The following is a 110223-nucleotide window of genomic DNA, read 5'->3' as shown; positions in this document are numbered from 1 at the left end:
TCGATCTACGTGAACGAATTGATTCGTGATTACGATGCCAAGACGCTGATCCGCATCGGGTCTTGCGGTGGCATGCAGGAACAGGTCGCCGTGCGTGATGTCATCCTCGCGATGACGGCAAGCACGGTGACCACGCCGTCACGCGGAATTTTCAAGGAACTGTCCTATGCGCCCTGCGCCGACTGGTCCTTGTTGCGCGCTGCCGCTGCTGCTGCCGGGCGTCGGGATACCACGATCCATGTTGGCGGGATCTATTCCTCGGACGTGTTCTATGACGAACGTCCCGACCTGAACGAACAGATGGTGCGCCACGGTATCCTGGGCGTCGAGATGGAAGCAGCCGAGCTTTATACGCTCGCTGCGCGCTACGGTCGTCGTGCGCTTGCGGTGCTCACCGTGTCCGACCACCTGCTGACCGGCGAAGCGCTCCCTTCGGATCAGCGCGAGACCAGTTTCGGCGACATGGTGGAAATCGCGCTGGAAGCGGCGTTTTCCTGAGCCTGTCCAAAATAATCCACGGCTGGATCACCGGCCGTGGCTTTGGTCATACCCATTGACCGCCGGGCTGTGCCACCCCGCCAGTTCCGCAGCAGCCGGCGCAAAAATCTCGACCAGCAACGGATAACACGTGGCGGTGTCACTGGAATGTTCGCTGCCGCAATCTCCCCCGGGGCAGGCACTGAGCCCACCCAGGAGATCGATCTCGGCAAAGGCTTCGAGATAATCACCCGGCCGCACCGGGCTCGCCTTCATGAAATACTGCCCGGTATCGCGGGTAAAGCCGGTACACATGAACACGTTCAGCACATCATGCACATGCGGTTCGGCCTCGGCCAGGGTCATCCCCGTATGATCCGCCAGGGCCCGGATCAGGTTGGAATGGCAGCAATGATGATACTGCCCACCCGCCAGCAGGTTGCCGGTATAGGGGTCGCAACGGGTGCCGATCACGTCATGCACCGACCCGCCGAAACTGTCCTTGCCGTACCAATCCAGCGTGTCGGTCACGATGGTCGCCATGGGGCGCAGATAGGGAAAGCTGCTCCACATTCTCTGCCCGGTGGTCAGGTGCGTGCCATGCAGCGCCCGCGTCTTGCCGGAATAAAACCGTTCCTGCAGGTTCGCGGCATTCCACAGGTTCAGATCGCCAACCTGCGGGCCTTCGACCGAACGGATGCAAAAGAAATGCCCCGCAGGAACCTCGAAACATGCCGCCTCGCGCGGGGGCACCAGCACTTCGCCTGTCTTGCGTGCCGTCGCACGTGCGCGCGCGTAACCTGCCAGGTCGGGGGCGGGCAGGCTGTCTGGCGGGTAGCAGATGACCGGGGCGACGGCGCGGCGGGCCTCGGCATCGGCGGGGGGATCAAATGGCATCTGGCGCACTCCGGTGGATTTCCACCCTGACAGTGCGCCAGATCTCCGGGCAGGGAAAGCCCCTGCCCCTCCTCCCCGTCGGAGATCAGATCACCACCACGTCCAGCGGCGGGAACCCGTTGAACCCGATCGACGCATAGGTCGAGGTATAGGCACCGCAATTGCGGATGATGAACCGGTCGCCCGAACGCAGCCCCACCGGCAACGAGACCGGACGCTTTTCATAAAGCACATCGGCACTGTCGCAGGATGGGCCCGCAAGAATGCAGGGACCGGTTTCTTCGTGGTCGCGATCGGTCACGAACTGATAGCGGATCGCCTCGTCCATGGTTTCCGCAAGCCCCGAGAACTTGCCAATGTCCAGATACACCCAGCGGAACATGTCAGCGTCCGATTTCCGGGACACCAGCAACACCTCGGCGGCGATCATACCAGCTTCGGCAACCATGCCACGGCCCGGTTCCGCCATGATTTGCGGAACGTCGCCAAACCGCTGGGTAATCAGGTCGATGACCTTTGCCGCATAGGGGGTCGGGGCCTCGATCTCTTCTCCGTAGAATGCCGGGAACCCACCGCCAATGTTCAACAGGCTCAGCGCGTGACCTGCCGCCTTTGCCTCGTTCCAGATCTGCGCCACCTGATCCAGCGTTGCGGTCCACATCTCGGCGCGCCGAGTCTGGCTGCCCACGTGGAACGAGAAACCGACCGGCGACAGGCCCAGTTCGACCGCCATATCCAAAAGCTTGATCGCCTTGTCACGGGCGCAACCGAATTTACGCGACAGCGGCCAGTCGGCCTCGGACGCATCCACGATCAGGCGGATATACACCCGGCTGCCCGGCGCGAATTCGGCGATCTTTTCGAGCTCTTCCTCGGCATCCGCGGCAAAGAGCGACACGCCGGCATGATGCGCAAACGCAATGTCCGACGCACGCTTGACGGTGTTGCCAAAGGAAATGTGATCGGGATCGGCACCCTGGCTCAGGCAAAGTTCGATCTCCGCGCGCGACGCGGCATCAAAGCCCGAACCAAGTTCGACCAACGTTTCGATGATCTCACGCTGCGGGTTTGCCTTGACCGCATAGTGAATATGCGCACGGCCAAGGCCCGCCTTGAGCGCGTGATACTGGCGCGCGACAGCTTCGAGATCCAGAACAAGCGTCGGACGATCAAACCGGACGGTCTTGAGGAAAGACTCGATACGGGTTGCGGGGAAAACTGCGGGCGCAATACGGGCGGCACCCGACATGTCGGTTACGATAGCGTTCATGGTCATCTCCAACAGACCCGGCCATATATGACCGCTCACTTCCATTCAGAGACGTTACCGTCGCTACGTAACCATGGGGGATAAGCCCTTGGGACAGAGGCGCGTGCGTTGGCGTCTTGAAGCCGCATATCGGGCCAAACGCGATTCCTATCAAGAGGAAAAATGCATCGCCTTGAATTTTCTTGCGCCCGGCTGGTTCAGGTCGGATCTCGTGGTACGCGCGCCACACAGGTGCGGGGTTCGTGCCCGCCTCCGGTGCGGATCTCGCCGCCACATGCCAGACAACGGTAATAATCCGCCGCAACGCTGCGGTCGGCACGCCACCGGCATTGCCGTGTCAGCGTCGTGTTCCGCGCACGCCAGACAAAGTAAACCACAACGCCAACCAGCAGGAAAACCAGCAGGATCAGCATCTTGGCATCCTGCTGGTCATCGGGTCACGCCGCCGGGGCATATTCAAAATACTCGGCCTCTGCCGCGCCGAGATGCTTTGCGACCGGCTCGGGCATGTAATACCCATAGGCCTGTTCCAGGATCTCGATGGCCTCACGTGCCATTGCCGAGGGCAATATTGTCAGCGTCGTCATGGATTTCTCCGAGGGTGGTGATCCCTCCCTGCCCCCGAAATAACGCCGATGGCCCGGTTCCGCATCCACCAATTCGGCAATGCCGCCATGCGCCAGACTGAGCGCTGGCGCAATCTCCCGGGTGCCGCCACCGAACGGCCATGACCGATCCGGCGGCAGGCCCCTGCCCGTCAGACCGAGCGTTCGACCATCATGTGCTTGATCTCGGCAATCGCCTTGGCCGGGTTCAGCCCCTTGGGGCAGGTCTTGGCACAGTTCATGATCGTGTGGCAGCGATAGAGCTTGTAGGGGTCTTCCAGCTCGTCCAGCCGCTCGCCCGTTGCCTCGTCGCGACTGTCGATGATCCAGCGATAGGCATGCAGCAGCGCGGCAGGCCCAAGATAGCGGTCGCCATTCCACCAATAAGATGGGCAAGAGGTCGAACAGGACGCGCACATCACGCATTCATAAAGACCGTCCAGCTTCTTGCGATCTTCGATGGATTGCTTCCACTCCTTGGCCGGGCGGTTGGTCTTGGTCTCCAGCCAGGGCATGATGCTGGCGTGCTGGGCATAGAAATGCGTCAGGTCGGGGATCAGGTCCTTGACCACCGGCATATGCGGCAGCGGGTAAATCCGCACGTCACCCTTGATCTCGTCCAGCCCATAGATACAGGCCAGCGTATTGATACCGTCGATATTCATCGCGCAAGAGCCGCAAATCCCCTCACGGCACGAGCGGCGGAAGGTCAGGGTGGGGTCGATCTCGTTCTTGATCTTGATCAGCGCGTCCAGAACCATCGGGCCGCATTTGTCCATGTCGAGAAAATAGGTATCGACGCGCGGGTTCTGCCCGTCATCCGGGGTCCAGCGATAGATCTGGAACTTGCGGATATTCGTGGCCCCTTCGGGTTTTGGCCAGGTCTTGCCGGTGGTGATACGGCTGTTCTTGGGGAGCGTCAGTTGGACCATTGCAAATACCTCACTGGGCGGAAAGTTGGGTGTGGCGGTTCGGACCACGTATTTGTCGATACGGGGCAGCGCATCAGTTTCGCGCCTCCCATCGTGTGAAAAGGGCATCAAACAGGCGGGGCCGCATGCCCCCCCTGCCGTCGCCTGTGCGGCGCAGGATATCGCGCAGCTCAAGCCCGGCCCGTGCAAGTTCCGCCACCACCCGGCTGGGCGGGGCGATGTCGTCAAACCGATGGGTCAGCGACAATTCGAGAATGACGAAATCACAACGCAGCAGCGTCTCGGCCGCGCCCTGCAACACTTCGAGTTCAAACCCCTCGGTGTCGATCTTGAGTCCGACACGACCGGGGTAATCTGCCATGATCCGGTCCAGCGGAACCACCGGAACCCGGCGCAGATCATAGCTTGTGACCCCTTTTGCCATCGGACCGGCGATCGCCTTGAACCCGGCCATTGCTGGGTTTTCCCCCCGGCGCAAGGTCGGGATGCGTAAATCCATCTCGCCCGCCGTTGCGCCGGCGGCACAGGCGTGAAAATCGAAATCCGCGGGGGCCCCTTTTGCGACGGTTTCGGCCTCGGCCTCGGCTCGCGGATCGATCAGCACGAATTTTCGGTCCGCAAAGGCGCGGTAAAGCTGTGGTGTGCCGGTATGCACGCCGACATCTACGATCACGTCGGTCCCGGCCCCGAAGGTCCGCAGATACTCATGGTGCCCCCTGTCGGGCACCGCAACCATCCCGCGCTGGCGCAGCGCCTTGCGGAACATATGATCGCTGACCGGGGTCAAGGTGCAACGCCCCCCGGCGCGGCAAGGGCAGACGCCCCGATGACATCACGGGGAACGCGCCCCGCAGGGGAACGCGCCATGCGTCTGCCCGGCACCTGACCACCGCAAGGGATGGTCAGGCGCATGGCCGTGCTATCTGATGCGCTGTCCAATGCCCTCTGCCTGCCCTAGAATGTCCGGGCCTTGGGCGCGATCTTCTTGAGGCTGATGCCACCCTCGGCCTCGGTCGACAGCGGATCGACAACCACCGAGCGATAGGACAGGTCCACCTGGCGCCCGTCCACCCGGCTGATCGTGTGCACGCGCCAGTCATCGTCATTGCGGTCGGGGAAATCCTCGTGCGCATGGGCACCGCGGCTTTCATGACGCGCCTCGGCACCGGTGATCGTGGCCAGCGCGTTCGGCATCAGGTTGGTCAGTTCCAGCGTTTCCATCAGGTCGCTGTTCCAGACAAGGCTGCGGTCGGTGACACGCAGGTCCGACATCTTGGCCGCGATGTCATCCATGCGCTTGACACCCTCGGCAAGGGTCTTGGATGTCCGGAACACGGCGGCGTCGGCCTGCATGCATTTCTGCATCTCAAGGCGCAGATCGGCGGTCGGCACCGCCCCTTGCGCGTTGCGCAGATTGTCGAACCGGTCAAACGCCGCATCGACCGAAGCCTGGTTCAGCTTGCTGTTGGCCTTGGACGGATCAACCACCTTGCCCGCGCGGATCGCCGCGGCGCGGCCAAACACAACCAGGTCGATCAACGAGTTCGAGCCAAGGCGGTTGGCCCCGTGAACCGAAGCACAGCCGGCTTCGCCAACGGCCATCAGCCCCGGCACCACGGCGTTCTGATCCTCGGCCGTGGGGTTCAGGACTTCGCCCCAATAGTTCGTCGGGATGCCACCCATGTTGTAATGCACCGTCGGAATGACCGGGATCGGCTCCTTGGTGACGTCGACACCGGCAAAAATCTTGGCGCTTTCGGAAATCCCCGGCAACCGTTCCGCCAGTGCCTCGGGCGGCAGGTGCGACAGGTTCAGGTGAATATGATCGCCCTCGGCACCAACACCGCGACCCTCGCGGATTTCCATGGTCATCGACCGGCTGACATAGTCACGCGGCGCGAGGTCCTTGTATTGCGGCGCATAGCGCTCCATGAACCGCTCGCCCTCGGAATTGGTCAGGTATCCGCCTTCGCCGCGCGCGCCCTCGGTGATCAGGCAGCCCGAGCCATAGATACCGGTGGGATGGAACTGCACGAATTCCATATCCTGAAGCGGCAACCCCGCACGTGCGACCATGCCGCCACCGTCACCGGTGCAAGTATGCGCCGACGTGGCGCTGAAATAGGCGCGGCCATAGCCACCGGTCGCCAGAACCACCATCTTGGCGCTGAAGACATGCATGGTGCCATCGTCCAGCTTCCAGCAGACCACCCCCTGGCACTGGCCGTCTTCGGACATGATCAGATCGATGGCGAAATACTCGACATAGAATTCCGCGTTGTTCTTGAGGCTTTGGCCATAGAGCGTGTGCAGGATCGCATGGCCGGTACGGTCGGCGGCGGCGCAGGTGCGCTGTACCGGGGGGCCATCGCCGAATTCGGTTGTGTGGCCACCAAAGGGACGCTGATAGATTTTGCCCTCTTCGGTACGGCTGAACGGCACGCCGTAATGTTCGAGCTCGTAGACCGCCTTGGGGGCCTCGCGCGCGAGGTACTCCATCGCGTCCGTATCCCCCAGCCAGTCCGAGCCCTTGACCGTGTCATACATGTGCCACTGCCAGTTGTCCGGGCCCATGTTCGACAGCGACGCGGCAATGCCGCCCTGCGCCGCAACCGTGTGCGAACGGGTCGGAAATACCTTGGTCACACAGGCGGTGCGCAGCCCCTGTTCCGCCATGCCGAGCGTCGCGCGAAGGCCCGCGCCCCCTGCTCCGACGACCACGACGTCATATTCATGCGTCTCGTATTCGTATGTTGCAGTCATAATCGTTTATTCCCTGGCGCGCCTTAGAGCGCGATTTTGACAAGAGCGAAGAGGCCCGCAGCGATAAGTGTATAGGCAAAGGCACCCACGGCGACATAGGCCAGCTTGGCACCGGTTCCGCCCATGTAATCCTCGATCGCTTCCTGTGCCTCGCATTTGACGTGGTTGATCCCCACGATCAGCGTCAGCGCGGTCAGGATCGCCGGGAACGGCTGTGCGAAATAGGCAATCACCTCGGCATGGCTGCCCCCCAGCCCGACGCCGAAGGTAAAGACGAAAAGCGGCACCAGAACACATAGCAGGATCGAACTGACCAGCATCTGCCAGTGATGATCGGTTCCGTGTCGGGAAGATCCCAGCCCCTGCGCGCGCTTGCGGTCGGTCAGATATCTCATGGCCATTCTCCTTACACCGCGATTGCCGTGATGATCGTCAGCATCGTGGCACCGACGAACATGCCAAGCCCCATGCGCTCGGACACCGCGACCTCGAGCAGGTATCCGAAATCCCAGATGACATGGCGCAGACGACCGAGCACGTGATACCAGATCGCCCATGTCGCCAGCAGCATCAGGATGTCGCCGACCAGGCTGCGCAGCAGACCGTCAACCACGGCAAAGGCGCTCTCGGAGGTCGCGGCCGTCAGCAGCCAGAGCACGATCAGGAAAGCCGTGCCCAGCGATGCGATCCCGGTGATGCGCACCATGATGGATGAGATCGAGGTCATCTGGGGGCGGTAATACTGCCCGATCATAAAGGGTGATAGCGGGCGATTGCCCCGATTGACGTCAGCCATGGCGGGTCCTTTGCAGATGCTTTTGCCCGTTTTTAAACCTTTTTTTTCCGCTGTCACCCTTGCACGGCACGTTTAGGCGCGGTTTTTTGGCGCGATTTTTCGATTTAGCGCAAACTTGTGATCACACTACGCATAGCTGTGATCACATCACACCATCCTGTGCAAAACAGTCGATTTTTCCCCGCCAACCGAGTCGCGCTTACCGTCCGAACGGTGCGGCAACGGGATCGCCCCCGTGCCGGGCGGATTGTCGCGTGACCTCTCGCAGCAATTTCTTGCGTATCCGTTCGGGATATTCCCGGAAGCTCGCCGCCGTGATCACAAATGCGCCCTCTCCGGCGATGACATTCTCGAAAAAATACGCGGTCAGGTCAGGCTCGGAGGCTTCGATCGCGATGGCATTGACGGTGATGCCGGCCTGTTTCAGGCGCCGGTGCAGCCCGCGCGGGGGCCGTCCCTCGTTGGACAGGCCATCTCCGGACAGGTCAATCAGGCGTCGTTTGCATTGCCGGACCGGTTCGAACCTTGGCAGGATGAACTCCAGCGCATCGCCGATTGCCGTAGAGTAATTGCGCCAGATGCGCGGGTTTTCAGCGACCCGGTCGGCAAAGTCATCCACCGCCTGAAAACTGTCCAGCGTGGTCCAGGGGATCGTGACCTGCTGCCGGCTTGCCCCGGTCCATTGCACCAGCATCACCTGCGCCCGGCCGCGCACCAATGCCTCGGATATGACACCATCGCGAAGCGCATGGGCCAGCCCGTCCATCTGGAGGCGGTACTCCTCGTGATCCACCGAACCCGAAACATCCACCGCCAGCGCCAGCGCCAGATCACAGGCAAACAGCCGCCCGGCGGACAAAGTCAGGCACAGGATAGTTATCCGGGCGAGGAACAGCATGGCAGGAGCCTAGGGGATCTGCCGCCCCCTGCCTATCCGGGAAACGACATGGGGTATCGCCGCTAGACGCTGTTGCCACGCAGCATGAAAAACAGGCTGATCGCGAGCAATGTAACCTGAAACTCCATGCCGCCCAGCGGATGCGTGTCGCTCGGAGCAAAGCTCCATTGTCCCCAATGGGCCACCGAAATCGCGCCGATCAAAACGACAATCGCCAGCAGTCCACCCAAACGGGTCAGCAGGTCGCCCCACTGGCCTGTCATCGCTCCACCCGCGATCAGCGCCAGCGGCGCGGCCAGTTCGACCACCGTCGCGACCCCGAGTATACCCGGTGACAGGCCAAAATCCTCGGCCGACCCCGACAGGTCGGCCAGTTTGCCCAAGCCGTGAAACAGGAAGGTCGCCGACACGGCAAAACGCAGCAACCAATGCGCCATGGGCGCGCCGGACGTGGAAATGACCTGAGCGTTGTCAGGCAGGTAATCGAGTTCTTTATGTCGTTCGGCCACTGGTAAATCCCTTCAAGCGAAAATGCGTCAACAAACTGCATTTCGACTCGGGACGGATCATTCGCCTGTCGCCCATCGCGTGGAAATGACCGCGACGGGCAGACAGCGGCAAGGGCCGAAATGCCAACATACAGTCAGCATAGCAGATTTCCGCCCGCTTGTGTGACCCTTGCGCGATCGTGACCGCGCGTGCGCCGAACGGGTCGCTCAGACCGGCATCAGCGCCCAGTAATCGAGATCGAGCAGAACCTCGGGGCGGTACTTGCCATCCTCGCCGCGCAGCGTGAACGGGGCGTGCCCCTTGGTCGCCACAAGCCGCAGGCGAATGGCCCCGACGCCCGGCGCCGCGGTCTCGGCCTTGTCGAGCACTTCGGACCAGGCATAGATCGTATCCCCCGACAGGCAGGGGTTGGCGTGGGCACCGGCATTCAGACCAACAATCATCTGGGCATTGGCCAGCCCGTTGAACGAAAGGGCGCGGGCCATCGAAATGACATGGCCGCCATAAATCAGCCGGCTGCCATCGGGGCGGGCGTTGACGTCGAAATGCACCTTGGCGGTGTTCTGCCACAGGCGTGTTGCCATCATGTGTTCGGCTTCTTCGATCGTCACCCCGTCGACGTGGTCGATCTGTTCGCCGATCTCGTAATCGCCCCAGCGGTGCGGCTCTCCGGCCAGCGAGAAATCGTAACCGGTGAAATCCAGCCCCTTTGGCAGCACCAGATCATCCGGGGCGACCGCCTTGGCAAGATCGGGCACCACCGTGTCGGGCGCGGGCGCATCGACATTGCGTTTGCGCACCATCACCCAGCGGACATACTCCAGCACCTCTTCGTCGTGCTGATTCAGGCCACGGGTGCGGACATACACAACCCCGGTCTTGCCGTTGCTGTTCTGCTTGACCCCGATCACCTCGGACACCGACCGCAGCGTATCGCCGGGCCAGACCGGACGCAGCCAGCGCCCCTCGGCATAGCCCAGGTTCGCCACCGCGTTCAGCGACACGTCCGGCACCGTCTTGCCAAACACCACGTGAAAGGCCACCAGGTCATCCAGCGGGCTGAACGGCAAGCCACAGCCCTGCGCGAACTGGTCAGAGGAATGCAGCGCGTGCCGGGCCGGGTAAAGCATGTGATACAGCGCGCGCTCGCCCATCTTGACGGTGCGCGGCACCGGGTGGTTGAGCACATCGCCAACCGCGTAATCCTCGAAAAAGCGGCCGGAATTGGTCTTGGTCGCCATCTATTGCTCTCCCAGTTTCATATCGGGGGTGTACTCCGTGGCCACCTCCTTGATCACGGCCTGACCACACCGCATGGTGCCGGTCGCCGCATCAAAGGTCTGTGTCGGCGACCCATATAGCGTCCAGCCCCCGGCCAGCGCTGCGCTGACCTTGTGACAGAATGCGGATGTGTCCTCTTCCGAGAGGAAGCGATAAATCGTGCTCATTTCACGTGTCCTTATTGCGGGAACGGCCAATATCCCAACCAGCCGTGAATCATGCCGATCACCCCAAGCAGGACGACCGAAATGGCAAAGAACATCGCATCCTTGGCCAAACTCCCCGGCGCGGGCGGTGTCCAGTCCGGTTCAGACCGGTTGATGACAATCACCTCGACCACAGCCCAGGCCAGCAGGCCACCGAACATCACGATCGAGGCCAGATCGCCGTTGACCAGCAGATGCGCGAATGCCCAGAGCTTGAACCCGCCCAGCATCGGATGCCGCACCTTGTTCAGGATCAGCCCTTTCTGGCCTGCCGGGCTGGTCAGCCAAAGGGCAAAGACCATCAGGGTATTGTTGATGTGGATCATGAAGGAAGGCGGTGTCCAGACCGCAACATAGGGCGTTGCCCGAAAGCCGAGCACCATCAGTACCACCGCGATCACGATCGCAATCGCAACGGCCCCCTTGCCCGCATTGCCCATTGCGGCCCGCCGCTCGGGCAGGACGCGTTTGAACAGATGCGCCGCCCACCACAGCGCCAAACCCAATATCAGAAGACCCCAGCCCATCCCGGACTACCCCGCTTGCAACGCCTCGATCATCTCTGCTTTTGCCAGCAATTCGCGGGCGGTGGCAACGTGAAGATTTTCAACGATGCGGCCATCGACCACCGCAACCCCCTGCCCGCTGGCCTCGGTTTCCTCGAAGGCCGAGATCTGACGGCGCGCCAGGTCGATCTCGTCCGGAGACGGCGCAAATGCGCGGTTGGTGACGTCGACCTGCGCCGGGTGGATCAGAGATTTACCGTCAAAGCCCATGTCGCGCCCCTGGTTGCACTCGATCTCCAGCCCTGCATCATCCTTGAAGGCGTTGAACACCCCGTCTATCGCGATCACGCCTTCGGCCTTGGCGGCGAGCAGGCACAGGCCAAGCCCGGTCATCAGCGGTTCGCGGTCCGCGCGGAAACGGGTGTTGAGCTCCTTGGCCAGGTCATTGGTGCCCAGCACGAACCCCTGGATCAGCGGGTGCGCGGCGATGGCATGGGCGTTCAACATCCCCCTTGGGGTCTCCATCATCGCCCAGACCGGGATTTCGCCGGTGATCTCGGCCAAGGCATCCACGTCCTGCGGGCTGCCGACCTTGGGCAGCAGGATCGCGTCGCAATCCATGTCGCGCGCGGCCCTCGCATCGTCACGGCCCCATTCCGTATCCAACCCGTTGATCCGCACCAGCCGCATCCGGTTGCCATACCCGCCCGCGGCCAGCGCCTCGGCCAACAGAGTGCGCGCGTTCGCCTTTTCGGCGGGTGTTACTGCGTCTTCGAGGTCGAAAATGATCGCGTCCACCGGCAGTGTCTTGGCCTTTTCCAGCGCCCGTGACTTGGATGCGGGAATGTACAAAACCGATCGATAGGGGCGCGCGCTGGATGGCATGAGTCTCTCCACAAGTCATAATGTTGCGCAGAAAGGGGCATTTTTGGTCGGAAAATTCAAGCCGGAATCGCCGCGATGCAGCATTTTTCCTGCGGAAGTTGCCGCCTGAGCCCCCTGCGTACGGGGAATTAACCACTTTTCAGCACTCCAGATGGCAGGGTTGGTCATGACAGCAAGCCGCTGTTTGCAAGCGCCCGCACCCGGTTCCGGCGCATTGTTTCAGAAAGATGGACCCATGATGAAGACAGCATTGAACATGACCGTCGGGTTGGGCCTGATGGTACTGGCGGCGCAACAGGTCGCCGCCCAGCAATCCCGCAATTGTGCCCCGCGCGATACCGTGATCGAGCGCCTGGCCGACCGCTTTGGCGAAACCCGCCAGAGCATCGGCCTTGGCTCGCAGGGGTCTGTGGTGGAGACCTTTGCTTCCGACACGACCGGCAGCTGGACGATCACCGTGACGATGCCCAATGGCATGACCTGCCTGGTGGCCTCTGGCCAGTCGTTCGAAGAACTCGCCGAAGCCCTGCCGGCAGAAGGCAATGACGCCTGACGCCGATCAGGTCAGCGCGTCAAAGATCAGCTTGCTGCCGGTGATCGCCAAAAGCACGTAGGTGATACCAAAGAATAGCTGCTCCGAGACGACACGATGCGCCCGCACCCCCAGCCATGCGCCGAGCACGGCAACGGGTGCGAGCAGCAGATCGGCAAGCGCCGTCTGTAGCGTGAACATGCCAAGAAAGGCATAGGGCACGAACTTGGCGACATTGATGACCCAGAACACCAGCACCGTCGTCGCCTGGAACTGGTTCTTGGTCAGCCCCCGCGACAACAGGTATACCGCCGCCGGCGGCCCGCCCGCATGGCTGACAAAGCTGGTAAACCCCGTGACCAGGCCTGCAAACAGCCCGACCGCGGTGCCGCCTTCGCGCCGCGACACCCGGATCAGCCCCTTGCGCCGCGCCATTTGCCAGGCGACGAAGGCGATCGAAATGCTCCCGATCAGAAAGCGCAGGACATCCGCGTCCGCCGCGCGATAGAGCAGCGCGCCGACCCCCACCCCCGGCAACCCGCCCAGGATCAGCACACGGCAATCCGGCCAGCTCCACTTTGCCCAATACGGCCCGAGGGTTGCCAGATCGATCAACATCAACAGCGGCAGCATGATGGCAAGCGCTTCTCCGGGCTCAAGCACCAATGCGAGAATCGACGCGGATGCAAAGGCCGCTCCCGATCCAAAGCCCCCCTTGGAGATGCCGGCAAACAGCACGGCCGGTGCCGCAAGTGCAAAAAAAGCGAGGTTCAGTTCCTGCAAGGTATTGCCTCGTAACCCTTTCCCATGATTAGCCTTTAGCGCATCACACCGGTGGTTGCCAGCGCCCGGATACAATCGCGCCGCATCGCAGAACACTTGCGCGAAACGGCATGAGGCACTAGGCAACCCGCAATTTTCATCGGATCGGAGAGAAATCCATGGCCAGACCCAAGATCGCGCTCATCGGAGCAGGTCAGATCGGCGGCACGCTCGCCCACCTCGCAGCGCTGAAGGAACTGGGCGACGTCGTCCTGTTCGACATCGCTGAGGGCACACCCGAAGGCAAGGCGCTCGACATCGCCGAATCCGGCCCGTCCGAAGGCTTTGACGCCGCCCTGTCCGGCACCCAGTCTTACGCCGATATCGCCGGTGCCGACGTCTGCATCGTCACCGCGGGCGTACCGCGCAAGCCGGGCATGAGCCGCGACGATCTCTTGGGCATCAACCTCAAGGTCATGAAATCCGTTGGCGAAGGCATCCGCGATCACGCGCCGAACGCCTTTGTCATCTGCATCACCAACCCGCTCGACGCGATGGTCTGGGCGCTGCGCGAATTTTCGGGCCTGCCCCACGAAAAGGTTTGCGGCATGGCCGGCGTGCTCGACAGCGCGCGGTTCCGTCACTTCCTGGCAAACGAATTCGGTGTCTCGATGAAAGACGTCACCGCGTTTGTGCTTGGTGGACATGGCGACACCATGGTGCCGCTGGCCCGCTATTCCACGGTTGCCGGTATCCCGCTGCCCGACCTGGTTGCGATGGGCTGGACCACCCAGGAAAAACTCGACGGCATCATCCAGCGCACCCGCGACGGCGGTGCCGAGATCGTCGGCCTGCTGAAAACCGGCAGCGCGTTCTATGCCCCCGCGACCTCGGCAATCGAAATGGCCGAAGCCTATCTGAAAGACCAGAAACGCGTTCTGCCCTGCGCCGCCTATGTTGACGGGGCGCTTGGCCTGAAGGGGATGTATGTTGGCGTGCCGACCGTGATCGGTGCCGGCGGTATCGAAAAGGTCATCGACATTAAGATGACCAAGGACGAACAGGCAATGTTCGACAATTCGGTGAACGCGGTCAAAGGCCTGGTGGAAGCCTGCAAGGGCATCGACAGCTCGCTCGCCTGATCGTATCGCACATCGCAAGACCTGACGCCGGTCAGCACCAGCTGCTGACCGGCTTTTTTTGTGCTCCACCGGACCCACGGCGCGATTAATCCTTGACGTTTTCGCTTCCGAGATAACGCCCGCGCCAAAAGCATTGATTTTTGGTCGATTTGTTAATAAAGTATTAACGGGAGGTTGGCCCTCCCATGGGGTTTCGCGGCTGTTCTCCCGCTTGGTCGTGCGCCTCTGTAGTATCAGTAATCGCATTTAAGAGAGTGGACTCATGATCAAACACATTACCTGTGCGGCCGTCGCCGCGACATTGATGGGAACCGGGGCCAGTGCCGCGACCCTGACCTGGCAATCTTACGATCAATCGCAACTGAGCACAGCGCGCAGCGATCGCGACGCCATCGATACCGACCACCAGGTGGCGTACGAAACTTTCGAGAGCTATACCCCCGTCGCCGATGGCGGCGGTGTTGGCGACACCACCCCGCTGACCAGCACAAGCGTCGGCGATTTCACCACGACTCCCGGTGGACGCTGTGGCAATTCCTGCGACACGCCCGATGACCAGAGCCTGATCCGCAGCACCTCGAGCTATGGCCGCTACAACACCACACTGGGCGGCTCGAACTGGCTGGACAGCAACGACAACAGCGCCATCAACCTTGCCGCCGCGGGCGGTTCGATGTTTGACAGCATCAGCTTTTTCCTGACCGATGTCGACGATGTCGGCCGGGTTGCCTTCGAGATCGAGGTTGCCGGCGAAATGTTTGATGTCGCAGAGGATATTCTGAACTCCAACCGCCAGGGCGACGGCGATCTGTTCCTGGTCAGCATCGGTCTGGACAGCCTGGTGAATTCGGTCGGGATCTCGCTGTTCATCGAATCCGGCGACGGGTTTGGCATCGACGATGTGCGCCTTGGTTCCAGCATGTCGCCAGTCCCGGTGCCCGCCTCCCTGCCACTGCTCGCAGGCGGCCTTGGTCTGCTGGGCTGGATCGCCCGCCGGCGCAAGTCCTAGGGCGTCAGCGACGCCGCGAACCGATCCCGGATTATCGGTCTACCGACCGGGTCCACATCTGCGCGCCGCCCATCCGGGCGGCGTTTTTTTTGGCAAAACGAATCGCCTGTATCCCCCCGTCACGACGCGTCAGAGGCCGTCGGACAGGCTTTGTGATCACACATTTCAGACGTGTGATCACAAATGTCGCTTTTTTCACAAAAACCCAAGCCCTGCGGCAAAAAAGCGTTTAACTCCATGTGAACCGGGTCTCTATACCCATCGTAATCGCAGCTAGACGGGACAGTTTTCGATGAACATTCACGAATATCAGGCCAAGGCATTGCTCCGCAGCTATGGCGCGCCGGTCTCGGACGGGCGGGTCGTTCTGCGGGCAGAAGAAGCCAAGACCGCCGCCGGCGAACTGGACGGCCCGATGTGGGTCGTCAAGGCCCAAATTCATGCGGGCGGTCGCGGCAAGGGCAGTTTCAAGGAAACCGATGCCGGTGAAAAGGGCGGTGTCCGCCTGACCAAATCGGTTGAAGAAGCCGCCGCCGAAGCCAAGCGGATGCTGGGACGCACGCTGGTGACCCACCAGACCGGTCCCGCGGGCAAGCAGGTCAACCGCATCTACATCGAAGACGGCAGCGGCATCGAAACCGAACTGTACCTGGCCTTGCTGGTCGATCGTCAGACCAGCCGTATCAGCTTTGTCTGCTCGACCGAGGGCGGCATGGACATTGAAGAGGTCGCCGCCAGCACACCCGAGAAAATCCTGTCCTTCCCGGTTGATCCCGCCACCGGCTACCAGGCGTTCCACGGCCGCCGCATCGCCTTCATGCTGGGTCTGAGCGGCAAACAGGTCAAGCAATGCGTGCGCCTGATGGAAACCCTGTATCGCATGTTCATAGAAAAGGACATGGAGATGCTCGAAATCAACCCGCTGATCGTGACCGATGGCGGCGATCTGAAATGCCTTGACGCCAAGATGGGCTTTGACGGCAACGCGGTTTATCGCCATGCCGACATCGCCGAACTGCGCGACACCTCCGAAGAGGACCCCAAGGAACTGGAAGCCTCCAAGTTCGACCTGAACTATATCGCGCTGGATGGCGAGATCGGCTGCATGGTCAACGGTGCGGGGCTGGCGATGGCGACGATGGACATCATCAAGCTATACGGCGCGGAACCCGCCAACTTTCTTGATGTTGGCGGCGGCGCGACCAAGGAAAAGGTCACCGAGGCGTTCAAGATCATCACCTCCGACCCGCAGGTCAAAGGTATCCTCGTCAACATCTTTGGCGGCATCATGCGCTGCGACGTGATCGCGGAAGGCGTTGTTGCGGCGGTAAAAGAGGTCGGCCTGAGCGTGCCGCTGGTGGTACGGCTCGAAGGGACCAATGTCGAGAAGGGCAAAGAGATCATCAACACCTCCGGCCTCGACGTGATCGCTGCGGACGACCTCAAGGACGGGGCGCAGAAGATCGTGAAAGCCGTGAAAGGATAACAAGGAACCTTCAGATGCTTCGGCCCATTTGCATTTCTGCGCTGTTTGCCGCCAATGCGGTCGCAAGTGAACCTGTGGCCGAATTCGCTGGTCTTTGGAGTGAGTTCATCGGGTTTTGCGGTGCGGCGCTGGCCGCGCCTCATTCCGTCGGCGGGGATGCACGACCACGAAACGGCTATTCCATGTTCAATGCTGCACGAAATTCCGAAAACACCGATTGGACTGTCGAGCACTATAATGAAAATGCTCAAACGTCTCTGTCTCTTCATCTGCTACACAAGCGTGAAGGGTTCGAATTGTTCTGCGATGCCCACCAGTACAAGGACAGCCAAATTGACCCGGTTTCGGCCACTCAACAGATACGCGGCATGGTAGAAGCCGGAGGGATGTCCGTCACCGGCGGAGCCTATATCTTTCTTGAAGGCCATGACCAGACATTTGCTGCCGAACATTCGGCTGCACAACCTCATTCTCTCGTCGTAGAAGGCGCATTTCCCGGTTACAACAGTGCCGTACATGTCAACGTCGATCGAAATGGTTTTGCGATCAGCATTTACACCTCTTTGCCGGGTGCACATTCATGACTCAAAGCACCAACCGGGAACCGTCAGACAGGCTGCGTTAGGTCAATGATCCGCCCGCTCCTCATATCCCTTTTGCTGGCCACACCAGCCGCCGCGCAGCAAACCCCGCGCGAGGCGGTGGCGCGGGTGTGGGAGACGTTTCGGACCGACTGCAAGGCGGCGCTGTTTGAACAGTCCGCCTATATCGCCGAAACGCCCAATCCCGGCCCCAATGGCATCAGCACCGTGGCGAGGTCGGCGGATGGCCAGATCGTCGAGGCCCGGCGCTTTGCCGACAACCAGATGATCACTCTGCGCGTGACCGGCCTGCCGGGGATGCGGATGAACGCCTGTTCGGCGCATGACCAGGGGTTCAACGCGGCCGAGATTAACCTTGCGCTGTCGACCGATCCCGGCCCCTGGGTTGCGGCGTTTGAAGAGATCGTGCGCCCCGCCTCGCCGGCACAGATCGTCGGTGGCAACCTGCCCATCGGTTTCGTCGCGCGGGGCATGGCGGGCGAATTCATCGGCCAGAACGACGCGCTGACCCATCACTATGCCGCCCTGTTTGACTGGCACGGGGAACGGATCCCGGTCTCGATCATCGTCGCACCCTATTCGCTGGTCTTCACCGCAATCCGACTGGAGGTGCCGGAATGATCCGCCTGATCGCCACGCTGCTGCTGGGCCTTGGCACGGTCGCGCCGGCGCAAACCGTCGAGGAAGCCGCCCGCATCAACGCCGAAATTGCCCTGCAATTCTGTGTCCAGCCGCATGTGCAACCTGCAATGCGCGCGCAGATGTTCCGCAGTTCGGGTTTCGCCGAGCGGGTGGACCGCAGCCAAGGGAACAGCGACACCACCCATTATTTCACCGCCCCCGCCAGCACCGTCGAGGTCGAGCTCTACTATGGCGAAATGCCCGAACATTGCCGCGTGACCAGCAATCACCTCGGCGTGAGCGCCGCCGCCCCGGTGCTCGATGCCGTGGTGCCCCGCCTGTATCCGGGCTTTGTGCGGCGCGTGACCTATGGCCCCGTGAACCCGGCGACCGGGCAACCGGTGCAATGCGTCGCCTACCAGGATCCGACCAACCCGATCGGGCTTGAAATCGGCGTCGGCGCATGGGGCGGCGCACAGGGCTGTGTCGAGAACGGCACCAGCGTCTTCTATCTCACTTACCGCGTATAACCAGGAAAAAGGGACCAGATATGGCTGTCCTCATCGACGAAAACACCAAGGTCATCTGCCAGGGTCTGACCGGGTCGCAAGGCACGTTTCACAGCGAACAGGCAATGGCCTATGGTACAAAAATGGTCGGCGGCGTGACGCCGGGCAAGGGGGGCATGGAGCATATCGGCCTGCCGGTCTTCAATTCGGTCCACGAGGCCAGGGCCGTGACCGAGGCCAACGCCACGGTGATCTACGTGCCCCCGCCCTTTGCCGCGGATTCGATCCTTGAGGCCATCGATGCCGAGATGGAAGTGATCGTTGCGATCACCGAGGGCATTCCGGTGCTGGACATGATGCGGGTGAAGCGCGCGCTCGAAGGCTCCAAAAGCCGCCTGATCGGGCCGAACTGTCCCGGTGTCATCACGCCTGATGCCTGCAAGATCGGCATCATGCCCGGCCATATCCACAAGCGCGGAACCGTCGGGGTCGTATCGCGCTCGGGCACGCTGACCTACGAGGCGGTGAAGCAGACAACCGATGTCGGGCTGGGCCAGTCGACCTGTGTGGGCATCGGCGGCGACCCGATCAAGGGCACCGAACATATCGACGTGCTGGAATGGTTCCTCGCCGATGACGAAACGACAAGCATCATCATGATCGGTGAAATCGGCGGTTCGGCCGAGGAAGAGGCGGCGCAGTTTCTGGCCGACGAAAAGAAGAAGGGCCGCTGGAAACCCACCGCCGGGTTCATCGCCGGCCGCACCGCCCCTCCGGGCCGCCGCATGGGCCACGCCGGCGCCATCGTCGCCGGTGGCAAGGGCGGGGCCGAGGACAAGATCGAAGCGATGAAATCCGCCGGCATCGTCGTCGCCGAAAGCCCTGCACAGCTGGGCGAAGCGGTGTTGGAAGCGATTGGATAACAATGCCGGTTATGCGTGCATTCTGGTTCGAACTGCTCCGGTCTCTTGATTTCAAGGGCCGGACACCTCGTGCACGTTACTTTGGTTTTCTGTTTGTCGCGACCAGCTTGCTGGCCGGTGCCATCTGGCTCGCGGTTGCGATCTTGCCCCACGGGCGGGACTGGATCGGGGTCTGTATCCTGATCGCCCTGTTCTATATTCCGGTCACATCCGCCGGGGTGCGCAGACTGCATGATACGGGGCAATCTGGCGTTCTTATGCTTGACCCGCTCAAACCGATGGCGGCCTTTGGCCTGTGCCTGTTGATCATCGGCGCTGCGACTTTCTCCAACACGGTCGGATTTGTCGCGTTTTATACGTCGGTGTTTCTGCTTGGCAAGTTCATGGTCGCCGTGATGTCAATTTTGGCGCTGTTGATGCTTGGTCTCACAATGATGTTCTTTTCGAACACGATGGGGCAATTGATGTTGCCATCCCAGCCCAGCAGCAACAAATACTGCCTGAACCAAAATGAGGTTGCGACATGACCTTTGCCGCGGCGGTCAAAACCTGCTTCTCAAAATACGTGAGCTTCTCGGGCCGGGCCGCGCGGGCGGAATACTGGTATTTTTTCCTGTTCCTGCTGCTGCTCAGCCTTGTGGCGGCGGCGCTCGACTGGGCGTTTTTCACCTCGGTCACCAGCATCAGCAGCGAAACCGCCAGCGCCACGGTGGCGCGGTCGTCTCAGCCGGTGCAATCCATCGTCGCGCTCGCCACTTTCCTGCCGCATCTGGCGGCGGCGTGGCGGCGGATGCACGACACCGGGCGCAGCGGCTGGTTGGTGCTGTTGCCGACGCTGCTGGCGGCGGGTGCCTTTGCCGTGCTGGTCTTTGGGATCGGCGCGGCCAGTCATTTCCACGGCGGCACCATGGATCGTCTGCTGACCGGTGCCACGTTGCTGATCCTGCTCCCGACGCTGATCGTGCTGCTGATCTCGCCCCTTGTCGTACTGTTCTGGCTCAGCCGGCCCAGCCAGCCTGAAACCAATAAATACGGTCCCAACCCATATGAGGTAAAACCATGACCGAGCACTCCCCCAACGACCAGTTTCATGCCTCGTCCTTCATGCAGGGGCATAACGCGGCCTATCTGGAGCAGCTTTATGCCCAGTATGCCAACGACCCGAACGCGGTCGACGAGGCATGGGCGGCCTTTTTCGCCCAGCTCGGGGATACCGAGATCGACGTCAAGGCCGATGCGCGCGGGCCCTCCTGGTCGCGCAGCGACTGGCCGCCGATGCCCAATGACGACCTGACCGGCGCGCTGACCGGCGAATATCCTGCTGCCGAATCCAAGGCCGCGGGCAAGAAGATCGCCGAAAAGGCCGCCGCCGCCGGTGTCGAGGTCAGCGAAGAGCAGGTCAAGCGCGCCGTGCTCGACAGTATCCGGGCGCTGATGCTGATCCGGGCCTATCGAATCCGGGGCCACCTGGTGGCCGATCTCGACCCGCTGGGCATGCGTGATCAGACCGTGCATCCCGAGCTTGATCCCAAGACCTATGGCTTTGCCGAGGCCGACATGGACCGGCCGATCTTCATCGACAACGTGCTGGGCCTGCAAATCGCCAGCATGCGCCAGATCATCGCGATCGTGAAACGCACCTATTGCGGCACTTTCGCGCTGCAATACATGCATATCTCGAACCCCGAAGAGGCAGCCTGGCTCAAGGAGCGGATCGAAGGGTTCGATAAGGAAATCCGTTTTACCCGCGAGGGGCGCAAGGCAATCCTGAACAAGATGGTCGAAGCCGAGGGCTTTGAAAAGTTCTTGCATGTCAAGTACATGGGCACCAAACGCTTTGGCCTTGATGGGGGCGAAAGCCTGATCCCGGCGATGGAGCAGATCATCAAGCGCGGCGGTGCGCTTGGGGTCAGGGACATCATCGTCGGCATGCCGCACCGGGGGCGTCTGTCGGTGCTGGCCAACGTATTGCAGAAACCCTATCGCGCGATTTTCAACGAATTCCAGGGCGGCAGCTTCAAGCCAGAGGATGTCGATGGTTCGGGCGATGTGAAATACCACCTGGGCGCATCGAGCGACCGCGAGTTCGACGGCAACTCGGTTCACCTGTCGCTGACCGCCAACCCCAGCCACCTCGAAGCGGTCAACCCCGTGGTTCTGGGCAAGGCCCGCGCCAAGCAGGACCAGAACAACGACCACGACCGCACTTCGGTGCTGCCCATCCTGCTGCATGGGGATGCCGCCTTTGCCGGCCAGGGCGTGGTTGCCGAGTGCTTTGGCCTGTCGGGGCTCAAGGGGCACAAGACCGGCGGCACCATGCATATCGTGGTGAACAACCAGATCGGCTTTACCACCGCGCCGCATTTCAGCCGCAGTTCGCCCTATCCGACCGACATTGCCCTGATGGTGGAAGCACCGATCTTTCACGTCAACGGCGATGACCCCGAGGCGGTTGTCCACGCCGCCAAGGTCGCGACCGAGTTCCGCCAGAAATTCGGCAAGGACGTGGTGGTCGACATTTTCTGTTATCGCCGGTTCGGGCATAACGAGGGCGACGAGCCCATGTTCACCAACCCGATCATGTACAAGCGGATCAAGACCCACAAGACCACGCTCAGCCTCTATACCGAGCGGCTGGTCAAGGACGGTCTGATCCCCGAGGGCGAGATCGAGGACATGAAAGCCGCGTTCCAGGCGCATCTGAACGAAGAGTTCGAAGCCGGCAAGGATTTCAAACCCAACAAGGCCGACTGGCTTGACGGGCGCTGGTCGCATATCGACAAGCATGGCGAGGAATACGTGCGCGGCGAGACCGCGATTTCGCCCGATACGCTGCAAGAGATCGGTGGTGCGCTGACCCGTGCGCCCGATGGCTTTCCGCTGCACCGGACCGTCACCCGCCTGCTGGACAGCAAGAAAGAGATGTTCGCCACCGGCAAGGGCATCGACTGGGCGACTGGCGAGGCGCTGGCCTATGGCTCGCTGCTCACCGAAGGCTACCCGGTGCGGCTGGCCGGACAGGACGCCACGCGCGGCACCTTCAGCCAGCGCCATTCCGGTTTCGTCAACCAGGAGACCGAAGAGCGCTATTATCCGCTGAACAACATCCGCGCGGGCCAATCGCAATACGAGGTCATCGACTCGATGCTCAGCGAATACGCGGTGCTGGGCTTTGAATATGGCTATTCGCTGGCCGAACCCAACGCGCTTGTCCTTTGGGAGGCACAGTTCGGCGATTTTGCCAACGGGGCCCAGATCATGTTCGACCAGTTCGTCAGCTCGGGCGAAAGCAAATGGCTGCGCATGTCCGGCCTGGTCTGCCTGCTGCCGCATGGCTACGAAGGACAGGGCCCCGAACACAGCTCTGCCCGGCTTGAACGGTTCCTGCAAATGTGCGGCCAGGACAACTGGATCGTCGCCAATTGCTCGACACCGGCCAACTATTTCCACATCCTGCGCCGCCAGATTCACCGCAGCTTCCGCAAGCCGCTGATCCTGATGACGCCGAAATCGCTGCTGCGGCACAAACTGGCCATTTCCAGCGCCGAGGATTTCACCACCGGGTCGAGCTTTCACCGGGTGCTCTGGGACGATGCGGAAAAAGGCAACTCGGATACCAAGCTGGTCGCCGACAAGAAGATCAAGCGCGTGGTGATGTGCTCGGGCAAGGTGTATTACGACCTGCTCGAGGAACGCGACGCCCGTGGCATCGACGACATCTATCTGATCCGCATCGAACAGTTCTATCCCTTCCCGGCGATCTCGCTGGTCAAGGAGCTGGAACGGTTCAAGGGTGCCGAGATGGTCTGGTGCCAGGAAGAACCCAAGAACCAGGGGGCCTGGACCTTTATCGAACCCAATATCGAATGGGTCCTGAACCGCATCAACGCCAAGCATAAACGTCCGCTCTATGCCGGCCGTGCAACCTCGGCCTCGCCCGCAACCGGGCTCGCCAGCCAACACAAAGCCCAACAAGACGCGCTCGTGAACGAAGCGCTGACCATCGAAGGAAAGTAAGTCATGACAACCGAAGTACGCGTCCCGACGCTGGGCGAATCCGTGACCGAGGCGACCGTTGCCACCTGGTTCAAGAAACCCGGCGATGCGGTAGCGGTCGACGAAATGCTGTGCGAGCTGGAGACCGACAAGGTCACTGTCGAGGTCCCGAGCCCCTCTGCCGGGACCATGGGCGAAATCATCGCCGCCGAAGGTGATACCGTTGGCGTCGACGCCCTGCTGGCCACCATCGTGGAAGGTGCGGGCGCCGCAACCGCCGACGAGAAACCCGCCACCCCCGCCGCAAGCAGCGGCGCATCGGCAACCGGCGGCACCACCGACGTCATGGTGCCCACCCTGGGGGAATCCGTCACCGAAGCCACGGTCAGCACCTGGTTCAAGGCCGTCGGAGACACGGTGGCGCAGGATGAAATGCTCTGCGAACTGGAAACCGACAAGGTGAGTGTCGAGGTTCCCTCGCCCGCCGCCGGCGTTCTGGCCGAGATCACCGCCCCCGAAGGCTCCACCGTGGACGCCTCCGCCAAGCTCGCCGTGATCAGCGGTGCGGCCGGTGGCACCGTCGCCCCCGCCGCGACCACCCAGGCACCCGCAGCCGCCCCCGCCGCCTCCGGCAAGGCCGATATCGAGGACGCCCCGAGCGCCAAGAAGGCGATGGCCGAGGCCGGCATCTCGCGCGATCAGGTCCCCGGAACCGGCCGTGATGGCCGCGTGATGAAAGACGATGTGGCCCGCGCCGTCGCCGCCGCGGCCTCCGCCCCGGCCCCCGTCGCAACCGCCCCCGCCTCCACACCGCGCGCGCCCGTGCCCGCCGATGACGCCGCGCGCGAGGAACGGGTCAAGATGACCCGCCTGCGCCAGACCATCGCCAAGCGTCTCAAGGACAGCCAGAACACCGCCGCCATGCTCACCACCTATAACGAGGTGGACATGACCGAGGTGATGGCCCTGCGCAGCCAGTACAAGGACGAATTTGAAAAGAAACACGGCGTCCGGCTCGGCTTCATGTCCTTCTTCACCAAGGCCTGCTGCCATGCCCTGAAGGAAGTGCCCGAGGTCAATGCCGAAATCGACGGCAACGAGATCGTCTACAAGAACTTCGTCCATATGGGCGTCGCCGCCGGCACCCCGACCGGCCTCGTCGTGCCGGTGATCCGTGACGCCGACAGCATGTCCTTTGCCGAGATTGAAAAGGCCATCTCCGAAAAAGGCAAACGCGCCCGCGACGGCAAACTCTCGATGGCGGAAATGCAGGGCGGCACTTTCACGCTGTCCAACGGCGGCGTCTACGGCTCGCTGATGTCCTCGCCGATCCTGAACCCGCCGCAATCGGGCATCCTCGGCATGCACAAGATCCAGCAACGCCCGATGGTGATCAACGGCGAAATCGTCGCCCGCCCGATGATGTACCTCGCGCTCAGCTACGACCACCGCATCGTCGACGGCAAAGGCGCCGTGACCTTCCTCGTACGCGTGAAAGACGCGCTGGAAGACCCGCGCCGGCTGTTGATGGATCTGTAAGCTGGATAGGTATCGCCATGCCGCCAACACCCCCCCTGAACCTGCGCTCGCGGATCAGGAACTGGTGGCATGGTGAAACCGTGGTAGATAGCAGTCCCAGGGTCGTAATTTTCACAACTCGGCGGCACTGGACTTCCAATTTGGCACGCAACTTCGGCGACTTCGTTGTTCGTAATTGGGCAACGATCACCAGTTTAGCCATCGCGCTGGCGGGACTGGTTCTCGCCTATCTATCACTATGAGCGAACGATTGGCATGACCCCCGAACTCACCGCCCTCACCCTCGCTGCCCTGCTGCAAGTCTTGCAATTCGCAGCCTATTCGATCACCGCCAACCGCCAGGTCGGACCCGAAACCGCGCTCGGTCCCCGCGATGCGCCGATCAACCTCACCGGCACGGCGGGCCGCCTCCAACGGGCAATGAACAATCATTTCGAGGGTCTGATCCTCTTCACCATCCCCTGCGTGACCATCGCTCTGACCAACCAATCCACGGCCTTTACCGCGGCCTGCGCCTGGACCTACCTTCTGGCCCGCATCCTCTATGTCCCCGCCTATGCCCTCGGCCTGAGCCCCTGGCGCTCGGTGATCTGGATGATCGGCCTCATCGCCACCGCCCTGATGCTGCTGGCCTCCCTGACATGACCTTCATCTTTGACGAAATACTCCGGGGTGAGGTGCAGAATGCACCGAGGGGCAGCGCCCCTGCCCCGCTCACAACAAAGGATCCTTCCCATGGCTAATTACGACGTGATCATCATCGGCGCCGGCCCCGGCGGCTATGTCTGCGCCATCCGCTGCGCGCAGCTCGGTCTCAAGACCGCCTGTGTCGAAGGCCGCGAAACCCTGGGCGGCACTTGCCTTAACGTCGGCTGCATCCCGTCCAAGGCGCTGCTGCACGCCAGCCACCAACTGCACGAGGCCGAACACAACTTTGCCACCATGGGCCTCAAGGGCAAATCGCCCAGCGTCGACTGGAAACAGATGCAGACCTACAAACAGGACGTGATCGACACCAACACCAAGGGCGTCGAATTCCTGTTCAAGAAGAACAAGATCGACTGGCTCAAGGGCTGGGGCTCGATCCCCGAGGCAGGCAAGGTCAAGGTCGGCGACGAAGTCCACACAGCCAAGAACATCATCATCGCCTCGGGTTCCGAACCTTCCTCGCTGCCCGGTGTCGAGATCGATGAAAAGGTGGTCGTGACCTCCACTGGCGCGCTGGAACTCGGCAAGATCCCCAAGAAGATGGTGGTTATCGGTGCCGGCGTGATCGGCCTGGAACTGGGCAGCGTCTATGCACGTCTCGGAGCCGAGGTCACCGTCGTCGAGTTCCTCGACGCCATCACCCCCGGCATGGATGGCGACGTTCAAAAAACCTTCCAACGGATACTCAAGAAACAGGGTCTCAACTTCATCATGGGCGCGGCGGTGCAGAAAACCGAAGCCACCAAGACCAAGGCCAAGGTGCATTACAAGCTGCGCAAGGATGACAGCGAACATGTGCTGGACGCCGATGTCGTTCTGGTTGCCACGGGCCGCAAACCCTTTGTCGACGGGCTTGGTCTCGACGCGTTGGGGGTCGGGCGCACCGAACGTGGACAGATCAAGGTCGGCAAGGATTGGCAAACGGACGTTCCCGGTATCTATGCCATCGGTGACTGTATTGAAGGCCCGATGCTGGCGCACAAGGCCGAAGACGAAGGCATGGCCGCCGCCGAACAGGTCGCGGGCAAGCATGGGCACGTGAATTATGGCGTGATCCCGGGCGTGATCTATACCTGGCCCGAAGTCGCGAATGTCGGCGAAACCGAAGAGGCGGTCAAAGCCTCGGGCCGCGCCTACAAGGTCGGCAAGTTCATGTTCATGGGCAATGGCCGCGCCAAGGCCAATTTCGCCGCCGATGGTTTCGTCAAGATCATCGCCGACAAAGACACCGACCGCATTCTCGGGGCGCATATCATCGGCCCCGGTGCCGGCGACCTGATCCACGAGATCTGTGTCGCGATGGAGTTCGGCGCTTCGGCTGAAGACCTCGCCATGACCTGCCATGCGCACCCGACCTATTCCGAAGCCGTACGCGAAGCGGCGCTGGCCTGCGGTGACGGCCCGATCCACAGCTGACAATGTGCCCCGGCGGTTCAGGCCGCCGGGGTCATCCAGGCGTCCAGATAGAGCTTCAGCCGCTCTTCGAAATCCTGCGCCCGGTGCAGGGCACAGAATTGCAGCGACATCGCCTGTACGGAAAACGCCTGCACCCCTTCGGCGAGCAGTTCCGCCGAGATGTCCCGCCGGTAGGCACCGGCACCGGCCCAGCCCAGAACAAGCGTGAAATACCGCTCAAAACACTGCGCGATCGGCCCGATCTCGGCTATCGCCGCCGCCCCGGAATAGCGCAGGATCAGGTCAAAGACATAGCGTTCGGATGTCATGAACCGATGATAGGGCCGCAGCGCCGCGATCAGCGTTTCCACCGAATCGGGCGGGGCACCCGCCTCGGCCCGATCAAGCCGCGCCGCCAGTTCCGCCCCGATCAGCCGCTCCATCAAGGCATCCTTGTCCTTGAAATGGGCAAAAAACGTGCCCTTTGCCACGCCGGCCCCCGACACCACATCTTCGACTCGCAAGGCCTCGTAACCGTCTGATTTCACAAGATCCTGCGCGACTTCGATCAGCCGGGCGCGGGTCTTGAGCGTGCGTTTTTGGATGGGTTTGCTCATGCCTCTTGTTCGCAAATATTCTGACCATGGTCAAATTCATATTGACCGTGGTCAGTTATTTGACCCATAAGTGACCACGGTCATTTTTAGGAGGCTACCATGCCCGCAAAGAAGATTTTCATCCTGAACGGACATCCCGGCGACACCAGCCTGTCCCGCCGGTTCGCCGAAACCTATGCCACGGCGGCCCGTGCGAGCGGGCATGAGGTGCGGATCGCAAACCTCAAGGACCTCGCCTTTGACGACGATTTCGGGCAGGGAAACTACGATAATTACAAACCCTTGGAGCCCGATCTGCAACAGGTGCTGAACGACATCGAGTGGAGCGACCACCTGGTCATCGCCACGCCGATGTGGTGGGGCGGGTTGCCGGCGCGGCTCAAGGGGCTCATCGACCGGACTTTCCTGCCGGGACGAACCTTTGACACCAGGAACACCGGGCTTTCTGGCATGCCTGCACCGATGTTGACGGGGCGCACCGCGCGGGTGATCCTCACCTCCGACACGCCCGGCTGGGTGATGCGGCTGCTGTATCGGCGCGCGCTGATCTGGCAGCTCAGGGGGCAGATACTCGGTTTCGTCGGGTTCAAGCCCACCCGCATCACCTGGTTTGCCGGGGCCAGCCACCCGAAACCCGGCCTGATCGAGAAATGGACCCACAAGGTCCGCCGCATCGGTGCAATCGCCGCCTGATGCGCGGCTAGAGCTGCATATCCATTTCGTGCCAGTCTGCGCCCGCATATCGCGACTCCGATCTGCGGGCATAGCGATAGCCAAGCTTCTCGTACATCGGAACGTAATGCGTTTTGCACATGAGATGGATGCTGGCCTTGCCCGCATCCGCCATGTGGCTCACAAAGGCCTGCATCAGGGCACGGGCCAGCCCCTTGCCCTGACAAACCGGGTCAACCGCAACAGACAGGATCACCACGTTGGGCGCATCCGGATCATGCCCGGACAATGCCTTGAAATCATCATCGGCCATGTCGACCTCGTGGGCGCAACCGCTATTGATGAAACCCCGGATCGCGCCATCCTGTTCCAGCACGAGAAACCCTTGCGGATAGGTGGCGATGCGGTCGGCAATCCGTTCGAACGGGGCTGCCTCCTGGGCGGCATAAGCCGCCGCTTCGATTTCAGAACACCGGGTGGCATCCTTTGGCTGCGCCAATCGAACACGCTGCATGTCAGGCTCCTCTCATCGCCGGATACGCGACGCTACCACAGGGTCTGTGTCGCGCGACCCATCCAGGCACGATCGTATTCGGCGCCGTCAATTTCGTCATTGGTCATTTCGGCCAGGATGTCGCCAATCGTCGGCAGCCCCGCGCGATCGTCCCGCTGCCAGAGCCCCGCCCGCAACAGGGCGCGCGAACATTGGCAATAGATCTCGTCAATCGCGATGACGATCACCGTCTTGGGCAAGCGTCCCTTGCGGTCGAAACGGCGGCACAGTTCCGCATCTGCGGTCAGCCGGGCAGTGCCGTTGACCCGAATGACAGTGTTCGACCCGGACACCATGAACATCAGCGATACGCGCCCATCCGTCACGATATTGCGCAGCGAATCCAAGCGGTTGTTGCCATGCCAGTCGGGCATGGCCAGGGTGCCGGGATCAAGCTCCTGTACCACCGGCCCGTCATCGCCACGGGGGCTGGCATCGGTGCCGTCCTGGCCGACCGTGGACAGAACGCACATCCGCGAGGCCATGATCCATTTGCGATAGCTCGGCGTCATGCGCCGGGCGACCTTGCGCAGGGCGGGTTCGCTGGGGCTGCCGTATAGCGCCTCAAGCGCCGCTATGCTGTCAATCTGCTCCATCCGGATCGAACCCCGCTTCCCGCATCAATGCATCAGACCGTGTTTCCACACGGTCTTCAAGTCTGCGCATGAAATCGTTGCGATCCAGTCCGGGTTCAATCGGGTCGAGGAACTCGACAATGGCCAGCCCCGGTTTGCGCATGATCCCCTTGCGTGGCCAGAACAGCCCGACATTGGTGGCCACCGGCACACAGGGCTGGCCCAATTCCTTGTAGAGCACGCCGCTGCCGACCTTGTAGGGTTTCCGGACACCGGGCGCGACACGGGTGCCTTGCGGATAGATGATGAGCTGTCCCGGATCGTTGAACTCCTGCGCCACGTCCTGCACCATCTTGGCCACGGCGGCACCGCGCCGGCCCCGGTCGACCGGAACACAGCCCAGCCGCTTGGCATAGAGCCCGATGAACGGGGTCCACAGTAATTCGCGTTTCATGATGAACTTGGCGTGCGGCACCGCGTCAAAAATCAGCAGAATGTCGAGAAAGGACTGGTGCTTGGCCGCGACCATCACCTCGCCCGATGGCACCGCGCCGCGCACCTCGCCCCGGATGCCAACCATCCAGCGGGTCAGCACCAGCGTCGAGCGGGCATAGATCTTGCAGGCGCGCAGGGCACCGCGTTTGGACAGGATCGCGTATGGCGTGAACAGGATGCCCAGCACCGCCATCCAGAAATAGATCACGATGATGAAAACAAGGGACCGCAGCCATTGCATTGCATGGATCATCAGCTGAACTCCGCCAGTTTCTGCCGCGCCGCGACCCCCGCCGCGGCAAATGCCACTGCCACGGTCACAACCGGAACCACCAGCGGCGCAAGCCAGCCGAAACCGCGGAAACCGATCTCGGCCAGGAACCCCTGGGTTTCACCGCCCGACGGTAACAGCAAAACCGCCAGCACGCCAAGCACCACGCCCGCCCCCGACCCGGCAAGCGCCCGCAGGGTCAGGCGGCGCACAAAGGCCGCCGCGACAAAGCGGTCCTCGGCCCCGACCAGGCGCAGCACCTCGACCACCTGCGCATTGGCCGCCAATGTCGCGCGTGCCGCAAGCGTCACCGTCGCGGCCATGGTGCCGACAATCAGCAGCAACGAGATCATGCCCAGTCGCCGCAGCCCCCGCGCCGCGTCCACGATCGGCGCGCGCCAGCCGCTGTGATCGTCAAGGATCGCGCCGGGAACCTCGTCACTGAGCCGCTGTTGCAGCGCATCGGTGTCATAGCCCGGCCTGTCGGCAACCACGTCGATCAGCTGGGGCAACGGCAACTCGCCAAGCGGCAGATCATCGCCCAGCCACGGCGCCAGCAGCGCCGCCTGTTCCTCGGGCCGCAGCGGGCGGGCACTGGCAATGCCCGGCGTTTCGCCAAGGATGTCGAGCACCGCCGCCGTCCGTGCCTCGCGCTGTTCGGCATCGCCGGAAATGCGCAGGGTCGCACTCTGGGACAGGTCACCGGACCAGCGGTCGGCAACGCGGCTCGCGGTCATTGCCATCGCCAGCGCGAACACCGCCAGAAAGCCCATTGCGGCGGCGGCAAACAGGGTCAGGTGCGTGGTGATCCGGCTGGGCGGGACAACCCGGTCGCTGCGCGCGTCGCCGGTCAGCAGGTCGAGAATGTTACGAATGGTCACAGATCCGCCCCCGCCGATTGCACCTGTTTGTTGGAAATGCGCAGTACCCGGGCCTGAACCTCGGACTTGGCGGCGCGGATCAGCGACAGGTCATGGCTGGCAATCAGCACGGTCTTGCCCATGCTGTTCAAATCCACCAGCAGCCGCAGCAGGCGCTGCGACATGTCCCAGTCGATATTGCCTGTCGGCTCGTCCGCGATGATCACGTCCGGCGACAGGATAACCGCCCGGGCAAGCGCCGCCCGTTGCCGTTCACCGCCCGACAATTCGGCAGGATAGGCATCGGCGCGCCCCGACAGCCCGACCCAGCCCAGCAGATCGGTCAGGTTCTGCTGTTCCCCCGCCAGGTCGCGCCCGGCCACGGTCAGCGGCAGGGCAACATTGTCGGCCACGGGCAGGTGATCGAGAAACCGGCAATCCTGGTGCACAACGCCGATGCGGCGGCGCAGCGTGGCCATGTCGTCCCGCGTTGCCGCGGCGATGTCGTCATCGAAGGCGCGGACCCGTCCCTTGGTCGGGTTGAGCGCGCCGTAGCAGAGTTTCAGAAACGTCGTCTTGCCCGACCCCGAAGGTCCGGTCAGAAAGTGAAAGGACCCGGCCGGGAGGGACAAGGATACATCGCCAAAGAGCGCGCCCCCACCATAGTCGAATCCCACCTGCTCAAGCTCGATCACGCTCTTTCTCCTGTCAATTGCCGCCTTGTGCCTTACCCTCGGGACAGTTTCAATGCCATGCCGATTCGCCATGTTTCGGGGGCTTTGAGTGCTGGAAATTCGCCCTTTGCGAACCCTTGCCGAAACGCATAAGGTTGCGGCACAAGGATAATCCAGCAGGCAGTAACAGGACCGGAGGGGCAGCATGCGTCTTACATGCCCGAATTGTGGCGCTCAGTACGAAGTGCCCGACAAGGTGATCCCTCCACAGGGCCGCGACGTTCAATGCTCGAGTTGCAACACCTCCTGGTTCTTTGCCCATCCCGATCCGCTGCTGCGTAGCGAACCCGACCTGCGCGCCTCGGCGGCGTCGTTTCTGGATGACGATCCCGCCGACGGCACGGACACGCCACCGGCCCCGCCCAGGCGCAAACTCGATCCCAATGTCAGCGCCATCCTGCAACAGGAGGCCGAGCGCGAATCCCGCCTGCGCGACCGCGAACGTGCCGCCGCGACATCGGACCGGACAGCCGCGCCGGCCCGCGATGACGCCGACGCCCCGGACAGCGTTCGCAAAGCCCGGGCACGCATGGCGCGGATGCGGGGCGACGAATTGCGCGACACGGGCACGGCGCAAGGCGCGGACGAACCGCTGAGCGGCAAACTGCCGAACGCCGACGAGATCAATTCAACCCTGCGCGCGCCGGAGCAGTCGGTTTACGAAGATTTCGAATATACCCCCAGCAAGCGCGGCAATGCCGGGTTCATGCGGGGCATCACGCTGACCGTGCTGCTGGCCGCGCTGCTGGTGCTGGCCTATGTCAATGCCCGCACGATCAGTGACGCGGTGCCGCAGGCCGCGCCCTACATGAAGGTCTATGTCGCCAAGGTCGACCAAGGGCGAGTCTGGCTCGACGCCCTGCTCAACCAGTACATATCAGGTGGATCAGAACCGCTCGAGTAGCCGCTGAAGATAGTTGCGCTCGACTTCGGGGCGGTCGCCCTCGCCCGAGCGGCGGCGGATTTCGTCCAGCAATTCGCGCGCACGCCGATAGACGTCTTCGCCCTGCAACAGGTTCTCGGGCGTCCCGAGCGATCCGTTCGACCCGCTCTCGCGCCCGAGGGGATCGCGGTTCTGTGCCTCCATGTCACCCTGGGTGGTGCCCTGCCCCGGCTGGCCCTGTTGCTGCGCCATTGCCTCGCCAAGGGCGCGCATCCCTTCGCGCAGCGCTTCCATCGCCTCGGACTGCCGGTCGATCGCATCGGCGTAATCGTCCTGCCGCAGGGATTGTTCCGCGCCATCCATGGCGCGCCCGGCCCGGTCCAGCGCCTCGCGCGCGGCGTCGCCCTCGGGGGTGCCGGCACCGGGCAGATTACCCTGCTGGCGGCGCAGCTCATCGCGCAGCGCCTGTTGCCGGTCCGCCAGCGTGCCCTGCCCGTCTGGTTGCTCGCCCTGTGTTCCGTCACCCTGCCCGCCCTGGCCCTCGTGGCTCTGGCCCTGGCCCTGGCCGCCGTTGCGGCCCTGGTTGCCCTGGCTTTCCCCCGCCTGCGCCCCCGGGTTGAACTGTTCCTGCAAATCGCGAAAGGCCTGATCGCTCAGCCCCTGTTGCTCGCGCAGGGTTTCGGCAAGCCCCTCCATCGCCTGCTGCCCCTCGGACTGGCCGCCCTGACCCTGTCCTTGCGCGACACGCATGTTCTCCATCATCTGTTGCAATTCCTGCAACGCCTGCTCGGCCTCGGCCATGCGGCCCTGCTCCATCAGTTCCTGGATGCGGTCCATCATCCGTTGCAGATCATCCTGGGTCATCTGCATGGCGTTTTCCGAGGGCTGTCCCTGTTGGCCCTGTTCGCCCTCCTGCTGGGCCTGGCGCGACAATTGGCGCATGTATTCGTTGGTGGCCTCGCGCAGTTCCTGCATCAGTTCGGCGATTTCCTGATCGCTCGCGCCGTTTTTCATCGCCTCGCTCAGCCGCTCCTGCGCCCGGCGCAGCCGTTCCAACGCATCGCTCAGATCGCCCTCTTCCAGCAGCACCGCCAGATCCCAGAGCGCTTCGGAAAGCTCCTCCTGCTGCTCGGTCTTGAGTCCATAGGCCGCAAATGTTTCCAGACGGCGCAGGATCACGCGCAGCCGCAGATAGGCGGTTTCCGAACGAAACACCGCGTCCGGCCGGTGCGATATCGCCCGCAGCACCTGCGCCACGCGCGGCGCATTCCCACGGGTCCACAACAGATCGCGGCGCTGTTCGATCACCGCCGCCGCCAGCGGATCAAAGAACCGGCGGGCCGGCAAGATCATCGGCGACGGCGCGATGTTGGTGACATGCCCCGCCGCGTCCTCCGCCGACAGCCGGACCGTGACCGGCAGGTTGGCAAAGGGATGTTTCGAGAAATCCTCGATCAGCGTTTCGGTGAACATCCGGCGATCGCCCGCGATCGGCATCGGCAGGGGAACAACCACCGCCTCTCGCGGCTCGGGATCGGCGGCGAGCCCGTAGCGGCGATCCACCGCCGCGACATCAAGCGCGATCACCGCCTGACCGGCAACCACGCCGTAATCGTCGCTGGCGGTAAAGGGCAGCGTCATTTCCCCGGTGGCCTCGGCCTCGGCGACGCCCGCGATGGTGATCTGGGGCGGCGTGTCAGCGATGATGGCAACCTGCCAACTCTGCCCTCCGCTGCCCGCGATCTCGATCATGCCGTCGCGGTTGACGATGAAATCCTGCACCGGGTCGGCCCCGGCCCCCTCCTGGACCGAATTGCCGGACACGGTTTCCGCAAGGCTCAGTGCGCCGATCTCGCCATAAAACCGCAGGGTGATCCTGCTGCCCTGTGGCACGCGCAAGCTGCTGCCGGCCTGGTCATTGAGGTAGAGCGTCGGTTTGCCGGTATAGCGTGGCGGCTCAATCCAGCCTTCCCAGGACGGTCCACTGGCCAGTTCCCCGCCGCCCGGTGTCATCTCGGCGACACTGCCGACCCGCCAGACAGAGCCGAACAGCAGCGCCACCAGGAACGCCAACAGCGCCACATAGCGCAGCGCGAAAGGATCCCGGCGGGCGAGTTTCAAATCTGGTGCCGGAGCCCGCGCCATCGCGGCGCGATCCGCCATCCGCGCCTGGTGGGCACGCCAGAGTGCCGCCGATTGTGTATCATTCGCGCCGATGGCCTGTTCGTCAAGCAAGGCCCGGATCGGTCGCCCCGGCAGGGTTTCGTCCAGCCGGGCCAGCGCCTCGGCCCGCCCCGGCCAGTGAAACCGCCGCGTGCCGTAAAACACCGCCGCGCCAGCCGCCAGAATGGCAACCGCGCCACAGGTCCAGACCGCCTCGATCGGAACAAGGTCCTGTATCCCGAGCATCAAGAGCGCCAGCACCAGAAGGACAACGCTGATCAGGGGCCAGAAACAGCGCAGCACCCGTTCGGCCAGCATCCCGGCGCGCGTCATCTCCAGCGGCAGGCGCACCGAATGCAGGACCGGGGGAAGTGCTGGTCTGGCCATCAGGGTCTCCGAATGGCCAGAGCGCCGGATTGCGTCAAAGCCACTCGGGGATGGTATCGCGATTTATCATTTCGTCAAAGGTCGGTCTTGGACGGATGACCGCAAATTGATCGCCCTTCACCAGCACCTCGGGGATCAGGGGTCGCGCGTTGTATTCGCTGGCCATCACCGCGCCATAGGCCCCGGCGCTGCGGAACGCGATCAGATCACCTGCCGCCAGCGGCGGCAGATCGCGCTGTTTGGCAAACGTGTCGCCGCTCTCGCAGACCGGGCCGACAATGTCATAGGGCTGCTGCTCGATCCCGGCCTCGGGCTCGAGCACCGGCACGATATCATGATGCGCGTCATACATGGCCGGGCGGATCAGGTCGTTCATCGCCCCGTCCACGATCAGGAAATCGCGGCCTTCGCCGGATTTCAGATAGATCACCTTGCTGACCATGATGCCGGCATTGCCCGCAATCAGACGACCCGGTTCGATCTCGATCTCGCAGCCCAGATGGCCAAGCGTGCGCTTGATCATCGCGCCATATTCCAGCGGCAGCGGCGGTGCCTGGTTGCTGCGCGCGTAGGGGATGCCCAGGCCGCCGCCCAGGTCCAGACGCCGGATGTCATGACCATCCGCCCGCAGGGTTTCGGTGAGCTCGGCAACCAGCCCATAGGCCTGTTCAAATGGCGCCAGATCGGTGAGCTGGCTGCCGATATGCACGTCGATGCCGACAATCTCGATGCCCTTCATGCCGGCTGCAAGCGCATAGACATCGCGCGCGCGGGCGATCGGGATACCGAACTTGTTCTCGGATTTGCCGGTGGCGATCTTGGCGTGTGTCTTGGCATCGACATCCGGATTGACCCGGATGGTGATCGGCGCGACCTTGCCCAGCGACAGTGCCACGGCGTTCAACGCCGCTAGTTCCGGTTCGGATTCGACGTTGAACTGGCGGATGCCGCCCTCAAGCGCCGTGCGCATTTCATCGGCGGTCTTGCCAACGCCGGAAAACACGATCTTGTCCCCCGGCACCCCGGCGGCGCGGGCCCGCAGGTACTCGCCGACCGAGACCACGTCCATCCCGGCCCCCGCCTGGGCCAAGGTCTTGAGGATCGCCTGGTTCCCCGCCGCCTTCATCGCATAGCAGACCAGGTGGTCGGTGCCCTCCAACGCCTCGTCAAACAACGCGTAATGGCGCAGCAGCGTCGCGGTGGAATAGAGGTAGAACGGGGTTCCGACGGCGGCAGCGATCTCGCTCACCGGCACGTCCTCGGCGTGAAGGGCGCCGTCCTTGTAGAGAAAATGATCCATGTCGGCCTCATAGCAAAACCCGCGCCGGGATCAATCCATATCAAACGCCGGGGCACGCCCCCGGGCCGCCGCGCGGTACGCCACGTTCAGAACCCGAGAAACACCGAGAACGGCCCCTGTGCAATGCCGACCCCGCCATGGGCCCCGCCGCCGGAACCGACGCCGATCCCGACATTGACCGCCGGCTGCGCCCTGGCTGGCGGTGGCGGCTGAACAATCAGCTTGCCATCCGGCCCCACCGGCGGCGGATCGGGGTCACAACCTGCCAGCAACAGAAGCACCAGCAGAGAGGACCCCAGCATACGCATTCCCTGCCCCGCTACTCCGACACTGCCGGGGCAAGCCCCGTGTGCAGCCCTGTCAAACCGTGCGCATTGCGCGTGATGCTGATCCCGGCGCGGGCCTCGCCCGAGACACGAATGCCGGTTTCCTTCTTGGCCTTGGGGGGCGGCGGCGTTGGTTCGCCATCCACGCCGCAGCCCACGAGCAGCAGCACACAAAGACCGGCAAGACAGGGTTTCATCATGACTTTGCCTTCCACCGTTCGATCTGAACCCGGACCTGCGCGGGCGCGGTTCCACCATAGGACATGCGCGAGTTTACCGAATTTTCGACGCCAAGGACACCAAAGACATCCTGGGTGATATCCGCATGCACCGCCTGCATGTCGGCAAGATCGAGCTCGGGCAGGTCACAGCCTCGTTGCTCGGCCAGGGCGACCAACGAACCGGTGATGTGATGCGCATCGCGGAATGGCAGGCCCAGCACCCGCACCAGCCAATCGGCAAGGTCGGTCGCGGTCGAGAACCCCGACCCCGCCGCAGTGGCCAGCGATTCGCGGTTGGCGGTCATGTCCCGCACCATCCCTTCCATCGCGGCCAGCGCCAGCATCCAGTTGTCGGCGGCGTCAAACACCTGTTCCTTGTCTTCCTGCATGTCCTTGGAATAGGCCAGCGGCAGCCCCTTCATCACCATCATCAGCGCCGTGTTGGCACCAAAAATCCGTCCGATCTTGGCGCGGATCAATTCCGCCGCATCGGGATTTTTCTTTTGCGGCATGATGGATGAACCGGTCGAGAACCGGTCGGACAGGGTCACAAAGCGGAACTGGGCCGAGGACCAGATCACCAGCTCTTCGGCCATCCGGCTGAGATGCACGGCGGAAATCGACGCCACCGACAGGAATTCGAGCGCAAAATCCCGGTCGCTGACCGCATCGAGGGAATTCGCCGAAGGACGGTCAAACCCAAGCGCCGCCGCGGTCATGTCGCGATCGATGGGGAAACTGGTGCCCGCAAGGGCCGCCGCCCCAAGCGGGGATTCGTTCATCCGGCTGCGCGCATCGCGCACCCGCGACAGGTCGCGCCCGAACATTTCCACATAGGCCATCATGTGATGTCCCCATGTCACCGGCTGTGCGGTTTGCAGGTGGGTAAAGCCCGGCATGACCCAATCCGCCCCCGCCTCGGCCTGCGCCAGCAAGGCATTGATCAGCGCCTGCAAACCGGACTCTGCCGCATCCAGCTGGTCACGGACCCAGAGTTTGAAATCGGTTGCCACCTGATCGTTGCGCGAGCGCCCGGTATGCAGGCGGCCCGCCGGCTCTCCGATGATCTGTTTCAGCCGCGCCTCGACATTCATGTGGATGTCTTCGAGCGCGGTGGAATATTCAAAGGTTCCGGCCTCGATCTCTGACAATACGGTGAGCAGCCCTTCCCGAATGGCCGCCGCATCGTTATCGCTGATCACGCCCGTCGCCGCCAGCATCGCGGCATGGGCCCGCGACCCGGCAATGTCCTGCGCCGCCATCCGCTTGTCGAACCCGATCGAGGCATTGATCGCCTCCATGATCGCGTCCGGTCCGGCGGCAAAGCGGCCACCCCACATCTGGTTCGAGGTCGTATCGGTCATTATTTGGAAACCCTTCGGAGGGGACATGAGAAAACTGTTGGTCGGGATCGTTTATACGGCCCTTGCGCTCTGTGCAAACATCGCCATCGCGGACACCGCCGCGCTTGAGGGCCTGCGCGAGGGCGACATGAAAAAGCTGGTGTTTCATGCCGACCCCAAGCCGGTTTCCGAGCTGAGCTTCACCCTGGCCGATGGTGCCGGCGACGGCTCGCTTGCCGACTATCGCGGCAAGTATGTGCTGCTGAACTTCTGGGCGACGTGGTGCGCCCCCTGCCGCAAGGAAATGCCCATGCTTTCGGCGCTTCAGGACACGTTCGGCGGCGATGACTTCGAGGTCGTGACACTGGCCACCGGGCGCAACTCGCCGGTGGGTATCCAGAAGTTCTTTGACGAGATCGGCGTCGCCAACCTGCCCCGCCACCAGGACCCGCGACAGGCCGTGGCCCGCGACATGGCGGTTCTGGGTCTGCCGATCACCGTGTTGATCGACCCCGACGGCAATGAAATCGCCCGCTTGCAAGGCGACGCCGACTGGAACTCGGACAGCGCAAGGGCCATTCTTGCCGCGCTTCTGGGCGCGGCACCGCAAGGCTGAGGCGGCGCGTTTTCGGACCGGCCAGACGGGATCAGGCCCGCCCCCTGTCAACGACCATCCGGGCCACCTGCGCATGTCGCGGGCAGGTCACCAGGTGATCGTTGACCATGCCAACCGCCTGCATAAAGGCATAAACGATGGTGGGGCCACAAAAGCGGAACCCGGCCTTTTTCAGATCTTTCGAAATCTGCACCGAAAGCGGTGTCTGGGCGGGAACCTCACCCAGGCTTTGCCAGCGGTTCTGTAACGGCCTGCCCCCGACATATCCCCATAGAAACCGATCAAAGCCCTGCTCCTGCTCGATTTTCTGCCAGGCGCGCGCGTTGCCGATTGTTGCCTCGATCTTGCCGCGGTGGCGGATGATACCCGCATCTCCGAGCAGGCGCTGAACCTCGTCCTCGCCCCAGCCGGCGATGATGTTCGGATCGAACCCGTGGAACGCCGCGCGAAAATTCTCGCGCTTTTTAAGTATTGTCAGCCAACTCAGCCCGGCCTGAAAGCCATCCAGTATCAATTTCTCCCACAGCGCACGGCTGTCATATTCCGGCACGCCCCAATCAGTGTCGTGATATTCCTTGTAAATCTGGTCCGGCCCGGCCCATCCACAACGTTCCATCGCAGCCTCCCCTCCTGGTTTCAGGGGATTTGAACCAGATTCTCGGAAAAAGCGAGGTTTAAGGCGTTTTTCACGAAGGCGGCGAATTCTGTCGATGCCGCCTCATGCGCGGTCATGACCCGTTCACCAGCCAGGAGGATTCCATGTCGAGACGCCGCAGGATCAAAGCCGACATTCCCGAAGGCGGCCACAGCCCGGTTGACGCGGTCATCGCCGCGCGCGACTCGCAGACGCTCGACATGGTGAAAAACGCCGTCGCCTCGGGGCAGACGATGCTGGCCTTCCAACCGGTCATGCAGGCGCGCGCACCGCGAAAGACCGCGTTCTACGAAGGGCTCATCCGGGTTCTCGACCGCAGCGGGCGGGTGATTCCCGCGCGCACCTTCATGCCATCGATCGAGGCCACGGAACTGGGCCGCGAGATCGATTGCATAACCCTGGAAACCGGGCTGCGCACGCTGGCCGCCAACCCGTCGATCCGCCTGTCGCTGAACATGTCGGCGCGTTCGGTCGGCTACAAGCGCTGGATGCGCATCCTCGACCGGCACCTGAAACAGAACGCAACCGTAGGCGAGCGGCTGGTGCTTGAAATGTCGGAACAATCCGCGATGAGCATGCCCGAGCTTGTCGTCGATTTCATGGACCATCTTCAGGATCGCAATATCGGCTTTGCCCTGGACAATTTCGGTAGCGGGGCGCTGGTGCTGCAATACCTGAACGACTTCTACTTTGACGCGGTCAAGCTCAACGGGCCCTTCATGCACCGCCTTGCCGGCAATCCCGATAGCCAGAGCATCGTGCGCGCCCTGATCGCCGTCGCGAGACAGTTCGACATGCTGGTCATTGCCGGATGCGTCGAACGCAAACCCGACGCCGGATTTCTGGTGTCTGCCGGGGTCGATTGTCTGCAAGGGCACCTGTTCGGCGCTCCGACCGTGCGACCACCCTGGATCCCGCAGCCCGCCGACAGCCAGGCGGGACGCTGATATGCGCGGCGCGCCGTGACAAGCGCCACCTGAGACACACTGTCAGTTGCTGCCCCCGCGTCAATCCTTTATGTCCCGATGCGGAAGTGGGGAAATCGCGCGCCGGTTGCGCTTGCATTTTGCAGCCGTCAATGAGCCTCATATCTGCACGCTGGCAAAGGATTTGCGAAAATGACGAACGTAGTAATTGCATCTGCAGCACGGACCGGGGTTGGCAGTTTTGGGGGCTCTTTCGCCAACACGCCCGCCCATGATCTGGGTGCCGCGGTTCTCGAGGCCGTGGTCGAGCGCGCCGGGATCGACAAGGCCGAGGTGTCCGAGACCATCCTCGGTCAGGTGCTGACCGCGGCGCAGGGCCAGAACCCCGCCCGCCAGGCCCATATCAATGCCGGCCTGCCGCAGGAAAGCGCCGCCTGGGGCATCAACCAGGTCTGCGGCTCGGGTCTGCGCGCCGTGGCGCTCGGGGCCCAGCACATCCAGCTTGGCGATGCCGAGATCGTCGCCGCCGGCGGCCAGGAAAACATGACCCTGTCGCCCCACGCCGCCAGCCTGCGCGCCGGTCACAAGATGGGCGACATGAAGTACATCGACACCATGATCCGCGACGGGCTGTGGGATGCGTTCAACGGCTATCACATGGGCCAGACCGCCGAGAACGTTGCCGAGAAATGGCAGATCTCGCGCGAGCAGCAGGACCAGTTCGCCGTCGCCAGCCAGAACAAGGCCGAAGCCGCGCAAAAGGCCGGCAAGTTCGCCGACGAAATCGTGCCCTTCACCATCAAGACCCGCAAGGGCGACATCGTGATGGACAAGGACGAATACATCCGCCACGGTGCCAACCTCGAAGCCATGGCCAAGATGCGCCCCGCCTTTACCAAGGACGGCTCGGTCACCGCCGCCAACGCTTCGGGTCTGAACGACGGTGCGGCGGCCACCCTGCTGATGTCCGCCGAGAACGCCGAAAAGCGCGGTATCGAGCCGCTGGCTCGGATCGTGTCCTATGCGACCGCCGGTCTTGACCCGTCGATCATGGGTGTTGGCCCGATCTATGCATCGCGCAAGGCGCTGGAAAAAGCCGGCTGGTCCCCCGAGGATCTGGACCTGGTCGAAGCGAACGAAGCCTTTGCCGCACAGGCCTGTGCCGTGAACAAGGACATGGGCTGGAACCCCGAGATCGTCAACGTCAATGGCGGCGCGATTGCCATTGGTCACCCGATCGGCGCATCGGGCTGCCGGGTGCTCAATACCCTGCTCTTCGAAATGAAGCGCCGCGACGCCAAGAAAGGTCTCGCGACCCTCTGCATCGGTGGCGGCATGGGTGTCGCCCTCTGCGTCGCACGCGACTGATCGACAGCCGGTTCACGGTGTGACCAAGCGTCGCCCCGTGAACCGCAAACACATTCATAACAAACCAACAAACCCCTGAATTTGGAGGAGACAAACATGTCCAGAACCGCCCTCGTCACCGGTGGCAGCCGTGGTATCGGCGCCGCAATTTCCAAGGCGCTGAAAGCCCAAGGCTACAATGTGGCCGCCACCTATGCCGGCAATGACGACGCTGCTGCGGCCTTTACCGAGGAAACCGGCATCAAGACCTACAAGTGGGACGTCGCCAATTACGAATCGTCCAAGGCGGGCATCGCACAGGTCGAAGCCGACCTCGGCCCGATCGACGTCGTGGTCGCCAACGCCGGCATCACCCGTGACGCGCCGTTCCACAAGATGTCGCCCGAACAGTGGCAGCAAGTGGTCGACACCAACCTGACCGGCGTGTTCAACACCGTTCACCCGATCTGGCCGGGCATGCGCGAACGCAAGTTCGGCCGCGTGATCGTGATCAGCTCGGTCAATGGTCAGAAAGGCCAGTTCGCACAGGTCAACTATGCCGCGACCAAGGCGGGTGACATCGGCATCGTCCGCTCGCTGGCACAGGAAGGCGCGCGCGCCGGCATCACCGCCAACGCGGTTTGCCCGGGCTATATCGGCACCGACATGGTGATGGCGGTTCCGGAAAAAGTCCGCGAAAGCATCATCGCGCAGATCCCCGCAGGTCGCCTTGGCGAACCGGAAGAAATCGCACGCTGCGTTGTCTTCCTTGCCTCTGATGATGCCGGTTTCGTCAACGGCTCGACGATTTCCGCAAACGGCGCACAGTTCTTCGGCTGATCCGGCCGCAACGACCGTTACACCAATCAGGGGCCGGTTCCGTGGAACCGGCCCCTTTTTTCATGCCACCCGCCGACCGAGGCGCGGGATCAGCCGACGCCAGGCTTCGAGAAAGACGCGGGCGCGGTCTTCATGCGCTCTCTGAAAGATGAGGCGGGTTTCGGGGCTTGTGGTGCTTTCCAACATGGCGGAGCTCTCTTGACTCAAGAATATCTAACTCTGCTTCCATTATGAGAAAAGCCCAACAACGCGACAAACGAGGCTTTCCTATGCTTCGATTTAGGTTTACTTAACCGTACATGCCCGATCGACTGCCTCCGCTGACCGCCCTGCGCGCCTTTGACGCCGCTGCCAGGCACATGTCTTTTGCCCGCGCCGCCAAGGAATTGAACGTGACACCTGCGGCGCTGTCCTTTCAGATCAAGTCGCTGGAGGATCATCTGGGACAACCGCTGTTCCGGCGATTGAACCGGGCGGTCGAACTGACCGAGGCGGGCCGCATGCTTGCCCCCGGCGCGGCCCAGGGGTTCCAGACATTGACATCCGCATGGGTACAGACCCGAAGGCTACAGGACAACCGGACCCTGACCGTCACCGCGGGTCCGGCCTTTACCGCAAAATGGCTGGCCCCTCGGTTCTATGACTTTGCGCGCGCCCATCCGGATATCGACCTGCGATTCTCAGCCAGCCTGCGGGTGATGGACTTTGAGCGCGACGAGGTCGACGTGGCGATTCGCTTTGGGCATGCGCCCGATCCCGGCCTCTTTGTCGAACCCCTCGCGGTCGAATGGCTGACCCCGGTCATGACACCGGAACTTGCCGCCAGGTATCCTCGCCCCGAAGACCTGCGCCATGCACCGATCCTGTTTGACGAATCGCTGGATTTCCTGGACCGCAGCTGCGACTGGGCGGGTTGGTTCCGGGCCGCCGGGGTGGATTTCGTGCCGGATCACGGGGTGCAGTTTTCCCAGGCCGACCACGCCATCGACGCGGCATTGGCGGGGGCCGGCGTGGTTCTGGGCAGACGCGCCCTGGTTGTAGAGGATTTGCACGAAGGCCGGCTCGTCGCGCCCTACAGGCTGGCCATCACGCTTGAGGCACAGTTTCGCTTTCTCTGCCCCCTTGGGTTGCAGGATCGCCCGCATATCAAGGCCTTTCGCGACTGGATCTGGCATGAGATCGCAAAAACCGCGGAAGTATCCGAAAGACTGTCGTTTATCGCCGCCAGCGACGTGCCGCCGGCTGCCTGATATGAAAAGGGCGCGGCCATGATGCCGCGCCCGGTAGATTGGTCACAGAGACGAGGCGTCAGGTCGATAGCCTCTCGATCTCTTCTTTCAGTTTCAGTTTCTGCTTTTTAAGTTCCGCCAGATGCAGCCCGTCAACACCCGGGGCACGCTGCGCGGCTTCGACTTCGCTGCTCAGGTGCTGGTGCTTCTTTTTCAGTTCGATCAGGTGCGAGCTCAAGCTCATGGCAGTCCTCCTCTGAATAAGTTGCATCTGGAGTTGAGCATATTCCTTGGCGTCTGTCACGTGGCGCGAGCAGCTATTTGTAACAGTTTGTTGAAGACGCCCAATTCAGGGCCGTTTATGCCTAGGTCGCGGGCCAGTCCAGCGCGGCCCCGTCGCGCAACACCGCCGCGATTGCAGGCGCATAGCTCTCGGCGTCGCCTTCATGTCGCACGCCCTCGTGCATCAGGCATGGCGCGTGCAGGCGAAAAGGCGCGCGCCCGTCCTTGCGGGCGCGCAGGATCACCACGCCCGGTGCCCGGCCCGCGCGGGAGGCGAGCGGCAAGATCTCGACCGAGCCAAGCCGCCCGGCACAGCCCGCCAACATGTCCGGCAAGCGGTCGGCCCGCTGGATCATGTGCAGATAGCCCCGGGGCGCAAGGCGGCGCGCCGCGACCGCCAGCCAATCGGCCAGCGGCGTCCGCTGTTCGCTCAGCGCGATGCCGCGCCCCTCGTTCCGTGCGATGCTATGGGCACCGGGGCGATAATAGGGGGGATTGGCGATGACATGGTCAAAGCGCGCGGCCCGCAGCGGCGGCGGCAGGTCGTTGAGATCGGCGTGAACGACATTGAAAGAAATGTCGTTCCCCGTTGCGTTGCGCCGCGCCAGATCGGCATAATCGCACTGGAGTTCGACGCCCCACAGATCGAGCCCCGGCACCCGTGCGGCCAGGCAGAGCGCCGCCGCCCCGACGCCGCAGCCAAGGTCGAGCACCGATTGGCCCGCCCGCGCATTGACGCTGGCCGCCAGCACCACCGGATCAACCCCCGCGCGATAACCGGACTGCGGTTGCAGCAGGTGCAGACTCCCGCCCAGGAAGGCATCCCGCGTCACCGCATCATGTGCCCCGTCGCTCATCGGTCGATCGGGATGTCGTTGTCTTGCATGACGCGTGCGGCGCGGTCGTAATCCTGGCTGCGGACCATCATCCGGCGCGGGAAAATTCCGATGCCGCCTTCGAGGATGCTCATGTTTACGTCCATCTGAAAGCAGTCTATATCCTCGCCCTGAAGAAGGGCGGACGCAAAGGCCAGGACGGTCGGGTCGGTGCTGCGCAAAAGTTCCTTCATGACGCAGGATGTAAGGCCAGGGCGCGATGAATGTCGAGCCTTGACGCAGGAGTGTGATGAACATCAACACCGTGACCAAACCGCATGAACAACTGGCGGCAACGCTTGCCGATGACCTGGCCGCCGTGAACGACCTGATCCGGACCCGCATGGCCTCGGAACACGCACCGCGAATCCCTGAGGTCACCGCGCATCTGGTCGAGGCAGGCGGCAAGCGATTGCGCCCGATGCTGACCCTCGCTGCGGCGCGCATGTGTGGCTATGACGGGCCCTATCACGTGCATCTTGCGGCCACGGTCGAGTTCATCCACACGGCCACTCTGTTGCATGATGACGTGGTCGACGAAAGCGGCCAGCGGCGTGGCCGGCCCACCGCCAACCTGCTCTGGGACAACAAGTCGAGCGTTCTGGTCGGGGATTACCTGTTTGCCCGCAGCTTTCAGTTGATGGTCGAAACCGGGTCGCTGCGGGTGCTGGATATTCTTGCCAATGCCGCCGCCACGATTGCCGAGGGCGAAGTGTTGCAGCTGACGGCGGCGCAGAATCTCGCCACTGACGAAGAGGTGTATCTCAAGGTGGTGCGCGGCAAGACCGCGGCCCTGTTCTCGGCGGCGACCGAGGTTGGGGGCGTCATCGCCCATGCCGATGCCGACCAGATTCAGGCACTGTATGATTATGGCGATGCGCTCGGGATTGCGTTTCAAATCGCCGATGACCTGCTGGACTACCAGGGGGACAGCGCCGCCACCGGCAAGAATGTCGGGGACGATTTCCGCGAGCGCAAGCTGACCCTTCCGGTGATCAAGGCGGTCGCCCGGGCAACCGCCGAGGAACGCGCGTTCTGGGTCCGCACCATCGAAAAGGGCCAGCAGACCCCCGAAGATCTTGACACCGCGCTGTCGTTGATGGCCAGGTACGGAACGCTGGACGAAACGCGCAGGGATGCGCTGGCGTGGTCGGACAAGGCCCGCGCCGCGTTGCGCCGGTTGCCGGAACATCCGATCCGCCAGATGCTGGACGACCTGTCGGATTACGTGGTGTCGCGCCTGAAGTGAGGCGCTGATCCCGGGTCTGCGAGCATCGCCGCCTGAACCCACCATTGGGGCTGCGCCCGCTGCAACGCGGCGGAGGCCGATTGCGCCTGTTGCGCGGTTGCGAAAATGCCGAAACAGGTGGCTCCCGATCCGCTCATCCGCGCCAACAGCGCCCCCTCGCGACGCAGCGCGGCCAGACAATCGCCAATCGGCGGGCATATCCGCATTGCCGGGGCTTCAAGGTCGTTGCGTTGCTGCGCCAGCCATCGGGCGCAGCCGGCAACTTCGGCAAAGGCCGGCCATTCGGGCATGGGCGATCCGTTGCGACAGGTCAGCGCGCGGAACACATCGGGCGTATGGACCGCACCCCCCGGATTGACCAGCACCGCCGGAAGCGGCGGAATGCCCGCGATCCTGTCGATCCGTTCACCGATGCCGCGCATGCGCAGGGTTTCCGAGAGCAGGCAAACCGGCACGTCCGCGCCCAGTTGCAACGCCTGCCCCACCGTGGGCGGCGCAATGTCGTGGCTGGTGACAAGGGCGCGCAGGGTGGCGGCGGCGTCCGCCGATCCCCCTCCGATACCCGCGGCGGCGGGCAGGCGTTTGTAGAGGGTAATCCGCGCATCCGCCACCCCCGCGAGCCGCGCCGCGCGCAGCACGAGGTTATCCTCGCCCACGGTCAGCCCGGCGGCATTTGGTCCGGTGATGCTCAGGTGCAATCCCTGCCCTTCGCAGATCGAAATCCGATCACCGACATCGGCAAACACCACCAGAGAATCCAGCAGGTGATAGCCATCCTGCCGTTGTCCGGTGACATGCAGTGTCAGGTTGATCTTGGCGGGAGCAAAGGCCTCAGCCCTGGTCATTCACCACCTTCAGCGGCTCCGAGCCTTCCTCGACAAGAACCTGGTCCAACCCGATTTCGAGCTTGCGGCGTATGCGTTCCGGGTCGGCCTCGCTGTCGGTATCCTCGGGGTCGATAAAGGATATGGCGCGTTTCCACTGGAACTCGGCCTCGCGATACCGGCCCACCGCCCAATAAACATCGCCAAGGTGATCGTTGACCACCGGATCGACCGGCATCAATTCGACGGCGGTCTCCATATGGCCCACCGCCTCTTCGTAGCGCCCGAGACGGAACAGAACCCAGCCCAGGCTGTCGACGATATAGCCGCTGTCAGGGCGCGCCTCGACCGCGCGCTCGATCATGCCAAGCGCCTCGTCAAGGTTGGATTTCCGCTCGACCAGGGAATAGCCCAGATAGTTCAGCACCTGCGGCTGGTCCGGGTTGATCTCGAGCGCGCTGCGAAAATCCGCCTCGGCGCTGTCCCACTGTTTCAACCGCTCGTGGCTGATGCCGCGCGCATAATGCAGGAACCAGCGTGCCGGGGCCTCCTGGTCGGAAAATTCCAGGGCGCTGTCATAGGCCGTGATCGCCTCGGCGTAATGTTCCTGCTGACGTTGCAGATCGCCAAGGGCGGAATAGACCGGTGCGAGGGTCGGGTAATCGGCGGCAAGCCGTTCCAGAACCTCGATCGCCGCATCCGGCTTGGCCGCGCGGCGCAGGGCTTCGGCGCGGCCCATTTCGGCGGCATGATAATCCGGGCTGTCCGAGGGGATCTGTTTGTAGGTGGCAACCGCGAGGTCATACTGGCCAAGAATATCCAGCAACTGAGCACTGAGCAGGAGCGAATCCACATGGCCCGGTCGCAGATATGTCGCGGTGCGCGCATAGATCAGCACATAATCGTCGGACGCCTCGCCATTCAGCGCCTGCCCGATGGAAAAGAACACTTCGGCCATGCCGTCCCTGACCGAAGTGACAAGGGAAAACGGCAACTGCTCGCCGGCGGCAAGCCGGTCGGCCACATCCTGCAGCCCCGGATCCAGCGTGGTGCCAAAGGCATTCTCCAGAAATGCGGTTGCGTCGTCGTTGCGCTCAAGCTGTGACAGGATTTGTGCCCGGGCGATCGCGGCACCGCGCGACAGGATCGACAGGCCCGAACTTTCATCCGCAAAAATCGCCTCGGCCCCCTCGAAATCGCCCACCGAGGCCAGCGCCAGCGCCTTGTGATAAAGCGCAAAACCGCGCAGCCCCTTTTGGCGCGAAACCGTGTCGAACTGTTCCAGCGCCCTGGCGACCGAACCCGCCCCCATATGCGCCCAGCCGGTGATCAGGCCATCCACCAACGGCCCACCGCCAAGCGTTTCCGGATCGCGGGCCAGCAATTCCTCGTATTTGCCATTCTCGATGAGATCGGTGATCACCACCAGATGCGCCACCTGGCTGTGCAGGCCCAGCTGCTCCATGTGCTTGGCAACCGGCAATGCCTTGTCGACCTTGCCCAGGGCAAATTGCGACAGCACCACCTGTTCCATCAGGTGCGGATTCTGGCGGTCGCGTGCCAGGGCACGGGTGTAATAGGCCGCCGCCTCGGCAAAATCACTGGAGATCAGCGCGTGACGCCCCGCGAGATATGCCCCGGCGGACGTATCCGCCTGCGCTCCGATGGGTGCGCTGATCGCAAGCAGGGTCGCCGCAAGGGCCACACCGCGAAGGAGAGAGTGTTTCAAGAGACCTGCCTCGTCGGTTATCTGCCCGACAAATTAGGCCTCCTGCTGGGGCGAGGCAATGGCGCAACCCGAACTATCGCGCCATTGTCGGTTCAATTTGGCCAATTCCCGCAGGAAATGGCCGGTTTCCACCATCTGCGCCGCAGATCGACGCTACATGTTGGGATAGTTCGGACCGTCCCCGCCCTGGGGCGTGGCCCAGTTGATGTTCTGGCTGGGATCCTTGATATCGCAGGTCTTGCAGTGCACGCAGTTCTGGAAGTTGATCACGAACCGGGTTTCCTTGCCTTCCTCGCTGACGAATTCATAAACCCCTGCCGGGCAATAGCGCGCCGCCGGGCCGGCATATTTCGGCAGGTTCACCTTGACCGGGACATCGGCATCCTTGAGCTGCAGATGCGCGGGCTGGCTTTCCTCGTGGTTGGTGAACGAGAACGCCACGTTGGTCAGCCGGTCAAACGACAGCGTGCCATCGGGCTTGGGATAGTCGATGGGCTTGTGCTTGCTGGCCTCTTCGGTCGAATCCGCGTCGGTCTTGCCATGTTTCTGGGTGCCGAACAGCGAAAAGCCGAGCGTGTTGGTCCACATGTCGAACCCGCCCAGAACCAGCGAGGGCACCAGCCCCCATTTCGACCAGAACGGCTTGACGTTGCGCACCTTTTTCAGGTCCTTGCCGATTGCGCCGCCGCGTACTTCGGTCTCATAGTCCGACAGCTCGTCGCCGGCGCGGCCCGCGGCAATCGCCGCATGGGCCGCCTCGGCAGCCGCCTTGCCCGACAGCATCGCGTTGTGATTGCCCTTGATGCGCGGCACGTTGACCATGCCGACCGAACAGCCCAACAACGCCACCCCAGGCGCCACCATCTTGGGCATCGATTGATAGCCGCCCTCGGAAATCGCCCGCGCGCCATAGGCCACGCGTTTGCCGCCCTCGAGCAGTTCGGCCACCATCGGGTGATGCTTGAACCGCTGGAACTCCATATAGGGGAACAGGTGCGGGTTCTTGTAGTTCAGGTGGACGACGAAGCCGACATAGACCTGGTTGTTTTCCAGGTGATAGATGAACGATCCGCCCCCGGCATTGCCCCCCAAAGGCCAGCCCATCGTGTGCGTGACGGTGCCTTCCTTGTGCTTGGCCGGGTCGATCTCCCAGATTTCCTTCATGCCGATGCCGAATTTCTGCGGCTCGTGGCCCTGGCTCAGATCGTATTTGGCGATCACCTGCTTGGACAGCGACCCGCGCACGCCTTCCGACAGGAACACGTATTTGCCGTGCAGTTCCATGCCCGGCTCGTAATTCGCCCCGTGGCTGCCGTCGGCTTCCTTGCCGAACTCACCGGCGACCACGCCCTTGACGCCGCCCTTGTCGTCATAGACCAGCTCGGAACAGGCCATGCCGGGAAAGATCTCGACGCCAAGCGCTTCAGCCTGTTCCGCCATCCAGCGGCAGACATTGCCCATGCTGACGATGTAATTGCCGTGGTTGTTCATCAGGGGCGGCATCGGGAAATTCGGCACCCGCAATTTGCCCGCTTCGCCGAGCATATAGAAATTGTCTTCGCGCACCGGCACGTTCAGCGGCGCACCCTTGTCTTTCCAGTCGGGGATCAGCGCATCAAGGCCACAGGGATCAAGCACCGCGCCCGACAGGATATGCGCGCCGACTTCGCTGCCCTTTTCCAGCACGACAACGTTGATGTCCGCGTCCAGCTGTTTCAGTCGGATCGCAGCGGACAAGCCAGCCGGGCCGGCTCCGACGATCACAACGTCATATTCCATCGCTTCGCGTTCAATCTCGGCCATATGCGGGCGCTCCTTGGCTGGCGGTGTGTGTGGCCCGTTTCAGGGCGCAACAATATTTCGCGGCTGATACCTTTTGTCAGGGCCCTGCGTCAATCGCAACACCGCGTCAGAGCACCCAAGGCGATTTTCCGGGAAATCGGCGGCACGGGCGGGCGGTTTCGTCAGCCGCCCGCCCATTTTCGCGTCAAAAGTCGGTGTCCATCGGCAAGGCCCGGTGCCGCACGCCGGTGGCGACGTACAACCCGTTGGCGATGGCCGGGGCAACCGGCGGCACACCCGGTTCGCCCACACCGGTGGCATGAACTTCAAAGGGATGCTCGACGATATGCGTTACAACCGAACCGGGGAAATTGTCCGCGCGCACAACGTCATAATCGTGATAGTTGCTCTGCTCCACGGCCCCCTGGTCAAAGGTGATCGAGGAATTCAGCGCCAGCGTCATGCCCATCACCGATGCGCCTTCCATCTGGCTGCGGATGCGCTCGGGATTCGCCGCATAGCCGCAATCGATCGCCAGGTGCATCCGGGGAATGTCGATTGCGCCATCCCGCACCCGCACATGCGCCGCACAGGCCACGTAGGACACAAAGCTGCGATGCACCGCCAACCCGATCCCCTCGCCCTCGGGCAGGTCGGTGCCATAACCGATTCCCTCCGCCGCCATGTTCAACACATGCGCCAGCCGCCCGGTTTCGATGGGAAACCCGGCCGATGGTTCGCCATAGTTCCAGAACGTCTCGGGATAGCCCTCGGCGGCGAGCTCCACCTGGCGCGGCGCACCGATCAGTTCGAGCCACATCTCGCGCTGGTCCTTGCCCAGCTCGGCGGCAAGGTCTCCGACAAACGAGCCGATTGCCCAGGCACGGGGAATGTTGGAGACCGAGCGGAACCAACCGATGCGGGTATGCGCAAGCGCCTTGCCGTTCTCGATGCTGACATTGGCAATGTCAAAGGGCATGTCCAGATGCCCCATCCCGCTCTCGATGGGGAATTGCTGGCCGCTGTCCGGTGCAAAGGTCGACAGGATCGACGGCGCGACCGAGTTGTGCCGCCACCCCGTCACCTTGCCCGCATCATCCAGCGCCACCTCGATGCGCTCGGCAGACGTGGTGTGGTAAAAGCTGTGCCGCACATCGTCTTCGCGGGTCCATTGCATCCTGACCGGCGCACCGGTTTCGCGGCTCAGCAATGCCGCTTCGGTAACGAAATCCGCCTTGGACTTGCGCCCGAACCCGCCGCCAAGCAGGGTCACGTTCACCCGCACATTGGCCGGGTCGACCCCGAGCGCCTTGGCCACGTCGGTACGCGTGGTATAGGGGCTTTGCACTGGCGCCCAGATCTCGACCCCCTCGGCCGTGACCGAGGCCAGTGCAACCGGTGGCTCCATCGGGATATGCGCCATGTGGTCCTGGGTATAGGTCTGTCCGAAAATGCGGGCGGCATCGGCAAAGGCGGCATCGGGCGCACCACGTGTCCGCAGCACCTGCCCCTTGTCCAGCGCCGTGGCCTTCATCGCCTCCATGTAGGGGCCGGAACTGTAGCTGGCGTTCGGGCCGTCATCCCACGCGATCTCGAGGCTGTCGCGCCCCTGCAACGCCGCCCAGGTATTCTCGGCCACCACCGCGACACCGCCCAGGGGCGCGAACCCGCCGGGGGCCGTCCAGTCGGGCAGTTGATAGATCCCGACAACCCCCGGCACCGCCATCGCCGCTGTCGCATCAAAGGACGCCACCTTGCCCCCCACCACCGGAGGGCGGGCCGCAACCGCGTAGAGCATTCCCGCAAGTTTGACATCGGCCCCATAGACCGCCGCGCCCGTGGTGATGTCGTGCAGGTCGGTGATCTGCACCTCGCCCTTGCCCATGTAACGGAACTGATCCTCGGACTTGTAGGCGATCTGCTCATGCGCGGGCACCGGCATCGCCATCGCGGCCTGCGCCAGTTCGCCGAACCCAAGCACATTGTCGCCATGGCGCGCCTCGTGGTTTTCGACGATGACATCCTCTGGCGCGACCCCCCATTGCGCGGCGGCGGCGGCCTGCATCATGTGGCGCACCGACCCGCCAATCTTGCGCGCGGCCTGGATATGGTGGCGCATGCTGCGTGACCCGTCGGTATCCTGGTTGCCGTATTTCGGCTCGTCGCCCTCGGCCTGCACGATGCGCACGCGGGACCAGTCGGCCTCCATTTCGTCGGCCATGACCATCGGCAACGACGTGCGGCTTCCGGTGCCCATCTCGGAACGATGCGCCACCAGCGTCACGGTGCCGTCCGGGTCGATGCTGACAAAGATCAACGGATCGTCGCGCAACCCGTGCGGCATCTGCTCCCCTCCGGTGGGCCATTTGGGAAAGGCGTCGCCCCGGGTCGCATAGGCCCCAAGGGCAAAGGCCGCCCCGGTACCCAGAAAAGCGCGGCGGGACAGCTTGGCAATGGCGATGCCCGTGGGCTGCGGATCATGGTCTTGCAAATATTTCAGCATGGCTCAGCTCCCGGTACTGGCAAGGCGCACCGCCTGCACGATTCGCTGGTAACAGCCACAGCGGCACACGTTCCCGGCCATCGCGGTCAGGATTTCGTCATCGCTGGGTTTGGGGTTTTCCGCGAGCAGCGCGGCGGCCTGCATGATCTGGCCGGTCTGGCAGAACCCGCATTGCGGCACGTTCAATTCGCGCCACGCCTGCTGGACACGGTGCTCGCCGTCGGGGTCAAGCCCCTCGATCGTGGTGACCGATTTGCCCGCGACCTCGCTGACGCTGGCCTGGCAGGCCCGCACCGCCTTGCCATCCACATGCACGGTACAGGCCCCGCACAGCCCCGCCCCGCAACCATATTTCGTTCCCGGCAGATCAAGCACATCGCGCAAGGCCCAGAGCAGCGGCATGTTCGCGTCACCCTCAAAGGCGCGCGTCGTTCCGTTTACAGTCAGCGTCGTCATGAGTTCCTCCCAAACGTCAGGGTCAAGGTCAGGACAGGAACCGATTCTGGCTGCCGGTTTTCCGGTCGCTAGGATCTCAGCCTAACATGCCGCCTTAAGGTTGAAAGAATTTTTGTCGTATTCGCCTTGGCCGCGCCCCCGGTGCCACGCCGCGAATTGTCACGCGCCCGGCTCTGGCCGATCTCCCATCAGATAGCGGGGTCCGCTTCCCCGCTGGCGGGCGCGGTCGTCGGGGTTGTAGAGTTTGCACTTGGGCAGCGACAGGCACCCGCAGCCGATACAGCCATCCAGATTGTCGCGCAGCCTGACCAAGGTCTCGATCCGGGCATCAAGATGGGTTCTGAAGGTCTCGCTGATCCGGGTCCAATCCGCCGGTGTCGGCGTCCGCTTGCCCGGCAGCGTCGCCAGCAGGTCGCGGATCTCGGGCAGCGAGAAACCGAATTGCTGGGCGATCATCACAAAGCTGAGCCGGCGGATATCGGCCCGGTGAAACCGCCGCTGCCCGCCCCCGTTGCGCCATGGCTCGATCAGCCCCTGCGATTCGTAATAGCGGATCGCCGACACGGCCAGCCCGGTACGCTCGGCCAGCGCACCGATGGAAAGCCCCTTGGAAACAGTCATTTCACGCTCCGACAAGTACCTTGACCTAAAGTTAGGTTTAGAAATTACGATAACAATATCAACCCCAATGAAAGGACCGGCCATGCCCGCCATGCTCGAACACACGAACCTCACCGTCAGCGACCCCGACGCCACCGCCGCCTGGATGTGCGACCTGTTCGGCTGGCACGTCCGCTGGTCCGGGGCCGCGATGCAGAGCGGGCGCACGGTTCACGTCGGCACCGACAGCCACTATCTGGCGCTCTATTCACCAGGCGCGCCGGCCAAGCCGGTGGATGACAATTACCAGACCATCGGCGGGCTCAACCATATCGCGGTGGTGGTCGACGATATCGCCGCGATGGAGCGCGCGGTGATCGCCGCCGGGTTCAAGCCGATGAACCACGCGGATTACGAGCCGGGGCATCGATTCTATTTCCACGATCACGACAATGTCGAATACGAGGTGGTGCAATACGACTAGCAGCCCCGCGACAAGCCCGCATTCGGCGCGGTTTCTGCCCTCATTCGGCCAAAACCCGCGTGTGGCGTGTCATCCTGCCCCTTGCAATCCGCCCCGCGATTGGGTCAGGTAAGGTCTGACTTATCTACCGTCCCGGCGTTTCATACGGCGGGGCGTCTCATTTTGAGCGGATCGACACCCATGGACAAAATTCCGATGACGCCGACAGGTCATGCTGCACTCGAGACCGAGCTCAAACAGCTCAAGACCGTCGAGCGGCCAGCCATCATCAAAGCCATCGCCGAAGCGCGAGAGCATGGCGATCTTTCGGAGAATGCCGAGTATCACTCCGCGCGCGAAAAGCAGTCGTTCATCGAGGGCCGCGTCAAGGAGCTCGAAGGCGTGCTCAGCCTTGCCGACGTGATCGACCCGTCCAAGCTGTCCGGTGCCATCAAGTTCGGCGCGCGGGTCACGCTTGTCGACGAGGACACCGAGGAAGAGAAAACCTGGCAAATTGTCGGCGAGTACGAGGCCAATATCGAAAAAGGCCTCTTGAACATCAAATCCCCGATCGCGCGCGCGCTGATCGGCAAGGAAGAAGGCGACAGCGTCGAAGTCCGCACGCCGGGTGGCGAGCGGTCTTACGAAGTGGTGAGCATCGATTATTCCTGACGGATCCTGACGGAGCGCACCATGTCGGAGCATTCGACCGAACCCGAATCGACCGCGTCCCGGTCGCTCGGGGCCTTTAGCAGACCCAGCAATGACCGCCTGACGGGGATCGAGATCGCCGCCATCGGGTTCTCGGTGCTGTGGCTTGCGGTGTCGCTGGGATTTTTCCTGGTCACCCCCGCAGATGAGCGCAGCGGGTTTGGCGGGCTTGGGCTGCTCTCGACCCTGATGACCGTGTTCCTTCCGGTTGGATTGATCTGGGCCGTGGCGGTGCTGGCGCGCTCCAACCGCGCCCTGCGCGACGAGAGCCAGCGGCTGCACGCCACGGTGGATGGCCTGCGCCAGGCCTATGTCACGCAGGCCCAGAAGGGCCAGTCCAACAGGGACAACGACCTGTCAAAACGCCTCGACGACATCGCCGCCTCCACCCTGCGCACCGAGTCGATGCTGGCGGCGCTCACCACACAGGCCGCGCAACCGGTTGCCGATACCGTGGCATCCCCCGCCCCCCCGCCCCCGCGCGAGGATCAGGGCGCGCTCGAGCTTGCGCCCCCCGCCGAGGCCGCCGCCCCGCCGCTTGCCGCCGAGAGCTTTGTCCGGGCATTGAACTTCCCGGAAAACGCCGAGGACAAGGCCGGGTTCGACGCCATGCGGCTGGCGCTGCGCAACCGGCAGGCCGCCCAGTTGATCCAGGCCAGCCAGGATGTTCTCACCCTGCTCAGCCAGGAAGGCATCTACATGGATGATTTGCGCCCCGACATGGCCCGGCCCGATGTCTGGCGGCAATTCGCCCATGGCACGCGCGGCCGCGAAGTCGCCGACATGGGCGGCGTTCATGACCGCACGGCGCTTGGGCTGACGGCGGGCCGCATGAAACAGGACCCGATTTTCCGCGATGCCGCGCATCATTTCCTGCGCCTGTTCGACCGGATGTTTGCCGAATTCGAAGCCGAGGCGGGCGACGCGGATATCTCGGCACTCAGCGACACGCGCACGGCCCGCGCCTTCATGCTGCTGGGCCGGGTTGCCGGGACGTTCGACTGAAACCGCCGGCGCGCCCCGTCAGGACTTGCCCGCCTTGATCCCGGCCTGCATCCCGTAGAGAAACGCCTGAACCAGCGGCGGCGCGTCGCTGGCATCCGCCGGGGGCTCCGGAGGCGGTTGGTCGCTGTGCGTGGCTGGCCGGGGCGCCGGTTTGGCGATGGCAAAACCGATGACGATCAGGCCAAACCCGAGACAGGCCGTCCCGACGATCAGCGAGGCAAACGGCGCACCATATTGCAGCGACAGGTACAGCCACAGCGCCGCCACCAAGAACCCGATGCCCGCAAGCACCAGCAGCGCCCCTCCTCCGAGCAGCGCGGTCTGCAACGCGGCACGGGCCGCCCTGCGTTTCAGCTGATCCGCCACCATGCTAGCGGCGCGTCATCAGCAGGCCGATCAGAAACCCGATCCCCGCCGCAATGCCGAGCGCCGTTGCCGGCTGTGTCCGGATAAAGTCATTCGCCTGCGCGTGCAGATGCTCGGCCTGCGCCTTTGCTTCGGTCGCGGCCTCGTCGCCCTTCTGCTTCATCTTTTTCGCCCGGGCCTCGGCCTCTTCGCCCAGCCGCGCCGCCTGGGCCTTGCCCATTTCGGCCATCAGACCGGTCAGCTCTCCGATTTCTTTCTGAAGGGTTTCGATCTGCTTTGCCAGATCGCCCACCGTGGGTGCCTTGCCGGATCCGCCGGATGTAGATGTCGCCATGGAACGTCTCCTTTTCGTCTCTCATACAAAACATGAACCCGCCGCCGCTGCAAATGCCGGCCCACTGTGCGCATATAGGGCAGCGGGGTGTCACGTCACGCGGATCGAAAGGCGAAAAATTGCTCACTGGCGCGCCGCGCGGCTTTCCAATCGCGGGATTTGCGGCAAGGTTCGGACTATTGCGCTCATCGAGCCGGCCTCCGGGTCTTGCCGTGCCGGGGATCAGGCGAGCGACATGTCTGCAAACCCAATGTCGGGACGGGACCGCCAGCCATGCCATCATCGCGCGAACAGACCCCAGAACAGGCATTCCGGATCCTGCTGACCGCGCACGAGGCCTATCCCGAGTTCGAACGCCTGTGCCTGTCGGCGCGGACCGAAATCGTGATGTGTTTCCGGGTGTTCGACCCGATGACCCGCCTGCGCAGCCCCGCGGCGCGCAAGATCGGCGAAACCTGGATGGACCTGATCGAACACCTGTTGCGGCGCGGTGTCCGGATCGACCTGTCGATCAGCGATTTCGACCCCATCGCCGTGCCGGATGCCCACCGCGCCACGTGGTCGGCGCTGCGCGCACTGCACGCGGCGGCGGAATTGTCCGGGCGGCCCGGCCTGCTGACCGCGCGCGCAGCACTGCATCCCGCGCGGATCGGCTGGCTGCCGCGCATGCTGCTGTGGCCGCGCGCCTGTCAGGAGCTCGGACGCACCGCGACGCGCCTGAACGGATTGCCCCCGCCCCAATGCGACACTTACCTGCGCGAAGCCCCCGGCCTGCGCCGCAGCCTGCGGACCAGCGCCGCACGACTGGCCGCGCGCCTCTGGCCGGTGCCGCATCTCTATCCGGCCACCCATCACCAGAAACTGGCGGTGATCGACGGCGAGGCGCTTTATATCGGTGGTCTGGACCTGAATGAACGGCGCTATGACGACCCCGAGCACGCGCGGGCCGCAGAAGACACCTGGCATGACGTGCAGATCAGCCTGCGCGGCCCGCAAGCGGCTTCGGCCCTGCGCCACCTTCGGACCTTCCGGGACGTGGCCGACGGCGCGCCCCCGCCACCTCTGGACGGGATCGTCAGGACCCTGTCCCGCAAGCGCCGCTGGTCGTTTGCCCGGATGTCGCCCAAAACCGTGTTGCGCGAAATTGCCGATGCCCATGCGGGCAACGTCGCCAGCGCGCGGCGGCTGATCTATCTGGAAACCCAATATTTCCGCGATACCGCGCTGGCCCGCAAGCTTGCCCGGCGGGCGCGCGACAATCCGGAACTGGGCCTGATCCTGATCCTGCCCGCCGCGCCCGAAGAGGTGGCGTTTGAACACAACCCCGGCAGCGTCACCAGATACGGGGAATACCTTCAGGCGAAATGTATCCAGATGATCACCCAAGCCTTTGGTGACCGGGCGTTCATCGGCGCACCGGCACAAACCCGCAAGACCGGGGATAACGGGCGCGCCGCGCTCTATGGCGCGCCCATCATCTATGTGCATTCCAAGGTGTCCATCTTTGACGATGACCTTGCCATCGTGTCCTCGGCCAACCTGAACGGGCGCAGTCTCAGATGGGATACCGAGGCGGGGATTTGCCTGACCGAGCCGGAACATATCCGCGACTTGTGGGCGCGCTGCGCGACCCAGTGGCTGGGCCCCGATACCGGCGAGGATTGCCTCGATGCGGGCAATGCGGTTGCCGCGTGGCGGCTCAGGGCCCAGGCCAATGCGCGGATCGCACCCGAAGCGCGGACCGGCTTCCTGCTGCCCTATGCCTCGCGTCCGGCGCGACGGTTCGGCCGCACCCTGCCCGGCATTCCGGAAGAGATGGTCTGAGCGATCGCCCCTTGAATGCCGGCGCGATGCGCTGCACCCTTGGCACAGCGATTTCTCAGCCTATGGAACAGCCAATGACCGACCTCGCCGCCGCCCTCGCCGCCATTGACGCGGCCAACGCACATGACCCGGACACCAGCGAAGGCGCGCCCGCCGCGCAGCTCTATGGCCAGCGCATGACCCAGGAGCTGGCGCGGCTGTTCCCGAATGCGCCGGACCCGTTGCAGATCGCCGCCCGCGGCCAGCATATCGAACGCTGGACCATGAAGCGGGCGGACTATCCCGACGGGCGCGAAGGCTACCTGACCTGGCGTCGCGATCTTGCCAAGCACCATGCCGACCGCGTCGGCGCGATCATGCGCGATGCCGGCTATTCGCAGGAAGATGCCGAAGCGGCGGGCCGAATGATCCGCAAGGAAGGCATCAAGCGCAACGAAGATGTGCAGATGCTCGAGGATGTGATCTGTTTCGTATTCCTGAAATGGTATTTCGCACCGTTTTCCGAAACCCAGGAGCCCGGGAAAATGCAGCGCATTGTCGCCAAGACCGCCCGCAAGATGTCGGCTGATGCGCGCGCACGGGTGCTGCGGGAATTCGAACTGCCCGAAAACCTTGCCGACGCGTTCCGGACCTGAGCCGCCCGCCGCCGTGCCTTGGCCATGACCTCGCAACATTCTCACCCCGGTGCCATCATCGTCAGCCATGGCCAGCCCTCCGACCCGGATCCGGCCGAGGCGGCGCTGGCCGCGCTGGCCGGGCGGGTTGCGGCCTGTTTGCCCGGTTGCGCCGTGTACAGCGCGACACTCGCCAAGCCGGGTGCGCTCGAACTGGCCCTGCGCCAGTGCGGTGCGGATCCCCTTGTCTACCCGCTGTTCATGACCGATGGCTGGTTCACCCGGACCACCCTGCCCAGACGGCTGGGCCGGGCCGATGCCCGTATCCTGCCGCCGCTGGGCACCGATCCCGGCCTGCCCGCCCTGGCCGCCGGGATCATTCGGAGCGAACTTGGAAAACAGGGCTGGCGCGCCGGGGAAACCGGCCTTGTCATCGCCTCGCACGGGTCCGGCAAGAGCCGCAATGCCGCGCGGGACACCGAGACATTCCTCGCGGCCTTGACGCAACGGATGCCATTCAAACACGCCCGCGCGGGCTACATCGAAGAAGCGCCCTTTCTGAAGGACGCGGCGCTGCTTGAGACGGCGCAGGCGGTGTGCCTGCCCTTCTTTGCCGCACAAGGCGGGCATGTGATCGAGGATGTGCCACAGGCGCTGGACGAGGCGGGGTTCCGCGGTCTGCGCCTGGCTCCGATCGGAACGCATCCCGACATTGCCCGGATGATCGCCAGCGCCCTGGCGTCCCATGGTTCGCCCCCACCGGTACGGGAATAAACCCGAGCCCCGCCATTTTCATGACAGGGCCCACATCGATCAGGTTCCGTCGCCGCGAATTTGGGCGCTTAGTTGAACGTGGCCAGATAGGCGATGACGTTCTCGCTGTCCTCTGCCTTGCGCAGCCCGGCAAAGGTCATCTTGGTGCCCTTGAGGAAATCCTTGGGCTTGGTCAGGAAAGCCGTCAGCGATTCCTCGTCCCAGATCAACCCCTCTGCTGCCATTCCCGTCATCGCATCGGAATATTTGAAATCGGGATTCGCCGCCGCGGGCGCGCCCACGATGCCGTTCAGCATCGGGCCGACCTTGTTCTTGGCATCGTCGCCGACAGCATGGCACGCCTTGCACTTCTTGAATACTTTTTCACCTTTTTCGGCATCGCCATCGGCAAAGGCCGGTGCCGTCAAAGCCAAAAGCATCGCAGCCGTGCTGAGTATGGGTTTGATCATATGAAGCTCTCCTCTTCTTCCTGTGGCGGTATCTAACCCGGTTGCCAATATACTTCCAAGGGCCAGGACGGGTTCCCCGACCAAAGTCGGCATTGGCCAGACCAGCGCCCAAGGCGCCGTGGCTGCCGGATCGCGGTTCACATGATCGCCTGATGCGCCGCGGTGCCCCGGCTCAGCGGCTCAGGCCGCCATGCAGGGTCGGGATATCGAGCGAGGCGAATCCGTAATGCCGCAGCCAGCGCAGATCGGAATCAAAGAACGCCCGCAGATCGGGGATGCCATATTTCAGCATGGCAATCCGGTCGATCCCCATGCCAAAGGCAAAGCCCTGCCAGATATCGGGATCAACGCCGCCCGAACGCAGCACGTGTGGATGCACCATGCCGCTGCCCAGGACTTCCATCCAGCCGTCGCCCTCGCCGATGCGCAGCTGGCCATCGACCCAGGAACACTGGATGTCGACTTCGGCCGACGGTTCGGTGAACGGAAAATGCGAGGCGCGAAAGCGGGTCTTGATGCCGTCGATCTCGAAGAAGGCCGAAAAGAACTCCTCGAGCACCCATTTCAGGTTGGCCATGCTGATATCCTTGTCGATGGCAAGGCCTTCGACCTGGTGGAACATCGGCGTGTGGGTCTGGTCATAGTCGGCGCGATAGACGCCGCCGGGGCAGATGATACGCAGCGGCGCGCCGCGTTTTTCCATGGTGCGGATCTGCACCGGGCTGGTATGGGTGCGCAGCACGTGCGGCGGGCGGTTGTCGCCCTCGTCGCGATGCATGTAAAACGTGTCCATCTCGGCCCGCGCGGGGTGGTGGCCGGGAATGTTCAGCGCATCGAAATTGTACCAATCCGTGTCGATGCGCGGCCCTTCGGCCACGGAAAAGCCCATCTCGGCAAAGATCGCCGTCAGCTCTTCGGTCACCTGGCTGACCGGGTGGATCGTGCCGCGCTGGCGCGGGCGCGAGGGCAGCGTCACGTCCAGCCACTCGGTGCGCAGGCGTTCATCCAGCGCCGCATCGGCCAGCGCGGCGCGCTTGGCGGCGATAGCGGAATTGATCTCGTCCTTGAGCGCATTGAGCGCGGGGCCCGCAACCTGGCGTTCCTCGGGCGTCATCTTGCCCAGTTCGCGCATCTTGAGAGCGACCTCGCCCTTTTTGCCCACGGCGGCGACCCGGATGGTTTCCAGCGCGGATTCATCAGCGGCTTCGGCGATTTGCCCGAGATATTTTGCTTTCAGATCGTCCATCACGGCCCCCGGTTTTCTGTCCCGCCCTGCTAGCCGCACCGCCCCGCAATTGCAAGGCGGCGATGGACATAGGCCAATGCGGGGCGCTAGCGTGGCCCCGAAATCACCGGGAGGATATCATGAGCAATCTGCAAACCGTGCTGGATCAGGCCACTGCCGCACAGGACGTGCCCTTTGTCGTGGCGATGACCGCCAATTCCGGGGGCGTCACCTTCAGCGGCGCGGCCGGCAATGCCCGCGCCGGGCTGACGGCAAGCGAGGAAACCGCCTTTCGGATTTTTTCCATGACCAAGGCGGTGGGGTCGGTGGCGGCAATGATCCTGATCGATCGCGGCAAGATCAGCATGGATACCCCTGTGGCCGATGTGTTGCCCGCGTGGAACGATCTCGGGGTGCTGGACGGGTTCGACGGGGATGAGCCGATCCTGCGCGCCCCCAGGACCCAGGCAACCCTGCGCCACCTGGCCACCCACACCAGCGGCATGGAATACGAATTCTGGAACCCGGACGTGCCAAGATACATGGAACTGACCGGGCATCCCACGGTGCTTTCCGGGTTGAAATCGTCGCTGATGTACCCGCTGACCACCGATCCGGGCACCCGCTGGGGCTATGGTCCGTCCATCGACTGGCTCGGGCAGGTGGTCGAAGCGGTGGACGGGCGCCAGATCGATGCGTTTTGCCAGCAGGAAATCCTCGATCCGCTGGGCATGGGCGAAACCGCCTTTGAACCGGATGCGCTGAGCGATCGGCTCTGCGATGTGGCGCTGCGCGGCGAGGATGGCACATTCGCGCCGTTTGACCTCGCGCCCCCTGCCAATCCGGAATTCTATGGCATGGGCCACGCGCTTTATTCCACCGCGCCCGATTATCTGCGGTTCCTGCGCATGGTGCTGAACCGGGGGCAGCTTGACGGCAACCGGATCCTGTCGGAAGACGCGTTTGACGCGATGACCGCCGACCAGATGAACGGGCTGACCTTTCAGCCCATGCAAAGCGTCGCGCCCCCGGTCAGCGCCGATGTGGACATGCCCGAGGGCACCACGCACAGCTTTGCCTTTCTGCGCACCGAAACCGACATCCCCGGCATGCGCAGCGCCGGTTCCCTGAGCTGGGCGGGCGTGTGCAACACCCACTACTGGATCGACCCCACCCGCGATCTGGCGGCGGTGATCATGACGCAATCACTGCCCTTCCTTGAGCCGCGTTTTCTGAAGACCTACCAGGCCTATGAACAGGCGGTCTATGCCGGACTCTGACCGGCCCGCCGGTTGCACCCCATGAGCCGGGACCCCGCCCGCCCGTGGCTGGTGCTGTTTGGTCTGGCGCTTGGCATGTGCGTCACCAACAGTTTCGCGCGTTTCGCCTATGGGCTGATGCTGCCGGCGATGAAGGCCGAAATGGGCTGGACCTATGCCCAGGCCGGGTGGCTGAACACCGCCAATGCCATCGGCTATATCATCGGCTCGGTGCTGACCATGGCGCTGATCGGGCGGATCGGCGCGTCGCGCCTTTTTGCGTTTGGCATGGTCACGACGGCGGTGGCGCTGATGGCGACCGGCCTTGACGCGGCGATGTGGTGGCAAACCCTGTGGCGGCTGGCTGCCGGGCTGTTTGGTGCCATGTCCTTTGCCTCGTCGGGGACGCTTGCGGCGCAGCTCTTTCAGCATGACGCGCGCCGCAATGCGCTGGCCATCGCGTTGCTGTTCGGATTTGGCGGCGGGCTGGGTATCGCGCTCTCGGGCGCGGTGCTGCCTCTGCTGCTCGATGCGCATGGCCCCACCGCATGGCCGCGCGGCTGGCTGTTCATCGGGATGACGAGCCTCTGTTTCCTGCCGGCGGGTCTCTGGGCCGCGCGCCAGCTGCGCCCGCCAACCCACGAGCCCCCTGCCGCCGCCCGCCTGCCGGTGCGCCGGATGCTGTCGCTGTTTGCGGGGTATGGCAGCTTTGGGCTGGGCTATTTCGTCTACCTGACCTTTCTCTCGGCCTGGATGACCGAGCTACAGGCCGGCGCCGGGCTGATCGCGACGGTTTGGGTGATGCTGGGCCTGTGCCTGTGCCTGTCACCCTTTGCCTGGCGGCCGGTCTTTGCCCGTTTCAAATCGGGGGTACCGCTGACCATGATCCTGACCTGCATTTCGCTCGGCTCGGCCCTGCCGGTGCTGATGCCCGGGCCGGTCGGGCTCTTGCTCTCGGCGGCGATCTTTGGCCTGTCGGTCTTCATGTCGCCGGGGGCGGTCACCAATTTCATCCGCCACAACCTGCCCCTGCACAGCTGGGGCGCGGCGATCAGCCTGTTCACCGTGGTCTTTGCCGTGGCCCAGACCGTCGGCCCCTATGCCGCAGGCTGGCTGGGCGACCGCAGCTCCAGTATCGGAACCAGCCTGCTGGTGGCCGCCGCGGTGCTGCTGGCCGGGGCGGCGCTGGCGGCCACGCAGAAACCGCTGCACCCGGACTAATCCCCGATTGTCGCCAATGGATTGCCCTCGCCCCGACATGGCGCGATAACAGCGGCATCAACGAAGGGCCGGAACAGGCCGCGACAAACGGGAGGATAACACCATGACAGTTTTTTCACGCAGGGGCGTGCTTGGCCTGCTGGGCGGCGCCGCGACCCTGCCCATGCTGGGCGGCCCGGCGCTGGCCAATACCAAGATCAATGTCGGCGCGCTGCGCTTTACCAGCCACGCGCCCAGCTTTGTCGCCTTTGAACGCGGCTATTTCGCCGAAGAAGGGCTCGATGTCGAGTTCAAGTTCTTTCAGGCGGCGCAACCGATGGCCGTGGCAATCGCGTCGGGAGATGCGGATTACGCGGTCACCGCGATCTCGGGCGGGCTGGTGTCGCTGGCCGAAAAGGGCGCAACCAAGGTGATTGGCGGCGCGCTGAGCGAAGAGCCGGGCATTGACGGCCAGATGATCCTGGCCAGCAACGCCGCGTTCGAAGCCGGGCTGACCGAGGCGGCAATGCTGGACGGCAAGAGCTTTGCCACGACCCAGGCGGGATCGTCCTTTCACTATATGGGGTCCAAGATCGCCGGGGCCGAGAATGCCTCGGTCAGCTTCAAGCCGCTGCAAAAGGTCGGCGCGATCATCGGTGCGATGAAATCCGGACAGGTCGATGCCTGGACCATCGTGCCGCATATCGGCAAGGCACTGGCCGGGGCCGGCGCGGTTCAGCATATCGGCATGGTCTCCGACTACATCCCCGACTATCAGGTCACGACGGTGTTTACCTCTGCCGCCAATGCCGCCAACGAGCGCGCCAAAACCGAAGCCTTCCTGCGCGCGTTCAGCAAGGGCGCGGATGATTTCAACGCCGCGCTGGTGGACAAGACCGCCGGGGATGACGCCGCCGAAGAGATGGTCACGCTGATCCACAAATATGTCTATACCGACCGCCCCTATGACAAGGCCGCCCCGTCGATCCGCAACGGTGCGATGCGGATCAACAAGGGCGCGGCGCTGAACATGGGATCGGTCGAAGATCAACTGGGCTGGTTCAAATCCGAAGGGTTGATCAAGAACAGCATCACCACCGAGACGCTGGTCGATCCGTCTTATGTCGAGATGATGTAACCCCCGTGGAACTGACGGTCGAACATCTGACGCACCGGTATGGCGACGTGCCGGTGCTGGACGACATCACTCTGCAGATACCGGCAGGCGAGATCCTCTGCGTGATCGGACCCTCGGGCTGCGGGAAATCCACGTTGCTGCGCATGATCGGCGGGCTGGAACGCCCCGACTCGGGGCAGGTCGTGCAACGCGGCACCGCGCCGGCAGAGTGCCTGAACCCGCTGACCTTCGTGTTCCAGGATTTCGCCCTGCTGCCCTGGCGCAGCGTGGGCGGGAACATCTCGCTGGTGCTCGAGGATCATGGCATCCGCGGGCAGGCGGCGGACCGGATCATCGACGACGTGCTGGCCCGCACCAAGCTGGGCGATTTTCGCGATGCCCTGCCCCGGCAATTGTCGGGCGGCATGAAACAACGGGTTGCCATCGCGCGGGCGCTGGCGGTGAACCCGGCGGTGATGCTGCTGGACGAGCCGCTGTCGGCACTTGACGCACAAACCCGCGAGCTGCTGATGGACGACCTCATCGCCCTGTGGCAACGCCAGCCCTTCACCGCCATCTACGTCACCCACAACCTGGCCGAGGCGGTGCGCCTTGGCCATCGCATCGCGGTGCTGTCGCGCCGGCCGGGACAACTGCGCGAGGTGATCGAGGTGGATATGCCGCTCGGCGAACGAAACGCCGGTGACAGGCACCTGGACGCGCTGCAATCGCGCCTGTGGCAGATCATGAAGGATGAGGCGATGGCCGCCGACCAGGAGCTGCTCGATGCCTGATACCCCGCGCCCGGTTCCCTTTCGCGGCGGCGGTTTTCGCCCCGTTTCCAAGCGCGGCGCGGGTCTTGTCGTCTTTGCGCTGCTGCTCGGCCTCATCGAATGGGGCACCCGCGCCGGGTGGATTTCGCCCCTGACCCTGCCCCGGCCCAGCGACGTGGCCGCAACGCTCGTGGAACTGGCGCGCTCGGGCCAGTTGTGGACGCATCTTGCACCCTCGCTGGCGCGGTTGCTGGTCGGTTCGCTGCTGGGCGTGACGGCGGGCATTGGCGTCGGCATCCTGATCGGCCTTTTCAGCCATGTGCGCGCCGGGCTGATCCCGCTGGTGGCCGCCCTGTTCCCGATCCCCAAGATCGCGCTCCTGCCGCTCTTCGTGATCTGGTTCGGCATTGACGAGGGCAGCAAATACGCGCTGATCGCGCTTGGCACCTTTACCCCGACCGTGGTGGCGACCTATGGCGCGGTCGACAACGTGGACCGCACGCTGGTTCGGATGGGACAGAGTTTCGGGCTGAGCTGGCTGTCGATCGTGCGCAAGATCGTGCTGCCCGGTGCCCTGCCGGGCATCCTTTCCGGGCTGCGGGTGTCCATCGCCATCGGCATCATCCTGCTGGTGGCCGCCGAAATGCTGGGCGCGGAATACGGCATCGGAGCCTATATCCTGCAAGCCGGGTCGCTCTATGATCTGGAACGCCTGTTCGCCGGGGTGGTGATCCTGTCGACACTTGGCGTCGTGACCAGTTGGGCCATCGGACAGATCGAAGCACAGCTGCTGCGGTGGCGGGTGTGAACCAAAGGGATACGTTTCAGGTTGGATGCGCCCGAACCATCAAACCCTGCCGATACCTGACACGGGAATATACCTCATCTCGCTGGGCGGCATTCTCTGCCTGCATATGGCCGGTTTGCGCAACAGAGTCGGTTTGAGCCCAAAGCGGACGAGATTACTTAGGTCCGCTTTGACTAGGGTATTCGCAAGAACCAGAAAGATTTGACACTCCTAATGTTACCTCACATTCTGAATAAACAAGAGCTTTGATTATGGCAGGTAGATAAATGAGATCATATTCTGTGTTGGCGTTATCCATCACTATTTCTGCGGCGAACTTTGGAGCAGCAAAGGCGCAAGAGGTTAGTAATAATTGTCATGCGGTCAAAGTAGATATTGAGCGACTGGCCTGCTACGATGAGCAGACGGAATATCAGGCCCCAGAAAAGAAAGAGGTCTCCGAAGTTGCCGCGCCCACTGGACAGCAATGGAGGAAGTCAGAAGAGCGTAGTAGCCTGGATGGCCGAACCGATGCTTGGCTTTCTGTTGAGAGCAAGAACTCCCAACCAAATCAAATTGGTACCCCAGAGAGGGCACGTCTTTGGGTTCGCTGCATGAACAATAGCACAAACTTCTTCATCACCTTCAACGACTACACGCCTGACAATCAAAATGTTCGCTACAAGCTTGATGACAACTCCATCAAAAAAGTCTGGATGGTCCACATGCAAGGTGGAGAAGGTATCGGCATTTGGTCAGGAGGTTCAGCAATTCCCTTCATAAAGAAGATGTTTGACGCCGAAGATCTGGTAGTTGCTTACAAAAGCTACAGCAATCTGAACCTCGAGTTTACTTTTGACATTTCCGGTCTGCGCGCGCGCATCGATCCTCTTGCAAAAAGCTGCCAATGGAAGCCATAAAGGCTCGTGTGTGTCCACCGCGGGTTTCTTTCGACTTCCGAGAAGTCCGCATAACGGAAAAAGCCTTCTTTCAACTCCCCGCCAGCTTCAGGCCGCGAGTCCCTTGGAGCCCATGGCAAGGAACTTGTTGCGGCGGTCCGCGATCAGCGCTGCCCGGTCCTTGCCGTCCAGTTCATCAAGCATTGTCGCAATCGCCTTTTCCACCGCGCCGATGGCCGTGCCCTTGTCGCGATGCGCGCCGCCCTTGGGTTCGGGGATGATGCGATCGATCACGCCGAGCTTCTTGAGATCCGGTGCGGTCAGGCGCAGCGCCTCGGCGGCCTCGCGCATCTTTTCCGAGTTCTTCCACAGGATCGAGGCACAGCCCTCGGGCGAAATCACCGAATAGACCGCGTGTTCGAGCATCGCGATCCGGTTTGCCGTGGCAAAGGCGACCGCCCCGCCCGAACCGCCTTCGCCGATGATCACGCTGACCAGCGGCACGCCGATTTGCAGGCAGGCTTCGGTGGAACGCGCGATCGCCTCGGATTGGCCGCGCTCTTCCGCGCCCTTGCCGGGATAGGCCCCCGTGGTATCCACCAGCGCCACCACCGGCAGGTTGAAGCGGTCGGCAAGCTGCATCAGGCGCACCGCCTTGCGATAGCCCTCGGGGCGGGCCATGCCGAAATTATGTTCGATACGCGATTTGGTGTCGCTGCCCTTTTCGTGACCGATCACCATCACCGGCCGGTCGCGGAACCGCGCAAGGCCGCCCATCACCGCGAGGTCATCGGCAAAGTTCCGATCACCGGCCAGCGGCGTGAATTCGGTAAACAGCGCCTTGACGTAATCCTTGCAATGGGGCCGTTCGGGGTGGCGGGCCACCTGGCAGCGCCGCCACGGCGTCAGGTCGGCATAGAGATCGTCAAGCAGCTTGGCCGCTTTCTGATCCAGCGCCGCCGCCTCGTCCGCGACATCCATCTCTTCATTCGCGCGCGCCAGCGCACGCAGCTCTTCGGCCTTGCCTTCGATTTCGGCGAGGGGTTTTTCGAAATCCAGATACTGGGTCATAGTCGCGCTCCCGTGATTGATGCGTATATGGCCAATGGCGCGGGCGTTTGCAATTGCTGGCAATCACACAGTGCCGGTTTGCGGCATCCCGACCCATGATCCGCCCCCCAACCATGATCCGCCCCCGACCCATGATCCGCCCCGGCACATTCCCCGGTTCAGGGCCAGATCACCGGGTAGAGCGAGGCCACGAGCAGCGCCGCCATAGTCCAGTTGAACGCCACGAGCCGGGACCGGTTGGTAAGAACATGCGCCAGCTGCTGCCCCAGCAGCGTCCAACTCCCTACCGAAGGCAGGTTGATTGCGCCGAAAACCGCCCCCACCAGCAGGACCGAACCAAAGCTCTGCGTCGGGGTATAGGCGCTGATCGCGGTCAGGGCCATCGCCCAGGCCTTGGGATTGACCCATTGAAACGCCGCCGCCTGAAGAAAGGTCATCGGCCTGCCCACAGCCGCGCCCTCCTGTGCCGGTGCGGCGGTGGCGATCTTGTAGGCCAAAAACAGCAGGTAGACCACGCTGACCGCCTTGAGAATGTCATAGGCCACCGGAAACGCCTCGAACAACCCGACCAGCCCGGCCCCCAGCAGCAGGATCATCACCACGAAGCCCAGCCCCACGCCCAGCATGTGCGGGATCGTCCGGCGAAACCCGAAATTCGCACCCGAGGTCATCAACATCAGGTTGTTCGGCCCCGGCGTGATCGACGAGACAAAGGCAAAAAGCGCAAGCGCCAGGAAAAGGTCAATATCCATGACCATTCAATACACCAGAAAGCCCTGTGACGGCTATTCGTTTTTGTGCGCATCCCCATCACAGGGTTCGATCGGTCCGCCCCCGCCGCCATGCCGGAGCGGGTATCACGGCGCGGATTTCACGCGAGCGTGATCGCCGGGGATTTCTTGCCGAGCGCAGTCCTGCGCACTTTCAATGCCCCGATTGCCGGGCTATGATGCCGCAAAAATGGCGGGTTGCGCCAAAGCAGAGTGACCGGAAAACCGGCAAGGGCGCAAGCAACGCCTGTCTACAGGCAAGGAACTTGGCATGAACCGAATGAAACCTGGCCGCGGGCCGTCCTTTCGTTTGACCGGGGCCGTGTTGATCGCCACAGCCCTTGCGGCCTGTGGTGAAGACGGTCCGTGGATCAAGAATGCTGGCTCCGAAACCGACACCATCGCAACCGCAACCGAGGCAAAGGGCGCGCAGCGCGATGTCGAGGCCCCCGAGGTGTTTGACATCTCCGAAGCCGGTCTCTGGGATGGCCGCCCTTCGCTTGGCGGCATCTGGGTCGCGCATCCGGACGTGACCGAGCCGCATCGCGTCATCATCCGCAACACGTCGAATGACACATCGGTTGTCGGAGCCCTGTTCCGGCGCGAACGCGACATTCCCGGCCCGCGCATCCAGGCGTCTTCAGAAGCCGCCGAGGCGCTGGCGATGCTGCCCGGTGCGCCGGTCAACCTGCATGTCACCGCATTGCAGCGCGAAGCCGTTGCCGACGAACCCGCAACAGACACCGCCGAAGCCGCACCGCAGGACAATGGGGCCACCGATGCGGCAATCGCCGCCGGCGCAATCGCCGCGGTGGCCACGGATGCGCCCGCCCCCAAAGCGAAGAAATTCCGCTGGCCGTGGTCAAAATCCGAGGATGACGCGGCAATCGACAGCATGACCGCGCCGCTCGCCACGCCCGCCGACATATCCGAAACGCCGCTCGAGCCGGTTGAAGACTCTGCCGCCCTGTCGCAACGTCGCAGCGCGCCCGGGTGGCAAGCCGCGCAAACCGGGCTTGTCAACGCCAAGCCTTCCATCACCTGAGCAGGGAGACTTTCCCGTGAAACGCCTTGTCAAATCCGTTCTGACCGTCGCGCTGCTGCTGACGCAGCCGCTGGCGGCGCATGCCTTTGATACCTCGGCCACCGCCGCCTATGTGCTGGACCAGACCACCGGCACGGTATTGCTGTCAAAGAATGCCGATGAACCGTTGCCGCCGGCCTCGATGTCCAAGCTGATGACGCTCTACGTCGCCTTCGAGGCCATCCGCGACGGACGTCTGACGCTGGACGAAAAGCTCCCGGTCTCGACCCACGCGATGAGCTACAAGGGCTCGACCATGTTCCTGGATACCAATGACCGGGTGCGTGTCGAGGATCTGCTGCGCGGCATTATCGTGCTGTCGGGCAATGATGCCTGCGCGGTCATCGCCGAAGCCCTCAGCCCCGATGGCACCGAACCGGGTTTTGCCCGGTACATGACCGACCGCGCCCGGCAGATCGGCATGACCAGCTCGACCTTTACCAATTCGAACGGCTGGCCGCAGGCCGGGCACCGCATGTCGGTGCATGATCTTGCGGTTCTGGCCAATCGGCTGATCACCGATTTCCCAGAATTCTACCCGCTCTTTGCCGAGCGTGAGTTTGCCTTTGACGGGCGCGCACCGTCCAACACCCGCAACCGCAACCCCCTGCTGAGCCTCGATATCGGCGCGGACGGGCTCAAGACCGGGCATACCCAAGAGGCCGGGTACGGGCTTGTCGGCTCTGCCAAACAGGGCGATCGCCGGGTGATTTTCGTGATTTCCGGCCTCGACACCGAAGCCCGCCGCGCAGAGGAGGCCGAGGCCATCGTTAACTGGTCGTTTCGTCAATTTGCCGAAAAAACCATTGCCAAAACCGGGACCCCGGTCACCCAGGCCGAGGTCTGGATGGGCGGACAGCCCACGGTAGACCTGGTTCCCGCCCAGGACATGACCATCCTGCTGCCGGTGCTTGGCTCTGGCAACCTGAACGCCGAAGTGGTCTATACCGGCCCCATCAAGGCACCGATCGCCCAGGGGCAAGAGCTCGCCGAACTGGTGATTTCACCCGACGGCCTGCCGCAGACCCGCCTGCCGCTGGTGGCCGGGCACGCGGTGGGCAATGGCGGTTTTGTGGTCCGGGTCAAGACCGCCGCGCAATACCTGATCACCCAGTTCCTCAACGGCCCCCCGGCGGAGGCGATGTGATCGACCCACGGGCCGGGCGCGGCACTTTTCTGACCTTTGAAGGCATCGACGGCTCGGGCAAATCCACCCAGGCCCGGCTCCTCGCGGACCGGTTGCGCGCCGATGGGCGCGACGTGGTGCTGACCCGCGAACCGGGTGGTTCCACCGGGGCAGAAGAGATTCGCCGCCTTGTGCTCGAGGGCGACCCCGATCGCTGGTCGGCGGAAACCGAGATCCTGCTCTTTACCGCCGCCCGGCGCGATCACATGGAGCGCACCATCCTGCCCGCCCTTGCGGATGGCAAGGTGGTGATCTGCGACCGCTTCGCCGACAGCACCCGCATGTATCAGGGCCTGTCGCGCGGCGACCTGCGCGGTCTGGTCGACACGCTCCACACCCTGATGATCGGACGTGAACCCGACCTGACACTGCTGATCGACATGGATCCCGAAACCGGTCTGCGTCGCGCCCTGGGCCGCCAGGGCAGCGAAGAACGGTTCGAGGAATTCGGCCCGGAGCTTCAGCATCGCATGCGCGCGGGCTTTCTCGGGCTGGCCGATGAATTCGCCAACCGATTTCGCGTCATCGATGGCAACCGGCCCATCGAAACCGTTGCCGGTGACGTTCTTGCCACCACCGGCGCGCTGCTGACATGACCGACGCCCCGCCTCCCGCCGACCAGGTGCCCGGCGCGCCGCACCCGCGCGAATGCCCCCGCCTGATCGGGCAGGACGCGGCAGAAGCCACGTTTCTGCAAGCCTTTAGCGCCGGCCGCCTGCATCACGGCTGGCTGTTGACCGGGCCGCGCGGGGTTGGCAAGGCAACGCTGGCCTGGCGGATCGCGCGCTTTCTGCTGGCCACGCCAGCGACGGAGAGCGGCGGATTGTTCGATGCACCGCGCCCGCCTCAAACGCTGGATATCGATTCGGAACACCCGGTCGCCCGGCGGATCCGCGCGGGTGCCGATCCCGGCCTTGCCCTGATCACCCGCAGCATCAACGACAAGACAAACCGCATGCGCAACGAGATCGTGGTGGACGATATCCGCAATCTCAACCGGTTCTTCGGCCTGTCCTCGGCGGATGGCGGGCGACGCGTGGTGATTGTCGACGCCGCCGACGAGATGAACGTCCCGGCGGCCAACGCGTTGCTCAAGATGCTCGAAGAGCCCCCGGCCCGGACCACGCTGCTGCTGATTTCACACCAGCCCTCTGCCCTGCTCCCGACCATCCGCTCGCGGTGCCGGACGCTGCGGCTCACCCCGCTTGGCCCGTCTGACATGCAGCTGGCGCTGTCGCAGGCCGGGGCCGAGATCGCACCCGGATCGGATGTGGCAACGCGCCTCGCGGCGCTGGCCTCCGGCTCGGTGGGCGAGGCCTTGCGGCTGCTCACGCATGACGGGCTCGCCCTCTATGGCGAACTCTTCGCCATCCTCGACTCGCTGCCCCGGCTCGACCGCCAGCGAGCGCTGGCGCTTGCGGAACTTGCGGCGCAACGCGGCGCGGCCGAGCGGTTCGAACTGCTGCTGACGCTCATCGACACCGCCCTCGCCCGGCTCGCGCGCACCGGAGCCACCGGCACCGCCCCGCAACCCGAAGCCGCCCCGAACGAGGCCGCGATCCTGTCCCGGCTGTCCGGCGATGCCCGAAAAGCACGCGCCTGGGCCGAGATTGCCGCCACGATCACCCAACGCGCGCGCCATGGTCAGGCGGTCAACCTTGACCCTGCCGCGCTTGTCCTAGATACGGTTTTCAAGATGCAGGAAACCGCCGCGGGCTAGGCCCGAACCAGGGGCCATGACAGACATACCGCAAATCACCGACAGCCATTGTCACCTCGATTTCCCCGATTTCGACGGGCAGCTTGACAACATCATCGCCAATGCCGCCGCCGCCGGTGTCACCCGGATGGTGACCATCTGCACGAAACTGGCCAACGAACCGGCCGTGCGCGCCATTGCCGAGACCCATGCCCCGGTGTTTTACGCCGCCGGCACCCACCCGATGAGCGCCGCGGACGTGCCGCTTGTCACCGTCGACGAGCTGACCGCGCTCGCCCGGCATCCGAAATTCGTCGGCATCGGCGAGACCGGGCTTGATTATCACTACACCGCCGACAGCGCTGAGATACAGCAACACAGCCTGCGCATCCACATCGACGCGGCCCGCGATACCGGCCTGCCGCTGATCATCCACGCCCGTGCCGCAGATGACGACATGGCGCGCATCCTGACCGAAGAACACCAAAACGGCGCATTTCAATGCGTCATGCATTGTTTCTCTTCTTCCGCCGGGCTCGCCCGCGCCGCGCTCGACCTGGGCTTCTACCTGTCGATGTCCGGCATCGCCGCCTTCCCCAAGAGCCAGGAGCTGCGCAACATTTTCGCCGCCGCCCCGCTCGAACGGATCCTGGTGGAAACCGACGCGCCCTATCTCGCGCCGCCGCCACACCGGGGCAAACGCAACGAACCCGCCTATACCGCGCACACCGCCCGCAAGGGGGCCGAAATATTCGGGCTCGACTACCCCACCTTCGCGGCCCGCACCCAGGAAAATTTCGACCGCCTGTTCCCCAAGGTCGCGCAGTACAGGGCCGCCGCCTGATGGCCGAGATTCGCTACACGATCCTTGGCTGCGGCTCGTCCGGCGGCGTGCCCCGCCTTGGCGGCCACTGGGGCGACTGCGATCCCGCCAACCCAAAGAACCGCCGCCGCCGTTGCTCACTGCTGGTCGAACGGGACGGGCCCGACGGCACCACATCGGTGCTGATCGACACCTCCCCCGACCTGCGCAACCAACTCCTCGACAGCGAAACCGGGCGACTCGACGGCGTCGTCTATACCCATTCCCACGCCGATCACGTCCACGGAATCGACGATCTGCGGATGATCGTCTTCAACATGCGCACGCGCCTGCCGGTCTGGGCCGATGGCGACACCCAGAATGCCCTGCTCTCGCGGTTCGGCTATGCCTTCGTTCAGCCCGAAGGCTCGCCCTACCCGCCAATCCTCGACATGAAAACCATCGACGGCGCGTTTGAAATCGACGGCCCCGGCGGATCTATCCCCTTCCTGCCCTTCCGCGTCGGGCACGGCTCGATCGACTCGCTGGGCTTTCGCATCGGTGGCGTCGCCTACCTGCCCGATGTCGCAACCATCTATGATGACGCCTGGCCGGCACTGCACGGGCTCGACTGCTGGATCGTCGATGCCCTGCGGCGCGCGCCCCATCCCACGCACACGCATCTGGAACAATCGCTCGGCTGGATCGAACGTGTGGGAACCAAACAGGCGGTGCTGACCAACATGCATATCGACATGGACTACGACACCGTGATGGCCGAAACCCCCGACAATGTCATCGCCGCCCATGACGGGCTGACACTCCGTTTCCCGCTGTGAGCGACCCCATCTTCATCTTTGTCCAAATACTCCCGCCGGAGGCTCCCGCCCTCTGCCACGGCCACTACGCCCGCTCATGTTCCAGACCCTGATCACCGTCATCCTGCCGGTCTTCCTGGTGATCGGCGCCGGCTACCTGACCACCCGGCAACGGTATTTCTCGCTCACCCAGATGGAAGCCCTGATGCGTTTTGCACAGGCCTTCGCGATCCCCTGCCTGCTGTTTCGCGCCATCGCCACGCTCGATCTCTCCACCGGCTTTGACCCGGCCCTGCTGATCAGCTTCTACAGCGGCGCGGGCATCTGCTTCCTGCTCGGCATCTATGGTGCCCGCTTCCTCTTTCGCCGCGACTGGGAAGACTGCATCGCCATCGGCTTCTGCTGCCTGTTCTCGAACTCGGTCCTGCTTGGCCTGCCCATCACCGAACGCGCCTATGGCGCGGACAACCTCGCGGGAAACTATGCCATCCTCGCCTTTCACGCGCCCTTTTGCTATGGCCTGGGCATCACCGCGATGGAGATCGTCTCCAATCGCGGCGGCCGCGGCATCGACGCCGCGCGCGCGACACTCCGGGCGATGTTCAAGAACGTGCTGATTCTCGGCATCGCCCTCGGCTTCCTGTTCAACCTCAGCGGCCTCACCATCCCGGACGTCGCCGATGACGCCCTGTCAATCATCACCCGAGCCGCGCTGCCTTGCGCGCTCTTCGCCCTTGGCGGGCTGCTGGTGCAATACCGCCCCGAAGGCGACCTGCGCACCATCGCCTATGTCTGCGTCATCGCGCTCCTGATGCATCCTGCGCTGGTCTGGCTGTTCGGCCGGACCCTGTCGCTGCCGCAGGACATGTTCCGCTCGGGCGTGTTGAACGCCGCCATGGCACCGGGGGTCAACGCCTATATCTTTGCCAACATGTATGGCCGGGCAAAACGGGTCGCGGCCTCCTCTGTGCTGATCGCCACCGGCGCATCGCTGTTCAGTATCTGGATGTGGCTGACCCTGCTGGGCTAGCCCCGCACCGCCCGCGCGATCACCTTCGCCCTTCCCCATTGCCCGGCAACTTGCCATAATACCCAAAACAACAACAGAGCAGCGGTATGAACGATCTCCTGACGCCCTCGGGCTCCTCCGACTACGATGCCTCCTCGATCGAAGTGCTCGAAGGCCTGGAACCGGTCCGCAAACGGCCCGGCATGTATATCGGCGGCACCGATGAACGCGCGCTGCACCACCTGGTGGCCGAGGTGCTCGACAACTCGATGGACGAGGCCGTCGCCGGCCATGCCAACCGGATCGAGGTCGAACTGCACGAGGATTACGCCATCACCATCCGCGACAACGGGCGCGGCATTCCGATCGATCCGCACCCGAAATTCCCCGGAAAATCCGCGCTCGAGGTCATCCTCTGCACGTTGCACGCGGGCGGCAAATTCTCGGGCAAGGCCTATGAAACCTCGGGTGGCCTGCACGGGGTCGGCGCTTCGGTGGTCAACGCGCTGTCGGATTCGATGGTGGTTCAGGTCGCCCGCAACAAGGAACTGCACGAGCAACGTTTCTCGCGCGGCCTCCCGCTGGGGCCGGTGGCAAAGGTCGGCGCCGCCCCCAACCGGCGCGGCACCACCGTGACCTTTCACGCCGACGAAGAGATCTTCGGCCACCACCGCTTCAAACCCGCGCGCCTGTTCAAATCGATCCGCTCCAAGGCCTACCTGTTCTCGGGCGTCGAAATCCGCTGGAAATCCGCCATCGACGATGGCGAAACCCCGACCGAGGCCACCTTTCATTTTCCCGGCGGGCTGTCGGACTACCTGACCGAAACCCTCGGTACCGCCAGCACCTATGCCGACAAACCGTTTTCCGGCACCGTCGATTTCAAGGAAAAATTCGGCACCCCGGGCAAGGTCGAATGGGCGATCAACTGGACCCCTTCGCGCGACGGGTTCATCCAGTCCTACTGTAACACCGTCCCCACACCCGAAGGCGGCACCCATGTCGCGGGCTTCTGGGCGGCGATCCTCAAGGGGATCAAGGCCTATGGCGAGCTGGTCAGCAACAAGAAGGCCGGTCAGATCACCCGCGACGACCTGATCACCGGGGGCTGCGCGCTGGTCTCGTGCTTTATCCGCGAGCCGGAATTCGTCGGCCAGACCAAGGACCGCCTCGCCACGGTCGAGGCGCAACGGCTGGTGGAAAACTCGGTCCGCGACCATTTCGACAACTGGCTTGCCGCCGATACCAAATCCGCCGGGGCGATCCTCGATTTCCTTGTTCTGCGCGCCGAGGAACGCCTGCGCCGCCGTCAGGAAAAGGAAACCGCCCGCAAATCGGCGACCAAGAAACTGCGCCTGCCGGGCAAGCTGACCGACTGTTCCTCAAACAACCGGGAAGGCACGGAACTGTTCATCGTCGAAGGGGATTCGGCGGGCGGCTCCGCCAAGATGGCGCGCGACCGCAAGACCCAGGCACTCTTGCCCCTGCGCGGCAAGATCCTCAACGTGCTGGGTGCGGCCAGTTCCAAGCTGGGGTCAAACGCCGAGATCAACGACCTGACACAGGCGCTTGGCGTCGGGCTGGGCAGCAAGTTCAACGTGGACGACCTGCGCTATGACAAGGTCATCATCATGACCGACGCCGACGTGGACGGCGCGCATATCGCCAGCCTGCTGATGACCTTCTTCTTTACCCAGATGCGCCCGATGATCGACGCAGGCCACCTCTACCTCGCCTGCCCGCCGCTGTTCCGGCTGACCCAGGGGGCGAAACGCGTCTATTGCACCGACGAGACGGAAAAGAACGCGATGCTGGAACAGGGTCTGGGCGGCAAGGGCAAGATCGACGTCTCGCGCTTCAAGGGTCTGGGCGAAATGGACGCCAAGGATCTCAAGGAAACCACGATGGACCCGAATTCCCGCAAACTGATCCGCGTCACCATCGACGAAGACGAACCCGGCGAAACCGGCGACCTGGTGGAACGGCTGATGGGGAAAAAGCCGGAAATGCGGTTCCAGTATATCCAGGAGAACGCGCGGTTTGTGGAGGAGTTGGATGTTTGAGATGCACTACCCAGCACAGCAACAGTAGTTTGGTCCATAGCCTGTGTTCGTGTTTCCTGAAGGGTAGACATGTGTGGAAAAACCCAACTGAAATGGGTTTCCTGGGTCATCTACAAACGCCGGGGATTTATTATAGATATGAACGGCCCCAACATCTTGGCCTGGACGTCCAGTACCCAACATCTTAAAGCGGGGACAAAGTGACTGACACAGCTCGCTCGTATTAGAGCCGCTCGGAGCTTGTGCTCTTTCAACCGCCGCTACAGTAGTGTTTTTGGGGGCAATGGCAGTGCAAACTGCTTGCGCCTGTAGTTGAGCCAAAACACTATATGAAGCCCATCCTTCAGACAAGTCGACCTCCACCCTCCTTGTGACAGCTTCATCAACCAAAGTCGGAATGTCAGGAATTTTGTCTTCTACTGCTGCAAGGTCAATTGATGTCTGAGCTACGGCCCCTTCAACATCGACAACTTTGTTGGAAACTTGCGCAAAATTCGTTGAAAGGTACGATGCATAGCCCCCAACACCAATGCCTAGCAGTGCAAGGACCGACATTGCCGCAATCACTCGTGTTTTGTCGTGCTCCAGTTTTGATAAACGCTCTTCAATTCTCTCCGGCACAAAATTCTCCAATCCAATCGCTCAACAAATTTACCATAGTTTGCATCAGTTCTAAAGTCTCGGTACATATTTCGGAATCGAAACAATCCATTGAACATCCACTTGCATACTCCAACCAGCCACAACATTCGCACTCGACTCTCCCAACACGAGGGAGCACTATGTGCGCACTCGGCTCTGCGAACCCCTCCGGCCTCATTTGATCCATTGAAGTAATTGCACGACGGCCTCCGGCCCGAGGTCGGGCGCGGCTCTACTGTTTCGCCCTTAGCCGCTATGCCCGGGGCGTTGTCGTTCGACCGTGAAACATTCGCCGGGTCTCCAGGTTGCCCTCGCGTGACAACGACGCCAGACACAAACTGCAATCTTGCGTCCGGCGTTTTGCGACGTAAACTCCGCCGGATGAATTTTGTTCTGGATCATCAGCTTGCCCTGTTCCTTGCCTGCTTTGTCGCGGGCTGTGCCGGTGTTGCAACGATCTATCGCGCGCCGGCCGGGTCGCGGGCGTGGAAGCTGGCCGACCTGCTCTGGGTCGTTCTGGGCGGGCTGGGCGCGGTGACGGCGATTCTGGCGGGGATCTACAAATCCGACAGCAGCCAGCTCGACCGCCAGATCGGCATTGCCTATGCGCTGACCGATGCGTTTGACCGTGACGCGGCGCGATTCCGGCTGCGCTATTGCGAGACCGGGGCGCAGGCCGATCTGCGCGCGCTATGTGACAAGGTCGAGTTCCTGTCGGCGTCAACCGCGGGCAATGCCGACCTGCCGCTGTTCCTTGCGATCACCGACTCTACCAGCACGCTGCGCGGCCTGCCCTTGTTTGCCAAACCCGCAGCCCCCGCCCCGATGACCCCCGAGGCGTTTGACGAGGCGGCGTTCCTGGCCTTTGTCGCGCTGGACGACGACACCCGCCCGGCGCTGGAGCGGCTGCGTCTGCCGCGCCCGGCGATTGCCGCGGATTTCCAGATACTGGCCAGCACCTATGACGAGCTGATCGGCCAGGTGCGCAGCCTGATGGAGGAATGGGAATTCCTGCGCGCCAATGCCGCGATCCTCGTGTTGCAGACCCTCGCCCTGTGTCTCGTGTCTTTCGCCGCGCCCTTCCGGCTGGGCAAATCCGTGGCCGAGCTCAGATGATGCGCACCCGCGTTCTTCCCTCGCTGTTCACCGCCGCGCTGCTGGCGACCGGCGCACGGTCCGAACCGGTGGACTGGGCTAATGTCGACGGCTGGGACGTGGCCTATTACCCCGGCTCCAAAGGTTGCCAGGCCTTTGCCCTGTTTGACGAGGAAACCGCGTTTTTCATCGGCTTCGACGGCAAGGGCGACAATCCGGCGCTGGATGTCACGGTGTTGAATACCGGCTGGGACATGATCGAACATGGCAAGGAATATCCCGTGCGCCTGCGCTTTGGGGATCAGGCGGCGTGGACACTGAACATGGATGGGGTGGTGTTGAACGGCTATCCCGGCCTGCATATCCTGATCGACGCCGAAACTGCCTCGGCCCGGCAATTCACCCGCGAATTCAAGCGCGAGCGCGTGATGGCGTGGCAGCGGGCAGAGCAGGCGCTCGGGCAATTCCCGCTCTCCGGCTCGAACAACGCCTTTGCCGCCGTGCGCCAGTGTCACGAATTCCACCGCAAGGCGCGCGCGGCCCGTTCTGCCGCATCCCGCGAGCGCAGCCCCAAGGGGGACGATCCTTTTGTGAATTGAGGCCCGGCGTCAGGCCAGCCGGTGAAGCCCGACGCGCAGTGCGCCCTCAGAACGCCTTGAAGGTCATCGTGGTCAGCGACCGTTCGATCCCGGCAATGTCCAGCAGCTGGTCATTGATGTATTTGCCCACGTCTTCAGCCTCGGGAATATAAAGCTTCATCAGCAGGTCATAATCGCCGCTGGTAGAGTAGAGCTCGGAATGGATTTCCCGCAGGGCGATTTCTTCGGCCACCTTGTAGGTGGTGCCGGGTTTGCAACGGATCTGGACGTAGACACAGGTAGACATGGGCGGCCCTTGCATGTTGGTCGTCGCAGGCTGGCACGGGGTGCGGGCGGGCGCAATCCCTGATTGGGGGGCCCCGGCCAGCGAACCGGCCGGAGCGATATGCTCAGGTACACCGGAACCGGTAACGCCCCGTGGTGCGGAAGGTTCCGTCGGCCTGCCTCACCGTGCGCAGCCGGCCGATAAAGATCAGCCGCGGCGGGCAGTTGCGCGGGCAGACGAACCCGGCCAGCGCCATCGCGTTCTGCCGCGCCTTGCCGATCGCGCCGACCGGGGTCGGGTCATCGCCGATCGCCGTCACGGAAAAGATGTCGCCACAGCGCGTCTTGCCGTCACCGCCGCCGCCATCGCCGTCGCCGTCCTTGTAGCAGGGGCATTTCTTGCCATCGCCCTGCCCGGCCTCGTCGATGCGCAAAAGCACCACGATGATCGCGACCAGGGTCACGGACATGTCGGGCCGGGTGCGCAGAATCAGCACGAGGATGATCAGGATCAGGATCTTGATCGTCCCCGCCCCGCCATAATCGATCGCTTCGGTCGGCACACCCAGGTCCGACAGGCATTCGGCATAGGTCGTGCGGTCCGGTCCGGCCCATGGTCGCGATGCAATCAGCCGCCCCAGGTTCACCACCTGCTCTGGCGACTGGTCGAGCAACTCCATGCCGATTTCCAGATCGTTCTGGTGTGGCAACACCGCCACCCCCGCCGCCGCATCGCGGCAGAACCCGTCTGTCAGTTCCGCAAAGGCGTGGATCGCCGGCGCGGCCCCTTGCACCAGGTCACGCATCGATCCGGCCGGCATCTCCTTGCCCGGCGCGCGCGCCAGCGCATCGACCATCGCCGTGGTCAGCGCGGCAAACCGCGTGGCCTCGGCCGCCAGCGCAACGCCGCGATCATCGGCGAACACCATGCTCTGTACCGCGTGGGAAAAGCGCCGCGCCGTCTTTGCAAAAAACTCGATTTCCGCGGGAACGGTTTCATCTGTCTTGGAGGTCATGTTCAAAGTCCTTGTCAAAATGGTTTGGGTCAAATCAGAAGCGACTAATTTCGCATCTGCACACGTATTACGCGCAGACCCGCCCTCTGGATCAGTTTTTCGCGGCCCGGACCGGACGGTGACGGCTTTACCTGCCCTCTCCAACATCTATAAGTGCCGGGCAACCGGCAGCGAGGACCAAGAATGCGCAACGCGACCGTTACCCGGAAAACCGCGGAAACCGATATCTCGGTGACCATCGAGCTGGATGGATCGGGCAGCTATGACAACCAGACGGGTGTCGGCTTTTTCGATCACATGCTGGACCAGCTTGCCCGGCACTCGCTCGTCGATATGACGATCCGGGCCAAGGGCGACTACCACATCGACGATCACCACACGGTCGAGGATGTCGGCATCGCGCTCGGACAGGCGCTGAACGAGGCGCTTGGCGACAAGCGCGGCATCCGCCGCTATGGGTCCTGCCTGCTGCCGATGGATGACGCGCTGGTGCGTACGGCGCTGGACCTGTCCGCCCGCCCCTATCTGGTGTGGAATGTCGAGCTGCCCACCGCCAAGATCGGGTCCTTTGACACCGAACTGGTGCGCGAGTTCTTTCAGGCGTTCGCGACCCATGGCGGCATCACCCTGCATGTGGATGCGCTGCACGGGCTGAACAGCCACCACATCGCCGAAGCCGCCTTCAAATCCGTCGCCCGCGCCCTGCGCGAGGCGGTCGATACCGATCCGCGCAAGGCCGATGCCGTACCGTCCACAAAGGGCACGTTGTAACGCCATGCTCACCGCGATCATCGATTACGAATCCGGCAACCTGCATTCTGCCGAAAAGGCGTTTCAGCGGATGGCGCGCGAAGTTGGCGCCGGCACGGTTGTGGTCACGTCGGATGCGGATGTGGTGGCACGTGCCGACCGGGTGGTCCTGCCCGGTGACGGGGCGTTTCCCGCCTGTGCCGCCGCGTTGCGCGGGCAATCCGGCCTGTTTGACGCAATGGTCGAAACGGTCGAAAACCGTGGCCGGCCCTTTCTCGGCATCTGCGTTGGCATGCAGCTCATGGCCAGTTGGGGACGCGAATACGAAGATACGCAGGGCTTGGGCTGGGTCGACGGAGAGGTGGTCAGGATCACCCCTGATGATGCCGCCCTCAAGGTGCCGCATATGGGATGGAACGATCTGGTGATCGACACCGCACACCCGGTATTTGACGGTGTGGCAACCGGCGATCATGCCTATTTCGTGCATTCCTACCAGCTCCACGTGGCCCGGCCGGCCGAGCGGCTGGCGCATGTGGATTACGGTGGTGACGTGACCGCTGTCATCGGCAGGGGCACCATGCTGGGCATGCAATTCCACCCGGAAAAAAGCCAGGCCACCGGCCTGCGGCTGATCGCCAATTTCCTGCGCTGGCGACCCTAGACAGCAGGTCAGTTGACCCGGCTCCACGTCTGTTTCGAACAGATCAGACCGCCCGCGACACAGCCGCGCAGGGCCAGGGAATTGCCGTTCAGCTGCATCTTGCCGACATAGATCTTGTCGTTTGATGGCCGCCAGACCTTGCCTGCATAGGACCCGTCGCCGCCCGGCACCATATCGATCACCAGCGTCTTGCCGATATTGGGCGAGGCGTATTCACCGTCGCTGTTGAAGGTCCGCGCGATCACGCCACAGACCGCCGCGCCACACATGCGCATGTCGACATGGGCATAGGCACCATCATCCGCCTCGGTCTTCCATGTGCCTTCGGCGGGATCGGCCTGTGCCGCCCCGGCCATGCCAAGCGCGAACACCATGCCCACAAGCCGTTTCGTCATCGTACACTCCTCCTGTTTGCGGCCACTCTGGTCCAGCCCCGGCGCGTCTGGCAAGACTGACCTTGGGTCGCGTTGCATTCCCGCCCCGCCCCGTGCCATATCGCGCCGACTCCATAGCGAAAGGCCGCGACATGATCCTCTACCCCGCCATCGATCTCAAGGACGGACAGGCCGTGCGGCTGCTGCGCGGCGAGATGGACAAGGCCACCGTGTTCAATGACGACCCGGCGGCACAGGCCCGCGCCTTTGTCGAGGCCGGTTGCGAATGGCTGCACCTGGTGGATCTGAACGGCGCCTTTGCGGGCGAGCCGGTCAATGCCGCGCCGGTCGAGGCGATCCTTGCGGCCTGTAACGTGCCCGCGCAGTTGGGCGGCGGTATCCGCGACATGGCAACGATCGAGAGCTGGATCGACAAGGGGCTGGCGCGGGTCATCCTTGGCACGGTGGCCGTTGAAAACCCCGACCTCGTGCGCGAGGCCGCGCGCGCCTTTCCCGGCAAGGTCGCCGTGGGCATCGACGCCCGCAACGGCATGGTTGCGACCAAGGGCTGGGCCGAGGAAACCGATGTCGAGGTAACCGATCTGGCCAAATCCTTCGAAGATGCCGGTGTCGCCGCGATCATCTATACCGATATCAACCGCGATGGCGCGATGCAGGGGCCGAATATCGAGGCCACCGCCGCGCTTGCCCGCGCGGTGTCGATCCCGGTCATCGCCTCGGGCGGAGTCAGTTCGCTGGACGACATCATCGCCCTGCGCGATTGCGGTGCCAACCTGAACGGAGCGATTTCCGGGCGCGCGCTCTATGACGGGGCGCTGGATCTGCAAGAGGCGCTGGCGGCGCTCAGGGGCTGATGCTGTTTCGCTCTGTCGAGACCTGTCCGCTGCCGCAGGACAGTGCGCTCTGGGCGCTGCACCGCCCCGGCGATTTCATCGATGGCTATCGCGTCATGGCCCGCTATTCGCCCCGCCAGGCGGCTGAAATCGCGATGCAGTTCCCGGTCTGGGTCCATGCCCTGATGGCCCTGCGGCAGATCATCATGTGGCCCTTTGGCCTCAAGGGGGCAGGCACGAGCAAGGACAGCATCGCGATCTTTCCGGTCCGCAAGGAGACCGCGGATGAGCTGGTACTGGGTTTTGACGACAGGCACCTTGATTTCCGGATCAGTATCCTGTCGCGCGATGGGTACATCCACTGCGCGACATGGGTGCATCGCCACAACTGGCTTGGGCGGGCCTATCTGGCGGTGATCATGCCGTTTCACATTCTCATCACCAGGCACATGCTGGCGCGCGTCGCCCGGCACGCCAGATCGTCCCGCCCCTAGGCCACGCGTCAGGACCCGGCGGCCTTGCCCGTCAGCTTGGCCAACGCGCCCTGCATCATGCCAATGGCCGGCAGATCGTCGTCGATATCCAGATCATCGAGCATCTCCTCGGGGTCTTCATAGGCAAACCAGACCTGCCCGTCCGCATCCGCATAGGCCAGCACCTTGAGCGGCAGGAACAACCCGGCCAACGGATCGGCCTGCATCACCGGCGTGCCCAACTTGGGATTGCCAAAGATCAGCACTTGCGCCTCGCCCAGTTCCATCTCGACCTTTTGCGCCCCGGCGGCGTGGTCGACACGGGCAAAGACCGTCGCCCCGGCCCCCTCGACAGCGGCCTGAAGCGCATCCATCGCCGCGTCCACGGTCTTGTCGGTCTTGACCTTCACCAGATCGTCGGCCATCGCCTGCCCTGCGCCGGCCAGCGCAAGCGCCGCCGCCAGAATGATATGTCCCCGCATCTCGTTCCCTTTCTGTCGGTTCCTTTGCGCGCATGTCGTCACGATGCGGCGCAATGGTCCAATCACATCTCTGGTATCGGCGCGGCTTTGCCATTAGGACAGGGCAAAAAGGACCGGACATGCTCAAGACCCGCATCATACCCTGTCTCGACGTTGCCGATGGGCGCGTGGTCAAGGGGGTCAATTTCGTCGATCTCGTCGATGCCGGAGATCCCGTCGAATCCGCGCGCGCCTATGATGCCGCCGGGGCCGACGAGCTTTGCTTTCTCGACATTCACGCGACCCATGAAAACCGCGGCACCATGTTCGACGTGGTCCAGCGCACCGCCGAGCAATGCTATATCCCGCTGACCGTGGGAGGCGGCGTGCGCAGCCGCGAGGATGTGCGCGACCTGCTGCTCGCCGGGGCCGACAAGGTCAGCTTCAATTCCGCAGCCGTGGCCCGCCCCGACGTGGTGGCCGAGGCCGCCGACCGGTTCGGCAGCCAATGCATCGTTGTGGCCATTGACGCCAAGACCGTCAGCCCCGGCAAATGGGAAATCTTCACCCATGGCGGACGCAAGCCCACCGGCATCGACGCGGTGGAATTTGCCCGCACCGTGACCGCCAGGGGGGCGGGTGAGATCCTGTTGACCAGCATGGATCGCGACGGCACCCGCGCGGGTTTCAACCTGCCCCTGACCCGCGCCATCTCGGATGCGGTCGATGTGCCAGTGATCGCGTCCGGCGGGGTCGGAACGCTCGATCACCTGGTCGAAGGCGTGACCGAGGGCGGCGCTAGCGCCGTGCTCGCCGCGTCGATCTTTCACTTTGGCGACTATACCATCCGCGAGGCCAAACAGCACATGGCCGAAGCGGGCATTCCCATGAGGCTGACATGAGCGTTCTTGACGACCTCGCCGCGACCATCGCCGCCCGCAAGGGGGCCGACCCTGAAAGCAGCTGGACCGCCAAGCTGTTGTCCAGGGGCCCGGAGAAATGCGCCGAAAAATTCGGCGAAGAAGCCGTGGAAGCGATTATCGAAGCGGTGAAAGGCGACCGCGCCGCCCTGACCAGCGAGGCGGCGGATGTGTTGTTTCACCTGCTGGTGATGCTCGAGGCACGGGACGTGCCATTGTCCGACGTTCTGGCCGAACTTGCCCACCGGCAGGGCACCAGCGGCATTGCGGAAAAAGCGTCAAGACGACCCCACTAGCCACACAAGGCAAAAGGGCCATTGCGAGACACCCCGCAATGGCCCTTTCGATTTCAGGTTCCGACCGTGCGATCGGATCAGAAGCGGTAAGCCGCCTTGACGTAGATCGAATTCAGATCGACATCGCCGCCATTCGAACCGGCGCCGTCAAAAGTCTGGTACATGTATTCCGCACCGACGGTCCAGTTTTCGCCCACGCGCCAGTCATAGCCGATGCCGACCACATAGCTGTTGGAGTCGAAATCAAGCACCGAGTCCGGACTATCGAAATCCGCATAGGCGAAACCGGCGTTACCATAAAGCAGGCCATTGCCCAGCTCGTAGCCCGCGATCATTTTCAGACGCGCCACACCATCGAGCGACGTGGTGTTGCCGGTCCCGGCATCGGTGACCGAGATATCGGTGAAGTCATACTGGAATTCCGGACCCAGGTACCAGCCATTGCCGAGCGACCAGAGGTAACCGGCAGTGATACCGCCGATGACATTGTCTTCGTCGAAATTGCTGACGGTGTTGGAATCGATGTCAAAGTTGCTGAACGCATAGCCGACCTGGCCACCAAGGTAGAACCCTTCCCAGAACGGTGCCTCGACCACCGGTGCGGGCGTGGCGATCACCGGGTCTGCCGGTGCGGGTGCCGTGTTTCCTGCAACCGCAACTCCTGCGGCCGTGGTGGCGAGTAGCATTGCGAGTGCTGTGGTTCTGATCATTACTGTTTGCTCCTTCGGAGTAACGCTATTGCTTTTCAAACCGGCGGTTTTTCTTTGGTCTCAGCCGGTTCAATTCGCGTATTTAGAAGCCGTCAGGCCGCTTGCAAGAGGCCCCGGAAAAACAACGAACCGGCTAGGCCAAACCCGGCGCATCACCGCCGGTACGCGGACAAATCCGTGGCGGAAAGACGCCGTCCCCCACACCTTTGCGTGAGTGGATCTTGAAGGAACCAGGGCGAACGCCGCGCCGCCCCCCGCTGCCCCGATGTGCCTGTCGCAAGTGATCCATTGGGGCCTTGTTGCGCAATTCGGTTGAGGGTTTCACTGCGTGAAGCCCGCAAGATTGCTGATTGGCACGAGCAGTTGGTCATGTCCCACGGAGAAGCCTTACGGCGGGCAGCGCCCTTGAGGGCGCAAGCGCCGCTTGAACCGGAATTCAGCGCCCGACTGCATGAAGCCCCAACAGCGCCAGGTGCTTGCGTTGTGTGGAAAAGGAGCCGGTAATTTATTGTTATTAATTAACAATATTTGATAGTGAAAACACCACCCAGCATTTCAAACCTCACCATCGAGTGTATGGCCCGAAGCGAGCGGCGCTACCGTGATTTGTGTTACATCAAACCACGCGCTTTGATCTGTGTACGTTCCTGCCGCCCTCGGATGCATGGGTGGGCCGCGGCGCATGCGGTTGCGATCACCGGCAAACCCGTCTTCTGTCCTGTCATGGGGTCCTCAACAGTCGCTGGTAATCACATGGGCATCTACCCGCCGCCAGTGCCAGGGGTCGTCTGGCTTTCCCTTTTCCTCGGTCGGCTCCTGCATTAAACTCGCGCCACGGCGACGCGCCGTATGTGGGTTGGGTCTTGAGGGCTGAGTATTCAATGAAACCGGGATTCGCGCTTTCCCTGTCCCTTGAGGGCATCGCGCTGCTGCACAGGGCGGCGGATGGTTGGCGTGTGATTGGCGAGGTCAGCCTTGATGCCCCGGACCTGACATCGGTTCTGGAAACCCTGCGCCAGCGAGCGATCGAGATCGATCCGCGTGGCCCGCTCTGCAAGCTGGTGATCCCCAACGACCAAATCCGTTACCTTGATGTGCCGGCCACCGGCGCCGATGAGGACGCCAACCGCGACCTGGCCCTTGCCGCCCTGGCCACGGCCACGCCCTATGCGCTGGATGAACTGTGTTTCGATCTGAGGCTCGGGGCCGGGCGCACACAGGTTGCCGCGCTCGCCCGCGCGACGCTGGCCGAGGCCGAGCATTTTGCCATCGAACACGGGTTTGAACCGGTCAGCTATGTCGCCATCCCCGAGGCGGGAACATTTGACGGCGAACCGTTTTTTGGCGAGGCGGGCGGCCTTGCCCAAGGCGCAACGGTCGAGCGTGACCAAGAGCCCATCACGGTTGTCGGGATGTTCATCGAGCCGGTCCCGGAGGAATTGGCCAACGCGGATGACATCACCGCCGAGGTACAGCCTCCGGAACCCTCCTCCGACCCGGCGCATTTCGTCAGCCGTCGCGATCCGGCGGATGTTTCCTCTGCGGCCCCGCCCCTTGCCGGGGCGTCGCGCGGCGACACCGCCTCCCCCGCCCCGAGCGCCGATACGCCAGAGGCCGCCGAACCTGCCGCCACCCGGGAGCCATCCGAAACGCCGCCCGCCGACCTGCCGGCCAAACCGGTCATCATCCGACCCGCCGAAGACCCCGCGCCGGCCATTCCGGCTCCGCAGGCCGCGCCCCCAAAACCCGCACCCGAATCCGTGCCCGAACCGGTGCCGCAGCCCCGGAACGAGGCCGAGCGCCTGACGGTATTCGGTGCCCGTGACAAGGCCCCGGTCGGAGGCAAACCGCGCCATCTCGGCCTGATCCTGATGGCGGCGCTGCTGTTGTTCCTCGCCGGTGTCGCGGCCTGGGCGGCGCTGTTTCTTGACGAGGGGATCGCGGGGCTGTTCAACCGCGGATCAGAGGCCGAACAGACCGTTCTGGCGGCGCCGACGGCTCCGGTTGTGCCGGACAACGCACCGATCGATCCCGCCGCCGAGGCGCTCCCCGAGCCGCAGACCCTGGAAACCGCGCGGATCGAACCCGAAACGACACCGCCCGCGCCCGCCCTGCCACAAGAGGCTGATGCGCCTGACACCGCCGCCAAGCCCCCTGCGCCCAAAGCGGCGCAGGACCTGTTGCGAAACGCGCCGGCGGCGCCGGCCATGCCGGGCGCGGTTGATCTGAACAATCTCTACGAAGTCTCGATCGACCGGACCGATCTGGCGCAGGACGCGGTGGCGCTGCCCTCCATCGCCGAATTGGACACCGATCAGCCGCTGGACGCGGTCGCCGCCCCCGCCGCCGCCGGAACCACCTTTGCCATGGACGAGGACGGGTTGGTGATCCCGACGCCCGACGGCGCGCTGAGCCCGGAAGGCATCCGTGTCTACCGGGGCAAGCCACCCGTGGTGCCCCCCGCCCCCCCGACGCGGTTTGAGGCCGAGCCCGACCTTGACGCCGGGCTTGACCGGCTGGCCGGGCTGCGCCCGAAATCGCGGCCTTCCGACCTTGTGGAACAATCGGAACGGGCACGCCTTGGCGGCCTGACGCGCGCGGAACTGGGCAAGGCACGCCCCAGGATGCGACCCCAATCGCAAAAGCAGGAGGCCGAGCGCGACGAGACCCCGACCGCCCTCGCCGTGGTGGTCTCCAAAACCCCAAGGGTGCGGCCGCGCAATTTCGCCACCAAGGTCGAAACCGTCCGCAAACAGACCGCCGGCCCTTCGAGCCAGGTCGCCGCCGCAGCCGTGGCACCGCAAAGCGTAGCGCCGCAGAGCGTCAAGCCCCGCATTCCCTCGTCGGCCTCGGTCGCGCGTCGGGCGACGCTGGACAATGCGATCAACCTGCGCCGGATCAACCTGATCGGCGTCTATGGAACCCCGGCCAACCGGCGCGCGCTCGTCCGGTTGCCTAACGGGCGCTACAAGAAGGTCAAGGTCGGCGACCGGGTCGATGGCGGCAAGATCGTCGCGATTGGCGACAGCGAGTTGCGCTATCAGAAAAGCGGCCGCAACGTGACGCTCAAGATGCCGCGCGGATAACCCGCCGCACACCCGCGAAACGACAACACCGCAGGCCCGTCGGGGACTTGCGGTGTTGCAAGACCTGAAAGGCCGGGGGCCTTCCGATCCTGTTGCGCCTATTCGCCGACCAGCTCGCCGCTGTCGATCTGCTCTTGCTCGATGCTTTCGAACAGCGCCTTGAAGTTGCCTTCGCCGAACCCGTCATCGCCCTTGCGCTGGATGAATTCGAAAAAGATCGGGCCGATCACCGTCTTGCTGAAGATCTGCAACAGGATCTTGGTTTCGCCGCCATCCACGACACCCTCGCCATCGATCAGGATGCCGTGTTTCATCATCCGGTCCAGCGGCTCGTCATGGCCGACGACGCGATCCTTGCTGAGCGTGTAATAGGTTTCGGGCGGGCCCGGCATGAACTTGACACCCTTGTCGGCAATCGAGTCGGTGCTTTCATAGATGTCGTCCGACCCGACAGCGATGTGCTGGATGCCCTCGCCCTTGTATTTCTTGAGATAGGCCACGATCTGGCCGGTTTCGCCGCGATCCTCGTTGATCGGGATACGGATACGGCCACAGGGTGACGTCAGCGCACGGCTGAACAGCCCGGTATATTTGCCCTCGATGTCGAAAAAGCGGATTTCCTTGAAGTTGAACAGGTCGCCGTAAAAGCCGAACCACTTGTCCATGTTGCCCTTGAACACGTTGTGGGTCAGGTGATCGAGGTAAAAGAACCCGACGCCGCGCGGCTTGGACTGGGCCAGCCATTCGAATTCTTCGTTATAGGGGCTGGTTTCGTAATATTGGTCGATGAAATAGATCAGGCTGCCGCCGATGCCCTTGATCGCCGGGACATCCATGGTCTTGTCGTCGCCCTCATAGGGCTCGGCACCCTTGGACACCGCGTGATCAAACGCCTGCTGTGCATCCACAACGCGCCAGCCCATCGACGGGGCACAGGGGCCGTGTTCCTCGACGAACCGCGCGGCAAAGCTCTGGGGGTCGGCGTTCAGGATATAGGTGATGTCGCCCTGCTGCCAGAGTTCGATATCCTTGGACTTGTGCCGCCCCACGAGCGCATAGCCCATGCGCGTGAAGAGGTCACGCAGCTCGCCGGGCTCGGGATGCGCAAATTCGACGAATTCGAACCCGTCGGTGCCGGCCGGGTTTTCGTCGCTGATAACGGATTTCGGGGCGTTATGCGGAAATGGGCCCATCCTGAATGTCTCCTGTTGCTGATGCCGTTCGCTTTGATAGATATAAGACAGACCAAACGCGGATTCTGCGCAAACTTGGCCATTATTGCCGCAAATTGCGCGCAAATACCGCGCCAATTTCAAGAAGTACGAGGATGCCCCGCACATGCTTGATTCCACCGACACCCGACTTCTGGCCGCACTGCAAAAAGACGCCCACCTGACCGCGCAGCAGCTTGGCGAGATGCTGAACCTGTCGCCCAGCCAGGCCGGACGCCGCCGCCAGCGGCTGGAGAGCATGGGGTATATCCGGGGCTACTCGGCCCGGCTCGACCCGTTGCGCCTCGGGCTGACGGTGCAGGGGTTCATCCAGGTTCAGCTGGAAACCCATGGGCCGGAACAGTCAAAAGGCTTTGCAAGGCTGGTTCAGACCCGCCCCGAGATCACCAGCGCATGGACAATGACCGGCGATGCGGATTACCTGTTGCGGGTGTATTGTGAAGATTTGCCCGCGCTCAACGCGCTGATCCATGACGTGCTGCTGGCACATCCCGTTGTTGCGCGGGTGCAGAGCCAGATCGTGATGGATCAGTTGAAACGCGACGCGCCACTCCCCACCTGACCGGGAAAGGATTCTCGCCCATGGAAAATTTCCTGTACCAGGCCACGATCTATCTGGCCGCCGCGGTGATCGCCGTGCCCTTTGCCGCCCGTCTGGGGCTTGGCTCGGTGCTGGGCTATCTTGCCGCCGGCATCATCATCGGGCCGGTTCTGGGGCTGGTTGGCAGCGAAACCCAGGAGTTGCAGCATTTCGCCGAATTCGGCGTCGTGATGATGCTGTTCCTGATCGGGCTGGAACTCGAACCGCGCGCGCTCTGGGACATGCGGCACCGGCTGATCGGGCTGGGCGGGCTTCAGATCGCGGTCAGCACGCTGGCGCTTATGGCGGCGGCCATGTCAACCGGCCAGACCTGGTCGGTGTCCCTTGCCATCGGCCTCGCCCTGTCGCTCTCCTCGACCGCCATCGTGCTCCAGACCCTGTCGGAAAAGGGGCTGATGCAGACCGGCGGCGGACGCTCGGCCTTTTCGGTGCTGCTGACGCAGGATATCGCCGTGATCCCGATCCTTGCCCTGTTGCCGCTGCTTGCCAGCGCGCCGGTCATGTCGCTCAATGCCGACGGGTCGATCGAACGGGCGACCGAGGGCGATCACGGGCACGGAATCGGATTGTCGCTGGTCGATGGGCTGCCCGGCTGGGGCGTTACGCTGGTCACCATCGCGGCGGTCGCGGCGGTTGTCCTTGCGGGCATCTACCTGACGCGCCCGCTGTTTCGCTATATCCACTTGTCGCGCCTGCGCGAGATGTATACCGCGCTTGCCCTGGGCATCGTCGTTGGCATTTCGTTCCTGATGACGCTGGTCGGGCTGTCGCCGGCACTTGGCGCGTTCCTTGCCGGTGTGGTGCTCGCCAACAGCGAATTCCGCCACGAGCTGGAAAGCGACCTTGAGCCGTTCAAGGGGCTGTTGCTGGGGCTGTTTTTCATCACCGTCGGCGCCGGGATCAATTTCGGCCTGTTCTTTTCCGAACCCGCCGACCTGATCGGCCTTGCGCTGCTGGTGATCCTGGCCAAGGGCGTCGTGCTGTACGTGCTGGGCCGCACCTTCGGACTCAAGGGCCGCGACCGCTGGCTGTTCACACTCAGCCTGGCGCAGGCCGGTGAATTCGGCTTTGTGCTGATTGCCTTTTCGGTCAACCATCACGTCATCCAGACAGCGGTTTCCGAAAAGCTGCTGCTGATCATCGCCCTGTCGATGCTGATCACACCCCTGTTGTTCATCACCTACGATTTCATCTCGAGCCGGATGAAAGACAAGAGCCCCGGCCACGAGCCGGACTCGATCGACGAACAGGGCCCCGTGATCATCGCCGGGATCGGTCGCTTTGGGCAGATCGTCAACCGGTTGGTGCAGGCCAGCGGGTTCAAGACCATCGTTCTGGACAACAACATGGAAACCATCCAGTTGATGCGCCGCTTTGGATTCAAGGGCTTTCTCGGCGATCCGACGCGGCCCGAACTGCTCAAGGCGGCGGGGCTGGGCAAGGCGCGGGTTCTGGTCGCGGCGATGAATGATCGCCACGCGGTGACCCAGCTTGTGGCCTATGCGCGGCGCGAACGGCCCGACCTGCACATCGTGGCGCGGGCGCATGACCGCAACCATGTTTACGAACTCTACCGCGCGGGTGCCGACGACATCGTGCGCGAAATGTTCGACGCCAGCCTGCGCGCGGGGCGCTATGTGCTTGAGAATGTCGGCCTCAGCGAATTCGAAGCCGATGCGGCGGAACGGACCTTTTACGATCACGACCGCAAAGCGGTACAACAACTGGCCGAAGTATGGGACCCGAACATCCCGCCCACCGAGAACCTCGCCTATATCGAACGCGCACGCGAGCTGGAAAAGGAACTGGAGCTTGCCCTGACCAATCGAGCCAGCGAAGAGGATAAGAAATCGGCCTGATCCGGGTGGTTTGCGCCTATCCGGCGGCGACCCCGGCCTCGGCAAAGGTGGCCATGCCGCTGTGACAGGCCACCGCGCTCTTGACGATGTGAATGGCCAGCGCCGCCCCCGATCCCTCGCCCAGCCGCAGACCAAGCGACAGCAGCGGCTCCTTGCCCAGCCGCCCGAGCAAGGCATCATGCGCTCCCTCGGCGCTCAGATGACCGGCGATCGTGTGATCCAGCGCCCCGGCGTGAACCGCCTGCAAACAGGCAGCGGCGGCACAGCAGATAAAGCCGTCGAGCACGACCGGGATTCGCAGGGTGCGCGCGGCGGCAATTGCCCCCGCCATCGCCGCCACCTCGCGCCCACCCAGACAGCGCAGCACCTCGAGCCCGTCCGCCTGCGGATGCAACGCCACCGCTTGGGCCACAACCCGCGTCTTGTTGGCAAGGCCGGCTTCGTCCACCCCGGTGCCGCGCCCGGTCCAGTCCGCGGCCTCGCCCCCGAACAGGGCATGGCAGATCGCCGCCGCCGACGTGGTGTTGCCGATGCCCATTTCACCAACGACCAGCAGATCGGCCCGGGGATCGACCGCGTTCCACCCGGTCTGCAACGCCGCCAAACAGTCCTGCCCGGACATCGCCGGGCCCTGCGTGAAATCGGTGGTTGGCCGCTCAAGTTCGAGCGCGTGAACATGCATCGACGCTTCCGCCGCCTTGGCCAGCTGGTTGATCGCCGCGCCGCCATGTTCGAAATTCGCCACCATCTGCGCCGTGACATCGGCGGGAAAGGCCGAAACCCCCTGGGCCGTCACCCCGTGATTGCCTGCGAAAATGATGACCTGCGGCGATGCGATCACCGGGCGCGGATTGCCCCGCCATGCCGCGTACCACAACGCCAGATCCTCGAGCCGGCCCAACGCCCCCGGCGGTTTGGTCAGCTGACCATTGCGCTCGGCCGCGCCCCTGCGCGCCGCGTCGTCCTCTTGCGGTGCATCGGCAAGCAGGGCGCGCAGCGCGTTCAGATCGGTCAGGTCAGGTCGCATTCAAAGCCTCGTTGCATTGGGGTCCGCCCCCGTGTTTAACCATTGCGCAACCCGCGACAACACAGGAAAAGGCCAGCACATGCGCAAATCTGACATTCTCTGCGCGTGGGGGTTGAATGTCGGGACCGCCTTTGCCCTGCTCAGCCGTCTGCCCCTGCCCCGGTTGCCGGACACCGCCTTTGCACGTCAATCCGATGCGGTCTGGGCCTTTCCGCTGGTGGGATTGGTGATCGGCGGGATTTCCGGGCTTGCCGGGGGGATCGGCCTTGCCATCGGATTGCCCGCGCCGGTGGCGGCGGGGCTGGTGCTGGCGACGCAGATTGTCCTGACCGGTGCCATGCATGAAGACGGCCTTGCCGATACAGCGGACGGGCTGTGGGGCGGCTGGACTCGCGAACGCCGGCTCGAGATCATGAAAGACAGCGCCATCGGCAGCTATGGCGTGCTGGCGCTGATCCTGTCCGTCGGGCTGCGGTGGATGGCGTTGGCCGCGTTGCTGCCGCTGGGGACTGCACCGGTGATCGCGGCCGCCGTGCTGGCCCGCAGCTTTCTGCCGCTGATGATGTGCGGCCTGCCCCATGCCCGCGATGCCGGGCTGTCACGTGCGGTCGGCGCGCCATCGCGTGGCCCGGTTGCGCTGGCGGTCGGGCTGGGCATCGGCCTGGGCTGGCTCGCGGTTGGTCCGGCGATCATCGGCGGCTGGCTTTGTGCCGCGCTCCTTGTCCTGGCGCTCGCATTGCTTGCCCGCGCCCGGATCGGCGGGCAGACCGGCGATATCCTGGGCGCGGCGGAACAGATTGCGGAAATCGCCGTGTTGCTGGCGCTGCTGGCCATTGTCAGGGCGTGATCAGTCGGTGGTGCGCAAGCGCGACATCTGGATCAGAAAAATCGTAAGCACCGGCAGAACCAGCCCCAGCACCGCCACGGTGATCAACAGCCCGCCCAGCGCGCCATAATCCGCCGCGATCTCGATCGTTCCGCTTGCCCGGTCGCGCACTTCGCGCGTGACCAGAAAGATCTGGTTCAGGTATTTCGTGGCAAGAGCGCTGGCCGACAGGGCGAGATTGGTAAAGGAGGCCATGACCGCAAAGAATGTCGCCTTGAGATTGGACGGCGCATTGCGCGCGATCCAGGCCAGCATCGGGATCATCGCCACCTGCCCCAGCGGCGACTCTACCGCCGTATCGAGAATCGCGATGAACCGCGCATCGACCACCCCGCCGGTATGCGCCGCGGTCCAGTTCTGCACACCATAGAACAGCCCGATATTCGGCAGCGAAAGCACCGCCGCCGCGAGGGTCAGGAGCAGGATGATCCGGGTGATCGGGCGATTGGCCATCACCGGCCGCAACAGGATGATCCCCGCAAGCGTCAACACCGAGGTGATGAGGGCAAGCACCGAGAGGAATTGCTCGTCAAAGCCCAGCATGTCGATCTCGAACCAGGTCTGCCCCGGTCCGGGCAGGGGCACGGCGCGAAACACAAAGATGATGACCGCCGTCCCCACCAGCATCCGCGCCTTGGCCGGCTCCAGCACCGCGATCATCTGGCGCATCAGGAACAGCACGATGGCCATGGACCCGACAAACACGATCTCCTGCGCATAGGCGATGTCCGACAGGCCGATCACAAGCGTCAGGACCACGAAAATCGCGCCACCGGTGAAATACCAGTGATTGGGCGTCGCCTCGCCCTCTTCGCGCCCCTGGGCCGCGTCGATCTCGGCCGTGGTCCTGCCCAGCCGGCGCAGCCGGTGACGGTCTTGGCGGCGCTGGAACGCGGCAAGCCCGACACCGGATACCGACAGCACCGGTATGATCAGCGCCACAAGGTAAATCCGCGCATAAATCGCGGCCTTTTCGGATTGTGGCAGGTCTTCGGCCCCGGAAAACATCGCGATGTTCAACAGCGCCACCGCAACCGTGCCGCTGATCAAGGCGAACCGGCCAAGCGTCTGCATCGTGGTGTGCATCGCGCGCGATTGGTCTTGGGGGATCGGCTCGCCCGCATGATCCAGCCGGGGCACCGCCTCGACCGACATGGCATCCGCCACCGCGTCCTGGATGACATAGCCGCACGGGGCGAGCAGAACGCTGACCACATACCACGCGCTGATCGGCAGCAACGCCGCCATGCCTTCGGGGTCGGTGATCAGGAAATACATGATCGCAAGGCTTGACCCGATCAGCGCCGCCCCGAGATAGACCAGCCAGCCCTTGTATCGCCAGATCAGGTCGACCAGGTGGCCCAACGGCATCTTGAGCGCCCAGGGAATGCCTGCCCAGAACGCGATGCCGGACAGGAACGCGGCGGACAGGCCCAGGTAATCCTTGACGAAAAACGTGCCCACAATCGCCGTGAGCCCCGAGACGCCATAGGAAAAATAGATCATCAAGGGCGGCAGGAACGACCACCGCATCTGTCGCCCCAGATCGACAAAAACCCGCTCGAACCAGCCCGCGCTTCCCGTTTCGGCCAATGTCGTTTTCCTTGCCCTGCCTCATGAGCCTGCACGCTAGAACGCCAGATCGCGCTTGTCGATTCTCCGGGATGGGCAACGGCCCTTTGACCGATCCGCCCCATCAGAATCTGCACCATGACGTTTCGTCACCCCGATTGACGGGTGAAAATTGGTTCGGATATGAACTAATCCATGTCGCACCGACTCAAACTCTTTCACCGGATGCAGGTGGCCAGCAGCGCCCTGTTCCGCGCCGCCGATCAGCGGACCCGCGCAGAGTTCGACCTGACGACAACGCAACTGGCGGTGCTGTTCGTGCTGTCGCGGGATGACGGGCTGCCGATCAGCGAAATCGCCCGCACCCTGGCCATGGGGAAATCCAGCCTGACCGGGCTGGTCGACCGCATGTGCCACAAGGGGCTGGTGCGCCGCTGCCCTTCGCCCGAAGACGGGCGCATCACACTGGTGGTCCTGCAACCGGACGGACGCGCGCTGCTCGAGCGGGGCATCCGGGAAACCCGCAAGTTCAACCAGGCCCTGCTCGCGCCGTTCGACCGCGCCGAACAGGACATCATTCAACGCTTTCTGAGCCATCTCGCAGAGAACGCCCATGACATCATCAATGCCGACAGCATCGCCATGCGCGACACCGATGCCTGAACCGCAGCACGAGGCCAACGTGACCTTCGCGGCCCGGGATGGCTGGCGGCTGATGGGCGATATCTACCGGTCGCCCGATCCGCGCATGGGCATACTGATCTCGGCAGGCACCGGGTTTCCGCGCGGTTTCTATGACGCGGCGGCCCGATACTGGGCGGCGCGCGGCGCGGTTGTTCTGACCTATGATTATCGCGGCATCGGCGGGTCGGCGGCGGCGGATATTGCGCGCTCGGGCATCGATTACCCGGATTGGGGGCATCTTGACATGCCCGCCGCGCTGGACCGGCTCGGTTCGGCGGCCCCCGGCCTGCCCCTCGTCCACGTGGCGCACAGCGTCGGCGGCCATTTCCTAGGCCTCATGCCGAACCACCACATGATCACCCGTCACGCCTTTCTGTCCGTGGGCACCGGGTATTTCGGCGGGCACCAGCTGCGCAACCTGCCTGCCGAGTTCTATTTCTGGTGGGGTCTTGGGAGCTATGCCCTCGCCCGGCACCGGTATATCAAACCGATCGGCGGCTGGCAGGGCGAACCATTGCCGCCGAACCTGTTCCGGACCTGGCGACGCTGGAGCCACAGGCGGGCCTATTTCCGCCCGGATTATGACACGCTGCTCGCACCCCAGCATTATTCCGCGGTTACCGCGCCCATCCGGTCATGGGTATTCCGCGACGATCCCATCGCCACGCCACGGGCCGCCGCCGACCTGCTGGCCTGCTATCCGAATGCGCCAAGCAACATCCAGCAACGCAGTGCCGCCGATTTCGGACTGCGCCGCATCGGTCACGACGGCGCCTTTCGCAAGGGCCGCGAGGCGGTGTGGAACGAGGTCTGGGGCTGGCTCAGCGGTGACAGCACACAAGCCACCCGCCGCCGCCCGTCGACATCCCCCCATCAACAAGAGAAAGAACCGTCATGATCGAAGTCGAAACCCGGGGGCGTGTCACCACCCTGACCATCAACCGCCCGGACAAACGCAATGCCATCACCCAGGCGATGTATGGTACCATGGCCGATGCGCTGACCGCCTATGCCGATGACGATGCGGTGCGCGCGCTGATTGTGACCGGGGCCGAGGCATATTTCACCTCGGGCAATGACATCGGGGATTTCGCCCTTGGCAACACCACCGACGACACGCCACCGGTCATCCGCTTTCTCGATGCCATCGCAAGCTGTCCGAAACCCCTTGTGGCGGCGGTGAACGGGCCGGCGATTGGCGTTGGCGTCACCATGCTGCTGCATTGCGACGTGGTTGTTGCCGCCGACTCCGCCACCTTCAACACCCCCTTTGCCCAGCTCGGGCTGGTTCCCGAGGCGGCCTCGTCGCTGTTGCTGCCCCGGGCGGTGGGCACGGCGATTGCAAATGATATGCTGATGGCCAACCGCACGCTGACGGCCACCGAAGCGCTGCGTTTCGGGTTGATCTCGCGCATGTGTGCGGCGGCGGATCTGGAGGACGAGGCCCGGCGCGTGGCCAACGGGCTCGCAAATGCCGCCCCGCAGGCCATGCGCCACACCAAGGCCCTGATCCGGCAGGATCGCGATCAGGTCAAAGCCCGGATGCAGCAGGAATCCGTGCTGTTCAGCCAGCAATTGCAATCCGCCGAATTTGCCGAAGTGGTGGCCGCCAAGATGCAAAAGCGCGCACCGGTTTTCAAATAATACCCCGGAAACGCAAAACGGTGGCCACCATGGGCCACCGTTCACATCCATTGGCCCCGTCGGGGCAAACCGGCGGGTTTGTTACGCCGCGCGCGACATCAGCACATCGCCAACCTGCTTGGCCGCGACATCCTCGTCACCGCCACCAACGGCGGCGACTTCGCGGGTCAGACGCTCGAGCGCCGCTTCGTAAAGCTGGCGTTCGGAATAGCTCTGCTCGCGCTGGTCGTCGGTGCGGTGCAGATCGCGGACAACCTCGGCAATCGCGATCAGATCGCCGGAATTGATCTTTTGTTCGTATTCCTGCGCCCGGCGCGACCACATCGCGCGTTTGACCTTGGCCTTGCCCTTGAGGGTTGTCATCGCCTTGGTGATCACGTCCGGCGAGCTTAGCGAGCGCATGCCGATCTCGGTCGCCTTGTGGGTCGGCACCCGCAGGGTCATCTTGTCTTTTTCAAAGGAAATCACGAACAGCTCCAGCGTGATGCCGGCAACTTCCTGCTCCTCAACCGACACGATCTGCCCGACCCCATGCGCCGGATAGACGACGTATTCGTTGGGGCGGAAATCAAGCTTCTTCGATTTGGTCATTCAGATAGTCCTTACTTGCGACTGGTTCAGACAGCAAAAACCCGCAGCGGCGCATGACAATGCCCCGTCTGACGGCGTTCATTTACTTGACTGAGCCACTCCCGATGAGTGCGGAGGAGGGCATTTTCCCAGACTTTGATACCATTTGTACCAGTATCATAACACAGAATCACCATGTCCGGAAGCGGACGTGACGTCAACTCTTGGAGAATTGCCCGTTACATCGGTCAGATTGGCAGGATCTGACGCGGCTTCGCCGTGATCCCGCCGAGGAGATCACCCCCCCTCGCCCGGAGCCTCGGAGAAATATTTCTCCAGCTTGCCGCTCTCGCCGTCGCGCTCTTCGGCTTCGGGCAGCGGATCCTTCTTGGTGATGATCACCGGCCACATTTCCGAATACTTGCGGTTGAACTCGACCCATTTGTCCATGTCCGGCTCGGTATCGGGGCGAATGGCATCCGCGGGGCATTCCGGCTCGCAGACGCCGCAATCGATGCATTCATCCGGATGGATGACCAGCATGTTCTCGCCTTCGTAAAAGCAGTCCACGGGACACACCTCGACGCAATCGGTGTATTTGCAGGCGATGCAGGCGTCATTGACGATATAGGTCATGATGGGCTTTCCGGTTCACGTATTGGCGGTGTAGCTAATTCAGCGCCGCCGGTACTTCAAGTCGGCAATCCGCCACAGCAGCACCGCACAAGGCCGAATTCCGGCGTTTCGGGGCAATTGGCCAACCCGCGTTCTGCGGTTTGGCGAATGTTGGGCGCTGGTTCCGCGTTTGGCGCGAAATTCGGATCAGAAGTCGCCATCCTCCGCGGCACGCAGCGCGTCCAGCGCCCGCCGGTCCTTTTTCGTGGGCCGCTCCCCGACCCGTTCGGGCGGGGGCTGGCGGGGCTCGGGCGGGGCGAGATCCTCGTAGAGTTCCTGCGCCTCGCTGGCCGGGCCGCGCCGCGTGCCAAGGTGGACAATCCGCACGACCCGTGCCTGCCGCCCCTGCGCAAAGCTGAGCACATCGCCGACTGCGATACCATGGGCCGGTTTCAGCGTTCGCTCGCCATTCACCCGGACATTGCCACCGCCAACCTGTTTGGCGGCAAGGGTGCGGGTCTTGAAGAACCGCGCCTGCCACAACCACTTGTCCAGCCTCAGCTTGTCCGGCGACACGGCGCCCACCGGCCTAGCCGTTATCCTTGAGCCCCATCAGGGCCGCGGCAAAGGGATTGTCCGGATCGATCTGCTTTTCCTTGCGCGGCGGGCGTGCGGAGTAGGATTTGGAGCCCTTGTCCTTGCGATCGCCCTTGTCCTGCCCCTTGTTGCGGGGGCGGCCCTTGCCCTGCGGCTTGGTCCCCTGACGCTCGCGTTGACCAGCCTTGCCCCGCGACCGTTGCTGGTCACGGCGCGGCCTCGCCCAGGTGAAGGTATAAAAGACCTCCATCTCGGGCTCCTGCGCGTCCGATTCCGTAACGGCGGGTGCTTCGGTGACCGCCTGGGCGGGCTGCTCGGCGACGGCCGGGGTTTCGGCTGTGCTTTCGGCATCCGGCCCGGCAGCTGTGGTTACGGCGTCGGGCGTGCCCTCGGCCGCCATATCGGTCGTCGTTTCAGGGTCTGAATTTGGGGTCGGAGCGGGGTCCGAATTTGGAGCCGAAATTTCAGCAGGTGCCGGAGCAGGTTTGACCTTGATCCGCTCGCCGCGCTCACCCTTGTAACCCAGCCCCTGCATCAGGTCCGCAAACTGGTCCAGCGTGGTGCCGGTAATCGACAGCATATCGGGCTTGGCTTCGAAACCACCCCGGCTGTCCTCGGCGCGCAGCATGTCGGCCAGCCGCTCCAGCATGTCGATTCGCACCGACCGCTCTCCGGCGGCGCGATAGCCGCACATCGTGTGATAGCCCTCGGGCGCGTCCTGCACCGTCGGCACCGTCACCAGGCCCGGCGGCGGCGACTCGGGGAATTCCTGCAGACCCTTGGCCAGTGACCACAGCACCAGCCGCAGCCGTGTCGGCGCGGGCTTGAGTAGTAGCGGCATGAAGATGGTGAACTGGCCGAACCGGATGCCATGCTTGCGCAGCGCGCCGCGGGCATCCTGGTCGAGATCCTTCACCTCTTGCGTCACCTCGGCGCGGGGCAGGATGCCAAAAGCCTCGATCATCCGGAAGCCAAAGCCACGGGCCAGCCCCGACAGTTCCTCGTCGCGCTGCAGCGTCAGCACCGGCTCGAACAGCGCGGCGATCTTGCGGTCGATGAAATGCTGCAACCGGCGCGCGACCTTCTGGGCCACGTCCGGCCCGGCGGCGTCATCTACAAAAACCTCGACCTGCGGCTTGAGCGGTTCCGGACCGGCAACCAGCTTTCCGACCGCGTGCTCGCCCCACATCAGACCGCCCTGTTCGGTAAAGTCGATCTCGGTATCGGGGGCGTTGTAGAACCGGTCCGCGCGCAGGTGGAATTGCGGCGCCAGTGCCTGCATCGACGCGGCCTTGACCGCCTTTTCCTCGGCCCCTGCCGCCGCGGATTTGTCCGCGGAGAATCGAAACCCTTCCAACCGCCCGACGAATTCGCCCTCGACGGTCACTTCACCCTTATCGTTCACTTCGGCCAAAAGGGCCTCCTTTTGCTTGAGCCGGCGCAAAAGCACGGATGTGCGCCGGTCCACAAATCTCTGCGTCAGTCGCTCGTGCAGCGCGTCCGACACCCTGTCTTCTACAGCGCGCGTCACCCCGCGCCAATGGCTTTCATCGCCTGTCCAGCCCTTGCGCTGTGCGACATATGTCCATGTGCGGATAAATGCCAATCGCTTGCTCAGCGTGTCGATATCGCCATCGGTCCGGTCGATGCGCCTGATCTGGCGGGCCAGCCAATCGTCGGGCACCACGCCGCTCTGATGCAGATAGCCAAAGATCACCTCGAGCAGGGCCGAGTGTTCCGCATGGCTGATTCCCCGGAAATCGGGGATCCGGCAGACATCCCACAACAGGCGGATCGAGGCCGGGTCCGAAGCGCGCGCGAACACCTCGTCCACCTGCGCCAGCGATTTCAGCACCGCCAGATCGTCCGCCTCCCGCGCCTTGAGCAGGTTCTCATCCGTCGGGGCGACCTCGAGCGACCGGATCAGGTGATCGACCGAACCGAACTCCAGTGCCGCGCTGCGCCAGTTCAGCTTGTTCAGCGGCGTAAAGCGATGATCCATGATGGCCTGGGCCACCCCATCGTCCAGCGGACGCGCTTCGCCGGTAACGCCGAATGTCCCGTGCGACATGCCACGCCCCGCGCGACCGGCGATCTGGGCCAGCTCGTTCGGGGCCAGCGGGCGCATCCGGCGGCCGTCAAACTTGCTCAGCGCCGAAAACGCCACGTGGTCGATATCAAGATTCAGCCCCATGCCGATGGCATCGGTCGCCACCAGGTAATCCACGTCGCCATTCTGGTAGAGCGCGACCTGCGCGTTGCGGGTGCGCGGAGACAGCGCCCCCATGACCACCGCCGCCCCCCCCTTCTGGCGGCGGATCAGCTCGGCGATCGCATAGACCCCCTCGACCGAAAAGCCGACGATGGCGCTGCGCGCGGGCATGCGGCTGATCTTTTTTGCACCGGAATAGACCAGCTGCGACATCCGTTCGCGCCCCTGGAACTGCGCCTCGGGCACCAGCGCGCGGATCGGGCCGCGCATGGTATCACTGCCCATGAACAGGGTCTCCAGCTGCCCCCGCGCGCGCAACAGCCGGTCGGTAAACACATGGCCCCGTTCGGGATCGGCACAGAGCTGGATTTCGTCAATCGCGACAAAATCGGTGCCCATGCCCTCGGGCATCGCCTCGACCGTACAGACCCAGTATTGCGTGCGCGGCGGCACGATCCGCTCTTCGCCGGTAACAAGCGCCACCACCGACGGGCCGCGCACCGCGACGATCCGGTCATAGACCTCGCGCGCCAACAGCCGCAGCGGCAACCCCATGACCCCGGTGCGGTGCCCCAGCATCCGTTCGATGGCATAATGCGTCTTGCCGGTATTGGTCGGGCCCAGCACGGCCACAATACGCGATGACCCGGTCACCTGTCGCCCCCTGCCCCGTCAGGGCCTAAAGTGCCGCGCCCTCGATTCCCGGGCGCAGGCGGTCCAGGGCCTTGGTTACTTCCTCGTGATGGGGATGTATAGCCTTGGCCCGCCTATAGGCCTGATAGGCGCGCGTTTCGTCCCCGAACTCTTCCAACAAGGCGCCGAGGCCGATTATCGCGTTGTAATTGTTGGGATTAAGCGCAAGCGCATGCTCAAGATCCAACAATGCCGGCCCATAAAGTTCGGCATGGAAATAGGCCAGCGCGCGGGTGCTCCAGCCCTGCGCGAAATCCGGGGCGTGATCGGTCAGCGCCGTCAGGTGCTCGATCGCCGCGGCCATGTCCTCTTCTTCGAGCGCATCGCGCCCGCGTTGCAACAACAGGTCCATCGACGCCGAACCGCTGCGCGACCACAGTCGCTGCAACTGCCGGTCCAGGCGCCGCGCCTCGTCCGCATCCGCCCCGGCCAGCGCCTGCAACAACGCCTGCTCATCCTCGGAATCGGCGGTTTGCGCGATCAAAGGTATGGAATTCATTACTATGGCCAAAACTGCCGCGACGATAGTTTTGAACAAGGGATGGATAACGCTCATAACGTTGTTCAGTGTAACGCGATGCATGGGAAATTCCAGAGCCCCCTGCACCAAAATCATGAGAGTGAAAATGAGCGAATTCCTTGAAAAGGCTGCGGCCGAACTCAACTCGAAACTTGCGGCGGCCGATTTTGACGGCACCGCCAAGTTCGACATCGCCGATGAAGGCGCGATCATGCTCGACAGCGATGGCGCGCGCGTGTCGGATGACGATGCCGACGTGACCCTGAGCGCCGATGCCGAGACCTTTCAGGCGATTTTCGAAGGCGAGATGAACCCCACATCGGCGTTCATGACCGGCAAGCTGGCAGTGGATGGCGACATGGGCATGGCGATGAAACTGGCCTCGGTGCTGGCCTGATGGACCTGGTCTCCGCCCCCCTCCATGACGATATGGTCGGCGTGCCCGAGGGCGGGCGGGCCTATTGGGTGCAGACCGCGGATGACGTGCGCATCCGCGTCGGCGTGTGGCGGCCTCGGGGTGCCACACGCGGCACCGTCCTGATGCTGCCGGGCCGCACCGAGTATATCGAGAAATACGGCGACACCGCCGGGGAGCTGGGCCGGCGCGGCTTCGCAACGCTGGTGATCGACTGGCGTGGCCAGGGGCTGGCCGACCGGTTGCTGGATGACACGCGCCTCGGGCATGTGAACATCTTTACCGACTACCAGCAGGACCTGGCCGCCGCGATGACCCTGGCGCGTACGCTCGAGCTGCCCACGCCCTTTCACCTGATCGGGCATTCGATGGGTGGCGGCATCGGCCTGCGCGCCGTGATGGAAGGGCTGCCGGTGCAAAGCTGTGCCTTTACCGGGCCGATGTGGGGCATCTACATGTCGCCGATGATCAAGCCGTTCGGCTGGGCGCTGTCCCATGTCGCGCCGATGGTCGGAATGGGCACGCGCCTGCCCCCGAGCACCCGCCACGAAGGCTATGTCACCGCGCATCCGTTTGATGGCAACGCGCTGACCACGGAACCCAGCATGTACAAGATGATGCAGGAGCAGCTGGCCGCACATCCCGAACTGGGCATCGGCGGGCCGACGCTGGTCTGGCTGCGCGAGAGCCTGATGGAATGCCGCGCGCTGGCGCAACGGCCCTCGCCCGACCTGCCCTGTGTCACCTTCCTGGGCTCGGGAGAGCAGATCATCGATTGCGACGATGTGCGCCAGCGCATGGATCGCTGGCCAAACGGGCGGCTTGAAATCGTGCAGGGTGCACGGCACGAGGTGCTGATGGAAACCCCGGAAATCCGCGCCGACGTGTTCGATCAGCTCGAAGACCTGTTCAGCCAACCGCCAAGCAACACTCACAAGAGCGCGGCTTTCGCCTGATCCGGACTCCCGACCGCAAGAACACCGCCCGGCCCTCTGTGCCGGGCGGAATTTTTTCTAGCCACAGCTGCCGGTCAAACCCACCATGTCGCCGCGAATGCCGGTGACGGAAACGGTACAGCTTGTGCCGGCCACATCCACCGTGGCGGCGTCGCCAACCGCAACCACCTGGGTCGACAACCCGTTGATCGCCAGCCGCGCATTGCCGTTCACCACGCCCGAAACGAACACCCGCAGGGCACCATCCGCCAGCATTACGACCTCACCCGGAGCGCCCGCGGTCCCGTCCCCGGCCGCGGCGGGGGCATCACAATCCGAGGTGATGACCGCGCCATCGCCCGAAACCTGTGCCACGCCCACTCGGCAGGAACCATCCGCATAGCGCACAACCACGGCGTTTCCGGCGGCGATGGTCGAGGCCGCCCCGTTGATCGACACCACCGCGGTCTCGCCCGTCACGCGGCTGACAAAGGCGCGCACGCCGCCGTCGGCAAAGAGCGCGGTCTCGCCAACCCCCACGACCGGACCGGCATCCCCCGCCGCTACCGATGAGGCCGCCGCCTGCGCCGGGTTTTCGATCACTGCTGTTTCAGGCGGGCTTGCCGGTTCCAGCGCCGATCTGGTCCAGCCTTCGACCGATGCCGACATCTCGGCCAGCGCCGCCTTCAGGGCCTCCGCCTGGCTGCTGGCGGTGTCCGAGATCGTCCCGCCCAGCGTATCGCGCAGGCCTTCGATCTTGTCCCCGACCGACGCCGCCAGCGCCCCGGTTGCCGCCGCGCCATCCGCCACCGCCGCATCCAGCGCATCGAGCCGGGCCGACAGCGCCTCGAGCGTGCTGCCCTGGTCTTTTGCCGCCGCGTTCACCGGCGCGATTTCCTCGCGCACCAGCCTTGTCACGTCCTCGTCCAGCGTATCGTTGCCCACGAACAAACCCACCAGCAGCCCGATGACGGCCCCGCCGGCACCGGTTACTTTTGGATCACTGAATATTCCCACGCCAAGTCCTCCCTGTTGTTTGTTGCCGCCCCTGGCGGCGCGACCGGCCCGGCATATCCAAGGGCCTGCCGCGTTCAAGATTACCCACATATGATACAGGTTCGGAATTGCTTTGGTGGAATATTTCGCCGCATTTCGGCTGAGCCCTTGCATCTGCGCGCCACGGGGCACTAATTCCAAGGCAAAGCAGAAGGATTCCGCGATGACCATCAAACCGAATTTCGATGCCAACGCCTCGGCGGGCGGCAAGGATCTGGGCAACCTGCCGGAATGGGACCTGAGCGATCTCTACACGTCACAGGACGCGCCGGAACTGAAACGCGACCTGGACTGGCTGGAAACCGCCTGCACCTCTTTTGCCGCCGACTATGAAGGCAAGCTTGCCGATCTCGACGCCGCCGGATTGCTTGACTGCGTGCTGCGCAACGAACGCATCAGCGCGGTGGCCGGGCGCATCATGTCCTTTGCCGGGCTGCGCTATTACCAGCAGACCACCGATGCGGAGCGGGCAAAATTCATGTCCGACATGCAGGAAAAGATCACCAATTTCACGACACCTTTGGTGTTTTTCACGCTTGAACTGAACCGGCTGGATGACGGCGCGCTTGACGCGCATTTTGCCGCCAATGGGGAGCTGGCGCGCTATAAGCCGGTGTTCGACCGCATCCGCGCGATGAAACCCTATCAATTGTCGGACGAGCTGGAAAAATTCCTGCACGACATGGGCGTGGTCGGCGATGCGTGGGAAAAGCTGTTTGACGAAACCATCGCGGGGCTGGAATTCACCGTCAATGACGAGCCGCTGAACATCGAGGGCACGCTGAACCTGCTGACCGAACAGGACCGCGACACCCGCGAGGCCGCCGCGCGCGAACTGGCCGATGTCTTTGCCGACAACATCAAGACCTTTGCCCGCGTCCACAACACGCAAGCCAAGGAAAAAGAAGTGGTCGACCGCTGGCGCGGCATGCCGTCGCCGCAGACCGGCCGCCACCTGTCAAACGACGTGGAGCCCGAAGTGGTCGAGGCCCTGCGCGAGGCCGTCGTCGCCGCCTATCCCAAGCTCAGCCACCGCTATTACGAGCTGAAACGCAAATGGCTGGGGCTGGACAAGATGCAGGTCTGGGACCGCAACGCCCCCCTGCCCATGGAAGACAGCCGGGTTGTCGATTGGGCCAGCGCCGAGAAAACCGTGATGGATGCCTATAGCGCATTCGATCCGCGCATGGGCGAGATCGCCGCGCCGTTTTTCTCCAGGGGCTGGATCGACGCGGCGGTAAAGCCCGGCAAGGCACCCGGCGCCTTTGCCCACCCCACCGTGACTGAGGTTCACCCCTATGTGATGCTGAACTATCTGGGCAAGCCGCGCGACGTGATGACGCTGGCCCATGAACTCGGCCACGGCGTTCACCAGGTCCTGGCCGCCGATCAGGGCGAGATGCTGTCCTCGACCCCGCTGACCCTCGCGGAAACCGCCAGCGTGTTCGGCGAAATGCTGACCTTCCGCAAGATGCTGGATGGCGCGCAGACACAGGAACAGCGCAAGGTACTGCTCGCCGGTAAGGTCGAGGACATGATCAACACGGTGGTACGCCAGATCGCGTTCTACGATTTCGAATGCAAGCTGCACGATGCCCGCCGTGGTGGAGAACTCACACCCGACGATATCAACGCGCTGTGGATGAGCGTTCAGGCCGAGAGCCTTGGCCCCGCGTTCGAATTCATGGACGGGTATGAAACCTTCTGGGCCTATATCCCGCATTTCGTGCATTCGCCCTTTTATGTCTATGCCTATGCCTTTGGCGACGGCTTGGTGAACGCGCTCTACTCGGTCTATGCGGATGGCGATGCGGGCTTTGAGGACAAGTATTTCGACATGCTCCGCGCGGGTGGCTCCAAACACCACAAGGACCTGTTGGCCCCCTTCGGGCTCGATGCGTCCGATCCGCGGTTCTGGGACAAGGGGCTCGACATGATTTCGGGCTTTATCGACGAGCTTGAGGCGATGGAAAACTGATCCGTCTGGCGGCGCGGCCTGCCACATACCCGGGCCGCCCCCCCCGCCGCGCCCCCCC

General features: G+C 63.4%; 120 protein-coding genes and 1 pseudogene (1 of these 121 only partly in view). 62 read left to right on the top strand and 59 right to left on the bottom strand.

The features are described 5' to 3' along the window. Positions 1–498 carry the 3' portion of a purine-nucleoside phosphorylase gene (gene deoD / locus ACP15R_RS08300; protein ID WP_424985933.1) on the top strand. Its footprint begins 207 nt before the window's first position, so the window shows 498 of its 705 coding nt (coding positions 208–705); its start codon lies beyond the left edge, outside the window; it ends in the stop codon at positions 496–498. A gap of 27 nt (positions 499–525) precedes the next feature. Here deoD and ACP15R_RS08295 read toward each other — a convergent pair whose 3' ends face one another. The 16 genes from ACP15R_RS08295 to ACP15R_RS08220 all read right to left on the bottom strand — a co-directional run bounded on the left by ACP15R_RS08295 (position 526) and on the right by ACP15R_RS08220 (position 12194). Beyond that, on the bottom strand, positions 526–1374 hold the full coding sequence (locus tag ACP15R_RS08295; RefSeq protein WP_424985932.1) for an urea carboxylase-associated family protein: 849 nt from the start codon (positions 1372–1374) through the stop codon (positions 526–528). Between the two features lie 85 nt (positions 1375–1459). Next, positions 1460–2644: a type III PLP-dependent enzyme gene (locus ACP15R_RS08290; protein WP_424985931.1), complete on the bottom strand. Its 1185-nt coding sequence runs from the start codon at positions 2642–2644 to the stop codon at positions 1460–1462. Between the two features lie 197 nt (positions 2645–2841). Next, positions 2842–3057: a hypothetical protein gene (locus ACP15R_RS08285; protein WP_424985930.1), complete on the bottom strand. Its 216-nt coding sequence runs from the start codon at positions 3055–3057 to the stop codon at positions 2842–2844. Between the two features lie 24 nt (positions 3058–3081). Then, positions 3082–3231, bottom strand: a complete 150-nt coding sequence (locus tag ACP15R_RS08280) for a hypothetical protein (RefSeq protein ID WP_424985929.1) — start codon at positions 3229–3231, stop codon at positions 3082–3084. Between the two features lie 170 nt (positions 3232–3401). Further along, positions 3402–4103: a succinate dehydrogenase iron-sulfur subunit gene (locus ACP15R_RS08275; RefSeq protein ID WP_424986371.1), complete on the bottom strand. Its 702-nt coding sequence runs from the start codon at positions 4101–4103 to the stop codon at positions 3402–3404. A gap of 151 nt (positions 4104–4254) precedes the next feature. After that, positions 4255–4968, bottom strand: a complete 714-nt coding sequence (locus ACP15R_RS08270; RefSeq protein WP_424985928.1) for an FkbM family methyltransferase — start codon at positions 4966–4968, stop codon at positions 4255–4257. A gap of 167 nt (positions 4969–5135) precedes the next feature. Continuing rightward, entirely contained in the window at positions 5136–6944 is a 1809-nt protein-coding gene (gene sdhA, locus ACP15R_RS08265; RefSeq protein WP_424985927.1) for a succinate dehydrogenase flavoprotein subunit, read from the bottom strand. Positions 6945–6967: 23 nt separating this feature from the next. Further along, positions 6968–7339, bottom strand: a complete 372-nt coding sequence (gene sdhD, locus ACP15R_RS08260; protein WP_424985926.1) for a succinate dehydrogenase, hydrophobic membrane anchor protein — start codon at positions 7337–7339, stop codon at positions 6968–6970. Positions 7340–7350: 11 nt separating this feature from the next. After that, on the bottom strand, positions 7351–7740 hold the full coding sequence (gene sdhC / locus ACP15R_RS08255) for a succinate dehydrogenase, cytochrome b556 subunit (protein ID WP_424985925.1): 390 nt from the start codon (positions 7738–7740) through the stop codon (positions 7351–7353). 199 nt (positions 7741–7939) lie between these two features. After that, on the bottom strand, positions 7940–8638 hold the full coding sequence (locus ACP15R_RS08250; RefSeq protein ID WP_424985924.1) for a DUF1194 domain-containing protein: 699 nt from the start codon (positions 8636–8638) through the stop codon (positions 7940–7942). Positions 8639–8700: 62 nt separating this feature from the next. Continuing rightward, positions 8701–9147 carry a DoxX family protein gene (locus ACP15R_RS08245; protein WP_424985923.1) on the bottom strand — a complete coding sequence of 149 codons (447 nt, stop codon included), beginning with the start codon at positions 9145–9147 and terminating at the stop codon, positions 8701–8703. 207 nt (positions 9148–9354) lie between these two features. Further along, positions 9355–10389: a MaoC family dehydratase gene (locus ACP15R_RS08240; protein ID WP_424985922.1), complete on the bottom strand. Its 1035-nt coding sequence runs from the start codon at positions 10387–10389 to the stop codon at positions 9355–9357. Continuing rightward, positions 10390–10596 carry a DUF1737 domain-containing protein gene (locus ACP15R_RS08235; RefSeq protein WP_424985921.1) on the bottom strand — a complete coding sequence of 69 codons (207 nt, stop codon included), beginning with the start codon at positions 10594–10596 and terminating at the stop codon, positions 10390–10392. A gap of 11 nt (positions 10597–10607) precedes the next feature. Beyond that, positions 10608–11162, bottom strand: a complete 555-nt coding sequence (locus ACP15R_RS08230; RefSeq protein ID WP_424985920.1) for an NnrU family protein — start codon at positions 11160–11162, stop codon at positions 10608–10610. 6 nt (positions 11163–11168) lie between these two features. Then, complete coding sequence (locus tag ACP15R_RS08225) at positions 11169–12026, bottom strand: HpcH/HpaI aldolase/citrate lyase family protein (RefSeq protein ID WP_424985919.1); 858 nt, start codon at positions 12024–12026, stop codon at positions 11169–11171. A gap of 15 nt (positions 12027–12041) precedes the next feature. After that, positions 12042–12194, bottom strand: a complete 153-nt coding sequence (locus ACP15R_RS08220; protein WP_424985918.1) for a hypothetical protein — start codon at positions 12192–12194, stop codon at positions 12042–12044. Positions 12195–12261: 67 nt separating this feature from the next. Between ACP15R_RS08220 and ACP15R_RS08215 the strand changes: the two genes are divergently transcribed. Beyond that, positions 12262–12579, top strand: coding sequence for a hypothetical protein (locus ACP15R_RS08215; RefSeq protein WP_424985917.1), 318 nt, complete (start codon positions 12262–12264; stop codon positions 12577–12579). A 6-nt stretch (positions 12580–12585) separates the two neighbouring features. On the opposite strand, the gene ACP15R_RS08210 is transcribed toward ACP15R_RS08215, so the two are convergent. After that, on the bottom strand, positions 12586–13341 hold the full coding sequence (locus tag ACP15R_RS08210) for a sulfite exporter TauE/SafE family protein (protein ID WP_424985916.1): 756 nt from the start codon (positions 13339–13341) through the stop codon (positions 12586–12588). Positions 13342–13499: 158 nt separating this feature from the next. On the opposite strand from ACP15R_RS08210, the gene mdh reads away from it, so the two are divergent. From mdh to lpdA, 14 genes and pseudogenes are all read left to right on the top strand, one after another. After that, positions 13500–14462, top strand: a complete 963-nt coding sequence (gene mdh, locus ACP15R_RS08205; RefSeq protein ID WP_424985915.1) for a malate dehydrogenase — start codon at positions 13500–13502, stop codon at positions 14460–14462. Positions 14463–14724: 262 nt separating this feature from the next. Beyond that, positions 14725–15471: a PEP-CTERM sorting domain-containing protein gene (locus ACP15R_RS08200; RefSeq protein ID WP_424985914.1), complete on the top strand. Its 747-nt coding sequence runs from the start codon at positions 14725–14727 to the stop codon at positions 15469–15471. Between the two features lie 292 nt (positions 15472–15763). Then, positions 15764–16957, top strand: coding sequence for an ADP-forming succinate--CoA ligase subunit beta (gene sucC, locus ACP15R_RS08195; protein ID WP_424985913.1), 1194 nt, complete (start codon positions 15764–15766; stop codon positions 16955–16957). Positions 16958–16971: 14 nt separating this feature from the next. Further along, positions 16972–17541 (top strand): hypothetical protein, encoded by a 570-nt coding sequence (locus ACP15R_RS08190; protein WP_424985912.1) that lies wholly within the window; start codon positions 16972–16974, stop codon positions 17539–17541. Between the two features lie 45 nt (positions 17542–17586). Continuing rightward, positions 17587–18180, top strand: coding sequence for a hypothetical protein (locus ACP15R_RS08185; protein WP_424985911.1), 594 nt, complete (start codon positions 17587–17589; stop codon positions 18178–18180). Then, positions 18177–18710: a hypothetical protein gene (locus ACP15R_RS08180; RefSeq protein ID WP_424985910.1), complete on the top strand. Its 534-nt coding sequence runs from the start codon at positions 18177–18179 to the stop codon at positions 18708–18710. Before ACP15R_RS08185 ends, ACP15R_RS08180 begins: the two co-directional genes overlap by 4 nt. Before the next feature lie 20 nt (positions 18711–18730). Continuing rightward, positions 18731–19612: a succinate--CoA ligase subunit alpha gene (gene sucD, locus ACP15R_RS08175; RefSeq protein ID WP_424985909.1), complete on the top strand. Its 882-nt coding sequence runs from the start codon at positions 18731–18733 to the stop codon at positions 19610–19612. 2 nt (positions 19613–19614) lie between these two features. Further along, complete coding sequence (locus tag ACP15R_RS08170; RefSeq protein ID WP_424985908.1) at positions 19615–20139, top strand: DUF805 domain-containing protein; 525 nt, start codon at positions 19615–19617, stop codon at positions 20137–20139. Further along, entirely contained in the window at positions 20136–20675 is a 540-nt protein-coding gene (locus ACP15R_RS08165; RefSeq protein ID WP_424985907.1) for a DUF805 domain-containing protein, read from the top strand. Before ACP15R_RS08170 ends, ACP15R_RS08165 begins: the two co-directional genes overlap by 4 nt. After that, on the top strand, positions 20672–23629 hold the full coding sequence (locus ACP15R_RS08160) for a 2-oxoglutarate dehydrogenase E1 component (protein ID WP_424985906.1): 2958 nt from the start codon (positions 20672–20674) through the stop codon (positions 23627–23629). Before ACP15R_RS08165 ends, ACP15R_RS08160 begins: the two co-directional genes overlap by 4 nt. A 3-nt stretch (positions 23630–23632) precedes the next feature. Then, positions 23633–23848 (top strand): annotated as a pseudogene (locus tag ACP15R_RS08155) (biotin/lipoyl-containing protein); the annotation flags it as partial. A 105-nt stretch (positions 23849–23953) separates the two neighbouring features. Further along, entirely contained in the window at positions 23954–25147 is a 1194-nt protein-coding gene (gene odhB / locus ACP15R_RS08150) for a 2-oxoglutarate dehydrogenase complex dihydrolipoyllysine-residue succinyltransferase (RefSeq protein WP_424986370.1), read from the top strand. A gap of 255 nt (positions 25148–25402) precedes the next feature. Next, positions 25403–25792 (top strand): MAPEG family protein, encoded by a 390-nt coding sequence (locus ACP15R_RS08145; protein WP_424985905.1) that lies wholly within the window; start codon positions 25403–25405, stop codon positions 25790–25792. A gap of 90 nt (positions 25793–25882) precedes the next feature. Next, positions 25883–27271 (top strand): dihydrolipoyl dehydrogenase, encoded by a 1389-nt coding sequence (lpdA, locus tag ACP15R_RS08140; RefSeq protein WP_424985904.1) that lies wholly within the window; start codon positions 25883–25885, stop codon positions 27269–27271. 17 nt (positions 27272–27288) lie between these two features. On the opposite strand, the gene ACP15R_RS08135 is transcribed toward lpdA, so the two are convergent. Further along, positions 27289–27867 (bottom strand): TetR/AcrR family transcriptional regulator, encoded by a 579-nt coding sequence (locus ACP15R_RS08135; protein WP_424985903.1) that lies wholly within the window; start codon positions 27865–27867, stop codon positions 27289–27291. A gap of 99 nt (positions 27868–27966) precedes the next feature. Here ACP15R_RS08135 and ACP15R_RS08130 point away from each other — a divergent pair, with 99 nt between their 5' ends. Continuing rightward, entirely contained in the window at positions 27967–28560 is a 594-nt protein-coding gene (locus ACP15R_RS08130; protein ID WP_424985902.1) for an NAD(P)H-dependent oxidoreductase, read from the top strand. A gap of 7 nt (positions 28561–28567) precedes the next feature. Here ACP15R_RS08130 and ACP15R_RS08125 read toward each other — a convergent pair whose 3' ends face one another. The 5 genes from ACP15R_RS08125 to ACP15R_RS08105 are packed head-to-tail and all read right to left on the bottom strand — an operon-like array spanning position 28568 to position 31988. Continuing rightward, positions 28568–29053 (bottom strand): GNAT family N-acetyltransferase, encoded by a 486-nt coding sequence (locus ACP15R_RS08125; RefSeq protein WP_424985901.1) that lies wholly within the window; start codon positions 29051–29053, stop codon positions 28568–28570. 32 nt (positions 29054–29085) lie between these two features. Next, positions 29086–29688, bottom strand: a complete 603-nt coding sequence (locus ACP15R_RS08120) for a pyridoxamine 5'-phosphate oxidase family protein (protein WP_424985900.1) — start codon at positions 29686–29688, stop codon at positions 29086–29088. Beyond that, a complete protein-coding gene (locus tag ACP15R_RS08115) occupies positions 29675–30415 on the bottom strand; it encodes a lysophospholipid acyltransferase family protein (RefSeq protein ID WP_424985899.1) in 741 nt (246 codons plus the stop codon). Before ACP15R_RS08115 ends, ACP15R_RS08120 begins: the two co-directional genes overlap by 14 nt. Then, positions 30415–31314, bottom strand: a complete 900-nt coding sequence (locus tag ACP15R_RS08110; RefSeq protein WP_424985898.1) for a cell division protein FtsX — start codon at positions 31312–31314, stop codon at positions 30415–30417. The genes ACP15R_RS08115 and ACP15R_RS08110 overlap by 1 nt, the downstream gene beginning before the upstream one ends. Beyond that, positions 31311–31988, bottom strand: coding sequence for a cell division ATP-binding protein FtsE (locus ACP15R_RS08105; protein ID WP_424985897.1), 678 nt, complete (start codon positions 31986–31988; stop codon positions 31311–31313). Before ACP15R_RS08105 ends, ACP15R_RS08110 begins: the two co-directional genes overlap by 4 nt. 184 nt (positions 31989–32172) lie before the next feature. On the opposite strand from ACP15R_RS08105, the gene ACP15R_RS08100 reads away from it, so the two are divergent. Next, positions 32173–32931: a zinc-ribbon domain-containing protein gene (locus tag ACP15R_RS08100; RefSeq protein ID WP_424985896.1), complete on the top strand. Its 759-nt coding sequence runs from the start codon at positions 32173–32175 to the stop codon at positions 32929–32931. Here the strand turns inward: ACP15R_RS08100 and ACP15R_RS08095 are convergent. The 5 genes from ACP15R_RS08095 to argH form a co-directional block, all read right to left on the bottom strand. Beyond that, complete coding sequence (locus ACP15R_RS08095) at positions 32914–35460, bottom strand: TIGR02302 family protein (protein WP_424985895.1); 2547 nt, start codon at positions 35458–35460, stop codon at positions 32914–32916. The two genes, ACP15R_RS08100 and ACP15R_RS08095, sit on opposite strands and share 18 nt — an antisense overlap. A 34-nt stretch (positions 35461–35494) precedes the next feature. Continuing rightward, on the bottom strand, positions 35495–36760 hold the full coding sequence (gene lysA / locus ACP15R_RS08090; RefSeq protein ID WP_424985894.1) for a diaminopimelate decarboxylase: 1266 nt from the start codon (positions 36758–36760) through the stop codon (positions 35495–35497). A gap of 86 nt (positions 36761–36846) precedes the next feature. Then, positions 36847–37062 (bottom strand): hypothetical protein, encoded by a 216-nt coding sequence (locus ACP15R_RS08085; protein WP_424985893.1) that lies wholly within the window; start codon positions 37060–37062, stop codon positions 36847–36849. Positions 37063–37079: 17 nt separating this feature from the next. Next, on the bottom strand, positions 37080–37286 hold the full coding sequence (locus ACP15R_RS08080; RefSeq protein WP_424985892.1) for a hypothetical protein: 207 nt from the start codon (positions 37284–37286) through the stop codon (positions 37080–37082). Continuing rightward, positions 37283–38671 (bottom strand): argininosuccinate lyase, encoded by a 1389-nt coding sequence (gene argH, locus ACP15R_RS08075; protein WP_424985891.1) that lies wholly within the window; start codon positions 38669–38671, stop codon positions 37283–37285. Before argH ends, ACP15R_RS08080 begins: the two co-directional genes overlap by 4 nt. 25 nt (positions 38672–38696) lie before the next feature. Between argH and ACP15R_RS08070 the strand changes: the two genes are divergently transcribed. Next, the gene (locus tag ACP15R_RS08070) at positions 38697–39266 is read left to right on the top strand and encodes a TlpA family protein disulfide reductase (protein ID WP_424985890.1); all 570 of its coding nucleotides are present in this window, start codon (positions 38697–38699) and stop codon (positions 39264–39266) included. 31 nt (positions 39267–39297) lie between these two features. On the opposite strand, the gene ACP15R_RS08065 is transcribed toward ACP15R_RS08070, so the two are convergent. Further along, complete coding sequence (locus ACP15R_RS08065; protein WP_424985889.1) at positions 39298–39882, bottom strand: DNA-3-methyladenine glycosylase I; 585 nt, start codon at positions 39880–39882, stop codon at positions 39298–39300. Positions 39883–40025: 143 nt separating this feature from the next. On the opposite strand from ACP15R_RS08065, the gene ACP15R_RS08060 reads away from it, so the two are divergent. The 4 genes from ACP15R_RS08060 (at position 40026) to ACP15R_RS08045 (ending at position 44284) form a co-directional block, all read left to right on the top strand. Then, the gene (locus tag ACP15R_RS08060) at positions 40026–40868 is read left to right on the top strand and encodes an EAL domain-containing protein (protein WP_424985888.1); all 843 of its coding nucleotides are present in this window, start codon (positions 40026–40028) and stop codon (positions 40866–40868) included. Positions 40869–41039: 171 nt separating this feature from the next. Beyond that, on the top strand, positions 41040–42215 hold the full coding sequence (locus tag ACP15R_RS08055) for an acetyl-CoA C-acetyltransferase (protein ID WP_424985887.1): 1176 nt from the start codon (positions 41040–41042) through the stop codon (positions 42213–42215). 96 nt (positions 42216–42311) lie between these two features. Then, positions 42312–43034, top strand: a complete 723-nt coding sequence (gene phbB, locus ACP15R_RS08050) for an acetoacetyl-CoA reductase (RefSeq protein ID WP_424985886.1) — start codon at positions 42312–42314, stop codon at positions 43032–43034. Between the two features lie 299 nt (positions 43035–43333). Then, positions 43334–44284 (top strand): transcriptional regulator GcvA, encoded by a 951-nt coding sequence (locus ACP15R_RS08045; RefSeq protein ID WP_424985885.1) that lies wholly within the window; start codon positions 43334–43336, stop codon positions 44282–44284. A 58-nt stretch (positions 44285–44342) separates the two neighbouring features. Here ACP15R_RS08045 and ACP15R_RS08040 read toward each other — a convergent pair whose 3' ends face one another. The 3 genes from ACP15R_RS08040 to ACP15R_RS08030 form a co-directional block, all read right to left on the bottom strand. Then, positions 44343–44507 (bottom strand): YdcH family protein, encoded by a 165-nt coding sequence (locus ACP15R_RS08040; protein ID WP_424985884.1) that lies wholly within the window; start codon positions 44505–44507, stop codon positions 44343–44345. Positions 44508–44628: 121 nt separating this feature from the next. Then, positions 44629–45402: a tRNA1(Val) (adenine(37)-N6)-methyltransferase gene (locus ACP15R_RS08035; RefSeq protein ID WP_424985883.1), complete on the bottom strand. Its 774-nt coding sequence runs from the start codon at positions 45400–45402 to the stop codon at positions 44629–44631. Next, positions 45399–45614, bottom strand: coding sequence for a DUF2007 domain-containing protein (locus ACP15R_RS08030; RefSeq protein WP_424985882.1), 216 nt, complete (start codon positions 45612–45614; stop codon positions 45399–45401). Before ACP15R_RS08030 ends, ACP15R_RS08035 begins: the two co-directional genes overlap by 4 nt. A gap of 56 nt (positions 45615–45670) precedes the next feature. Between ACP15R_RS08030 and ACP15R_RS08025 the strand changes: the two genes are divergently transcribed. Next, a complete protein-coding gene (locus ACP15R_RS08025) occupies positions 45671–46669 on the top strand; it encodes a polyprenyl synthetase family protein (RefSeq protein WP_424985881.1) in 999 nt (332 codons plus the stop codon). Here ACP15R_RS08025 and ACP15R_RS08020 read toward each other — a convergent pair. From ACP15R_RS08020 to soxR, 6 genes are all read right to left on the bottom strand, one after another. After that, on the bottom strand, positions 46645–47514 hold the full coding sequence (locus ACP15R_RS08020) for a 4-(cytidine 5'-diphospho)-2-C-methyl-D-erythritol kinase (RefSeq protein ID WP_424985880.1): 870 nt from the start codon (positions 47512–47514) through the stop codon (positions 46645–46647). The genes ACP15R_RS08025 and ACP15R_RS08020 overlap by 25 nt on opposite strands. After that, the gene (locus ACP15R_RS08015) at positions 47501–49222 is read right to left on the bottom strand and encodes a tetratricopeptide repeat protein (protein WP_424985879.1); all 1722 of its coding nucleotides are present in this window, start codon (positions 49220–49222) and stop codon (positions 47501–47503) included. Before ACP15R_RS08015 ends, ACP15R_RS08020 begins: the two co-directional genes overlap by 14 nt. Before the next feature lie 153 nt (positions 49223–49375). Further along, complete coding sequence (locus ACP15R_RS08010; RefSeq protein ID WP_424985878.1) at positions 49376–51025, bottom strand: 4Fe-4S dicluster domain-containing protein; 1650 nt, start codon at positions 51023–51025, stop codon at positions 49376–49378. A gap of 184 nt (positions 51026–51209) precedes the next feature. Beyond that, entirely contained in the window at positions 51210–53507 is a 2298-nt protein-coding gene (locus ACP15R_RS08005; protein ID WP_424985877.1) for a molybdopterin cofactor-binding domain-containing protein, read from the bottom strand. Positions 53508–53510: 3 nt separating this feature from the next. Further along, positions 53511–53963 carry a (2Fe-2S)-binding protein gene (locus ACP15R_RS08000; RefSeq protein ID WP_424985876.1) on the bottom strand — a complete coding sequence of 151 codons (453 nt, stop codon included), beginning with the start codon at positions 53961–53963 and terminating at the stop codon, positions 53511–53513. A gap of 159 nt (positions 53964–54122) precedes the next feature. Further along, complete coding sequence (gene soxR / locus ACP15R_RS07995; protein ID WP_424985875.1) at positions 54123–54584, bottom strand: redox-sensitive transcriptional activator SoxR; 462 nt, start codon at positions 54582–54584, stop codon at positions 54123–54125. Between the two features lie 82 nt (positions 54585–54666). Between soxR and ACP15R_RS07990 the strand changes: the two genes are divergently transcribed. The 3 genes from ACP15R_RS07990 to ACP15R_RS07980 all read left to right on the top strand — a co-directional run bounded on the left by ACP15R_RS07990 (position 54667) and on the right by ACP15R_RS07980 (position 56742). Continuing rightward, positions 54667–55047 (top strand): VOC family protein, encoded by a 381-nt coding sequence (locus ACP15R_RS07990; RefSeq protein WP_424985874.1) that lies wholly within the window; start codon positions 54667–54669, stop codon positions 55045–55047. Positions 55048–55227: 180 nt separating this feature from the next. Further along, positions 55228–55698, top strand: coding sequence for a transcription elongation factor GreA (gene greA, locus ACP15R_RS07985; protein ID WP_424985873.1), 471 nt, complete (start codon positions 55228–55230; stop codon positions 55696–55698). A 21-nt stretch (positions 55699–55719) separates the two neighbouring features. Further along, entirely contained in the window at positions 55720–56742 is a 1023-nt protein-coding gene (locus ACP15R_RS07980) for a hypothetical protein (protein WP_424985872.1), read from the top strand. Between the two features lie 18 nt (positions 56743–56760). Here the strand turns inward: ACP15R_RS07980 and ACP15R_RS07975 are convergent, their stop codons facing one another. Beyond that, on the bottom strand, positions 56761–57111 hold the full coding sequence (locus ACP15R_RS07975; RefSeq protein ID WP_424985871.1) for a phage holin family protein: 351 nt from the start codon (positions 57109–57111) through the stop codon (positions 56761–56763). Between the two features lies 1 nt (position 57112). Next, positions 57113–57442: a DUF883 family protein gene (locus ACP15R_RS07970; protein WP_424985870.1), complete on the bottom strand. Its 330-nt coding sequence runs from the start codon at positions 57440–57442 to the stop codon at positions 57113–57115. A gap of 273 nt (positions 57443–57715) precedes the next feature. On the opposite strand from ACP15R_RS07970, the gene ACP15R_RS07965 reads away from it, so the two are divergent. The 3 genes from ACP15R_RS07965 to ACP15R_RS07955 all read left to right on the top strand — a co-directional run bounded on the left by ACP15R_RS07965 (position 57716) and on the right by ACP15R_RS07955 (position 60654). Then, the gene (locus tag ACP15R_RS07965) at positions 57716–59266 is read left to right on the top strand and encodes a phospholipase D family protein (protein WP_424985869.1); all 1551 of its coding nucleotides are present in this window, start codon (positions 57716–57718) and stop codon (positions 59264–59266) included. Between the two features lie 74 nt (positions 59267–59340). After that, positions 59341–59901 carry a DUF4202 domain-containing protein gene (locus ACP15R_RS07960; protein ID WP_424985868.1) on the top strand — a complete coding sequence of 187 codons (561 nt, stop codon included), beginning with the start codon at positions 59341–59343 and terminating at the stop codon, positions 59899–59901. Between the two features lie 24 nt (positions 59902–59925). Then, positions 59926–60654, top strand: a complete 729-nt coding sequence (locus tag ACP15R_RS07955) for a CbiX/SirB N-terminal domain-containing protein (protein WP_424985867.1) — start codon at positions 59926–59928, stop codon at positions 60652–60654. A 68-nt stretch (positions 60655–60722) separates the two neighbouring features. Here ACP15R_RS07955 and ACP15R_RS07950 read toward each other — a convergent pair whose 3' ends face one another. Then, positions 60723–61103, bottom strand: coding sequence for a c-type cytochrome (locus tag ACP15R_RS07950; RefSeq protein ID WP_424985866.1), 381 nt, complete (start codon positions 61101–61103; stop codon positions 60723–60725). Positions 61104–61275: 172 nt separating this feature from the next. Then, the gene (gene pheS, locus ACP15R_RS07945) at positions 61276–62349 is read right to left on the bottom strand and encodes a phenylalanine--tRNA ligase subunit alpha (protein WP_424985865.1); all 1074 of its coding nucleotides are present in this window, start codon (positions 62347–62349) and stop codon (positions 61276–61278) included. Between the two features lie 119 nt (positions 62350–62468). On the opposite strand from pheS, the gene ACP15R_RS07940 reads away from it, so the two are divergent. The 6 genes from ACP15R_RS07940 to ACP15R_RS07915 all read left to right on the top strand — a co-directional run bounded on the left by ACP15R_RS07940 (position 62469) and on the right by ACP15R_RS07915 (position 68384). Beyond that, a complete protein-coding gene (locus ACP15R_RS07940; protein ID WP_424985864.1) occupies positions 62469–63608 on the top strand; it encodes a serine hydrolase domain-containing protein in 1140 nt (379 codons plus the stop codon). Between the two features lie 21 nt (positions 63609–63629). Beyond that, a complete protein-coding gene (locus tag ACP15R_RS07935) occupies positions 63630–64808 on the top strand; it encodes a YbfB/YjiJ family MFS transporter (protein WP_424985863.1) in 1179 nt (392 codons plus the stop codon). Positions 64809–64911: 103 nt separating this feature from the next. After that, complete coding sequence (locus ACP15R_RS07930) at positions 64912–65925, top strand: ABC transporter substrate-binding protein (protein WP_424985862.1); 1014 nt, start codon at positions 64912–64914, stop codon at positions 65923–65925. 5 nt (positions 65926–65930) lie between these two features. Then, entirely contained in the window at positions 65931–66698 is a 768-nt protein-coding gene (locus ACP15R_RS07925) for an ABC transporter ATP-binding protein (protein ID WP_424985861.1), read from the top strand. Continuing rightward, complete coding sequence (locus ACP15R_RS07920) at positions 66691–67485, top strand: ABC transporter permease (protein WP_424985860.1); 795 nt, start codon at positions 66691–66693, stop codon at positions 67483–67485. The genes ACP15R_RS07925 and ACP15R_RS07920 overlap by 8 nt, the downstream gene beginning before the upstream one ends. Positions 67486–67766: 281 nt before the next feature. Next, complete coding sequence (locus ACP15R_RS07915) at positions 67767–68384, top strand: type VI secretion system-associated protein TagO (protein ID WP_424985859.1); 618 nt, start codon at positions 67767–67769, stop codon at positions 68382–68384. Positions 68385–68471: 87 nt separating this feature from the next. On the opposite strand, the gene ACP15R_RS07910 is transcribed toward ACP15R_RS07915, so the two are convergent. Continuing rightward, complete coding sequence (locus tag ACP15R_RS07910; protein ID WP_424985858.1) at positions 68472–69434, bottom strand: acetyl-CoA carboxylase carboxyltransferase subunit alpha; 963 nt, start codon at positions 69432–69434, stop codon at positions 68472–68474. A gap of 158 nt (positions 69435–69592) precedes the next feature. Beyond that, the gene (locus ACP15R_RS07905; RefSeq protein WP_424985857.1) at positions 69593–70186 is read right to left on the bottom strand and encodes a LysE family translocator; all 594 of its coding nucleotides are present in this window, start codon (positions 70184–70186) and stop codon (positions 69593–69595) included. 289 nt (positions 70187–70475) lie between these two features. Between ACP15R_RS07905 and ACP15R_RS07900 the strand changes: the two genes are divergently transcribed. The 8 genes from ACP15R_RS07900 to parE all read left to right on the top strand — a co-directional run bounded on the left by ACP15R_RS07900 (position 70476) and on the right by parE (position 78865). Further along, positions 70476–71249 (top strand): hypothetical protein, encoded by a 774-nt coding sequence (locus ACP15R_RS07900; protein WP_424985856.1) that lies wholly within the window; start codon positions 70476–70478, stop codon positions 71247–71249. Between the two features lie 16 nt (positions 71250–71265). Continuing rightward, positions 71266–72435: a D-alanyl-D-alanine carboxypeptidase family protein gene (locus ACP15R_RS07895; protein WP_424985855.1), complete on the top strand. Its 1170-nt coding sequence runs from the start codon at positions 71266–71268 to the stop codon at positions 72433–72435. Then, complete coding sequence (gene tmk / locus ACP15R_RS07890; protein ID WP_424985854.1) at positions 72432–73070, top strand: dTMP kinase; 639 nt, start codon at positions 72432–72434, stop codon at positions 73068–73070. The genes ACP15R_RS07895 and tmk overlap by 4 nt, the downstream gene beginning before the upstream one ends. Next, a complete protein-coding gene (locus ACP15R_RS07885; protein ID WP_424985853.1) occupies positions 73067–74194 on the top strand; it encodes a DNA polymerase III subunit delta' in 1128 nt (375 codons plus the stop codon). Before tmk ends, ACP15R_RS07885 begins: the two co-directional genes overlap by 4 nt. Before the next feature lie 16 nt (positions 74195–74210). Continuing rightward, complete coding sequence (locus tag ACP15R_RS07880; RefSeq protein WP_424985852.1) at positions 74211–75017, top strand: TatD family hydrolase; 807 nt, start codon at positions 74211–74213, stop codon at positions 75015–75017. Next, the gene (locus tag ACP15R_RS07875; RefSeq protein ID WP_424985851.1) at positions 75017–75814 is read left to right on the top strand and encodes an MBL fold metallo-hydrolase; all 798 of its coding nucleotides are present in this window, start codon (positions 75017–75019) and stop codon (positions 75812–75814) included. Before ACP15R_RS07880 ends, ACP15R_RS07875 begins: the two co-directional genes overlap by 1 nt. Positions 75815–75890: 76 nt before the next feature. Next, positions 75891–76823, top strand: a complete 933-nt coding sequence (locus tag ACP15R_RS07870) for an AEC family transporter (protein ID WP_424985850.1) — start codon at positions 75891–75893, stop codon at positions 76821–76823. Positions 76824–76909: 86 nt separating this feature from the next. After that, a complete protein-coding gene (gene parE / locus ACP15R_RS07865; protein WP_424985849.1) occupies positions 76910–78865 on the top strand; it encodes a DNA topoisomerase IV subunit B in 1956 nt (651 codons plus the stop codon). A gap of 6 nt (positions 78866–78871) precedes the next feature. On the opposite strand, the gene ACP15R_RS07860 is transcribed toward parE, so the two are convergent. Further along, positions 78872–79486 (bottom strand): hypothetical protein, encoded by a 615-nt coding sequence (locus ACP15R_RS07860; protein WP_424985848.1) that lies wholly within the window; start codon positions 79484–79486, stop codon positions 78872–78874. 402 nt (positions 79487–79888) lie between these two features. On the opposite strand from ACP15R_RS07860, the gene ACP15R_RS07855 reads away from it, so the two are divergent. Next, positions 79889–80623: a hypothetical protein gene (locus ACP15R_RS07855; protein WP_424985847.1), complete on the top strand. Its 735-nt coding sequence runs from the start codon at positions 79889–79891 to the stop codon at positions 80621–80623. Further along, on the top strand, positions 80620–81201 hold the full coding sequence (locus ACP15R_RS07850; RefSeq protein ID WP_424985846.1) for a hypothetical protein: 582 nt from the start codon (positions 80620–80622) through the stop codon (positions 81199–81201). Before ACP15R_RS07855 ends, ACP15R_RS07850 begins: the two co-directional genes overlap by 4 nt. Before the next feature lie 46 nt (positions 81202–81247). Here the strand turns inward: ACP15R_RS07850 and ACP15R_RS07845 are convergent, their stop codons facing one another. Beyond that, positions 81248–81487: an Lrp/AsnC ligand binding domain-containing protein gene (locus ACP15R_RS07845; protein WP_424985845.1), complete on the bottom strand. Its 240-nt coding sequence runs from the start codon at positions 81485–81487 to the stop codon at positions 81248–81250. Positions 81488–81590: 103 nt separating this feature from the next. Then, positions 81591–82481, bottom strand: coding sequence for a hypothetical protein (locus tag ACP15R_RS07840; RefSeq protein ID WP_424985844.1), 891 nt, complete (start codon positions 82479–82481; stop codon positions 81591–81593). 183 nt (positions 82482–82664) lie between these two features. Here ACP15R_RS07840 and hisB point away from each other — a divergent pair, with 183 nt between their 5' ends. Together hisB and hisH are read left to right on the top strand one after the other, a co-directional pair. Continuing rightward, the gene (gene hisB, locus ACP15R_RS07835) at positions 82665–83252 is read left to right on the top strand and encodes an imidazoleglycerol-phosphate dehydratase HisB (protein WP_424985843.1); all 588 of its coding nucleotides are present in this window, start codon (positions 82665–82667) and stop codon (positions 83250–83252) included. 4 nt (positions 83253–83256) lie between these two features. Beyond that, positions 83257–83895 carry an imidazole glycerol phosphate synthase subunit HisH gene (gene hisH / locus ACP15R_RS07830; protein ID WP_424985842.1) on the top strand — a complete coding sequence of 213 codons (639 nt, stop codon included), beginning with the start codon at positions 83257–83259 and terminating at the stop codon, positions 83893–83895. An 8-nt stretch (positions 83896–83903) separates the two neighbouring features. On the opposite strand, the gene ACP15R_RS07825 is transcribed toward hisH, so the two are convergent. Beyond that, on the bottom strand, positions 83904–84290 hold the full coding sequence (locus ACP15R_RS07825) for a DUF2147 domain-containing protein (protein ID WP_424985841.1): 387 nt from the start codon (positions 84288–84290) through the stop codon (positions 83904–83906). 131 nt (positions 84291–84421) lie between these two features. On the opposite strand from ACP15R_RS07825, the gene hisA reads away from it, so the two are divergent. After that, complete coding sequence (hisA, locus tag ACP15R_RS07820; RefSeq protein WP_424985840.1) at positions 84422–85144, top strand: 1-(5-phosphoribosyl)-5-[(5-phosphoribosylamino)methylideneamino]imidazole-4-carboxamide isomerase; 723 nt, start codon at positions 84422–84424, stop codon at positions 85142–85144. Then, a complete protein-coding gene (locus tag ACP15R_RS07815; protein WP_424985839.1) occupies positions 85144–85617 on the top strand; it encodes a DUF2867 domain-containing protein in 474 nt (157 codons plus the stop codon). The genes hisA and ACP15R_RS07815 overlap by 1 nt, the downstream gene beginning before the upstream one ends. Positions 85618–85625: 8 nt before the next feature. Here the strand turns inward: ACP15R_RS07815 and ACP15R_RS07810 are convergent, their stop codons facing one another. Further along, positions 85626–86078, bottom strand: a complete 453-nt coding sequence (locus ACP15R_RS07810) for a DUF302 domain-containing protein (RefSeq protein ID WP_424985838.1) — start codon at positions 86076–86078, stop codon at positions 85626–85628. A 119-nt stretch (positions 86079–86197) separates the two neighbouring features. Between ACP15R_RS07810 and hisF the strand changes: the two genes are divergently transcribed. Both hisF and ACP15R_RS07800 read left to right on the top strand, forming a co-directional pair. Next, positions 86198–86959 carry an imidazole glycerol phosphate synthase subunit HisF gene (gene hisF, locus ACP15R_RS07805; RefSeq protein ID WP_424985837.1) on the top strand — a complete coding sequence of 254 codons (762 nt, stop codon included), beginning with the start codon at positions 86198–86200 and terminating at the stop codon, positions 86957–86959. Then, on the top strand, positions 86956–87273 hold the full coding sequence (locus ACP15R_RS07800; protein ID WP_424985836.1) for a phosphoribosyl-ATP diphosphatase: 318 nt from the start codon (positions 86956–86958) through the stop codon (positions 87271–87273). Before hisF ends, ACP15R_RS07800 begins: the two co-directional genes overlap by 4 nt. Positions 87274–87350: 77 nt before the next feature. On the opposite strand, the gene ACP15R_RS07795 is transcribed toward ACP15R_RS07800, so the two are convergent. Next, positions 87351–87983 carry an outer membrane protein gene (locus ACP15R_RS07795; RefSeq protein WP_424985835.1) on the bottom strand — a complete coding sequence of 211 codons (633 nt, stop codon included), beginning with the start codon at positions 87981–87983 and terminating at the stop codon, positions 87351–87353. An 881-nt stretch (positions 87984–88864) separates the two neighbouring features. On the opposite strand from ACP15R_RS07795, the gene ACP15R_RS07790 reads away from it, so the two are divergent. Continuing rightward, entirely contained in the window at positions 88865–91069 is a 2205-nt protein-coding gene (locus tag ACP15R_RS07790) for a hypothetical protein (protein WP_424985834.1), read from the top strand. 98 nt (positions 91070–91167) lie between these two features. Here the strand turns inward: ACP15R_RS07790 and hppD are convergent, their stop codons facing one another. Continuing rightward, the gene (gene hppD, locus ACP15R_RS07785) at positions 91168–92262 is read right to left on the bottom strand and encodes a 4-hydroxyphenylpyruvate dioxygenase (protein ID WP_424985833.1); all 1095 of its coding nucleotides are present in this window, start codon (positions 92260–92262) and stop codon (positions 91168–91170) included. Between the two features lie 145 nt (positions 92263–92407). On the opposite strand from hppD, the gene ACP15R_RS07780 reads away from it, so the two are divergent. Together ACP15R_RS07780 and ACP15R_RS07775 are read left to right on the top strand one after the other, a co-directional pair. Beyond that, the gene (locus ACP15R_RS07780) at positions 92408–92863 is read left to right on the top strand and encodes an Lrp/AsnC family transcriptional regulator (protein ID WP_424985832.1); all 456 of its coding nucleotides are present in this window, start codon (positions 92408–92410) and stop codon (positions 92861–92863) included. 20 nt (positions 92864–92883) lie between these two features. Further along, the gene (locus ACP15R_RS07775) at positions 92884–94761 is read left to right on the top strand and encodes a monovalent cation:proton antiporter-2 (CPA2) family protein (protein WP_424985831.1); all 1878 of its coding nucleotides are present in this window, start codon (positions 92884–92886) and stop codon (positions 94759–94761) included. Positions 94762–94777: 16 nt separating this feature from the next. Here the strand turns inward: ACP15R_RS07775 and cobT are convergent, their stop codons facing one another. Next, entirely contained in the window at positions 94778–95788 is a 1011-nt protein-coding gene (gene cobT, locus ACP15R_RS07770) for a nicotinate-nucleotide--dimethylbenzimidazole phosphoribosyltransferase (protein WP_424985830.1), read from the bottom strand. Positions 95789–95867: 79 nt separating this feature from the next. Here cobT and cobS point away from each other — a divergent pair, with 79 nt between their 5' ends. Beyond that, positions 95868–96635, top strand: coding sequence for an adenosylcobinamide-GDP ribazoletransferase (gene cobS, locus ACP15R_RS07765; protein ID WP_424985829.1), 768 nt, complete (start codon positions 95868–95870; stop codon positions 96633–96635). On the opposite strand, the gene ACP15R_RS07760 is transcribed toward cobS, so the two are convergent. Next, the gene (locus ACP15R_RS07760; protein ID WP_424985828.1) at positions 96636–98267 is read right to left on the bottom strand and encodes a hypothetical protein; all 1632 of its coding nucleotides are present in this window, start codon (positions 98265–98267) and stop codon (positions 96636–96638) included. A gap of 174 nt (positions 98268–98441) precedes the next feature. Here ACP15R_RS07760 and ACP15R_RS07755 point away from each other — a divergent pair, with 174 nt between their 5' ends. Genes ACP15R_RS07755 through ACP15R_RS07745 form a run of 3 tightly spaced genes read left to right on the top strand, consistent with a single transcriptional unit; the run spans position 98442 to position 100574 of the window. Continuing rightward, positions 98442–98909: a MarR family winged helix-turn-helix transcriptional regulator gene (locus ACP15R_RS07755; RefSeq protein WP_424985827.1), complete on the top strand. Its 468-nt coding sequence runs from the start codon at positions 98442–98444 to the stop codon at positions 98907–98909. Next, positions 98902–99828, top strand: coding sequence for a serine aminopeptidase domain-containing protein (locus ACP15R_RS07750; protein ID WP_424985826.1), 927 nt, complete (start codon positions 98902–98904; stop codon positions 99826–99828). The genes ACP15R_RS07755 and ACP15R_RS07750 overlap by 8 nt, the downstream gene beginning before the upstream one ends. Further along, complete coding sequence (locus ACP15R_RS07745) at positions 99825–100574, top strand: enoyl-CoA hydratase (protein ID WP_424985825.1); 750 nt, start codon at positions 99825–99827, stop codon at positions 100572–100574. Before ACP15R_RS07750 ends, ACP15R_RS07745 begins: the two co-directional genes overlap by 4 nt. Before the next feature lie 81 nt (positions 100575–100655). On the opposite strand, the gene ACP15R_RS07740 is transcribed toward ACP15R_RS07745, so the two are convergent. From ACP15R_RS07740 to ACP15R_RS07720, 5 genes are all read right to left on the bottom strand, one after another. After that, the gene (locus tag ACP15R_RS07740; RefSeq protein ID WP_424985824.1) at positions 100656–101165 is read right to left on the bottom strand and encodes a CarD family transcriptional regulator; all 510 of its coding nucleotides are present in this window, start codon (positions 101163–101165) and stop codon (positions 100656–100658) included. A gap of 276 nt (positions 101166–101441) precedes the next feature. Continuing rightward, positions 101442–101780, bottom strand: a complete 339-nt coding sequence (gene fdxA / locus ACP15R_RS07735) for a ferredoxin FdxA (protein WP_424985823.1) — start codon at positions 101778–101780, stop codon at positions 101442–101444. A 186-nt stretch (positions 101781–101966) separates the two neighbouring features. Beyond that, entirely contained in the window at positions 101967–102335 is a 369-nt protein-coding gene (locus ACP15R_RS07730) for an RNA-binding S4 domain-containing protein (protein WP_424985822.1), read from the bottom strand. A 13-nt stretch (positions 102336–102348) separates the two neighbouring features. After that, positions 102349–105222: a helicase-related protein gene (locus ACP15R_RS07725; RefSeq protein ID WP_424985821.1), complete on the bottom strand. Its 2874-nt coding sequence runs from the start codon at positions 105220–105222 to the stop codon at positions 102349–102351. Positions 105223–105247: 25 nt separating this feature from the next. Further along, positions 105248–105760: a hypothetical protein gene (locus ACP15R_RS07720; RefSeq protein ID WP_424985820.1), complete on the bottom strand. Its 513-nt coding sequence runs from the start codon at positions 105758–105760 to the stop codon at positions 105248–105250. 127 nt (positions 105761–105887) lie between these two features. Between ACP15R_RS07720 and ACP15R_RS07715 the strand changes: the two genes are divergently transcribed. Both ACP15R_RS07715 and ACP15R_RS07710 read left to right on the top strand, forming a co-directional pair. Continuing rightward, positions 105888–106178 carry an SCP2 sterol-binding domain-containing protein gene (locus ACP15R_RS07715; protein ID WP_424985819.1) on the top strand — a complete coding sequence of 97 codons (291 nt, stop codon included), beginning with the start codon at positions 105888–105890 and terminating at the stop codon, positions 106176–106178. Next, complete coding sequence (locus ACP15R_RS07710; RefSeq protein ID WP_424985818.1) at positions 106178–107152, top strand: alpha/beta fold hydrolase; 975 nt, start codon at positions 106178–106180, stop codon at positions 107150–107152. The genes ACP15R_RS07715 and ACP15R_RS07710 overlap by 1 nt, the downstream gene beginning before the upstream one ends. 57 nt (positions 107153–107209) lie before the next feature. Here ACP15R_RS07710 and ACP15R_RS07705 read toward each other — a convergent pair whose 3' ends face one another. Further along, complete coding sequence (locus ACP15R_RS07705; RefSeq protein WP_424985817.1) at positions 107210–108148, bottom strand: hypothetical protein; 939 nt, start codon at positions 108146–108148, stop codon at positions 107210–107212. Between the two features lie 202 nt (positions 108149–108350). Here ACP15R_RS07705 and ACP15R_RS07700 point away from each other — a divergent pair, with 202 nt between their 5' ends. Then, positions 108351–110165: a M3 family oligoendopeptidase gene (locus ACP15R_RS07700; protein ID WP_424985816.1), complete on the top strand. Its 1815-nt coding sequence runs from the start codon at positions 108351–108353 to the stop codon at positions 110163–110165. Positions 110166–110223: the final 58 nt, after the last annotated feature.

Source organism: Microbulbifer sp. S227A (assembly GCF_049800935.1).
This window is presented reverse-complemented; position numbering and strand designations above follow the sequence as displayed.

Bases quoted from the DNA above. Each gene is read 5' to 3' on its own strand.
- ACP15R_RS08295 (WP_424985932.1), bottom strand. From the start codon at position 1,374: ATGCCATTTGATCCCCCCGCCGATGCCGAGGCCCGCCGCGCCGTCGCC.
- ACP15R_RS08290 (WP_424985931.1), bottom strand. From the start codon at position 2,644: ATGAACGCTATCGTAACCGACATGTCGGGTGCCGCCCGTATTGCGCCC.
- ACP15R_RS08285 (WP_424985930.1), bottom strand. From the start codon at position 3,057: ATGCTGATCCTGCTGGTTTTCCTGCTGGTTGGCGTTGTGGTTTACTTT.
- ACP15R_RS08280 (WP_424985929.1), bottom strand. From the start codon at position 3,231: ATGACGACGCTGACAATATTGCCCTCGGCAATGGCACGTGAGGCCATC.
- sdhA (WP_424985927.1), bottom strand. From the start codon at position 6,944: ATGACTGCAACATACGAATACGAGACGCATGAATATGACGTCGTGGTC.
- sdhD (WP_424985926.1), bottom strand. From the start codon at position 7,339: ATGAGATATCTGACCGACCGCAAGCGCGCGCAGGGGCTGGGATCTTCC.
- sdhC (WP_424985925.1), bottom strand. From the start codon at position 7,740: ATGGCTGACGTCAATCGGGGCAATCGCCCGCTATCACCCTTTATGATC.
- ACP15R_RS08250 (WP_424985924.1), bottom strand. From the start codon at position 8,638: ATGCTGTTCCTCGCCCGGATAACTATCCTGTGCCTGACTTTGTCCGCC.
- ACP15R_RS08240 (WP_424985922.1), bottom strand. From the start codon at position 10,389: ATGGCGACCAAGACCAATTCCGGCCGCTTTTTCGAGGATTACGCGGTT.
- ACP15R_RS08235 (WP_424985921.1), bottom strand. From the start codon at position 10,596: ATGAGCACGATTTATCGCTTCCTCTCGGAAGAGGACACATCCGCATTC.
- ACP15R_RS08230 (WP_424985920.1), bottom strand. From the start codon at position 11,162: ATGGGCTGGGGTCTTCTGATATTGGGTTTGGCGCTGTGGTGGGCGGCG.
- ACP15R_RS08225 (WP_424985919.1), bottom strand. From the start codon at position 12,026: ATGCCATCCAGCGCGCGCCCCTATCGATCGGTTTTGTACATTCCCGCA.
- ACP15R_RS08220 (WP_424985918.1), bottom strand. From the start codon at position 12,194: ATGACCAACCCTGCCATCTGGAGTGCTGAAAAGTGGTTAATTCCCCGT.
- ACP15R_RS08215 (WP_424985917.1), top strand. From the start codon at position 12,262: ATGATGAAGACAGCATTGAACATGACCGTCGGGTTGGGCCTGATGGTA.
- mdh (WP_424985915.1), top strand. From the start codon at position 13,500: ATGGCCAGACCCAAGATCGCGCTCATCGGAGCAGGTCAGATCGGCGGC.
- ACP15R_RS08200 (WP_424985914.1), top strand. From the start codon at position 14,725: ATGATCAAACACATTACCTGTGCGGCCGTCGCCGCGACATTGATGGGA.
- sucC (WP_424985913.1), top strand. From the start codon at position 15,764: ATGAACATTCACGAATATCAGGCCAAGGCATTGCTCCGCAGCTATGGC.
- ACP15R_RS08190 (WP_424985912.1), top strand. From the start codon at position 16,972: ATGCTTCGGCCCATTTGCATTTCTGCGCTGTTTGCCGCCAATGCGGTC.
- ACP15R_RS08185 (WP_424985911.1), top strand. From the start codon at position 17,587: ATGATCCGCCCGCTCCTCATATCCCTTTTGCTGGCCACACCAGCCGCC.
- ACP15R_RS08180 (WP_424985910.1), top strand. From the start codon at position 18,177: ATGATCCGCCTGATCGCCACGCTGCTGCTGGGCCTTGGCACGGTCGCG.
- sucD (WP_424985909.1), top strand. From the start codon at position 18,731: ATGGCTGTCCTCATCGACGAAAACACCAAGGTCATCTGCCAGGGTCTG.
- ACP15R_RS08170 (WP_424985908.1), top strand. From the start codon at position 19,615: ATGCCGGTTATGCGTGCATTCTGGTTCGAACTGCTCCGGTCTCTTGAT.
- ACP15R_RS08165 (WP_424985907.1), top strand. From the start codon at position 20,136: ATGACCTTTGCCGCGGCGGTCAAAACCTGCTTCTCAAAATACGTGAGC.
- ACP15R_RS08160 (WP_424985906.1), top strand. From the start codon at position 20,672: ATGACCGAGCACTCCCCCAACGACCAGTTTCATGCCTCGTCCTTCATG.
- odhB (WP_424986370.1), top strand. From the start codon at position 23,954: ATGGTGCCCACCCTGGGGGAATCCGTCACCGAAGCCACGGTCAGCACC.
- ACP15R_RS08145 (WP_424985905.1), top strand. From the start codon at position 25,403: ATGACCCCCGAACTCACCGCCCTCACCCTCGCTGCCCTGCTGCAAGTC.
- lpdA (WP_424985904.1), top strand. From the start codon at position 25,883: ATGGCTAATTACGACGTGATCATCATCGGCGCCGGCCCCGGCGGCTAT.
- ACP15R_RS08135 (WP_424985903.1), bottom strand. From the start codon at position 27,867: ATGAGCAAACCCATCCAAAAACGCACGCTCAAGACCCGCGCCCGGCTG.
- ACP15R_RS08130 (WP_424985902.1), top strand. From the start codon at position 27,967: ATGCCCGCAAAGAAGATTTTCATCCTGAACGGACATCCCGGCGACACC.
- ACP15R_RS08125 (WP_424985901.1), bottom strand. From the start codon at position 29,053: ATGCAGCGTGTTCGATTGGCGCAGCCAAAGGATGCCACCCGGTGTTCT.
- ACP15R_RS08120 (WP_424985900.1), bottom strand. From the start codon at position 29,688: ATGGAGCAGATTGACAGCATAGCGGCGCTTGAGGCGCTATACGGCAGC.
- ACP15R_RS08115 (WP_424985899.1), bottom strand. From the start codon at position 30,415: ATGATCCATGCAATGCAATGGCTGCGGTCCCTTGTTTTCATCATCGTG.
- ACP15R_RS08100 (WP_424985896.1), top strand. From the start codon at position 32,173: ATGCGTCTTACATGCCCGAATTGTGGCGCTCAGTACGAAGTGCCCGAC.
- ACP15R_RS08095 (WP_424985895.1), bottom strand. From the start codon at position 35,460: ATGGCCAGACCAGCACTTCCCCCGGTCCTGCATTCGGTGCGCCTGCCG.
- lysA (WP_424985894.1), bottom strand. From the start codon at position 36,760: ATGGATCATTTTCTCTACAAGGACGGCGCCCTTCACGCCGAGGACGTG.
- ACP15R_RS08085 (WP_424985893.1), bottom strand. From the start codon at position 37,062: ATGCTGGGGTCCTCTCTGCTGGTGCTTCTGTTGCTGGCAGGTTGTGAC.
- ACP15R_RS08080 (WP_424985892.1), bottom strand. From the start codon at position 37,286: ATGATGAAACCCTGTCTTGCCGGTCTTTGTGTGCTGCTGCTCGTGGGC.
- argH (WP_424985891.1), bottom strand. From the start codon at position 38,671: ATGACCGATACGACCTCGAACCAGATGTGGGGTGGCCGCTTTGCCGCC.
- ACP15R_RS08070 (WP_424985890.1), top strand. From the start codon at position 38,697: ATGAGAAAACTGTTGGTCGGGATCGTTTATACGGCCCTTGCGCTCTGT.
- ACP15R_RS08065 (WP_424985889.1), bottom strand. From the start codon at position 39,882: ATGGAACGTTGTGGATGGGCCGGGCCGGACCAGATTTACAAGGAATAT.
- ACP15R_RS08060 (WP_424985888.1), top strand. From the start codon at position 40,026: ATGTCGAGACGCCGCAGGATCAAAGCCGACATTCCCGAAGGCGGCCAC.
- ACP15R_RS08055 (WP_424985887.1), top strand. From the start codon at position 41,040: ATGACGAACGTAGTAATTGCATCTGCAGCACGGACCGGGGTTGGCAGT.
- phbB (WP_424985886.1), top strand. From the start codon at position 42,312: ATGTCCAGAACCGCCCTCGTCACCGGTGGCAGCCGTGGTATCGGCGCC.
- ACP15R_RS08045 (WP_424985885.1), top strand. From the start codon at position 43,334: ATGCCCGATCGACTGCCTCCGCTGACCGCCCTGCGCGCCTTTGACGCC.
- ACP15R_RS08040 (WP_424985884.1), bottom strand. From the start codon at position 44,507: ATGAGCTTGAGCTCGCACCTGATCGAACTGAAAAAGAAGCACCAGCAC.
- ACP15R_RS08035 (WP_424985883.1), bottom strand. From the start codon at position 45,402: ATGAGCGACGGGGCACATGATGCGGTGACGCGGGATGCCTTCCTGGGC.
- ACP15R_RS08030 (WP_424985882.1), bottom strand. From the start codon at position 45,614: ATGAAGGAACTTTTGCGCAGCACCGACCCGACCGTCCTGGCCTTTGCG.
- ACP15R_RS08025 (WP_424985881.1), top strand. From the start codon at position 45,671: ATGAACATCAACACCGTGACCAAACCGCATGAACAACTGGCGGCAACG.
- ACP15R_RS08020 (WP_424985880.1), bottom strand. From the start codon at position 47,514: ATGACCAGGGCTGAGGCCTTTGCTCCCGCCAAGATCAACCTGACACTG.
- ACP15R_RS08010 (WP_424985878.1), bottom strand. From the start codon at position 51,025: ATGGCCGAGATTGAACGCGAAGCGATGGAATATGACGTTGTGATCGTC.
- ACP15R_RS08005 (WP_424985877.1), bottom strand. From the start codon at position 53,507: ATGCTGAAATATTTGCAAGACCATGATCCGCAGCCCACGGGCATCGCC.
- ACP15R_RS08000 (WP_424985876.1), bottom strand. From the start codon at position 53,963: ATGACGACGCTGACTGTAAACGGAACGACGCGCGCCTTTGAGGGTGAC.
- soxR (WP_424985875.1), bottom strand. From the start codon at position 54,584: ATGACTGTTTCCAAGGGGCTTTCCATCGGTGCGCTGGCCGAGCGTACC.
- ACP15R_RS07990 (WP_424985874.1), top strand. From the start codon at position 54,667: ATGCCCGCCATGCTCGAACACACGAACCTCACCGTCAGCGACCCCGAC.
- greA (WP_424985873.1), top strand. From the start codon at position 55,228: ATGGACAAAATTCCGATGACGCCGACAGGTCATGCTGCACTCGAGACC.
- ACP15R_RS07980 (WP_424985872.1), top strand. From the start codon at position 55,720: ATGTCGGAGCATTCGACCGAACCCGAATCGACCGCGTCCCGGTCGCTC.
- ACP15R_RS07975 (WP_424985871.1), bottom strand. From the start codon at position 57,111: ATGGTGGCGGATCAGCTGAAACGCAGGGCGGCCCGTGCCGCGTTGCAG.
- ACP15R_RS07970 (WP_424985870.1), bottom strand. From the start codon at position 57,442: ATGGCGACATCTACATCCGGCGGATCCGGCAAGGCACCCACGGTGGGC.
- ACP15R_RS07965 (WP_424985869.1), top strand. From the start codon at position 57,716: ATGCCATCATCGCGCGAACAGACCCCAGAACAGGCATTCCGGATCCTG.
- ACP15R_RS07960 (WP_424985868.1), top strand. From the start codon at position 59,341: ATGACCGACCTCGCCGCCGCCCTCGCCGCCATTGACGCGGCCAACGCA.
- ACP15R_RS07955 (WP_424985867.1), top strand. From the start codon at position 59,926: ATGACCTCGCAACATTCTCACCCCGGTGCCATCATCGTCAGCCATGGC.
- ACP15R_RS07950 (WP_424985866.1), bottom strand. From the start codon at position 61,103: ATGATCAAACCCATACTCAGCACGGCTGCGATGCTTTTGGCTTTGACG.
- pheS (WP_424985865.1), bottom strand. From the start codon at position 62,349: ATGGACGATCTGAAAGCAAAATATCTCGGGCAAATCGCCGAAGCCGCT.
- ACP15R_RS07940 (WP_424985864.1), top strand. From the start codon at position 62,469: ATGAGCAATCTGCAAACCGTGCTGGATCAGGCCACTGCCGCACAGGAC.
- ACP15R_RS07935 (WP_424985863.1), top strand. From the start codon at position 63,630: ATGAGCCGGGACCCCGCCCGCCCGTGGCTGGTGCTGTTTGGTCTGGCG.
- ACP15R_RS07930 (WP_424985862.1), top strand. From the start codon at position 64,912: ATGACAGTTTTTTCACGCAGGGGCGTGCTTGGCCTGCTGGGCGGCGCC.
- ACP15R_RS07920 (WP_424985860.1), top strand. From the start codon at position 66,691: ATGCCTGATACCCCGCGCCCGGTTCCCTTTCGCGGCGGCGGTTTTCGC.
- ACP15R_RS07910 (WP_424985858.1), bottom strand. From the start codon at position 69,434: ATGACCCAGTATCTGGATTTCGAAAAACCCCTCGCCGAAATCGAAGGC.
- ACP15R_RS07905 (WP_424985857.1), bottom strand. From the start codon at position 70,186: ATGGATATTGACCTTTTCCTGGCGCTTGCGCTTTTTGCCTTTGTCTCG.
- ACP15R_RS07900 (WP_424985856.1), top strand. From the start codon at position 70,476: ATGAACCGAATGAAACCTGGCCGCGGGCCGTCCTTTCGTTTGACCGGG.
- ACP15R_RS07885 (WP_424985853.1), top strand. From the start codon at position 73,067: ATGACCGACGCCCCGCCTCCCGCCGACCAGGTGCCCGGCGCGCCGCAC.
- ACP15R_RS07880 (WP_424985852.1), top strand. From the start codon at position 74,211: ATGACAGACATACCGCAAATCACCGACAGCCATTGTCACCTCGATTTC.
- ACP15R_RS07875 (WP_424985851.1), top strand. From the start codon at position 75,017: ATGGCCGAGATTCGCTACACGATCCTTGGCTGCGGCTCGTCCGGCGGC.
- ACP15R_RS07870 (WP_424985850.1), top strand. From the start codon at position 75,891: ATGTTCCAGACCCTGATCACCGTCATCCTGCCGGTCTTCCTGGTGATC.
- parE (WP_424985849.1), top strand. From the start codon at position 76,910: ATGAACGATCTCCTGACGCCCTCGGGCTCCTCCGACTACGATGCCTCC.
- ACP15R_RS07855 (WP_424985847.1), top strand. From the start codon at position 79,889: ATGAATTTTGTTCTGGATCATCAGCTTGCCCTGTTCCTTGCCTGCTTT.
- ACP15R_RS07850 (WP_424985846.1), top strand. From the start codon at position 80,620: ATGATGCGCACCCGCGTTCTTCCCTCGCTGTTCACCGCCGCGCTGCTG.
- ACP15R_RS07845 (WP_424985845.1), bottom strand. From the start codon at position 81,487: ATGTCTACCTGTGTCTACGTCCAGATCCGTTGCAAACCCGGCACCACC.
- ACP15R_RS07840 (WP_424985844.1), bottom strand. From the start codon at position 82,481: ATGACCTCCAAGACAGATGAAACCGTTCCCGCGGAAATCGAGTTTTTT.
- hisB (WP_424985843.1), top strand. From the start codon at position 82,665: ATGCGCAACGCGACCGTTACCCGGAAAACCGCGGAAACCGATATCTCG.
- hisH (WP_424985842.1), top strand. From the start codon at position 83,257: ATGCTCACCGCGATCATCGATTACGAATCCGGCAACCTGCATTCTGCC.
- ACP15R_RS07825 (WP_424985841.1), bottom strand. From the start codon at position 84,290: ATGACGAAACGGCTTGTGGGCATGGTGTTCGCGCTTGGCATGGCCGGG.
- hisA (WP_424985840.1), top strand. From the start codon at position 84,422: ATGATCCTCTACCCCGCCATCGATCTCAAGGACGGACAGGCCGTGCGG.
- ACP15R_RS07815 (WP_424985839.1), top strand. From the start codon at position 85,144: ATGCTGTTTCGCTCTGTCGAGACCTGTCCGCTGCCGCAGGACAGTGCG.
- ACP15R_RS07810 (WP_424985838.1), bottom strand. From the start codon at position 86,078: ATGCGGGGACATATCATTCTGGCGGCGGCGCTTGCGCTGGCCGGCGCA.
- hisF (WP_424985837.1), top strand. From the start codon at position 86,198: ATGCTCAAGACCCGCATCATACCCTGTCTCGACGTTGCCGATGGGCGC.
- ACP15R_RS07800 (WP_424985836.1), top strand. From the start codon at position 86,956: ATGAGCGTTCTTGACGACCTCGCCGCGACCATCGCCGCCCGCAAGGGG.
- ACP15R_RS07795 (WP_424985835.1), bottom strand. From the start codon at position 87,983: ATGATCAGAACCACAGCACTCGCAATGCTACTCGCCACCACGGCCGCA.
- ACP15R_RS07790 (WP_424985834.1), top strand. From the start codon at position 88,865: ATGAAACCGGGATTCGCGCTTTCCCTGTCCCTTGAGGGCATCGCGCTG.
- hppD (WP_424985833.1), bottom strand. From the start codon at position 92,262: ATGGGCCCATTTCCGCATAACGCCCCGAAATCCGTTATCAGCGACGAA.
- ACP15R_RS07780 (WP_424985832.1), top strand. From the start codon at position 92,408: ATGCTTGATTCCACCGACACCCGACTTCTGGCCGCACTGCAAAAAGAC.
- ACP15R_RS07775 (WP_424985831.1), top strand. From the start codon at position 92,884: ATGGAAAATTTCCTGTACCAGGCCACGATCTATCTGGCCGCCGCGGTG.
- cobT (WP_424985830.1), bottom strand. From the start codon at position 95,788: ATGCGACCTGACCTGACCGATCTGAACGCGCTGCGCGCCCTGCTTGCC.
- cobS (WP_424985829.1), top strand. From the start codon at position 95,868: ATGCGCAAATCTGACATTCTCTGCGCGTGGGGGTTGAATGTCGGGACC.
- ACP15R_RS07755 (WP_424985827.1), top strand. From the start codon at position 98,442: ATGTCGCACCGACTCAAACTCTTTCACCGGATGCAGGTGGCCAGCAGC.
- ACP15R_RS07750 (WP_424985826.1), top strand. From the start codon at position 98,902: ATGCCTGAACCGCAGCACGAGGCCAACGTGACCTTCGCGGCCCGGGAT.
- ACP15R_RS07745 (WP_424985825.1), top strand. From the start codon at position 99,825: ATGATCGAAGTCGAAACCCGGGGGCGTGTCACCACCCTGACCATCAAC.
- ACP15R_RS07740 (WP_424985824.1), bottom strand. From the start codon at position 101,165: ATGACCAAATCGAAGAAGCTTGATTTCCGCCCCAACGAATACGTCGTC.
- fdxA (WP_424985823.1), bottom strand. From the start codon at position 101,780: ATGACCTATATCGTCAATGACGCCTGCATCGCCTGCAAATACACCGAT.
- ACP15R_RS07720 (WP_424985820.1), bottom strand. From the start codon at position 105,760: ATGAATTCCATACCTTTGATCGCGCAAACCGCCGATTCCGAGGATGAG.
- ACP15R_RS07715 (WP_424985819.1), top strand. From the start codon at position 105,888: ATGAGCGAATTCCTTGAAAAGGCTGCGGCCGAACTCAACTCGAAACTT.
- ACP15R_RS07710 (WP_424985818.1), top strand. From the start codon at position 106,178: ATGGACCTGGTCTCCGCCCCCCTCCATGACGATATGGTCGGCGTGCCC.
- ACP15R_RS07700 (WP_424985816.1), top strand. From the start codon at position 108,351: ATGACCATCAAACCGAATTTCGATGCCAACGCCTCGGCGGGCGGCAAG.